Consider the following 102,030-nt stretch of genomic DNA (forward strand, 5'->3'; position numbering starts at 1 on the left):
CGCTGGCGCGGGTTGATCGCAATCACGTTCGAGCCATCGGCGCGCCGCACCAACAGCAGGCTGTCGAGGTTACCGAGCATGTTCTGATAGAGACGTGGCCGCGCCTGCAAGGCGCCGAGGCTGTCACTGTCGGCGAGCAAGGCACGCACCTGCTCCAGACGGCCGAGCAACGCGAGGTCGTCGCGGTAGGCGATCTCCGAGTCGAGCGAGCGGTAGAGAAACACACCAATCGCACTCAACACCAACGCGCAAACCACGGCGAACGCCAGCGCCAGACGCCAGGCGATCGACCTAGACCGCATCGTCGGGCGCCTCCAGCTGATAGCCGACCCCGCGCACGGTGTGGATCAGTTTCGGCATGTACGGATCATCGACCTTGGCCCGCAAGCGGCGCACTGCAACTTCGACCATGTTGGTGTCGCTGTCGAAATTCAGGTTCCACACCTGCGAGGCGATCAGCGTGCGCGACAGCACTTCGCCCTGACGGCTGGCGAGCAATTGCAGCAAGGCAAATTCCTTGTTGGTCAGGGCAATGCGCTGACCGCCGCGACTGACCCGACGCCGCAGCACGTCGATTTCCAGATCGGCGATGCTGTAGGACTCGGCCTCGCGCAGCGGCCCACGCCGCAACAGCGTGCGCACTCGCGCGAGCAATTCGGCAAAGGCGAAGGGTTTGAGCAGGTAATCATCGGCACCCAGTTCGAGGCCGCGCACGCGGTCTTCGATGGCGTCCTTGGCGGTGAGGAACAGCACCGGGGTGGCGCCGCGCTGGCGGATCAGTTGCAGCAGTTGCCAGCCATTGAGGCCCGGCAGCATCACGTCGAGGATGATCAGGTCGTATTCCTGCTGCTCGACGAAATAGCGCCCGTCGAGGCCATTGAGCGCCACGTCCACGGCAAATCCCGATTCGCCCAGGCCCTTTGCCAGGAAATTCGCGGTTTTGGCTTCATCTTCTACGACCAGCAAACGCATGGCACACCTCGATTGATCAGGCACACAGGCTAGGCGCCTTCGGCCCGATTGCCCATTACAAACTTGTAATCCGACTGACGGGGTTCTGACGAAGAGCGGCGGCTAAGGTGATGTCCTTCGCTTTCGGAGCCTGTTCATGACCGTCAAATACCTTGCAGCCAGCCTTGCCCTCGGCCTCAGCGTCAGTGTTTTCGCCGCCCCTGAACTGCCGCGCCACGCTGACCTCGATCTGAAAACCGCACGCCTGCTGGCCGACACCGCGTTGAGCAATTGCACCGCCACGGTATCGGTGCTCGACCGTGGCGGCAACTTGCTGGTGACCCTGCGCGGCGACGGCGTCGGCCCGCACAACACCGCTGCCAGCCAGCGCAAGGCCTACACCGCGCTGTCGACGAAAACCCCGACCCGGCTGTTCGCCGAACGCGCCCGCAGCAATCCGGAAACCGCCAACCTCAACACCCTCGATGAGCTGCTGTTGCTCGGCGGCGGGATTCCGTTGTTCGCCGCTGATGAACTGGTCGGCGCCATGGGCGTGGCCGGTTCCGGCGGCGGCGAGCAGGACGAAAACTGTGCGATCAAGGCCGCCGAAAACGCCGGCCTGACCTTCACCCGTTCCCAATAAGGAGACTGACCATGACTACCCTGCGCATGACCTTCGCCGCACTCGGCCTGAGTGCCTTCTCCAGCCTGGCGCTGGCCGCCGGCAACCCGCTGAGCGTGCACGTGCTCAACCTGGAAAACGGCCTGCCCTCGCCGGGCGTCAACGTGACCCTGGAAAAACACGTCGGCCAGAACTGGCAGCCACTGGCCCAAGGCACCACCAACGAGCAGGGACGCATCGCCGAACTGTTCCCGGCCAAACAGCCTTTCGAGGCAGGCGAATACCGGGTGGTGTTCAAGACCGGCGAGTATTTCGAGAAGAACAAGCGCGAGACGTTTTTCCCGGAGATTCCGGTGATTTTCCAAGTGAAGCAGACTGACCAGCACTACCACATCCCGTTGCTGCTCAGCCCTTATGGTTTCTCGACCTATCGCGGCTCCTGAATCAACACAGATCAAAAATGTGGGAGCGAGCCTGCTCGCGAAGGCGTCGGTTCACTCGACATCACCGTTGAATGACCCACCGCTTTCGCGAGCAGGCTCGCTCCCACAGGGGATCTCAGGTGCCCGTCAAATTGTGGCCAGCGCGCGCAATCGCTCGGCATCGAGAATCTCGATCTCGCCATACCCCAACCCGATAATCCCCTGCCCCTGCAAATCCTTGAGGATCTGGTTGGTGGTCTGCCGTGACAGCGACAGCATCGACGCCAGCTGCTCCTGGGGCAATTGCAGGACCCGGCGTGGCGCATCGATTTCACCGTAGCCCTCGGCGATCATCAGCAAGCGATGCGCCAGGCGTGCCGGGGCCGGCAGCAGGCTCAACTGTTCGAGATTGATAAAGGTCAGGCGCAGTTTGTGGCTCATCAGCAATGCCAGATGGCGCCAGTACACCGGCTGTTCGTCGAGGATTTTCAGCAGCGTGGCCTGCGGGATATTCAGCAGGCTGCACGGCCCGACCGCATACGCATCATGAGTGCGTGGCTGGCCGTCGAACAGGCAGATTTCGCCGAACCAGTGCGGCGCCTCCACCAGGCTCAGCAACGCCTCCTTGCCCTGCTCGCTCACCGCCCCGATCCGGATCGCCCCGTCGAGCACCGCATACAACCCGCACGGCGCATCGCCGCGCTGGAATAAACGCTGCCCCGCCGTCAGCCGCCGCTCCCGGGCCGCCGCCAGCAGACTATCCTGAAAGGATGCCGGCAGATGACTGAACCATTGCCCGGTCAGCAGCCGTGAACGCTTATCCATGATCACTCCCAATTGTCGCCTGCCTGACAGAGCGAACGCCGAACCCGAGGCATGCTGCACGCACCCTACAGGAGGAACAACAATGAAAAGCCTCGTCGACCATCTCAGTCAATACGCCGCCTACCACCGCGACCCGCGCAACATCGCCAGCCACTTTATCGGCATTCCGCTGATCGTGGTGGCGGTGGCGGTGTTGCTGTCGCGACCAGAATGGTCACTGGGCGGTTTGTGGATCTCTCCGGCGGTGCTGCTGGCGCTGGCGTCGGCGTGGTTTTACCTGCGCCTGGAACTGAAGCTCGGCGTGCTGATGAGCCTGTTGATGGGCCTGTCGGTCTGGGCCGGGCATGCGCTGGCGCAGCAGAGCACCATGGTCTGGCTGAGCAGCGGGCTGGCGATGTTTGTGATTGGCTGGGTGATCCAGTTTGTCGGGCACCACTATGAGGGGCGCAAACCGGCGTTCGTCGATGACGTGAGCGGGCTGATTGTCGGGCCGCTGTTTGTCGTGGCCGAAGTGGCGTTCCTGCTCGGCATGCGCCATGAGTTGAAAGAGCAGATCGAGGCGCGGGCGGGGGTGGTGCGGGTCAATCCGAATCGTGCGGCTGTGTAGAGCGCTTTCGCGAGCAGGCTCGCTCCCACAATGGAATGTATTTCCCTGTGGGAGCGAGCCTGCTCGCGAAGCTTTTGCTCTTAAAGGCTGGCGACTTTCTGCCAGACCTTCGGCTTGAAGAACAGGGTTTCACCCTTGGCCAGTCCGATCAGGCTGTCGTGATCCTTCACCACTTCGGCCTCGATCAGATCGGTCTGCCCTTCCACCTTCAACGTCACCCGCGTGGTCGCGCCCAATGGGCGAATATCACGTACTTCAGCGGCATGGTGATCTTCCAGCTCATGTCTGGACAACGACACTTCGTGCGGACGGAACAGCACGTGGTTGTCATCGCTGAGCAGCAAGCGGTTGGAGTCGCCGAGGAAGTGATAAACGAAATCGCTGGCCGGGTTTTCGTAGACGTCGCCCGGTGAGCCGATCTGCTCGATCACGCCCTTGTTCATCACCACGATGCGGTCGGCGACTTCCATCGCTTCTTCCTGGTCGTGGGTCACGAACACCGAGGTCAGGTTGATGTCTTCGTGCAGGCGTGCGAGCCAGCGGCGCAGTTCTTTACGCACCTTGGCGTCGAGAGCGCCGAACGGCTCGTCGAGCAGCAGCACTTTCGGTTCCACCGCCAAGGCACGGGCCAGGGCGATACGCTGACGCTGGCCGCCGGATAATTGCTCCGGGTAGCGATCCGACAGCCAGTCCAGCTGCACCATGTTCAGCAGTTCGTGGACCTTGGTCGCGATCTGGCTTTCACTCGGGCGCTGGTTTTTCGGTTTCATGCGCAGGCCGAACGCGACGTTGTCGAATACCGTCATGTGCCGGAACAGCGCGTAGTGCTGGAACACGAAACCGACGTTGCGATCACGCACGTCGTGGCCGGAGACGTCTTCGCCGTGAAACACGATGTTGCCCTGATCCGGGGTTTCCAGGCCGGCGATGATCCGCAGCAGCGTGGTCTTGCCACAACCGGACGGGCCAAGCAGCGCCACCAGTTCACCGCTGTGGATGTCCAGGCTGATGTTGTCCAGCGCCTTGAACGCATTGAAATTCTTGCTGACGTTACGCACTTCGATCGACATGAATTATTCCTCCGCGGCGCTGGCGCGCAGGCGGTTGATACGGTTTTCGCTCCACTGCTTGAGCAGCAGGATGAAGAGCGCCAGGATCAGCAACAGGCTCGCCACGGCGAACGCGGCCACGTGGTTGTATTCGTTGTAGAGGATCTCGACATGCAGCGGCAAGGTGTTGGTCACCCCGCGAATGTGCCCGGAGACCACCGACACCGCACCGAACTCACCCATGGCCCGCGCGGTACACAGCACCACGCCATAGATCAGGCCCCATTTGATGTTGGGGACGGTGACATGCCAGAACATCTGCCAGCCATTGGCGCCGAGCAGCCGCGCGGCTTCCTCTTCCTGCGTGCCTTGTTCCTGCATCAGCGGGATCAACTCGCGGGCCACGAATGGCACGGTGACGAAGATCGTCGCCAGGACGATGCCCGGCAGGGCGAAGACGATCTGGATGTCATGATCCTGCAGCCAAGGCCCGAACAGGCCCTGAGCGCCGAACATCAGCACGTAGACCAGACCGGCGATCACCGGCGACACCGAGAACGGCAGGTCGATCAGCGTCACCAGCATGCTCTTGCCACGGAACGAATACTTGCTCACGCACCACGCGGCACTGACCCCGAACACCAGGTTCAGCGGCACCGAGATCAGCACGGCGATCACCGTGAGTTTCAGCGCCGACAAGGCGTCCGGTTCAAAGATCGCGGTGAAGAACGCGCCGAGGCCGTTCTTCAAACCTTGCGACACCACGATGAACAGCGGCAGTACCAGAAACAGGAAAAAAATCAGCCAGCCGAGACCGATCAGCACGCGCCGTGAAGTAGCACTGCCACGGCGTGCAGCGTTGGCCGAGGACGCGGCCGCAATAGACGATTGGGACATGGTTCGCGCCTCCTTATGGGGTTTCGATGCGCCGCTGCAGCAAGTTGATCAGCAGCAACAGGACGAAGGAAACCACCAGCATCAGCACGCCGATGGAAGTGGCGCCGGTGTAATCGTACTGGTCGAGTTTGACCATGATCAGCAGCGGCAGGATCTCGGTTTTCATCGGCATGTTGCCGGCGATGAAAATCACCGAGCCGTACTCACCGACACCGCGGGCGAACGCCAGGGCAAAACCGGTCAGCCAGGCGGGCAACAGCGCTGGCAGGAGGATATGGCGAAACACCTGCAACGGTTTCGCGCCAAGGCAGGCGGCGGCTTCTTCGACTTCACGGGGAATGTCAGCCAGCACCGGTTGCACCGTGCGTACCACGAACGGCAGGGTCACGAAAGTCAGGGCGAGGGTGATGCCCAACGGGGTGTAGGCGATCTTGAACCCAAGGTCGGCGGCAAACTGGCCGACCAGGCCGGTCGGGGTGTACAGCGCGGTCAGGGCAATACCGGCCACCGCCGTCGGCAGGGCGAACGGCAGGTCGATCATCGCGTCGATCACCTTGCGTCCCGGGAACGTGTAGCGCACCAGCACCCAGGCCAATAGCGTACCGATGATGCCGTTGATGATCGCCGCACACAGCGCGGTGCCGAAGCTCAGCTTCAACGCTGCCAGCACGCGTGGCGCGGTGATGATCGTCCAGAACTGATCCCAGGTGAGTTGGGCGGCGTGGACGAACATCGCCGCCAGCGGGATAAGCACAATCAGGCTGAGGTACACCAAGGTGTAGCCCAGCGTCAGCCCGAAGCCGGGTATGACGGGGGAGATACGACGCGACATAAAAGTCCTTGGTTAAAAACGCATCAATGTGGGAGCGAGCCCTGTGGTGAGGGGATTTATCCCCGATGGGCAGCGTAGCTGCCCCAAAACCAGAGCTCGCGGTAGATTTGATCCACCGCAAAGGTCGGCATTGGGGCTGCTGCGCAACCCATCGGGGATGAATCCCCTCACCACAAAAGCTCACTCCCACATCTCAAGTGCCTGAACTTCAGGCTCATTTTGATTCAGATTACTGCGCCTGATAGATCTGGTCGAACACGCCACCGTCGTTGAAGAATTTCGGCTGGGCGGATTTCCAACCGCCGAAGTCCTTGTCGATGGTCACCAGCTCCAGTTTCGGGAACTGCTGGGCGTACTTCGCCGCCACGTCCTTGTCGCGCGGGCGGTAGAAGTTCTTCGCGGCGATCTCCTGACCGGCCGGGCTGTACAGGTGCTTCAAGTAGGCTTCGGCGATCTGCTCGTTACCCTTCTTCTCGGCGTTCTTGTCGACCACCGCCACCGGTGGTTCGGCAAGGATCGACAGCGACGGCACGACGATGTCGAACTTGTCAGCGCCGCCGTCTTCTTTCAACGCCAGGAACGCTTCGTTTTCCCAGGCCAGCAACACGTCACCCTGACCGTTGTTGACGAAGGTGATGGTCGAGCCACGAGCGCCGGTGTCCAGCACAGGCACGTGCTTGAACAGGGTCTGTACGTATTCTTTGGCTTTTTCTTCGCTGCCGCCGTTGGCTTTCAGGCCATAGGCCCACGCGGCGAGAAAGTTCCAGCGTGCACCACCGGAGGTTTTCGGGTTCGGGGTGATCACCGAGACGTCGTTCTTGACCAGGTCGCCCCAGTCCTTGATGCCTTTCGGGTTGCCCTTGCGCACCAGGAACACGATGGTCGAGGTGTACGGGGTGCTGGCGTCCGGCAGACGCTTCTGCCAGTCGGCCGGCAGGGTCTTGCCGAGCTTGGCGATTTCGTCGATGTCGCCGGCCAGGGCCAGGGTCACGACGTCGGCACGCAGACCGTCGATCACCGCACGGCCCTGCTTGCCCGAACCGCCGTGGGATTGCTGGATTTTCACGGTGTCGCCGGCATGATCCTTCTGCCAGAACTTGATGAATTCGGCGTTGTAGTCCTGATACAGCTCGCGCGTCGGGTCGTACGACACATTGAGCAGTTCGTAATCCTTGGCAACCGCGGAACCGGCAAACACAGCACTGGCCAGCGCGGCCAAAGCGTAACGGCGAATCGACGACATGGTGAAAGCTCCTGGAATTCTTGGTGGTGGCTTTTTCTTATGTGTTGCTGGAATCGGGTTGCTCATTCAAAGATCGCCGCCTGCGCCAGCGCTTGCGCACAGCCCCCTGCAAAAGCTGGCGCAGGCTGCGATCTTTTTCAGCTCGGCTTGTTACCCGGCTGCTGCAAACGGAATTTCTCTTTGCGTTCGATCTGCACGACCTGGGCGTTGTGCACAGTGATCTCCACCGCGCCAAACCGCAGATCGCGCAGGGCGCTCTGGATTTCACGCAAGATGGTGGTTTCGTCCTGACCGTCAACGCTGCGAAGGGATGCGCTCATGGTGCTGCTCCTTTGAATGGGATGTGCCTGGCAGTGGGCGGCACTGCGTTCGGCGTGGGAGCAATATAAGAGAGGCGCAGATATTCTTAAAAAGACTATTTAAGAATGTTTATATAACTAGAAAACATTATCTGACGGGGCAAGGGTTTGCGCGGTGTTCACCGTGTTTGAAGCCTTTATGAAACCTTGTGGTGAGGGGATTCATCCCCGATGGACTGCGTAGCAGTCCCTGTTTTTTAGGGCAGCTGCGCGACCCATCGGGGATGAATCCCCTCACCACAGGTTTGGTGTCAGCCAGAGCAGGACTGCTAACCGATAACAGGTGCTTTGGTCCAATCAATCTCCCCCGCCGGCACCGGCCGCCCAAACCAGTAGCCTTGCCCCAGATCGCATTCCTGCTCCAGCAGAAATGCCGCCTGCTCGGCCTGCTCGATGCCTTCGGCATGCACCTGCATGCCCATGCTGCGAGCCAGGGCGACGATCACCCGAACGATGGCTGCGTCATCCTCGTCCCACGGCAGACCGGCGACAAAACCCTGATCGATCTTGAGCTTCTGCACCGGCAAGCGCTTGAGCCGCAACAACGATGAGTACCCGGTGCCAAAGTCATCGATGGCCAGGCGAATGCCCAATTCACGCAAGCGATGCATCTGCTCCAGCGCCACTTCCGGGTCATCCATCACCGCGCTTTCGGTGACTTCCAGCTCCAGATACGCCGGATCCAGCCCGGTCTCGTGCAGCACCTGCGCCACCTGCTGGTACAGCTCACGCCGGGCAAACAGGCGCGACGACACATTCACCGCGACAAACGACAACACAATCCCGGCCTGCTGCCATTGACACATCTGCGAGCACGCCTGACGCATCACCCAGGCGTCGATTTCGGCGATCAGCCCGGTGCGCTCGGCGATCGGGATGAATTCCGCCGGTGACACCAGACCGCGCTGCGGATGCTCCCAGCGCACCAGCGCTTCGACGCCGATCAGCCGACTGCTGTGCAAATCGTGAACCGGTTGGTAATAGACGCGCAGCTCCTGCTGCTCCAGCGCGCGACGCAGCTCGAAGGCAATCTCGACCCGTTGCTGCGCATGGGCGGTCAACTCTTCGGTGTACAGCGCGTAGCCGTTGCGACCGCTGCTCTTGGCCTTGAACAGCGCGGCGTCGGCGTTGCGCAGCAATTGATCGGCACTCAATGCATCACTGGGGAACAGGCTGATACCGATACTGGCGTTGATGAACAGCTGATGCCGCTCGATGCTGAACGGTTCCTTCAGCGCATCGAGAATGCGCTGGGCCAGCGCCGCTGCCTGAACCAGTTGTGGACAACTTTCCGCCAGCACCGCGAATTCGTCACCGCCGAGCCGTGCCAGGGTAATCCCGGGGCCGAACAGGTCCTGCAGGCGCGCCGCCACCGCTTTGAGCAGGCGATCGCCGACGTTGTGCCCGAGGCTGTCGTTGATCATCTTGAAGTGATCCAGATCGATCATCAGCAGGGCGCAGCCACGCTTGTGGATCTGCGCCGAGGCCAGCGCCTGCTCGGCGCGGTCGCTGAACAACAGGCGATTGGGCAGGTCGGTCAGCGGGTCGTGGTGTGCGAGGTGCTTGAGCTCGTGTTCGGAGTCCTTGATCGCACTGATGTCGGAAAATACCGCCACGTAGTGACTGAGCCGGCCCTGATCATCGTGAATCACGCGGATGGTCTGCCACTGTGGATAAATCTCGCCGCTCTTGCGCCGGTTCCAGATCTCACCGCTCCATTCGCCCTCGCTCTCCAGCGTGGCGAACATCGCCTGGTAAAAGCCCGGCGGATGGTGGCCGGACTTGAACAGGCTTGGCTGATGGCCGAGAACTTCGTCGTACTGGTAGCCGGTGATTTCCATGAACGCACGGTTGACGTGCACGATCAGGCCCTGACGGTTGGTGACCAGCACCCCTTCGCGGGTGCAATCGAACACGGCTGCCGCCTGACGCAAGCGTTCACGGTCAGACTGACGCTCGCGTAGCCGCGCACCAATGCCGAGAAATTCGCACAATCTGGCCCGTGCCAGGAAAATCAGGCCAGCGCTGACGGCAGCCCAGACGTAACCGTTGATCAGTTGCCATCGCTGCAGATCGACAGACTCATCAAAGAAACTGTTCAATAAGTAACCAGTTCCCTGCAGCCAGACCACAGCAAGCAACAGGTAAAGCAGCGCCGCACGCAAGGCATCGCGGTAAGTGGCAGGCATTCGGCTGTCCATGTCCCTACAAAAAAGGTTGGAATTATAGGTCAAGAAACATCCAGAGACTCTTATCTGAAAGGGCGACTGGTTTTATCTGTGTGCTTGGTGATAATGCAACGGCTGTTTTTATCTTTATCGAGGGCCCTATAGCCTATGTGGTACGAAGGTTTTCTTGGCTTGTCGGCCTGGTCTCTGGTCGCGGTCACCCTGCTGATGACCCACGTGACAATTGTCGCCGTCACGGTCTATCTGCACCGTTACTCGGCCCATCGCTCGCTCGAGCTGAATGCCGGCCTGAAACACTTTTTCCGTTTCTGGCTGTGGCTGACCACGGCGCAGAACACCCGCGAGTGGACTGCCATCCACCGCAAACACCACGCCAAATGCGAAACCGAAGATGACCCGCACAGCCCGGTCATCAAAGGTCTGTCCACCGTGCTGCGCAAAGGCGCCGAGCTGTATCGCGCCGAAGCCGAGAACCCGGAGACCCTGCGCATCTACGGCAAGAACTGCCCGGAAGACTGGATCGAGCGCAATCTCTACAGCCGCTACCCACTGCTGGGCGTGGCGATCATGGGCGTCATCGACCTGCTGCTGTTCGGCACCATCGGCATCACCATCTGGGCGATCCAGATGATGTGGATTCCGGTCTGGGCTGCCGGCGTGGTCAACGGTCTGGGTCACGCCATCGGCTACCGCAACTTCGAATGCCGCGACGCGGCGACCAATCTGGTGCCGTGGGGCATCCTGATCGGCGGCGAAGAACTGCACAACAACCATCACACCTACCCCAACTCGGCCAAGCTGTCGGTGAAGAAGTGGGAGTTCGACCTCGGCTGGGCGTGGATCAAGGTCTTCAGCTTCTTCGGTCTGGCCAAGGTGCAGCGTGTGGCACCGATCGCCCACCGCGTCGAAGGCAAGGGCCATCTGGACATGGATACCGCCATGGCGATCCTCAACAACCGCTTCCAGATCATGGCCCAGTACCGCAAATTGGTGATCGGCCCGCTGGTCAAGCAGGAGCTGGACAAGGTCGATCATTCGGTACGCCATCAATTCCATCGGGCCAAACGCCTGTTGTCGCGGGAAACCAGCCTGCTGGAAGACCGTCATCACTTGCGCATCCAGAACATGCTCGAGCACAGCCAGGCGCTGAAGGTCATTTACGAAAAACGTCTGGCCCTGCAGCAGATCTGGGTCAAGACCAGCGCCAATGGCCACGACATGCTCGCCGCCATCAAGGAATGGGTGCACGAGGCTGAAGCCAGCGGCATCCAGTCCCTGCGTGAATTCGCCGACCAGCTGAAAACCTACTCGCTGCGCCCCGCCGCAGCCTGACCGCCATGAACGAATCCCCTGTGGCGAGGGGATTCATCCCCGATCGGTAGCGCAGCTACCGCAAATTTGTCGACGCGTTCTCATTGCTGAAACGCGTCATCTCTACCGCCCGGCGGGAGCAGGCTCCCTCTCTACAAAAGCGCGGAACTTAGCACCGAAAGCCCTATCTCAAAGACACTTCGCCACCCCGGCGGGCTGTACTGTGGCCGTTGTCGAAATTGCGGCACACCTTTTGAGAAATGTGCCGATGGTCAACAACAATCAAAAAGACTCATCCCTTGCGCAGTGGCCCGAGGCCGCGCAAACCCTGATGGCGCTGATGCACGCTCAAGGCGAAGTCGCCCGGCTGAGCGAGCGCGAACAACTGTTCAGTTCATTGCTGGTGAGCGTCAACGCGGTGCTCTGGGCGTTCAATTGGGAAAGCCGTCAGGTGCTGTATGTCAGCCCTGCCTACGAGCGGATTTTCGGTCGCTCCGCAGGCCTGTTGCTGGCCGACTACAACCAGTGGCGCGACAGCATCTACCCCGACGACCTCGACTATGCCGAACGCAGCCTTGCCGAAGTGCTGCAAAAAGGTGCTGTGGAAGACCGCGAGTACCGGATCATCGCCGCCGACGGTCAGGTGCGCTGGCTCAGCGACAAGTGCTTCATCAACCGTCAGGACGAACCCGGGCAACCGGTGATCATCGTCGGCATCGCCGAAGACATCACCGACAAGAAGCACATGGAAACCGAGCTGCATCGCCTGGCGACCACCGACGTGCTGACCCAGAGCAGCAACCGCCGACACTTCTTCGAATGCGCCAACCGCGAGTTCGAAGAGGCGCGCCTGCAAGGTGCACCACTGGCCTTCCTGCTGCTGGACATCGATGATTTCAAGCTGATCAACGACAGCTACGGCCACCCGGCGGGTGACAACGTGCTGCAACGGATCGCCGAATGCGGACGTGGGTCGTTACGCCGGGGCGATCTGTTCGGGCGCATTGGCGGCGAGGAGTTCGCTGCGGTGTTTCCCGGTTGCGCACCGGACATGGCGCTGCAAGTGGCCGAGCGGCTGCAGCAGGAGATTCAGCGCCTGAGTTTCAACCACGAGGGGCAGACATTCGGCATCACCGTCAGCCAGGGCCTGACCAGCCTCAGGGATGGCGACGACAGTCTCGAGAGCCTGTTCGCCAGAGCGGATGCGGCCATGTACGAGGCAAAACGGCAGGGCAAGAACCGGATCATTTCTGCCTGATCCAGAATTTCAGCCACCCGCTCCCACAGGGTTTTGTGAAAAGTCAGATTACTTACGCATCCGCATCAACTCCGGCAGCCCGATCTTCAGCAGCCGCGCCGTACGACTCCTCGCCAGTTCCTCAACGCCCTCATGCTCGGTCAGACGGGCCATCTGCGCGGCCATGTTCATCACCAGCGCCTCCCGGGAATAGACCCCACCACCGAGCTGGTAGACCGACGCAATCAACTCGCGCAGCTCCAGCGGCAGGCGCCAGCGTGTCCGCAGCGCCGAACCGTAGGCCGCGCCAAACTCCGCCAGCGCGTCACCGACCTCCTCCCACTCATCCAGCTCGCCGCCAGCCTGCTTCCACTCCTGCAAACAACGCAGCAACGCCAGGTCACCGAGACGATGCAGCATGCCCGCGCAGTAGCAGCGCTCCTGATCCAGATCGAGCAGGCGTGCCAGCGTACGCGCGTATTCCGCCGTGTGCAGCGACAGCCCCCAGTAGCGCTCGGCGTAGTCCGCCAGGCACGGGTCACTGAGTCTGGCGCTGCGTTTGAGCGCCAGGCCGAGGATCAGGTTCATGCTCTGTCCGGTGCCAAGGCGATGCAGCGCCTGCCCCAGGGTCTGCACCGCCGCACCATGATGCTGCGCCGCGCTGTTGGCGGCAGCGATCAGCACGGCGGTGATCTGCGGATCGGTGCGGATCTCTTCTTCGAGCAACTTCAAGTCGAGGCCATTCGGGTTGAGGCTGCGTTTGACCGCCACTTGCACATCGGTCATCAATGGCGCGCCGTCGGCCTGCTCGCGACGCCGCTCAAGGAACACCGACAAGGTCATGCCCGGCGCCAGCGTCGGCACTTCGCAGAACACCTCTTCACCCGCATTCAGCAGCAAACCCTGCAGCCGCTCGGTCAGACTTTCCATGTTCAGCGGTTTGGTCAGATAGGCCGTCGGGGCCAACGGGATGGCTTCGCGCACGCTGGCGCTGTCGTTGCGACTGCTCATCAGAATGAACGGCAGCGGCGGATTGCGTTTGCGCTGGCGCACGCTGCGCAGCACGCTCAAACCATCAATGCCCGGCAACTCCCAATCGACAATGGCCAGGTCATAGGGCACTTCGCTGAGTAACGACATGGCTTGCTGGCCATCGGCACACAAGTCCAGCCGCGCATCACAGCGCACGTTGAGCAACACTTGTTTAAGCAGGTCACGAGACCACGGGTCAGCCTCGGCAATCAGAACTCGGGGTACGGCGGGTAAATCAACGGCGGTCATGCGCGCTCTCCCTTGCAATGCCTGAACCTTAGCCAATGCTGGCCTATCGATACAGCGCAAAAGCGTTTGATGTGTATCAGGGGCATAAAAAAACCCGCCGAAGCGGGTTTTTTGTCGAACGGATCACACAGCGCCGGGGCTTACAGCTCCGAGAAGCACTCTTCGATGATCGCCAGACCTTTGTCCAGTTGCTCGTCCGGCGAGGTCAGCGGTACGAGAACGCGCAGCACGTTGCCGTAGGTGCCGCAGGACAGCAGGATCAGGCCCTTGTCGCGCGCCTTGGCCACGACAGCCGCAACGGCGGTCGGGTTCGGCTTGTGGCTGTCGCCGTTTTCGAACAGCTCGACCGCGATCATCGCGCCCAGCGCACGCACTTCACCGATCACCGGGTACTTGGCCTGGATGGCCTTCAAACCGGTTACCAGACGCTCGCCGACAGCCTTGCAGCGGTCCAGCAGTTGCTCTTCTTCGAACACTTCCATCACGGCCAGCGCCGCAGCGCAAGCGATCGGGCTACCGGCGTAGGTGCCGCCCAGGCCGCCTGGAGCGATGGCGTCCATGTATTCGGCCTTGCCGCAGACACCGGCCAGCGGGAAGCCGCCAGCGATGGATTTGGCGAAAGTGGTCAGGTCGGCAGCAACGCCCATCTGTTCCATGGCGAAGAAGGTCCCGGTACGGCCAGCGCCGGTCTGCACTTCGTCAGCGATCAGCAGGATGCCGTGCTGGTCGCACAGGGCACGCAGACGCTTCATGAATTCTTTCGGCGCGACGTAGAAACCACCCTCACCCTGCACAGGCTCGATGATGATCGCGGCGATGTCTTTCGGCTCGGCGTCGTTCTTGAAGATGCGTTCGATGGACGCGATCGAGTCGTCGATGCTTACACCGTGCAGTTCGTTCGGGTACAGCGCGCGGAAGATGCCGCCTGGCATCAGGCCCATGCCGGCCGAGTAAGGCACGACCTTGCCGGTCAGTCCCAGGGTCATCATGGTGCGACCGTGGTAAGCACCGGTGAAGGCGATCACGCCGGCACGGCCAGTGGCGGCACGGGCGATTTTCACGGCATTTTCCACGGCCTCGGAACCGGTGGTCACCAGCAGGGTTTTCTTCGCGAAATCACCTGGCACCTTGGCGTTGATCTTTTCGCACAGCTCAACGTACGGCTCGTAGGCCAGCACCTGGAAGCAGGTGTGGGTCAGCTTGTTCAGCTGTTCGGTCACGGCGGCGATGATTTTCGGGTGCACGTGGCCGGTGTTCAGCACAGCGATACCGCCGGCGAAGTCGATGAATTCACGACCTTCAACGTCAGTCACGGTAGCGTTCTTTGCCGATTCAGCGAAGATCGGGTGAATCTGGCCAACACCACGTGGAACAGCTGCGGTACGACGGGCCATCAGTTCAGCGTTAGTCTTGCTCATTACAGTCCTCATTCACCGCTCATCGGGCGGCGTGGTTCAAGGATTAAGCGGGAGGAATCGGCGGTGGCAGCATGCGATGATCGACTGCCACGGCGTTCCCGGCCGCAGAGAAAATTCCGGTTTGAAACGACGCAAAGGGACAGCGCTCTCGTGCCCTTTGCGTTTACAGCGATCTTCTACCGAGGCTTAGATGCCCAGGCAGAGGTATTTGATTTCCAGGTAATCTTCGATGCCGTACTTGGAGCCTTCACGGCCCAGGCCAGAGGCCTTGATGCCGCCAAACGGCGCGACTTCGTTGGAGATCAGCCCGGTGTTGACGCCGACCATGCCGTATTCCAGGGCTTCCGCTACACGGAACACACGACCGAGGTCACGAGCGTAGAAGTAGGACGCCAGACCGAACTCGGTGTCGTTGGACATGGCGATCACTTCGGCTTCGTCTTTGAAGCGGAACAGCGGCGCCAGCGGGCCGAAGGTTTCTTCCTTGGCGACAGCCGCGTCTTTCGGCACGTTGGTCAGGATGGTTGGCTCGAAGAAGTTGCCTTCCATCGGCTTGCCACCGGCCAGCACGGTGGCGCCTTTGGCCACGGCGTCAGCGATATGCTCTTGCACCTTGGCCACGGCTTTTTCGTCGATCAGCGGGCCAGTGGTGGTGCCTTCTTCCAGACCGTTGCCGATCTTCAGCTTGGCCACCGCCACTTTCAGCTTCTCGGCGAACGCGTCGTAGACCGAATCCTGAATGTACAGACGGTTGGCGCAGACGCAGGTCTGGCCGTTGTTGCGGTACTTGGAAATGATCGCGCCTTCGACGGCCTTATCCAGATCCGCGTCGTCGAACACGATGAACGGCGCGTTGCCGCCCAGTTCCAGCGAGACTTTCTTGATGTCCTTGGCGCATTCCGACATCAGCTGACGGCCGATTTCGGTCGAGCCGGTGAAGGACAGCTTGCGCACGATCGGGTTGCTGGTCAGCTCGCTGCCGATGTCGCCGGCGCTGCCGGAGACCACGCTGAACACACCTTTAGGGATGCCGGCACGCTGGGCCAGTTCAGCCAGAGCGAAGGCGGAGAATGGGGTTTGCGAAGCCGGCTTGAGCACCATGGTGCAACCGGCGGCCAGCGCAGGGCCGGCTTTACGGGTGATCATCGCCGCCGGGAAGTTCCACGGGGTGATGGCAGCAGTAACGCCGATCGGCTGCTTGATCACGATCAGACGCTTGTCCGGCTGGTGGCCCGGAATCACGTCGCCGTAGATACGCTTGGCTTCTTCGGCGAACCACTCGATGAACGAAGCCGCGTAAACGATTTCGCCCTTGGCTTCGGCCAGCGGCTTGCCTTGCTCGAGGGTCATCAGGCGCGCGAGGTCGTCCTGGTTCTCGATCATCAGTTCGAACCAGCGACGCAGCTTGCCTGCACGCTCCTTGGCGGTCAGTGCACGCCAGGCCGGCAGCGCTTTGTCAGCGGCTTCGATGGCGCGGCGGGTTTCGGCGGCGCCCATTTTCGGGACGGTACCGAGAATTTCGCCGGTGGCCGGGTTGTTGACCTTGATCGTCTGACCGTTGTCCGCATCGACCCAAGCGCCATCAATGAAGGCTTGCTGGCGGAACAACTGGGTATCTTTAAGCTGCATGTCGGCTTTCCTTAACAGCACCGCGGCCTGCGCGGAGCAAAATTATGATTGTAGAAAGGCGCCTCGCAAGGCTGCCGTCAGGGAAATCATCTACCGGGTGAGGCGCAGCGATCGTGCGTTATTCACAGCACCTGCGCATCCACACCCCGTCAAAGAGCGTTTGAAATCTCAAACGGATCGTAGGAGCAAAGGGGGTAAAGGACAATAGGTCGTTCGAAAAAAAGAACAAAAACCCAGCGTTTGCCGGTTTTTTCAGATCAACGCGCAAAAAGCCCCGGCCGCAGCCAAACCATAGATCAGTCGGGAAAAAGCGCCAAGCGAGGGTTTTGCAGGACGTTACAGCTTTAAGGAATGCAGCGATTCACACCGACACGCGCACTGACAAAACCCGCCAAAACCCGGCATGGACGCCCCGAGCCGACCTAGGTATGATGTCGCCCGCTGCACCAGTAGCTCAGCTGGATAGAGTACTGCCCTCCGAAGGCAGGGGTCGTGGGTTCGAATCCCGCCTGGTGCGCCATGAATTGAAACGAGAAAGCCCCGGACTGTGATGGTCCGGGGCTTTTTTGTGGCTGCGATTCAGAGGGCACTAATTTTCTTGATAACTGCGCTCGATCAGAACCTTGGCCATTTCCAGATCAGCCTGAGTACGCAGGCTCAACTCCAGATCACCGGTACCCCAGTGACCGATATAGCGCACATCGCGACTGAACCCCTCAACAAGCTCAACCGAATCGGGATCGAGTTTGAGATAAAGCTGCAAGCGCTTGGACTGCACTACCAAGCTGGCGAAGTTTTTCAATCGGCGGTAGGCCACATAGAGTTTCAAGTGCTTTTCTTGAACGTCATCACCGAGCGAATGCAGGTAGCTGTTGGTTTGCTCAAAAAGCTCAAAGACTTCATCCGTCGTCTGAGCGAGTTGTTCCTGCCAGCTCTTGTCCTTTCCAGCAATAGCGAGTTTGCTTGGCTCAGTCTCTGGAGACTTGAGAGCAACCGAGGGCTCTCCAGCGCTTACGGAATTCACCAGCTCAAGCAACAGCAGATCGTCAGCAAACAACTTGTAGCGAATGAGTTCGATATTGCGCTGAATCAGCTGCACGGCGTGCTGATCGTAGCGGGTAAAATCCGCCGCAATACACAGCAACCGCGTTCCACCCCACTCGATCTGCTCGGCAGCGTCCTTTCCTAATTTCTCCATCACCAGCCAGCGAAACTCCGCCTGGTGATCGAGTAACCAGTCGAGATAGAACAAACCCTGGTTGATCACATTTTCATTGCTGTGTCGTTTGTATTCGACGATGACCGGACAGCCATTCTCATCGAGACCCAAGGAGTCGATACGTCCCTTGTGAGTCTTGCCAGTAGCGTATTCAGAAGCGAGAAAACGCACGCCAAGAAAGGTTTCCATATGCATTTCGAGCAGGGTTTGCAGTTGCTTTTCCACAGCGACTGCTCTGCCCGGAAGCTCACATGCACCATTGGCCAAACCCAAACGAAAGAGCTGAATATCGCTCATCTAAATTCCTTTTCAGCGATCAGTCTTGGGGTAAAAAACGAAATCTGCAAAAGTCTTGCTACAAAATCGAAATTCCATAGAAGTGCTACTGCAAAAAAATAACATTTGACGACAAAGTGTTTCGGAGCGATATTGCCTCGCCACCAATCAAGTAGCAGCGCTACTGACGAAAATTTGGGGTGCGGCAGGCTGCAACCTGCCGCGAATGCGTTAACTGACCAGTTAGGAGAGCCAAAGCCGTGCGACTGTATCAAATCACCTATGGCGGGGGTAAGCCGCAAGAGTGCCCATCCCTGTTCGAGCGGATCAAAGGTTACGGCACCTGGTGCCAGGCGATGGATTCCACGTGGATTATCGTCACCCAGGAAACCGCAGTTCAGATCAGGGACAATCTTCGTGATGTGATGGATAGGGAGGACGGCCTGCTGGTTACTCGCCTGCACGGAGAAGCAGCCTGGAAAGGGCTGCCAACCGAAGTGACGCAGTGGCTGAAAACCTGAGCGCCACACCGCACCGTTTAAGACTGTGCGCCAAGGACGGCGATTCTACTTTGAGAGCACTATGCCAACCCGATTATGCACATTGAGTGACGTGGCGAATGTCCGATCTGGCTACACCTTCCGAGGAGCGCTGGAAGACAACCCGGACGGCGACATCAAAGTCCTGCAGATAAAAGACTTGCGCCAGCGTGCCGTGATCGACGCCGACTCGCTGATTTCCGTCAACTGGGAGGGGAGTAAAAACCCTCCGCTTCTGGAAGAAGGCGACATCGCCGTGGTCGCTCGCGGCGATAGCAATACCGCCGCGCTATATAAAGAAGGCCAACGGATAGTGGCGACCAGCCAATTTTTCATCGTCAGCCGCAAAACGGCTGAAATCTCACCGGAATATCTGTGCTGGATGATCAACCTCCCACAAAGCCAACGAAGCCTCGAACGAAACGGCAGCAGCATTCAGGCCATCAGTAAAGCATCGCTGATGAGCATGCCTATCCCGTTACCGTCGCTGGAAACCCAGGCAAAGCTGACGAACTTGCAGCGCCTCTGGGATGAAGAAGATCAATTGATCGCCCAGCTCCATACGAATCGTGAACAAATGCTCCAAGGCATTTACCAGCAACTTATTAAGGATTGACCATGAGCGGCAAAGTAAAACAGGACGACATCAACAAGGCGCTATGGGCGGCTTGCGATATCTTCCGCGGCACGATCAGCGCCGACACCTACAAAGACTTCATCCTGACCATGCTCTTCCTGAAGTACATCAGCGATGTCTGGCAGGATCATTACGACACCTACCAAAAGCAGTACGGCGATGAGCCTGAACTGATCGAAGAGATGCTCAAGAACGAACGCTTCGTGTTGCCGCGTGACGCCAGCTACTACTCGCTGTACGACAAGCGCCATGAACCAGGCAACGGCGAGCGAATCGACCAAGCCTTGCACGCTATCGAAGAAGCCAACGGCACCAAGCTCAAGGACGCTGGCAAAAGCGTGTTTCAGGACATCTCCTTCAACACCGATCGTCTGGGTGAAGAGAAGCAGAAGAACACCATTCTGCGTGACTTGCTCCAAGAGTTTGCCAAGCCTGAGCTAAACCTCAAACCGTCTCGCGTCGGCAGTCTGGATGTGATCGGTAACGCTTACGAATACCTGATCAAAAATTTTGCGACCAACGGCGGACAAAAGGCGGGTGAGTTCTACACCCCGCCAGAGGTTTCCGAGTTGATCGCCGAACTGCTTGATCCACAACCCGGCGATACTATTTGCGATCCGGCTTGCGGTTCTGCCTCGCTACTTATGAAGTGCGGACGCAAAGTACGTGAGCACCACAACAGCAAGAACTACGCGCTCTATGGTCAGGAGGCCATTGGCTCTACTTGGTCGATGGCCAAGATGAACATGTTTTTGCACGGTGAAGACAACCACAAAATTGAATGGGGCGACACGCTACGTAACCCAAAATTACTCGACCAGAATCGTCAGTTGTTGAAGTTCGATATCGTAACCGCTAATCCGCCTTTCTCGCTGGATAAGTGGGGTCATGAAGGAGCGGAGCACGACCCGTATGCTCGATTCAATCGCGGTACTCCACCGAAAACCAAGGGTGACTACGCTTTTATTTTGCACATGATTGAGACGTTAAAGCCAAAAACTGGCCGCATGGCGGTAGTCGTTCCTCATGGAGTATTGTTCCGAGGCTCAACCGAAGGAAAGATCCGTCAAAAGCTTATTGACGAGAATCTTCTGGATGCAGTAATTGGTCTACCAGAAAAGCTATTTTATGGAACAGGCATTCCAGCTGCAATTCTAGTTTTCAATAGGTCTAAAACAGATGAGAGCATCCTATTTATAGATGCCAGCCGTGACTTTAAATCAGGGAAAAACCAAAACGTGCTTAGCGACGAGCACATTCAGAGCATATTGTTAACCTATCGCCACAGAATCAACTCTGAAAAATATAGTCACAGAGCAACATTAGAAGAAGTTAGAGAAAATAATTACAACTTAAATATTCCACGTTATGTTGATACGTTTGAAGAGGAATCAGAAATTGACCTCTCCGCCGTACGAGCAGAGCGAGAGGCTCTCAAATCAAAATTAGCCGACCTTGAACTAAAGATGGACATTTTTCTCAAGGAGTTAGGTTATGGCGCGCAATAATAAACCAACAAACATCCCGAACGGCTGGAAATACGATTACCTAGACAATTTTTCCGTTCGCGGCAGTGGCCACACACCAAACAAAGGGAAGGCAAATTACTGGAACGGAGGGATCAAATGGGTATCTCTTACTGATTCCTCGAAGCTTGATAACGGATTAATTTTTGATACAGACAAAGAAATTTCTAATGATGGCATAGATAACTCATCTGCCATACTACATCCTGCCGGGACCGTAATTTTAACGAGAGATGCAGGTGTTGGAAAAAGTGCTGTATTAGCTCACCCCATGGCTGTAAGCCAGCACTTTATGGCTTGGCGCTGTGATAATAAAAAGCTCAACAATTGGTTTCTATATAACTGGCTTCAAAAAATGAAGCCTGAATTTGAGCGGCAGGCAGTGGGGTCGACGATTAAAACCATAGGACTACCTTATTTTAAAAAAATGAAAATCGCCGTACCACCTTACCCCGAACAAGAGAAAATATCTAAAATACTTTCTACTTGGGACGCAGCCATCTCAACAACAAAAGAGTTAATCAAGAAGAGCCAACAACAAAAAAAAGGTTTGGCACAACAACTATTTGAAGGCCTTAAAAACAAAACAGAAAAAACGCAAAACTTTAAAAGACTGGGAGAAATATCCGATCGAATCCAGAGAAAGTCCAACGATAAAATTCATCCAATCTTAACTATCTCATCCCTCTGCGGATTTGTACGCCAGGACGAAAAATATAGCCGGTTCATGGCAGGAAAAAGTTTAGAAGACTATATATTATTAAGAAGCGGAGAGTTTGCATACAACAAAGGGAACTCTAAAACCTATGAATTTGGATGCGTATTCGAACTTACCGAATTCGAATCGGGACTAGTACCCCACGTTTACTTTTGCTTCAAACTAAAACCAGGCCTTTACAACAAATATTTCAAGTATCTATTTGAAGCCGACTACCTAAAGCAGCAGCTAGGAAAACTAGTCAATACAGGCATCCGAAATAATGGCTTACTTAATATAAAAGCAAGTGAATTCATGAACACAAAAATACCTGTGCCTGATTTCGAGGAGCAAAGACGTATTGCGGAAATTTTATATATAGCCTCGGAGGAGATTAGTTACTTGAAAGAAACGTTAGACTGTCTTCACCAAGAGAAAAAAGCCCTAATGCAACAACTACTCACCGGAAAAATCCGAGTCAAGGTCGAGGCCGTATAAATGACCATTACCGACCTGATCCTCTACAGCACCGAAGACGGTTTGGCGCAGTTCACGCTGCGTGAGATGAACGGTCAGGTCTGGCTCACTCAACTCGAGCTGGCCGAGCTGTATCAGTCCAGCAAGCAGAACATCAGCAAGCACATTCAGGCGGTTTTGGCCGATGGCGAGCTGGCCGAACCGGCAGTTGTCAACTCTAAGTTGACAACTGCCGCTGACGGCAAGGAGTACCTGACGCAGCTCTATGCGCTGCCAATGATCATCGCTATCGGCTACCGCGTGCGCTCGACCCGTGGCTCCCAATTCCGCCAATGGGCCACGCGAACCCTGAGCGAGTACATGCTCAAAGGCTTCGTGATGGACGACGCCCGTCTGAAGGAGCCTCGGTGGGATTACTTCGATGAGCTGCTGGAACGCATCCGCGACATAAGGTCGTCGGAGAAGCGTTTCTATCAAAAGGTTCGTGATCTGTTCTGCTTGGCCGAGGACTATCGCGCCAATGAGCAAGACACCGCACGGTTGTTCGCCGAGGTTCAGAACAAACTGTTCTTTGCCGTAACCGGGCATACAGCTGCCGAATTGATCGTACGCCGGGCCGATGCCAGCGTGCCGAACATGAACTTGCTCAGTTTTAAAGGTGACCGCGTACGCAAAGCGGATGTGGTGGTCGCCAAGAATTACCTGAATGGCGAGGAACTGGATCAGCTCAATCGTCTGGTCAGCATGTTTCTGGACTTCGCTGAACTGCGTGCCAAACAGCGCCAACACCTGAAACTGGAAAACTGGCGGCAGTACATCGACAGTTTTATGGCGTTCAACGAGCAACCGTTGTTACGTACTGCGGGCACGGTGAGCCACGAACACATGAAGCAGGTCGTTCACGAGCGCTATGAGGATTTCGATCTGAAGCGCAGAAAAGCAGAAGCCACAGAAGCGGACACTCAAGAGCTTCAGGCTTTGGAAGAATTGGATAAACGCTTGCGTACCAGCAAAAAGCCCCACTGATGTCAGTGCCACACAAGGAAACTGCCCGATGATAAGCGGCCCAAAATTTCAGGAAGAATACAGCGCGAAACTACCCGCGCTTACCCTGCTCAGCAACCTGGGCTGGACCTTCCTGTCGCCCGAACGAGCGCTGGCCGCCAGATCCGGCAAAACCGACGAGGTGGTGCTGCGTGACGTACTTCGCGAACAACTGAAAAAACGTCGATTCACATTTGCGGGTAATGAATATCCGCTGTCAGCCAAGTCCATCGACAACCTCATCAGTGAGGTGTGTAGTCCCGCTCTCAATGAAGGATTGCAGGCGGCCAATGAAAAACTCTACAACCACTTGCTGTATGGCATTTCGGTGACCGAGTTCATTGATGGCAAACGGGCGAATCCGACTATTGCTTTGATTGATTGGCAGGATCTGTCCAACAACAGCTTTGTGTTCACCGAAGAATTCCGCGTGCTGCGCAGCGGTGGAGTGGATACTCGGAGGCCGGATATCGTTTGCTTTGTTAACGGTATCCCGTTGGTGGTGATTGAAGCCAAGCGCCCGGATGGTCACGCCAAGAAAGGCCCGACCATTGATGCCGGGATATCACAAAGCCTGCGCAACCAGCGCCACGATGAAATTCCACGACTGTTTGCCTACAGCCAACTGCTACTCTCGATCAATGGCAGGGATGGCCGCTACGCAACGTGCGGAACCGATCAGAAGTTTTGGGCGGCCTGGCGCGATGAAGATCTCGGCACTGCCAAACAGCACGCCATCAAGAATCAGCCCCTGAGCGCTGAACAGAAAAACGCACTGTTTTCTCATCGCAATCCCGATGACCTTACTTGGTATGAAGGACTATTGGCGGGCGGAGAGCTGGCAGTCACCGGGCAGGATCAATTGTTGATTGGTCTGCTATCCCCTACTCGCTTGCTGGAGATGACGCGTTACTTCACGTTGTTCGACCAAAAGGCCGGCAAGATCGTCGCGCGCTATCAACAGGTTTTCGGGATAAAGCGATTGATCGAGCGCGTCCGTCTCAAACGCAAGGACGGCGGCCGTGAGGGTGGGGTGATCTGGCACACCACCGGTTCAGGCAAGTCCTTCACTATGGTGTTTCTGAGTAAGGCTTTAATACTTCACGACGACCTAAAACAATGCCGCATCGTGGTGGTCACCGACCGCATTGACCTGGAAAACCAGTTGAGCAAAACCTTCGCCTCAAGTGGTGAACTCTCCGGCAAAAGAGACTGGGTGTCTGCCATGGCGACCTCTGGCACTCGCCTCGCCGAACAGATCGGTCGCGGTCATGAGCGCATCATTTTTTCGCTGATCCAGAAATTCAACAGCGCCACCAAACTGCCGGAATGCATCAATACGAGTTCTGACATTATTGTGTTGATCGACGAAGGTCATCGCAGCCAGGGCGGAGAAAACAACATCCGCATGAAACAAGCGCTGCCGAATGCGGCGTTCGTCGCGTTCACCGGCACGCCACTGTTGAAAAAAGACAAAACCACCAACAAGTTTGGCCCCATTGTTCATGCCTATACCATGCAGAGAGCGGTGGAGGACAAAGCGGTTACGCCACTTCTCTATGAAGAGCGTAGACCTGATCTGGATGTAAACGACCGAGCGATAGACAGCTGGTTTGCACGCATTACCGAAGGTCTTACGGAAGAGCAGAAGACAGATCTGAAGCGCAAATTTGCCAAAAAACAGCGAATCTATTCCGCTGAAGACCGTATTCGGCTGATCGCTTTGGACATCGCCAACCACTTTGTGAAAAACGTCGACAACGGTCTCAAAGGACAGCTCGCCTGTGAAAGCAAGGCTGAGGCAGTCAAGTACAAGAAGTATCTGGATGAAGCAGGTTTATTCGAAAGCGCTCTCGTGATGAGCCCGCCGGATAGCCGTGAGGGCAATCTGGAAGTCGACGAGTCAAACATTCCGGAAGTGACCCAATGGTGGAACAAAAACGTTGGTAGCACTAACGAGCAGACCTATACCAAGCAGGTGATCGAGCGCTTCGAAAAGGATGATTCGCTCAAACTTCTGATCGTTGTAGACAAACTGCTGACCGGATTCGATGAACCAAAGAACAGCGTTTTGTACATCGACAAGCCGCTTAAAGAGCACAACCTTATTCAAGCCATTGCTCGGGTCAATCGGTTGCACCCACTGAAGAAGTTCGGCTTGCTGATTGACTATCGCGGCATCCTCACTGAACTCGACACCACGATTCAGAAGTACCAGGACTTGGCATCCCGCACCCAGGGCGGCTATGACATCAATGACATCGCCGGTCTCTACGATCCGATGAGCAGTGAGTACAAACGCCTGCCCTCTCTCTACAAAAATCTGTGGGCAATCTTTGCCAACGTTAAAAACAAGGGTGATATCGAGCAACTGCGTCATGTGCTGGTGCCGAGGATGCAAGAGCTTGATGGCGAGTTTGTAGATATCAATCTGAAGGTTCGTGAGGATTTCTACGACGCCCTGACCGAGTTCGCGTCTTGCTTGAAAGTAGCGTTGCAGTCGGCTTCGTTTTTCGAAGACACCAGCTTCAGCGAAGCGGATCGAACGCACTACAAGGAAACCCTCCAGCAGCTTTCCAGCTTGAGAATGCTCGCCAAGCAAGACGCGGGCGAAACCATCAGCTACGACGAATACGCCGAACGGGTGCGTAAGCTGCTGGATAAACATGTGGTCGGTGTAGAGGTGCGCGAACCCAAAGGCACATATGAAGTCGGCAGAATGGGGCAGAAACAGCCTGAGGACTGGCCTGAGGAAAAAACCCGAAACGAGACTGACATCATCAAGACTCGGGTTAGCAAGATGATTGAGCAGGATCTTAAAGACGATCCGTATGCTCAGGAGGCCTTTTCCAAACTACTGCGTCAGGCTATTGAGGAAGCAGAAAAGCTCTTCGATCACCCACTCAAGCAGTACATGTTGTTTCACGAGTTCGAGCAGCAGGTGCAAACGCGCAAACTGGATGAGCTACCGGATGCGTTTGAGGGTAACAAACATGCGCAGGCTTACTACGGCGTGTTCAAGAAGACCCTGCCTGATACGTTTGCAGCACTCGATGCACAAGCTCAGGACATGTGGGTCAAGCTAGCCTTCAGCCTGGAGGAAATGGTTGCAGCGTCCGTTGCCGAACACTCGATTAATCCGCAAAACATTGAAGCAGATATTCGCAAGAAACTGCTGCCGCTGATGTTCAAGGAGTGCAAGGCAATCGGTGCTGGAATGGATCAAGCGAAAGTCATCGTCGAAACGGTGGTTCAGATCACTCGCGTAGGACTGGGAGCGGTATGAGCGTTCCCATTCTTCTGCCGGAAGCTCATGGACGCGCTGCGAAACACTGGCTTAGCTTTCACTACGCCGACGAACTCATTGTTGTGGAGCGCGCACCCAAAGCACGACAAGTGCCGCGTATGCTGATCAAGGTCGACCCGGACTGTCGAGTATCGGTACAGGCACCTGCCAGCGCGAACGATGAGGAAGTGCTGCAGGCGTTGAAGAAACGCGGGCGTTGGATCTACCAACAATTGAGGCAATTCCGAGCCAATTCGGCGCACGTGACACCGCGCCAGTACATCAGTGGAGAAAGTCATTACTACTTGGGCAAACAACACGTACTCAAGGTGATAGAGGCCCCTGCTGATGTTCCGCAAGTACGCTTGCTGAGGGGAAAGCTGGAAATCTCTGTCAGGCAGAAGAAGGCCGAGACTGTGCGTGAGCATCTCAGAGCCTGGTACAGGGTTAGGGCTCGTGACGTGTTCAATCGGCGTCTACAAGCTGTACTTGAGCAAACCCTATGGGTCGTAGACGAGCCGCCTTTACGTATTCAGACGATGCAGACTCAGTGGGGCAGTTGCTCACCCAATGGTCGGATTACCTTGAATCCCCACTTGGTTAAAACGCCGCGGGAATGCATTGACTACGTGATTCTTCACGAGCTCTGCCATATCGCCGAACACAACCACAGCGAGCGGTTTTATCGGTTAATGAAACAAGTCATGCCGCATTGGGAAAAGGTCAAAGCTCGGCTGGATGGGATGGCCGCCCTTGTACTTAGCGACTTAGCAACAGTTGAACATAAATAGGCATATGCATTCATGATCGAAAACCGCGCATGCGGCTATCTCTGATGCTCTAGCTCTCAAGCGATGCTCAACTGGGCAACTATCAAGTAAAACTTGACGGTTGGATCCTCTGACTGGTGTCGGGTCAGGCTGCTTTCTTGGGTAGTTTCTGAGGTGGTTTCTTGGGTAGCCCCAAGAAACTCGACCGTTGTTTTTCTAGCATCACTGTCCGCCCCCCCCCAGCGCTCGGTAGTTTGAGGGTGGTGGAGCTCCATGGTTATCCGTCACTCCGTCGTCCAGTCAAACTCGTCGTAATCGTCGTAATCGTCGTCTTCCTCTTCTTCCCCAACCTCCTCGAAAACCTCATCTTCTTCCACGACGTCTTCTTCCGACTGGTTCAGCAGAAACTCCTTGCGCGCCTCAGTAATCGCGCGCCGCATCTCCTCGCCCTTCTGCGGGCAGTTGAGGAGTTGGGCGATGCGGTCGATTTTTGCTGCCACTTTGTTCTCCAGCGCTTCAGCCATGGCCCGATAGTGCGCGTTTTTGCCGGGCAATGCCAAATGGCTGGGTGAACAAGCGGTCAGTTCTGGCGGATTTTTTCGAGTCGCCGGTCGAGGTCCACGCCGGGGTAGCGTTTGTGCAGGTTGTTGTATAGCGCGTCAGCGGCTTGCGACTGACCGGAGTCGCGCAGGCGCAGGACTTCGCGCAGCTGCGTATCTAGGCCGTTGGCTGGGGCGGCGGCGCGTTTGTTGAGTTTGGCTTGGTCGGCGCTGATCGCGTCGCTTTGCATCGGCGCGGCCATTTCCATCATCGGCGCCGGCGCGGACATGGCCGCAGCGGGTGGAGCGGGCAGTGATTGCGCCTCGGGGGCTTGTTTACGCGCCAGTGGTGCAGCCGGTTTGGCCGCCGGGGCGAAGTCGAATTGCGGTTGTGGTTCCGGCGTGTGTGGCACCAGCGACAGCATCAGTGCCACACCGACCACGCTGGCGAATGCGACCTGCCAACGCGGTTTCTGACAGGCCCGCAGCCAGCGTTGCCACAGGCCTGGCTTGGGCACGGGTGTTTCGCGGTGAGCAGCATTGAGGATGAACGCATCAAGGTGCGCCGGCGGTTCAACATTGTGCTGTTCGCGTACATGTTTGATCACAGATTCTTCGGGTGTCTGGCGGGCGTCAGTCATGTCAGTACCTCCTCGGCCAGCAGCCGACGCAGTTTTTGCTGGGCGTAGCGCAAGCGGCTCTTGACGGTTTCCAGCGGTGTTTCGGTGAGGCTGGCGATTTGTGCCAGGTCGAGGTCGCCGTGGGCACGCAGCAGGAACACTTCACGCTGGTCGGCAGGCAAGGTTTGCAGAGCGCTTTTCAGGCGCTGGCTGTCGCGGCTGAGGTTCAGTAATTGTTCGGGATCATTGGTCTCGTCGCCAATCGCATGCAGCTGTTCGTCGTAGCTGTCGTGCAGCGGCTGATGTGCGCCGTGTTTGCGCCAGTGATCGATCAGCCGATTGCGCGCAATCTGGAACAGCCATGTACGAAACGTCGCCCGGCCCTGTGGCTGACTGGTGCTGCGGATCAGGCTCAGCCAGGTGTCCTGAAACACTTCGTCAGCCAGTTCCGGTTTGCCGCTCAATCCAAGCAGAAACCGATACAAACCCTGACGATGGCGCGCGTACAGAATCTCGAACGCCGCGCCGTCGCCCTCGCGATAACGCGCCAGCAGGGTTTCATCGCTGCCGGCGGCCGGGCTGTCTGGTGAAGCAAACAGCTGACTGATGAAGCCTTTCAGACGACTCACTATTCAATCCGTCGCTCAGTGGGCATCGCATTCGATGCGGTTGAGGCGCGCAGGCTTTGCGCCAGTTCCACCAGTTGCACGAACTCGTTGCGCAAGCCGAAGCGGTCCTCGCCCCTAGCGCCACGGGCCAGGGTTTCGGTGTCCTTGAGCCTGAAGTCGCCGGTGTAGCGGGCGTCCTTGAGCTGCTGGGAAAACGCCGCCACCGCCGCCGCGAAACGCAGGTCCTCACTGGCCGGTGCGAGCTGATTGGCAATCGGCCGCTCGATCAGCAGACTTTTCCCACCTTCGGGCTGTTGATAACGCACACGCAGCATCGCCAATTCTCCATCCTTCGCAGCAACCACCTTCTCCGATTTACCGTAGCGCAGCGGTTCCAGCCAGCCCTTCTCACCTATCGGAACAATTTCATACAGCGCGGTCACCGTGTGTCCTGCGCCGACTTCACCGGCATCGACTTTGTCATTGCTGAAATCCTCACGCTTCAAGGTGCGGTTTTCGTAGCCAAGCAGGCGATATTCACTGACCTGCGCCGGGTTGAACTCCACCTGCAATTTGACGTTTTTCGCCACCACCGCCAGGGTCGAACCGAGTTGATCCACCAGCACTTTGCGCGCCTCGCGCAGGTTGTCGATGTAGGCGTAGTTGCCGTCACCGGCGTCGGCCAGCTGCTCCATCAAGTGTTCATTGTAGTTATCCACACCGAAACCCAGGGTGGTCAGGGAAATCCCGGTTTTGCGTTTATCCACAGCCATTTGTTTGAGGCTGTCGAAGTCGCTCACGCCGACGTTGAAGTCACCGTCGGTGGCCAACAGGATGCGGTTGATGCCTTTGGGGATGAACGCCTGCTGGGCCATTTGATAGGCCAGTTCGATGCCCGACGCACCAGCGGTTGAACCGCTTGCGGTCAATTGCTCGATGGCTGTGCGAATTTTGGCTTTCTCGCGTCCGGACGTTGGCTCCAGCACCACACGGGATTCGCCGGCATACACCACCAGCGACACCCGATCCTGCTCGCGCAACTGATCGACCAGCAACTTCAGCGTGCTTTTGACCAGTGGCAGCCCTTCGCGGCGATCCATCGAGCCGGACACATCCACCAGAAACACCAGGTTCGCCGGGGCCAGTTCCGCTACAGCCCGGTCGGAGGCCTTGATGCCGATGCGCAGCAGGCGGGTGTGCGGATTCCACGGGGTGGCGGCCAGTTCGGTGGTTACGCCGAAGGGCGAACCATCGCTGGGCAGCGCGTAGTCATAGGGAAAGTAATTGACCATCTCTTCCAGTCGCACCGCGCCCTCCGGCGGCAAACGTCCCTGATTGAGCAAGCGCCGGACGTTGGCGTAGGCACCCGTATCAACATCAACGCTGAAGGTCGAGACCGGGGCCTCGGCCACGTTGTGGATCGGGTTGTCGGCCAGCGCCTGATACTGCTCGCGCTGCTCGTCGCGATAGCCTTGTGGATAACTTTCCTGGGCGGGCATCGCCGCGAAACTGGCAATCGGCGCCGGACGCGCACTGCGCTTGGCCAGCGCACTGTCGGTAACGAGCGCCTCATGCTGAAGCGACGCCTGTGGCTGGGCCGGCGCCGGAACGGCAGCCGATTCGGGATTGGAAGACACGCCGCAACCGGCGACGGTCAACAACACACCGACGGCAACGGGTCGCAGAAAAGGCAGGGAGCGGGACATGGGGGCTGACCTCGGGATGAAAGTGATCCATTCATCCACTGAGACGGGCAGCCCCTTCAGATCGGGTTAAGCGCCGCTGAAAATATTTTCAGCGGTGATAACGCCGCACCACGCTGCTGTTACGCAGTACGTGTCCTTTGATTTTGTCCATCAGCTCGGCGCGGGTCAGGCCGGCGGGCAAGGCGTCCGGGGCCAGATCCAGGGCATAAATCTGAATGATGTAGTGGTGGGCGCTGTCGCCAACCGGTGGGCACGGCCCGATGTAATGGGTGGTGCCTTTACTGTTGGTACCGCCCATGCCTTCGAGAGCGGATTTGGCGCCGACGCCGGCCGGGATCTGCCGGGTGGTGGCCTTGATGCCGTAGTGAATCCAGTGATCGACGCCAGCACCTTTCTGACCGTCCGGGTCGTGCATGACGATCGCGTAGCTCAGAGTGCCGGCAGGCCCGGCGTTCCAGGCCAGTGCCGGGGACTGGTTCTTGCCACCGCAACCGGTCGCATCGCTCGCGGCGGCCGAGGTGAACAGACGGTTGTCCGAGACACCGGGGATGTCGAGGGTAAAGCGCTCGGCCGCCTGCGCCGGAAACTGCACGCAAAGGGCGACGGCGACGGCCGCCAGCCAAGGGTTGAGAGAGGTCAATCGGGTCATTCCGGGAGTACCTTGTGCAGTTGGGCCTTCGTCGGCCTGCAAACTATAGCTGTACCGTTCGTACCTTGGCAGTGGCAATTGGCTGAACCTCGCACGGCGGCGCAAACTCGTAAGAGAAATGCCTGTCAGGAGCACGAACATGAGCCTGCACCGTGTAGCCCGTGTCGCCGATGTCCCCGAAGACCGTGGCCTGCAAGTCGAAATCGGCGAACGCAAGATTGTCCTGCTCCACGCCAATGGCCAACTGCGCGCATTTCAAGGCGAATGCCCACATGCCGGGGCGCCACTGGCTGACGGCGCGCTGTGCAACGGACGCCTGATCTGCCCTTGGCACAAAGCCGCGTTTCGCACCGAGGATGGCGCGTTGTGCGAACCGCCGGCCCTCGACAGTCTCAAGCGTTATCCGCTGGAACTGCGCGGCGAGGAAGTCTGGGTCGATGATCAACCGCTGCCGGATGCGCACACGCCTCCGGCCGACGATCCGCGCACCTTTGTGATTGTCGGCGCAGGTGCAGCGGGCACGGCATGTGCGGCGGCTCTGCGGGAGAAAGGTTTCGGCGGCCGGATCGTCATGATCGACCGCGAAGCGGACGCCGGTTACGACCGCACGGTGCTGAGCAAATTCGTCCTCGCCGGCGAGATGTCGGCGCAGGAAACCCCGCCGCTGCGCGATGAAAGCTTTTATAAGGAGCAGCGCATCGAACGCCGGCAAGGCGAAATTTCGGCCCTCGACGCAACAACGAAAACCCTGCATTTGAAGGATGGCCAGACCCTTGGTTACGACGCCGCGGTGCTCGCCACCGGCGGCGAGCCCAATCCGCTGCAACTGCCCGGCGCCGACCTGCCGCAGGTGTTCGTCCTGCGCTCGAAAGCCCAGGCCGAACAGATCATGCGCACCGCCAAACCCGAGCAGCGGGCGCTGATCATCGGCGACAGCTTTATCGCCCTCGAATGCGCCTCGGCCCTGCGTCAGTTCGGCCTCGATGTCACGGTCATCGCCCGCCACGCCATCCCGTTTACCGCGCAGTTCGGCGAAGCGGTGGGCAAGGCGATCCGTGCGCTGCATGAACAACACGGGGTGAAATTCATCACCGATCACGAAGCCCGGGAAATCACCGGTGATGGCAAAGTCGAGGCGGTGCTGCTGGATAACGGTTTGCGCGTTTCGGCGGATCTGGTGCTGGCGGGGGTTGGTGTGCATCCGGCCACAGAAGCGTTCGCTTCGCTGCCAAGGGAGAAAGACCAGTCACTGCGCGTCGATGCTGGTCTGCGGGTCTGCGAAGGTCTATGGGCGATTGGCGATATCGCCACGTTCACCCTGAGCGGCCAGCCGCAACGCATCGAACATTGGCGCCTGGCCCAGCAGCACGCACGCATCGCTGCCGCCAACATGTTGGGCGCCGATGAGCATTATCTGGATGTGCCGTTTTTCTGGACCTGGCACTTCGGCAGGAACTACGACTACCTGGGCCACGCCAGCCAGTGGGATGAAATCGAGTTCAAGGGCGAGCCCGAGCATCCGCCCTTTATTGGCTTGTTCGGCCACAACGGCGTGGTGGTTGCCGCTGTGGCTTGCGAGGAGGAGCGGGCCATGGCGATGCTGGCCGAACGGATAAAGCAGCCGCTCACCATGGAGGAGGCTTGGCGGCTGATTCGCAGCTGAACGCTCGACGATGTGGAAACTCAGGTGGGCCGATTTATCGGATCACGGTTTGCGTCATCCTCGGCGTGCAGAAAGATCACCCGGGGATGTTCCAGCGGCGCCAGCGGTGGCGGCAATTCCGTCGGTGCCAGTGGACGAAAGTTCAGCACCACATGGCTGATATCACCTTCCTGGTCGTTGTGGATGGTCATCACTCCTGGGGTACGCAGCTTCTCCAGGCGGTCATCGCACAGGCGGAAACTCTTGCTCAGCCCTTCATCATCGACCACCGGTGCCGGCAGGCGACGCTGGGCGAAGCTTCTGCTTTTGCGCTGCTGATAACGCGCCCAACCAATCAGGATCACTGCGTTGACCAGCGCCACCCACAGGTAGATCTGCAACGTACCCAGAGCCTCGAATGCCGAATTATCGATGCGCGGCCCACCGGCGTGGGTCTCGATCAACGGCCACAGTCCGCGAATCAGCAGAAACAGCAGGCCGACCCAGGCCAGCACGGTGAGGACCACATCGACCACCACCAGGAAGGGCCGCTGGCGGGTCCGGATGATTTTCATTTGATGACCTCCTCTTCGTCGTCGCCGACCGGTTTGATACCCCGGTCAGGGCTGACCCAGCGTGCACGCTTCTGGTGTTGACCAAACAGCACTTTGGGGAAACTGACCAAGGTGGTGAGCAGGCTGACCAGCCAGAACGCGATCGGATACCAGACCACCCAGAACATGGTTCGGCCCAGACCCGGCTCGTAGCGCCGGTCGATAATGATGCTGACCGCGAATTGCACCAGGCAGACGAACGCCAGCAACAGGCCGGTGAACGCCGGGGGCATCAGGTGATGCACGGCAATCGATTCCGGCATGACCACGAACTTGCCCACGCCCCAAAAGATCACCGATAGCAGGAAGGTGAAGGCCCACCCGGTCGACAGGCAGTACTCGAACAGCAGTGGCCACAAATAACGATGACGGTACTGCCAGATCCCGCGAATGTTCTTGAACAGCACCTCGGCACCGCCCTGGGCCCAGCGCAGGCGCTGCTTCCACAGACCGCGCAGGGTTTCCGGCATGAGGATCCAGCACAGCGCGCGCGGCTCGTAGAAGATGCTCCAGTGATCGAGTTGCAGCTTCCAGCTGATGTCGATGTCTTCGGTGATCATGTCCGGGCTCCAGTAGCCGACCCGGTTCAACGCGGTACGACGAAACGCGACGATCACCCCGGACACGGTGAAGATCCGCCCGAACACCCGTTGCGTACGCTTGATCAGACCGATGATCGACGAGAACTCACCGACCTGTACCCGCCCGACCAGGGTCGAACGTGTGCGAATCCGTGGGTTGCCGGTCACTGCGCCAAGCCGCGCGTTGTCGAGCATCGGCGCCACCAGATAGGCCGCCGTGTTCGGCGCCAGCAGCGCGTCACCGTCGATGCACACCAGATATTCGCTGCGCGCAGCAATCGCACCCATGCGCAGGGCCACAGCCTTGCCCTGGTTTTCTGCCAGATGCAGCACCCGCAGGCGTGGGTCTTCCTGGGCGAGCCGGTCGAGCACTTCGGCGGTGTTGTCCTTGGAGCCGTCGTTGATCGCGATGACTTCGATGTTCGGGTAGTGCTGGGCCAGCGCCGCGTGAATGGTGTCGGCAGCGTTTTCGCCTTCGTTGTAGCAAGGGATCAGGATCGAGATCAGCGGCTCGCCTTCCAGTGGCGGCGGCAAAGTGTCGTCCTTCCATGGCCAGTGGCGTTCCCAGTGCAGCCAGAAATACAGGCCGCCGGCAATCCACAGGCCGGACATGAACAACGGGTAGAAGAACACGAAGTCCATCAGGAATTGCCCGGTGACCAGGAAGATCAACCCCAGCGGCACGCCGAGGACGAGCGCCAGAACAAGCAGGGCTAACAGTCTATCCAGCATGTCATGGGTTCCATTTGTTGGAGAGCGCAGGCCTTACGGTTTTCAGGTCCGGCAGGTTGTCGAGGAAGTTGTCCGGGTAGTAACCGAAACTGGTCGCACCCTGACGCTTGAGCCGGCCCATCCAGTCGGCCAATTGGGTGCCGTCGATGTCGGCCTGATCCTTTTTCGTCCAGTCGCGGGCCTGCAGTTCGAAGACTGTGCGATCCAGTGCACCGGGGCGCTGTTTGATCTTCGCCACCAGTTCTTCAAGCCACGGGCCGGATTGCGCCTGGGTCTGTTTTTCCATCAGCGGCATGGCCATCGGCGCCGTCCAGTCGTAGGTCACGAGGAAGTCGTCGAGGTTCTGCGCAAACCAGGCTTCGCTCTCAGGATTGAGCACCGGTTCGGCGAAGAGGTTGCGTGCGGTCAGAACCTGCGGGCCACGGATCGCACGCACCTTGGCAGTCAGTTCGTTGGTGAAATCGATCAGGTATTTACTCTTGAAGCGCGTCCAGCGCTGCATCGCCGCCGGATCATCGCGCAGGGCGGCGATCGAACCCGGCAAACCGTGCGCCGTATAGGCTTTCAAGGCCTCCGGACTGGCGTCTTCGAAGTCCGAGAGCACCGCGTCGTCGTGATAAAGGATGCCGTCGACCGAGGTCAGACGCGCCACGTCTTCGTAGATTTCACCGATGATCCGCCGTACTTGCGGATCGAATGGCGACAGGCGTTGATACTGGCCCGGATCGACCGAGGTGCTGCCGGTCTTCGGATCCCAGCGCGTAACACGCGGCAGCTTCGAATCGAGGCCGAAACTCAGCACCGGCATCCACGCGAACACTTTCACGTGCGCCCGAGTGCGCAGTTGCCAGGCAACGCGATCGAAAATGTCGGCGCGCACCGGCAGATGACGGTTAGGGAAGTACAGCGAGTGCACCAGCCCGTCGCCCTTCGGATCGGCGAAGGCCTGCAGGAACACGGTGTTGGCGCCCATGTCGGCCATGCGCTGGATCAGCTTGCCAAGGTTGATTTCCTGCTGCGCCGGATCCGGGTCATAAACGTTGTCGAGATCGACGTGCACCACACGCATGGCGAAATCCGACTGCACGCCAACAATGCTGTTGGCGAAATGCTCGCCGTCAGGATCGGAGGCCACCAGGAAACGCGGGCTGCTCATCAGGTTGTCGAGAGCGTCGAGACCGTCGTCCAGGGTCAGGGCCATTTCGTAGCCCTGCTCGCCGACCACGGTCAGCGAAGTACCGTCCGCCGTGCCGTACGGCCAGACCCAGACTCGCGGTTTCTTGCCGGTGACCTTGCGGATCTTCTCCGAAATGGTCGCGACGTCATTGCGGATTCGTGCCTGGAAATCGGCCTCGGATTCGTAGCGTTTGGTGACTGGATCGTAACGGCGGGTGGCCGCCGCCGGCTGCATGTTGCCTTGCGGGTTGGCGAGGATGCCTTTGTGGCTGGCGTCAGTGTGTGCGGCGATTTCCACCAGACCCGACTGCGAGATTTCCCGCACCTGATCCCAGGTCAGGAAGTCGGAGCGTGCGCGGGGTGCGCCGGCAAAATCCACCGGTTGATTGAGCGGGGTGTCGATCCAGGTGCCGACCGGTGCCAGCAAGGCGTGCCAGTTGTAGGCACGCAGCACCGGCAACACGCGGGTATAGAAGCTCGAATAACCGTCGTCGAAGCTGAGCAGGATCGCTTTGGCCGGCAGTTCCGGGCCGCCCTTGCGCGCCGCCATGATCTGGTCGACGGTGACCGGTTGGTAGCCGTTCTCGCGCAGCCACGCGAGCTGCTCGATCATGCGCTCGGTGCGCACCGCCACCACGGCCTGATCGGGGTCGCGATCTTCGACGTCGTGATAGGCGATGCCCAGCACGTGGTTTTTCGGCCAGGGTTTTTCACTGGCCGCCAGCGGACGTTGCGACGGCGGCGCGAAAGCCGGGGCTTGCTGGGCGCAGGCGCTGATCAGCAGCACTCCCAGCAGAAGGATGAAACGCGTCATCAAAGGCATCTTCAAACTCTTCTAGAAGCGGAAAGTGAGGTCGACAAGCAGACGCAGATCGGTCTCCCGATCACCGTCGTAGGGCCGGTTGATCACACTGAACAAGCCGCCCACCTCGAACACGTCGTTCCAGGCATAACGCTGGCCGTAGCCGAGCATCGCCATGCCGCCGGTGCTGTGGTCACGCTGGCTGTAGGTACCCGCACCGGCCTGGAATTGCTGGCTCCAGGAGGTTTCGTAGCGGTGGTAAAGCACATGGTTGACGTTGACCGTCGGCATGACGCTGAAGTCCGACTTCGGGTTGAAGTACGGCACATCCTCGGAATTGGAGTTGTGGCTGGTGCCGACCTCCAGACCGGCATCGACCTGTACGTTCGGCGCGCTGTAGACGCCCTCGCGCCCGGTGAGCAAGGCCTCGACGCGGTTGTTGCCATCACTGAAGTGCGACGGGCTGACCGACAGGCGCCACTCGCGGCTCTCGTTGGCGCGCCAGCGGATGAACGCGTTGCCGCCGTTGGCCTTGATGTCGCTGTTGAGCGCACGCAACGGCGTCTCGGCCGACAGGTAGGCGAAGCTGCCGCCGTACTGCCAGTGGTCGTTGATGTCGCGGGCAATCGCGATGCGTGCGCCCTGTTTGGCGCCGTAACCGTAATCGTGATTGGAAACTTCGGCTTCCAGGCTCATGTCACGGGTGCGCCGTTCCAGGCCAACGCGCTGGAAGCGGTCGGTGCCGGTGCCTTCGGCGAAATCGCCGGTGGCATAACCGGCGCCGACGAACACCCGCCAGTCTTCATCAATCGGCGGGCTGTACAGGGTGCTCTGGATGCCGAAATCGCGGCTGCCACTGACCGCGCCCGCACCACCGCTGCCGCCGCCTCCGTTGGCCTTGCCGCCGTAGGCTTCGACGCGCAGTTCGGACATGTCGTGCACTTCGCGCTCGCGGGCCGCGCGCTGCACCTGACGGTTGTCGGGGAAACGCTCGACCACGTCATCGGTCAGCGCATCCATTTGCCGCCATTCCTGCAGGGTCATCGCGGTACGCGCCTGAGCCAGCTCCAGGCCCATGTCGCGGGGGGCCATGCTTTCGGTTTCCTTGAGCTGGTTTTCGGCGCGGCGTGGCCACTGTCGGGCCAGGTACAGATCGGCCTGGGCCAGACGCAATCCGAGGTTGCCCGGGGCCTGATCGACCAGTGTCTGCAGGCGTTCCTCGCCGTGCGGCAGATCGGAACCGTAGGTACCGGCCTGCGCCGCCAGTTGCTGCGCGTCCATCCATTCATCGTTGGGGTTGCCGATCGGCAGGCCCTTGAGTTCGACTCGCGGTTTCTGCGACTTGGCCAGATCGTCAGCGACCTTGCGGGCCTCTTCGGCGCGATCACTTTCCAGCAGCGAGTAGTACAACGCGGTGGTGTCTTCGAGGCGATCACCGACATCGGCGTCCGGCGCCGACAGCACCTGGCGATACAGGTCAGTGGAGACTTCCGGCTGGCGCTGATCCAGATACGACGCCGCCACCCAGCGCAAGGCGTAGGTCGGAATCTTCACGCCTTCGCTTTGCAGCTTCTGATATTCATTGATCACGTCTGCGGTGCGCGCCCGCGCCTTGAGTGCGCCCATGCGGTCGATGCGCCAGCGAATCACGTCATCGTGGGCGCTGGCGTCCGGGGTCCAGGTGGCGAGCAATTTGTCGTAATCGGCCAAGGCGCGGTCGGCGATCACATAGCGTTCTTTTTCGCTGCGGGTGGCGAGTTCGGCCAGACGCACGCGTTCGGCAGCCAGATCACCTTCGAGGCGGCGCAGGGTGACCGGGTCGATCAGCCCCGGACGTTGATTGGCCAGGCGCAGCGCCGGTTCCGGCAGCCGCGCCTTTTGCAGGGCGACCACGTATTCACGGGCGACTTCCGGCTTGCTGCCGGCACGCATGAACGCCTGATCGTATTCAAACAGTGCGTCGTACTGCTTGCCGGCGCGGGTCAGGGCATAGCCCAGTGCGAGACGGCGTGAGGGATCGTCGGGTTTGGCGGCAACCAGAGCCTTGGCGCGGGTCACGGCTTCGTCGGGTTTACCCGAGTCAGCCTGAGTCAGCGCCAGCCCCAGTTGCAGGTCAGCGTTGTCCGGCTCCAGCGCCAGCGCCTTGTTGTAAACCTGGGTCGCCTGCTCCCAACGCTTGAGGTTGCGATAGGCGCGTGCGGTGGCGGTCAGTGCCTGCACCGGCAGCACCCGGTCACGGCCCTGGGTCTCATAGACCTGCACCACCTCGGCATCGAGGCCGGCCCAACTGGCGATTTGCAGGTGATCGCTGATCTGGCCGGTGGTCGATTGCCCCGGTGGCACCTGGCGCAGCACGTTCAGCGCAGGCGTGGTCTGCCCGGCACGGGCATCACGCACCATCTGATCATAGGGCGTATCGGCAAACGCCAGTGCCGGCCAGAGCAACTGGCTGCACAGCGCAACGCGAAACAACGGGCGTAAACCACGATGTAAAACAGGAACATCAATACGCGGCATTCGTCAGCATCCTTACATGGCCAGCCGGGTCGCAATGCCCCCCTTGCCCATTCGTAACGGAGACCGAGTCAAAAGAGACCCAGCCAAGCTTAGTCAGGCAGTCTTGCATGCAAGCGTAGTCGAATATCCAGAACGCAATAATTGTTCAGAATCGCGGTGCCGGCTCAGACAAAAACCCGCACACCAGACAGCAAAACGCCCGGCGTCTGTGGATCAGAGGCCGGGCGTTGTTATTTAGAACGCAGGATTACTGCACTTGCGTGACGCCAGCGAACTTGCTCATCAGGAAGCCGACGAACTGCTCGACGGTCATTTTCTGGCCGTTGAACTCCACCTGATTGGCGGCGTAATGCAGCTTGGTCACGACGTTGGTGCCATCGACGGTCGCCAACTGCGAACCGACGGCCATGCCGGAGAACATGTCGGCACCGGCGCTGGCCTGGTCGACGATGGCTTTGGCGTCAGTCTGACCGTCGAGCTGCGCTTGCACGCTAAGCAGATCGATCAGCATCGGCTTGGACACCTGAATGTTCAGGTCCAGCAGCGCGACCAACTGTTTACCCAGTTGATCCGGCGGCAGATCCATCGACTGTGGCTTGGTCAGATCAATCACCAGGCTGGCGCGGCTTTCACCGTTGGCGGTTTTCAGCGACAGGTTTTCCAGCGCGATCTGTGGACTGGCGGCCAGCAGTTTCTGCAGGTCAGCCTTGACCTGTGCCGACTCGGCTTCGGTCAGGTTCAGTTCCGGTGCCGGCAGGCCGGCTTCGGCAGCGGCCGCCGCTTCCTTCTCGTACGGCTGCAATTTGGTCTGGTAGATCTGCATCAGCGACATGGTCGACGGGATGTCGAGGTTCTTCAGGCTCATGGCCATGTTGGCCGAACCGATTTTCTTGTCGTTGAGGGTGACTTCACCCACCTTGTAGTCAGCGCGGCCCGAGGCATTGCTGCCGCTCTCTTCAGTGAGGTTCTTCATTTCGAAGTTCTTCACGCCGAGTACCGACTGCTTGGCACCGAAGGTGGTTTTGCTGCTGGTCAGCTCCAGGGTGTTTTCCCCGGTGTAGTAGCCGTAGCTGCTCTTGGTAAGGTTGCTGGCCAGGGTCAGACCGTTGAGTTCGACCTGCACCGGTGCCTGATCCTGCGACACGGTGACCAGTTTCAGGTTGTCCATGTAGCCGTCAGCCTTGACCTTCTGCGCCTGGGCACTGGCGGAGATGTTCATGGTCAGGCCGGAGAATTTCAGGCTCGACTGCTCGTCCAGCGCGGTTTCCAGCGGCAGCAACTCGAGGCTGCTGGTGGTGGATTCGTCGTAGCCGATGTTGGTCACGCCCTTGAGCGGCGCGGCGCCCTTGGTGGCGGCAAACCATTTTTCGGTGGCCGGGCTCTTTTCCAGCTCGTAATTGCTGGTGGCCATGACCGGCAGCCACTTCAGCGATACCAGGCGCGAGAACGGCAGTGGGCCGTGCTCGATGTGGTCGACGAACAGCAGCTCGACCGGCTGGTCGCCGAACATCTCGCCCTCGCCCTTGAGACGGTAGTGCGCGGTGCTGGTAAAGGTGTGCCGCTCCAGCGACACCAACTCCAGCGACGCGGTGCCATTGGAGCCGGCCATCGCGGTCTGCAGCTCTTTGTTGGCGTTGCTGACGGCGTTGTTCAGTACGCCTTCAATCTTGGTCCCGGTGTACCAGGCCCCGCCGGCGCTGATCGCACCGATGGCAACAACAATCCCGAGAAGCACGCCTGCTGATTTATTCATGAATGACCTGATCAATGTCCGTGGCTGAAAATGTGGTCGTCTTCCCTGAACCCGTGACCGGGTCGCGGCTCGACTCCGCTGAAATTAGCGGTGGAGATTAGCACTGGCAGCGCGAGGCGGCCCAATGTTTAAAGGTTAAAGAGTGTCTATGGGGAGTGTGGACAGCTGACAGGCGGGGAGAGTTGCAGTGTTTTTGAGGACGCTATCGCGAGCAGGCTCACTCCTACAATTGAAATGCGTTCCCCTGTAGGAGTGAGCCTGCTCGCGATAGGGCCACTGGATTCCCAGAAGATCAGGAATACTGCACCTCGATCTCATCGAGTTGATGATCGAAGCTCTTCAACCGCGCCGTCCAGGTATACACCAGCACTTCAAAGTCGCGATCGATCACCGCCCCGCCCGGCCCGTCAGCGCGCGGGTCACAGAAATCCAGTTGATAGCGCTCACGGGCCATGGCCGTGGCGACATCCGACAGTTCGCGGGCATTGTTGAGCCAGTGCCAGCCTTCATCGGCAATCTGCTTGTCGAGCTCCAGACACTGCTTTTTCAGGGCTTCGAGGCTTTTTTCCAGCGGCGTGCCGGTGAGTTCGCCCATGACTTCGGCGAAGGTCCGTCCCGGTTGCCAATAGCTGCCCCAGAAGTAGCGGTCGAACACGGTTTCGACCCGGCGCAGGGCGACTTTGGTGTCCCAGATCAGCACCAGGGTCTTGCCTTGTTCAAGTTGTCTTTTCTTGACTCGCTGCACCTGGATCGACGCCCAGGCCACCACGACAATTGCCATCACCGCGATCAACGCCGTGGCGCTGTCGAGGAAGACCATGGCCTTGTCGATCTGATGGGCCAGCATGATGCCGTAGAAATAGGTGGCCGATAGCAGCACTAGCGCTACCAGGGCGCACCAGAAGCCGAGAGCGTAAGGGTTTTTCATTATTGGTTTCCCCTAGACCAGCGCTAGCAATGTGCGCTGAAAGGGTGCGTTGCACGTGGCACCCCTTCAACACTTCAAAGCATAGCAACGGCTTCAGGGTTTGCTGGCGCTTGAGGCTTGCGTTCGTCCGCTTTCCCAACCGCCACCAAGGGCGAGGAACAAATCGATCTGGCTCATGGCGACCTGGGTGTTGGCGGCGGCCAGCTGCGCGGTGACATCGGTGTAGGTGCGGGTCGCCTGCAGGTCGGCGAGGAACGACTCGCGCCCGGCCTGGAAGAAGCGGTGGGTCTGGTCCGCCGCCAGTTTCGCCGACTGCTCGGCATCGGCCAGAGCGTCGCGGCGTTGCAGCAGCGCGCTGTACTGGGCCAGACCGGTCTGGGTTTCGCGGATGGCGTTGAGCACCACTCCGTCGAAATGCGCCAGTGCGGCCTGGGTGTTGGCCTCGGCTTCACGGATCCGCGCACGGGCGCCGTTGGTCGGCACCTTCCAGCTCAACGACGGTCCGAAGCCCCAGCGGTTGGTCGACGGATCGCCCAAGTCGTCAATAAGACCGACGGTGCCGATGGTCGCGCCGATGCTGATGTCCGGGTACAGCTCGCCCGTGGCGACGCCGATGCCCGCTGTCGAGGCCGCCAAGCGACGTTCCGCCTGACGGATATCGGGACGACGCTTGAGCAGCGCCGCACCGTCGCCCACCGGCACCAGTTGGGCAATTTTCGGCAGTTCGGCACAAGTGGCGGTACCGGCCGGCAATTGCTCGACCGGTTTGGCCAGCAGCATCGACAGGCGGAACAACCCGGCCTGACGCGCTGCCTCATAGCGCGGCAGGTCGGCGCGCAACGACTTGAATTGGGTTTGCGAGCGGGTGACCTGGGTTTCATCACCACGCCCGGCATCGCGCAGGCGCTGGATCAGCGTAGTGCTCTGCGATTGCAGGTCGAGGGAGTGCTGGGCAATTTCCCGCTCTTCGTTGGCCGCGCACACTTGGGTGTAGGCGCGAACCACGTCGGCCACCAAAGTGATGCGTGCGGTGTCAGCCGCTGCTTGAGTCGCATCGGCGTTAGCCTTCGCGCCTTCGATACCGCGTTGCAGGGTGCCCCATAGATCGAACTGATAAGACGCGCTGATGCCAATATCGCCGACGTTGTCGACCGGGACTTTTTCCGGCAGCAAGAACGCCTGCCCGGATTCCTGCAAACGCTGCGCGCCCATCTTCACGCCTGCGCTCCAGCCACCCGCCGCTTCAGCCTCATCGACTTGCGCGCGAGCCCGTTGAAGGTTCGCCGCCGCTACGCGCAAATCGGTGTTGGACGCCATGGCCTGCTGCACCAGTTGATCCAGACGCGGGTCCTTATACAGTCGCCACCAGTCAGCCGGTACCGGCGCTGACACCACCGGTTTGCCCTCCACCGCCAGTTCGCCCTGAAAGTCCTTGCGCTGCACCGCCGCGTCAGCGGGCAGCTGATAGTCCGGCCCGACCATCTGACAGGCCGAGAGCATCATGCCCAACCCGGCGATCATCAGGGCCTTGTTCATTGCACAGGCTCCTGCGTTTTATCGTCGATGATCGACACGGTGGCGGTCCGCCCGGCGATCATGCGGAAATCTTCCGGCACCTCGTCAAAGGCGATGCGCACCGGAATCCGCTGCGCCAGGCGCACCCAGCTGAACGCCGGGTTGACGTTCGGCAGCAGGTTGTTGCCGCTGGTGCGGTCACGGTCTTCGATACCGGCGACGATGCTTTCGACATGCCCACGCAGCCTGGCCTTGTCGCCGATCACGCGGATATCCACCGACTGCCCGACATGAATGCCGTCGAGTTTGGTTTCTTCGAAATAACCGTCGATGTGGAACGAATTGCTGTCCACCACCGACAACACCGGACGCCCGGCGGTAACGAATTCCTGCACCCGCGGCGCACGGTCGTTGACGTAACCGTCCACCGGGCTGCGGATCACCGAGCGATCAAGATTGAGCTGCGCGCTGTCCACTGTCACCAGCGCTTCGGCCAGCGCCGATTGCGCGCGGGCAACTTTCGACTGGCTTTCTTCCAGTTGTTCGGCCGGCACCAGATTGCCCAGGCCACGGTTACGCTTGGCTTCGCGCTGGGCTTGAGCCAGGGTTTCCTCGCGATCGGCAACCGCCGCTTTAGCCTGACGCAGGGCCAGTTTGAAGCGGTCCTGATCGATGCTGAACAGCACCTGACCGCGCTTGATCAACTGGTTGTCCTTGACCTCGACCTGCTGGATCAGCCCGGACACGTCCGGAGCGATCTGGATGATGTCGGCGCGGATGTGGCCGTCGCGGGTCCACGGCGCAAACATGTAATACATCACCATGCGCCAGACGAGGACGACGGCAAAAGTCACGATCAGCAGGGTCAGGACCACGCGACCGATAGTCAGAAACGGTTTTTTCATGTCATCAGGTATCGACTGAGTGAGTCCACGCCGTACAGCAGCACGGCGTAGAGCGCCACGTTGAACAATGCCCGGTGCCAGACCAGACGGTAAAAGTGCACACGCGTGAGCACGCCGTGCACCAGCAAAAACAACACATAGGTGATGCCCATCAGCACCAGCAGGGTCGGCAGGAAAATCCCGCTGATATCCAGATCACCGATCATAGGGGCGCTCCATCGGGCAGCGGTTCTTCGGCATCGCTGGTGCTGACGAATTCCACGCCGGGCAGCAGCGCCAGGCGCAAACCGCTCAGGGCATGCAACAGGTTTAGCCGGGTTTCTTCGTCGCCGTGGCCTTTGAGCGCGCGGCGCGCACGGTCCATGGTCATCAGTAGCGGGCTCGGCGCCGGCAAGCGTTCGCCGGCCTTCAGACACGCGCGAAAATACTCGCCGACCTCAGCCACCACTTGTTGCAGCAGTGCATTCGGCGCGCCTTCTACCCGCGGGGTGTAGGCCAGCAGATCGAGCAGGTTGAGGCCGACGCGCACTTCACGCATGGCGATGCCGGTGTCCTGGCCGGTCATGGCCAGACGCGGCAAGTGCTGCATCAGACGATCGAGCAACTGCACGCCCAGATGCCGATGTTCGGCCAGATTGGCCGGCTCGGTCATGCGTACGATGTCTTTCCAGCTGAAGCGGGTCAGACGTTTGGCGGCCAGCTCGACGCCGAACGGGCGGGCGATCAGGGTCCAGATGAACGCGAACAACAGGCCCAGAGGGCCGGCCAGGTTGGAGTTCACAAAGGCGAAGAAGTCCGCGTCGTACGCGCCCTGAATGCTGATGAACGACGAGGTGTTGACCAGTGTCAAGAGCATGCCGAGGAAGAAGCGCGGCTGCACCGTCAGGGTGCCGACACAGATGAACGGAACCGCAAACGCCAGTACCAGCATCGGGAAATCGTGCAGGTTCGGCAGAATCAGAAACAGGTAAAGGCTGGCGAACAGCACCGACATCCCGGTCCAGAAAAAGAACCGGTAGATCTGCGGCGCCGGGTCGTCCATCGAGGCGAAGAAACTGCACGCTACCGCCGCCAGAATCACCGCGCTGCCACCGTCCGGCCAGCCGAGCAGAATCCACAGCACCGAAGCGACGATGATCGCCAGAACGGTCGAGGCCACCGAATACAGCATCATCCCGCGGTCGAGAAATGGCGTCAGCCGCCCGAGGCGCCAGTGCCGGTAAACCGCGCGCCAGCTGTCCTGGCGCTCGCAGAGAATCGCGTCCTGCAAACTGCGGCAGTCCTGCCACAGATCGATGAATTCGCCGAGGCGATAAATCGCGTTGGAGAACAGCAATTGCTTGCGATCTTCCAGCGCCTCGCAGCTTGGCTGCAGGGCCTGGAGTTGATCCTTGAGCGCCTGCCACCGTTCGAGATCGGCGTCGTTATGGCCGAGCCATTGCTGGGTCGCGGTCAGCAGCGGGGCAAACTTTTCCACCAGTTCCGGGGTACGCCGTTCGAGGGCGTAGAGCGAGTCTTCCAGAGCGTCGATCACCGGCAACAGGTGGATCATCCGTCCACGCAATTCCTTGGTGTTGCGCACGGTTTGCGGTCGAGCGCCTTCGTGGGGCAACTGGCCGATCATCAATTCGAGGCTGTTGAAATTGGCGACCATGGCCATGCGCAGCGCGGCGATCTGTTCCGGCTGCACGTCGCGGCTGAGAAACTTCAGGCTGTAGGTGGTGGCGTCGGCGAACCACTTGCCCACCGCGTCGTTGAACACCGGCGCCAGACGCCGCGGCCAGAACATCGCGCCGACCACCGCCGCCACGGCGATGCCGAGAAAAATCTCTTCGGTGCGCGCTTCCGCCACGTCCCACACCGCCAGCGGATTATCCACGGTCGGCAGGGCGATCAGCGGCAAGGTATAACCGGCCAGCATCAGTGCGTAGTTATTGGCGGTACGCAGGTGCAGCGACAGGAACAGCAAAATCCCCGTCCACAAGGCAATCACCACCACCAACACGTACGGACTCTGCACGAACATCGGCACGAACAGCACCGCCGCCGCCGCGCCGAGAAAAGTGCCGATGGCGCGGTACAGCGCCTTGGAGCTGGTCGGCCCGAGAAACGGGCTGGAGACAATGTACACCGTGGCCATCGCCCAATACGGACGCGGCATTTGCATGAGCAAGGCGATGTACAGCGCAATCATCGACGCTGCAAAGGTACGGACCCCGTAGAACCAGTCGCGGGCAGGCGGGATGCCAGAGAAAAAACCGTTCAAGAATTGATCACCACAGGCGGATTGGCCGCCTCAAAAGCTCGCAGTACCCGAAGCGTAGCCTCCAGATCACTCTGGTCGATGCCTTCGAGCACTTCATGACGCAGACGTACCAGCTCGCTTTCCACCGCTTGCACCAGTTCACGGCCGGTGTCGGTCAGGCTCAGGCACTTGGCCCGACGATCCTGCGCATCTTCGGTGCGGCAGACGTAGCCGGCGTGGCACAACTGATCGAGCAGACGCACCAGCGACGGACTCTCCATCCCGGCCGCCTGCGCCACCTGCACCTGACGCACGCCCTCGCCCAACCGCCCGATCATCAACAACGGCACGGCGCAGGCTTCGGAGATTCCATAGTTGACCAGCGTGGTCTGGCAGATCTTCCGCCAATGCCTGGCGGCCACCACCATGGCACTGCTGATGTTCATCTGGAGAGCGTCGAGGGAATTCGGCACGGGAAAATGCACACTGTTAGTTTGCTAACTATCAATATCGCATTGGCGGGGAATTTCAGTCAAGTTTTGAAACAAATAGGTTGTCAGGGGAGAAAAAAACGCCGAGGTTGGACGACTCAGCGTTTTTTGGCTTTCTCATAGACACTGCTGCGCTCGCGTTTTCCCACAGCGACTACCGAAACGACGATTCGCTCATCTATCACTTGATAGACCAGACGGTAACCAGAAGCCTTCAGTTTGATTTTGTAGCAGTCAGGCATTCCATGAAGCGCATCAGCCGATACCCTTGGCAGCGATAACCTTTCAGCGAGCTTTTTCTTGAATTGATCTCGCAGCGTATGACCCAGCTTGCTCCACTCCTGATGAGCAGACGGCAGAAATTCGAGCTTATAGGTCATCCAGGTTTACCGAAATGGGGGTTTCATGACTGCGGGAACGGACGATCTCAGCCAATTCCAAATCATCAAGCCGCTCCATCATGGCTTCGTAGACATCGGCTGGCACCATGTAACCCATGACGCGATTATGGTTCAGCACAGCCACAGCACCACCATGTGCGCCACTCAGCACTGCTGATGGATTTTTCTTCAATTCGGAAACACTGACCGCCATATCGGCAAGAACACTTTGCATAATAAAAGACCTTAATTGAGGTCGTGATATTGGTCTATTTATACCTTCCATACAACCGAAAATGTGCTCAGCCGCCAAGTGGTCATCCCTCCCGCCCCTTGCGCAACAGCACGTTCAGCTGATCCACCACCTCCGCCCAATCCGCATCATCAAGAATCTCGCCGCGCAAGAAGTCCGCCTGACTTTCGCTCCAGAAAAACGCGTCCGCCAAGTGCAGTTCGGGTTTGAGCGGGGAATGGGTGGCGATGAATTGGTCGATGCTCACCGGGTCGCTACTCAGGCCGAGCTGCTCGAAGAGGGATGGCAGGCTGTGGGTTGGCTGCTCCATGGAAGACTCCTTCAAAAATGCGGTGGGTGGGAGATCATTCGCGAGCAGGCTCGCTCCCACAGGGGATTGCGGTCAACCTGTGGGAGCGGGCTTGCTCGCGAAGGCGTCCGCGAAAGCGCTACAAAACTTAATGACTCAACTCCCGCACCTCGGCACGCGGCACCATTTTCAGAAACTCGGGCATGCTCATGTGCAGCAGGTAATTGTGGTTGCCGGCTTCCAGGTAGATGTCTTTCTGCCGGGTCAACAGCGGGTCGATGACCATGTCCAGGCCGTAGGAATCACCGAGCGGCGGCACCGCGCCGCGTTCGCAGTCATCGAAGATATGCGCCAGGTTGCTCTCCCGGGTGATCTGCCATTCGCCGCGAATGCGCACTTTACTCAAGTCCAGATGCCGACTGGCCGGCAGCACGGCCATCAGGTAATGCCCGTGGTGGTCGTCGAGAATGACTGACTTGGCCACGCGTTCGGCGGGCACCCCGGAAACCCGCGCGGTTTCCAGGCTGCTGGCCGAGTGGCGGTGGGCCACGATGTCATATTCGCAATGCGCCCGGTTCAGGCTGCTCTGCACTTTTTTTGCCATACGCATGCTGCACCTCGGTGTCCCGCTGAACGTTGTGCCTGTTCTGCTGAGTCTAGTTCGGCCAGTTGCTGATGAAGGGAAATCCGCTCATTGGACACATCCGCTTATTGATCAAAATTCATCCGACGTCAGGCTCAACTAGACTTAAGGAAACACCCCCATGACTCTCCCGGAGGGTCACGTGAACAGCCGATGTTGCACGTTTTTCCTGATACTGCTGGCCAGCGGCTCAGCCCTCGCGGCTGATGTCCTGCCGACGGCGGTCAATCCGGTCGGCCTGTGGCTGATCACCCTTGGCATTGCCTTTCTGATCGCCGAAGCAGCGCTGCCCAACTACGGGGTGATCGGCCTCGGCGGAATCATCATGTTCGTCATCGGTGCGCTGATTCTGGGCAACGCCGAGTTGCCGGTGCCGATGATCATCGGCCTTGGCCTGGTCAGCGCCCTGCTGCTGATCGCGTTGATCGTCCGCGCCTTGAAAACCCGCCCGCGCCACGCCGTCAGTGGCGATGCCGGGCTGGTCGGCAGCGTGACGGCGGTGACCACCGTGCAAGCGCAAAACGCCCACAACGGCTGGGTGCAATTGCAGGGTGAACACTGGCAAGTGCAGAGCACGACACCGCTGCACGCCGGGCAATCGGTGCGCGTGGTCGGGCGTAAGGGCTTACTGCTGAAAGTCGCCGCGACTGACGCGGTGCGACACGGAGAGTGATCATGGGTCTGCAAATCGGTTTCGTTGCACTGCTGCTGTTGGTGATCGCCCTCGCCGGGTCGACCTTCCGCATCCTGCGTGAGTACGAGCGCGGCGTGGTGTTCCAGCTCGGACGGTTCTGGCAGGTCAAGGGCCCGGGGCTGATCCTGCTGATTCCGGTGGTGCAGCAAATGGTCCGGGTCGACCTGCGCACCGTGGTCCTCGACGTGCCGCCACAGGATGTGATCACCCGCGACAACGTCTCGGTGAAGGTCAATGCGGTGCTGTACTTCCGCGTGCTCGACCCGCAGAAGGCGATCATTCAGGTCGAAGACTTTCTCTCGGCCACCAGCCAACTGGCGCAGACCACCCTGCGCGCGGTGCTCGGCAAACATGAGCTGGATGAACTGCTGGCCGAACGCGAGCAGTTGAACATCGACATCCAGCAGGTGCTCGACGCCCAGACCGACGCCTGGGGCATCAAGGTCGCCAACGTCGAGATCAAGCACGTCGACCTCAACGAATCGATGGTGCGTGCGATTGCCAAACAGGCCGAAGCCGAACGCGAACGCCGGGCCAAGGTGATCCACGCCGAAGGCGAACTGCAGGCCTCGGAAAAACTCATGCAAGCCGCCGAAATGCTCGGCCGCCAGCCCGGTGCCATGCAATTGCGCTACATGCAGACCCTGAGTTCGATTGCCGGCGACAAGAGCTCGACGATCGTCTTTCCGTTGCCGATCGAATTGCTCAAGGGGATGGCGGATTTGTCGGGCAAATCCTGAGCCTGCGATCACCCGCCCGGTTTATCGGCGCTCGGCTCCCTCACGTACAAACGTGCAAATGCGCCGCCTGCATGGACATCGCTCTGCCGCTGCCAGCCTTCAGGCAACGCGGCAAACTCATCGGGTTCATCCAGCGTGCCGATCAACCACATCCGCGTGCTGCCCTTGGACACGTCGCCAAGCTGATCGAGGAAAACCTCCTCGCCGACCAAAGTGCCAAATCCGTAGGCATTGGGACGCGTGGAACGCCCATCCGCCGCTGGTGGCGTATACAGACGGATCTGCGCGTCAGTGCGGTTGTAGTAGATGTAGCTGAGGTACCACATCATGTCGCTGGTGACGATCCGGTCACCCTCGGTGAAGTGTCGATTGACGTAGTCGACCAGCACGCTGAACTGATCATTGCTGTCGACCGTGGCGTTGTTCTTCACACCCACCAGTTCGACCCCGACGAACAGCACCAGAATCGCCAGCGCCAGAACGCGAGAACCTATGTACAGCCGATCAATCGCCAGCGCCACCAGCATCGGCAACCCCAACGCATAGGCCGTCAAATACCGCTCGATGAACACCGGCGAGATGAACGACACGCCAAACACCAGCAGAATCGGCATCACGCTGTAGCACAGCAACAACAAGCTGCCGCGAAATACGCTGCGATCACGATGCAGGGCAACGGCAATCACGGCTACCAGCGCCAATGGCAAAAGCAAAAACAGCCACCCCGGCAAGGTCATGCCGTCGTCCTGGATCAGCAACGACCAGACCATCGACGGCAATGAGCTGACGGTCACCGGATCTTCCCAGCCTATGTCATTGCTGGCCTTGAGTTCCGGGATGTGCTGCAGCAGATCAAGCAGGTTGGGCACCCACGGCATGTACAGCAACGCGATGCTCAAGTTGGCCAGCCACCAGGCCGGACGCTGTATATGCCGCAGCCGATACCCCGGCTGCACGCGCACCGCTGTCAGATACAGCCAGTGGCTGATCACGCACAGAACGGTGAAGTAGTGGGTGTAGAACGCTGCCGTCATCAGCAGCGCATAGGCCACCAGATAGCGATGCCGACGCGGCTGGCGCACCCAGTAGACCAGCGCGATCGTCGCGCCGATCAGCCACATGCCGAGCAGCGAATACATGCGCACTTCCTGGCTGTAGCGCACGGCCGTGGGCAACAACGCCAGCAACAGCCCGGCCAGCAACGCAGCGCGACGGGTGGCGAGCAGATCCACCAGCCACACACCGAGACCGACGGTAATGATCCCCGGCAGCGCACTCATCAAGCGAATGGACAGGATGCCGTCACCGAACAGCCCGATCCAGCCGTGCAGCAGCAGGAAATACAGCGGTGGGTGCACATCGTGGCCCGCTAGCCCCCAGATCTCGGCCAGTGGAAACTGGCTCAGCAGGACGCTGGAGCCTTCGTCGAACCAGATCGCCGCCGCCGTCAGGTCGAAAAAACGCACCGCCGCCGCGAGCAGCATGATCGGTAACAACCAGTGCTCTCTGGCCCAGCGAAGCAGACGCAAGGCCACCAGCCATGCACCCGGGACCGCGCGCGGATCCTGCGTGTCGCCAACCGGCGTTTCTCTGTGTGCCGCCATTGCATCCTCTTGCTGTGCCGGAATATCGCGAACGGATGGAGCCGAACCTGCCCGTCACTTTAGGTCAGCCACAGGAGAGCCGTCGATGGCGGTGTGCGCTTTCACGACATCCGGCACCCCGGCCAATCCCAAACAGCCCTCGGCATTTCCAGTTCAGGCCATCAGCGCCGCGCCACCTCCCCCGCCGGATACACCGACTCCCAGCCCCCGCCCAACGCCCGGTACAACCCGACCATCGCCAGCGAAACGCCGGTCGAGCTTTCCACCCACTGCTCCTGAGTCGCCAGCAACGCGCCTTGCACGGTGAGCACGTTGACGAAATCGACCACACCTTCGACGTACTGCTGCTGTGCGGTGCGCAGGGCGATCTGGTTCTGGCGTACGGCTTCGGCGAGGCTGTCGCGGCGGCGTTGGCTGGCGTTGTAGGCCGTCAACTGGTCATCGATTTCATGCCAGGCGCGCAGCACGGTCTGCTGGTAGGCGATGGCCGCTTCCTGTTGCTGGGCTTCTCGCAGTTGAAGCATGCCGCGCAGCCGTCCGCCGTCGAACAGCGGCAGGCTCAATTGCGGGCCGATGCCGAATGCGCGCGAGCCCCAGGAGCCGAAATCGCTCAGTTGCATCGCTTGCGATCCGAGGTTGCCGGACAGGGTGATGCGTGGATAGAAATCCCCCTTGGCCACGCCGATGTTGGCGGTGGCGGCATGCAGACGCGCCTCGGCCTGCCGGATGTCCGGCCGGCGTTCGGCCAGCTGCGACGGCAGGCCGATGGCGACTTGCAGCGGTGACTGCGGCACCGCGCCGTCTGTGGATAACTCCTTGGCCAGGGCCTGCGGCGGTTCGCCCATCAGCAGGCTGATCGCGTTGATCAATTGCGACTGACGCTGCTCGAGGGCCGGCAGGCGCGATTCGATGGCGGAAACCTGCGCGGCGGCTTCGGCGACGTCGAGATCGGTTGCCACACCATCGCTCAGGCGCAGTTGCGAAAGCTTGAGGCTGTGCCGGGCGACGTCGAGGTTCTGCTCGGTGACGGCGCGAGTGTTTTGCACGCCGCGCAGCTGGATATAGTTCTGCGCGGTTTCGGCCAGCACTGCCAGCAGCACACCGCGTCGGTCGTTTTCGGCGACTTCGAGGTTGGCATCGGCGGCTTCGGTTTCACGGCGCACGCGGCCCCAGAAATCCAGTTCCCAGGACGCGGAGAAACCGGCGTCCCACAGGTTGAAAGCGGAATCGCCGTTGTGCCCGGACGGGTCATTCAGGCCTTCGCCACTGTTGCGTTTACGCGCGTAGCTGCCGGTAGCGGCGGTGTTCGGGTAGCGATCCGCGGTGATCACCTGGCGCGCGGCACGGCTTTGTTGCAAGCGGCTGCTGGCCAGTTGCAGATCGAGGTTGCTGTTCATCGCCCGCTGGGTCAGAGCTGAGAGTTGCGGGTCGTGAAAAACCTCCCACCAGCGTTCGTTCAGCGGTTCGCTGACAGCCTGGCTGGGGGCGGATTTGGCGGGTTTGGCCCAGTCGGCGATCTGCGTGGCTTCGGGCTTGCGGAAGTCCGGGCCGACGGTGCAGGCACTGAGGCCAAGAGCGAGCAAGGCACCGAGTGCGAGTTGCTGCCACTGGCCTCTTCGCGAGCAAGCCCGCTCCCACATTGGGTAATGCGTTCCCCCGGTGGGAGCGGGCTTGCTCGCGAAGGCGTCAGTTCTATCAAAACTGTTCATCGCTGAGTCACCTCACGTTCCGCCGGCGCCGAACGGCGAGTATCGATACTCGCCTCCACCGACATGCCCACACGCAAACGCTCGGCCAACGGCTGACCCGGTTCAAGTACGATCTTCACCGGAATCCGCTGCACGACCTTGGTGAAGTTACCCGTGGCGTTGTCCGGTTTCACCGCGGCGAATGTCACGCCAGTCGCCGGGGCGATACTTTCGACGCGGCCGCTCAACGCTTCGCCGCCGAGACTGTCGACGCGTACCTGCACGTCCTGCCCCGGCTGCACGTCGGTGAGTTGGGTTTCCTGAAAGTTGGCGACCACATACGCCTGACGCAACGGCACCACCGCCAGCAGCTTGCTGCCCGGCGTGACATAAGCGCCGACACGCACCGCGCGCTCGCCGACCATGCCGTCCTGCGGCGCAGTGATGCGCGTATACGACAGCTCGAAACTGGCGATTTCCAGCGCCGCCTGCGCGTGCTTCAGATTGCCTTCGGCAGCATCGCGCTGCGCCGTGAGAATCTCTACCTGCTTACGCTCGGCCGCCAGTTTCGCGCTGGCGGTATCGAGCCGAGCGGTTGCCTGATCAATACGCGTGCGGGCCTGTTGCGCGTTCTGCACCGTGCCGGCACCTACACCGGCGAGGTGGTTGTAGCGATTGAGTTCCTGCTGGGCGAAGGCCATTTCTGCCTTGGCCGAGACCACCGAGGCCTGCGCCTGAGCAATCACCGACGTCTGCCGCTCCAGCGTGGCCTTGGCGTTTTGCAGCTGAGCGCGGGCGACCAGGGTTTGCGCATCGGCCGCTTCAGCGGCGGCGCGCAAATCGCGATCATCGATCAGCGCCAGCAACTGCCCGGCCTTGACCTGCTGGTTGTCTTCCACCAGCACTTCCTTGATGAATCCGGCCACGCGCGGCACCACCAGGGTGAAGTCGGCGGAAACAAACGCATCGTTGGTGTTTTGCTGGGTGCGCTTGCCGAACAGTCCCGGCACCGCCAGGTACAGCAACACGCCGACCGCCAGTGCGGCCGCCACGGCCACCGCGAGTTTTTGCTTTGCTTGAGTCGTCATAAAAACCTTCGGTATCAGTGAAGCAATCAGGTCGGCGCACGGGGCGGAAAGATCCGCGTCGGCAGCCAGAAAATCAGCAGGATCAGCGCCACCGCGACGCCAGCCATGCACACATAGAGATCAGAGGAAGTCAGCACCACGGCCTGTTCATGCAGGCGATGGGCGAGCCCCGGGTCGCTGCGATCGGCCAGCGGTGAGTTGCCGAGGTTGTCGATCAACATGGTCGAGTGGAAATGCAGGCGCGCAGTGGTCAGCGCCTCAATGACTCCGGTGGCGATCACCGCCGCCAGGCCTTTCACCGTGTTGAACCACGCGGAGGCGAACGGCCCGTCCTGCGGCTGGATGCTGCCGGTCGAGAGCATCAACAGCGGCAGCACCGACATTGGCTGACCGAAAATCTGCAGCCATTGCAGGACGTAGAAATTGTCGCGGATCCACTCCGAAGTCAGCAGCGAGCCCCCCATGCAGGACAGGGTCAACATGCTCAAACCGATGCCGAGCACCCAGCGGCAATCGACCCAGCGCAAGTTGCACAGCGCCGCCACCAGCGGCAGCGCGATCAGTTGCGGCAACGCGGCGATCAGCATGATCGGCGCGGTCTGCACCGGGCGATAACCCTGGACCTGCGCCAGATAGCTCGACGGGATCAGCACCACCGCCTGCAACACCACCAGCACCCCGGCCAGGGTCATCAGTGCAAACGACAGGTTGCGGATGCCGAGCATCTGCAACTTGAAAAACGGAATCGGCTGCGACCATTCATTGATCAGAAACGCCACCAGCAACAGCGAACCGGCGCCGAGCAAACCGCAGATCAGGCTCGACTCGAACCAGTCCAGCCGATTGCCTTGCAGCAAGCCGATCACCAGCATGCAGATCGCCGGAAAGCCCAGCAGCAGGCCCTTCCAGTTGAAGGTCTTGAGGCGCTCCAGGCGCAGCGGATCCTGCGGAATCCCCCAAGCGACCATTGCCATGGCAATCAGGCACGGCACGATGATTTGCCAGAACGTCCATTGCCAGCCGACGTATTCACTCCATAAGCCAGCCAGCGGCGTGCCGAGACCCGGGCCGAACGTCGCCGTCAGCGCATAACCGGCCAGACCATAGAGTTTGAAATTGGCCGGCAGAAAGCGCAGCGCAACGGTCATCAGCATCGGCGGCAACGCGCCGCCGGCCAGCCCTTGCAGGGTGCGCATCAGCAGCAGGCTTTCGTAATTCGGGGCGAACGGGCACAGCACGCCGAGCAGCGTGAACAGGCTGATCGCGCAGAGGGTGAAACGGCGCAGCGAAAAGGTCACCGAGCACCACGGCGCGAACGCCATCGCCGCCACCGAGGTCGCGGCGTAGCAGGACACCAGCCAGGTGCCTTCGTCATAACCGATGTTCAGCGCGCCCCGAATGTCGGCCAGTGCGACTTTGGTCACCATTTCGTTGAGGCCCGAGACCAGCACCGCCAGCAGCACACCAACCAGGCCGGTGATGATCCGCGCCCCGAACACCGGTGGCGCAGCCGCCGTCGCCGGACTGGCCGCAGCAATGGGCGCCGGAACCGACAGGGATGTCATGGATACACACTCCGGAAGGAAAAATACCGGAGCATTTTAGTAAGGCTTACTGCTGACGAAAATTGACTTATTGGCAGGTTATAAGTGCGCTCAGTGCAGCAATGAATATCCAATGTGGGAGCGGGCTTGCTCGCGAAAGCGGTGGATCATTCAACCTGTGCGGTGCCTGACACGACGCCTTCGGGAGCAAGCCCCCTCCCACACGGACTCTGCTTGTATCAGGGTTGCGTGGCCAGCCACGTCTCGTCACAACACGCCTTGAGCGTTTCGCGCAGCCAGCGGTGCGCCGGGTCCTTGTCGAAGCGCGGGTGCCAGGCCTGAGTCAGCATCAGCGTCGGCAACGGAATCGGCAGATTGAACGAACGTAGCTTCAGGCCCAGTCGGCGCACGCTGAGCAACGCTTCCTTGGGCACCGGCAAGATCAGGTCGGAATCGGGCAAGGCAAACATCGCCGCGTGGAAGCTTGGCGCAATCACCGCCACCCGCCGCTCCAGACCCAAGGCGTTCAACGCGGTGTCGATGGGGCCGCGAGCAATGCCACGGCGCGACATGCTGATATGCGAGTAACCGGCATAGCGCTCAGCAGTGATTTCGCCGTCGAGCAGTGGATGATCCTCTCGCACCAGGCCGACGAAATGCGTGGAAAACAGGTTCTGCACTTTGACTTCCGGGGTTACCGGACGGGTGTTGCTGACACTCAGATCAATCCGACCTTCGCGCAGCGCTTCGTCGTCGCCATCGCCCTCGGGGACGAAGCGCAACTCGCAGTGTGGCGCCTGCTGGTCGAGGGTATCGAACAGCTTGCCGCCATATACGCCAATGAAAAAGTCGTTGGCGCGGATGCTGAAGCGCCGGCGCAGGGTGCCCAGATCCACGCTGTCGGCGGAGCGAAACAGCAGCGCCGCCTGCTCGACGACATCGCGCACCTGCTCGCGCAATTCGAGGGCTTTGGGGGTCGGCACCAGGCCGCGACCGGCGCGTACCAGGATCGGATCGCCGATCGCCTCGCGAATGCGCGTCAGGGTGCGGCTCATGGCGGCGGGGCTGAGGTTCATCCGCCGCGCGGCGCCGACCACACTGCCCTCGTCGAGCAGAGCGTCGAGGGCGACCAGAAGGTTCATGTCCGGGAGTTGCATGCAGAGCACTCGTGGCTGATCTGGATTGATCCGGGCGCAATGCTAGCAAACATCCTTCAACTTCGCGGCGGCTGTAAGGACGCCATCGCTGGCAAGCCAGCTCCCACAGGATTTTCGGCGGTCACAGAATGAGTGAACGCCACAATCCCTGTGGGAGCTGGCTTGCCAGCGATGGGGCCAGCTCAGTCAATACACATCAGCGCTGCATGCCCCAGCGTTTTACGGTCACCCGCTCCAGCGTATCGAACACCAGATTCTCCACCAGCAACCCGATCAGGATCACCACCGCCAACCCGGCAAACACCTTGTCGGTGTACAGCTCGTTGCGATTCTGGAAGATGTACCAGCCCAACCCGCCCTTGCCACTGGTGGCACCGAATACCAGTTCGGCGGCGATCAGCGTGCGCCAGGCAAACGCCCAGCCGATTTTCAGCCCGGCGAGGATCGACGGCAGCGCTGCCGGGATCAGGATGAACAGCACAAAACGCATGCCCTTCAGCCCGTAATTACGCCCAGCCATGCGCAGGGTTTCCGAGACACCGAGAAAACCGGCGTAGGTGTTCAACGCCAGCGCCCACAGCACTGAATGCACCAGCACGAAAATCAGACTGTTCTGCCCCAGCCCGAACCAGAGCAAGGCCAGCGGCAGCAAGGCAATTGCCGGCAGCGGATTGAACATTGAGGTCAGGGTGCTCAGCAAGTCGCGACCGAACTGGGTCGACACCGCCAGCGTGGTCAGGGCGAACGCCAGCACGATGCCGATCAGATAGCCCTTGATCAGCACCACCAGCGATATCCACACCTTGCCCAGCAGCTCGCCGCTGAGCAGGCCGTCGTACAGCGCATGGCCGGTCTGCAGAAAGCTCGGCAGCAACAGGTCGTTGTTCTGCACCCGGGCGATCACTTCCCAGAGGATCGCCAGCAGAATCAGGATCAGGCTCTTACGCAGCCAGCCCTGTTGCCACAGGCGTTGCGCCAACGGCAATTCGCGCTCAAGCGGCACGCTGGTCAGTGGTTCAAGGACCGTTTCAAACTCTTGTCGTACAGACGATGGTTGGCTCATCGGGCAATCCCTCCAGAACGCTCAATAAGCGATACGAATGTCGTTGAAGTCATGGTCACGCTCGGTTTCCGGCGACTGGCCTTCATCGAACAGCAAACGGTGAATGCGCCGCGCCGATTCCTGAAACGCTACGCCGCCGAGGCTTTGCAGATCGTATTGATGGCTGTGCACTTCAGCGCGCACCCGCCCCGGATGTGGCGACAGCAGCAGGATGCGATTGCCGACCACCAGCGCCTCTTCAATCGAGTGAGTGACGAACAGCAAGGTGAAGCGCACCTCCTCCCAGAGCAGCAGCAATTCTTCCTGCATCTTGCGCCGGGTCAGCGCGTCCAGCGCGGCGAACGGCTCGTCCATCAGAAGGATTTTCGGCTGCATCGCCAACGCCCGGGCAATCGCCACCCGCGCCTTCATGCCGCCGGACAAGGTGTGGGGATAGGCGTCGGCGAATGCCGCCAGTCCGACTTTTTCCAGATAGTGCAATGCACGTTCTTCGGCGTCTTTTTTGTTCAAGGTTCGCGAGGCCAGCAGCGGAAACATCACGTTCTGTTTCACGGTTTTCCACGGCGGCAGTTGATCGAATTCCTGGAACACCACGATCCGGTCCGGACCGGGTCCATCGACCCGCTGACCTTGCAGGCGAATCTCGCCTTCGCTCGGCGCAATGAAACCGGCGGCCGCCTTGAGCAAAGTCGACTTGCCGCAGCCGGACGGGCCAAGCAGCACGAAGCGATCTGCCGGATCAATTTCGAAACTGACCTGATGCGTGGCGCGCACCACCCGTTGCGGGGTGCGGTATTCGAGGCTGACGTTATCCACCGCCAGCAGCGCTTGCGTACTGGCGACCGGGTTGCTGGCCGCGTGGCCTTGCAAAGGGGCATTCATCTCGATCAGCTCCCCTGCAGCGGTTTGGCGTCCTGGAAGAAGTAGTCCTTCCACGATTCCGGTTTGTTCTTGATCGCACCGACGCGGTAGAGGAATTCGGCCAGTGGATAGGTATTTTTCGGCGTGACGCTGAATTCGAATTGCGGGTTGTCGATGATTTTCAGCAGCTCGGCGCGGTCGATCTTGGCCTTGGTCACGCGGATGTACGTGTCCGCCGCCGCGCCCTTATCGTTCTGCGCAAATTGCGCGGCTTCGGTCAGCGCTTCGACGAAGGCCTTGTAGGTTTTCGGGTTGTCGTTGCGGAATTTCTCGGTGGCGAACAGCACGGTTGGCGAGTTCGGGCCGAGGATGTCGTAGGAGTTGAGCACCACGTGCACGTTCGGGTTCTGCAGCGCCTGATCCTGGAACGGTGGGTTGGAGAAATGCCCGGTCAGCTCGGTGCCGCCGGCAATCAGCGCAGCGGTCGCATCCGGGTGCGGCACGGCGATGGTGTACTTGTCGAGGCGATTGAATTCCTTGTCACCCCACTGTTTGGCCGCCGCGTATTGCAGGAAACGCGACTGCACCGAAACGCCCACCGCCGGCACCGCAATGCGGTCCTTCTCGGTGAAATCGGCAATGGTTTTGACCTTGGGATTGTTGCTCACCAGGTAGTACGGGAAGTTGCCCAGCGAGGCGACTGCCTTGACGTTCTGCTTGCCGTGGGTGCGATCCCAGATGGTCAACAGCGGGCCGACGCCGGCGCCGGCAATGTCGATGGAACCGGACAACAGCGCATCGTTGACCGCCGCGCCGCCCGAGAGCTGCGTCCAGTCGACCTTGATGTCGAGGCCTTGCTGCTTGCCGTACTTTTCGATCAGGCCCTGATCGCGCACCACATTGAGCAATAAATAGACAATCCCGAACTGTTCGGCGATGCGGATTTCACCTTCGGCGTGGGCCACGGTCGGCGCCACCAGGCTGCCGGCAAGCAGGCTGAAACCCAGGCCGATGGCCGCCGCCAGCGGTGCGAATGGAAGACGTTTGGACATGATCGAATCTCCGGCAAATCAGAAAGGCGCGTCGCCCTGAATGGTCGTGCGATACAGCTTGCGGCGCAGGTGCGCTGGGCAGCCGGCGGCGAGGTGGATCAGCGAACGGTTGTCCCAGAACACCATGTCGTGGGGCTGCCACTGGTGGCGGTAAATGTTTTGCGGCAGCACGCTGTGGGCGTAGAGCTCGGCGAGCAGTTGTTTGCTCTCGTCCTCCGGCAGACCGACGATGCGGGTGGTGAAGCCTTCGCTGACGAACAATGCCTTGCGGCCGTTTTCCGGGTGGGTGCGGACGATCGGATGCACCACTTCGGCGACCTGCGCCAGTTGTTCCGGGGTCAGGGTCGGACGCCAGTTGCCTTCGAATTTGGTTTCGCTGTAGCGCGCGGTGTAGGAATGCGCGGCAGAGCGGCCTTCCACGGCTTTGCGCAGCGCCTCGGGCAGGTTGTCCCAGGCTTTGTGCATGTCGGCGAACAGCGTGTCGCCGCCCTCGGACGGCAACTCCTGGGCATGCAGCATCGAGCCGAGACTCGGCAGCTCTTTATAGGAAAGGTCGGAGTGCCAGAACTTGCCGGCGTCGCCCAGACCGATGTTCTGGCCGTTCTCGACGATGTTGGAAACGATGAGGATTTCCGGGTGATTGGCCAGCAGGAACTGCTTGAGTACGTGAATCTGCAACACGCCGAAGCGGCGGCTGAAATCGATCTGCTGTTGCGGGGTGATGCGCTGGTCGCGGAACACCACCACGTGGTGATCCAGGTGCGCACGATGAATGCGCGCGAAGTCCTGATCGTTGACCGGCCGGGTCAGGTCCAGGCCGATGATCTCGGCACCGACGGCACCGCTGAACGGACGAATTTCAAAGGTTTGCGGCGCGGCAGTCGCGGCGCTTGGGGTGGCAGTAGCTGCGGACATCTTTCAATCTCCCACGCACGGCGCGCTCACAGGCGCGCACGTCGATCAGACACTCACGCTGGATTGCGTGTTGGTTCAGGTCGTGCGGCGCGCCGATTGGTCGGCAGGTACGCAGGTGGATGACTTTAAAGCTATAAGAACTGGAAATTAAATACCGTTAATGAATAACTATATGGCGGATGGTGAGGAATGGACTGGATGGTGAGTGACGGTTTGTGTCACTTCTAGGCGTAATGTGGCAACTTCACTGGCGCCTTCGCTGGCAAGCCAGCTCCCACAGTTTCCGATGTCGAGCACACAATCGTGTTCCAACCGAAAACTCTGTGGGAGCTGGCTTGCCAGCGATGAGGCGGTAATGACCACTAGAGAATTAACGCTCGTGCAACGCCTCGGCCCGCGCCCGGATGATCGGCTTGAGCAGATAACTCAACACCGACTTCTTGCCAGTGATGATATCCACCGACGCAACCATCCCCGGGATGATCAGCAACGGCTTGTCATCTGTGCCCAGATGGCTGCGCTCGGTGCGCACCTTGATGATGTAGTAGGTGGTTTTCTTGTCTTCGTCGGTGATGGTGTCGGCGCCAATCTGCTCCAGTTTGGCTTTGAGCCCGCCATAAATGGTGTAGTCGTACGCGGTGAATTTGACGATCGCTTCCTGCCCCGGATGCAGGAACGCAATGTCCTGCGGACGGATCTTGGCTTCGACCAGCAAGGTGTCATCCAGCGGCACGATTTCCACCATGTCGCTGCCCGGCTGGATCACGCCGCCAATGGTGTTGACCAGCAACTTGTTGACGATGCCGCGTACCGGCGAGGTGACCAGCGTCCGGCTGACCCGGTCTTCCAGGGCCTTGCCGGTGGCCTGGGCCTTGTTCAGGTCGGTGCGGGCTTCGTTGAGCTGGGTCAGCGCATCGCTGCGAAATTTGCCGCGAGTCTCGTCGATCTTGCGCTGGACTTCCTTGATGGCCGATTCGGCGCGCGGGATCGCTAGCGTGGTGGCGTCGAGCTGACCACGGGTTTCGACTTCGGCACGCTTGAGCCGCAGCACTTCAACAGGTGACACCGCGCCCTGCGCCACCAGCGGCTCGGACATGTTGATTTCCTGACGTTGCAGGCCCAGTTGCTGGCGGTATTGCGCCTGTTTGGAGCTGAACTCGCGCAGCTCTTGCTGACGCTGGATCAACTGCTCCTGCAAACCACCGATCTCGTCGTGCAGTTGCTGACGCCGGCTGATGTACAACGATTCTTCGCTTTTCGCCTGACCCGGCACGGCTTTGAGCACGTCTTCCGGGAAATTCAGCGGACGGTCATCGACCTCGGCGCTCAGACGCTCGACGCGCAGCAGCATAGACAGCCGATCAGCCTCGGTTTCGCCGACGTTGGAAGCAAATCGCGTGTCGTCCAGACGAATCAGCGGTGCGCCGGCCTCGACGATCTGACCTTCCTTGACGAACATTTCCGAGACAATCCCGCCCTCAAGGTTCTGGATTTTCTGGATCTTCGACGACGGAATCGCCTTGCCGTCGCCCTTGGTCACTTCGTCGATCACGGCGAAGTTGGCCCACAGCAGCAGGAACAGGAAGAAGCCGATGATTGCCCAGATGGTCAGGCGCACGACGCGCGGGGCGTCCTCGATCAGCGCCTTATTGACCTCCGGCAGCGGCTGGCCCTGCAGCGAGGCAGAACCCTTGAAGTAGCGACGGATCGACTCTTTGACACCCGACTTAAGCAACACTGATCTGCCCCTTCTTCAACGCTTCCATCACGGCGGCTTTCGGGCCATCGGCGAGAATCTGTCCACGGTCGACCACCAGCAGGCGGTCGACCAGCGACAGCAGCGAGGCCCGGTGCGTCACCAGCACCACGGTCTTATTTTCAACGACGGCGGCCAGACGCTGCTTGAGGCGTTCTTCGCCGGTGTTGTCCATGGCGCTGGTCGGTTCGTCGAGCAGCAGGATCGGCGGGTTGAGCAGCAGCGCCCGCGCCAGAGCAACGTTCTGCCGTTGGCCACCGGACAGGTTCTGCCCGCGCTCGCCGACTTGCAGCTCATAACCCTGCGGGTGCAGGCGGGCGAATTCGTGCACGCCGGCCAGTTCGGCGGCTTGCAGTACCAGCTCGTCTTCTACATAGCGCGCGCCGGAGACCAGGTTGTCACGCAGGGTGCCGGCCAGCAGCTGGATGTCCTGCGGCACGTAGCCGATGTTGTAGCGCAGCTCGCTGACGTCGATCTGGCGGATGTCCACGCCGTCCACCAGCAATGCGCCGTCGTCCGGTTGGTACAGGCCGACCAGCAGTTTCGCCAACGAACTCTTGCCCGAGCCGCTGCGGCCGATGATGCCGATCTTCTCGCCGGGACGAATCACCAGGTTGATGTTCTTCAGCGCCGGGTTCTGCTGTTCCGGGTAGGTGAAGTTCAGCTGACGACACTCGATCGCGCCCTGCAGCACCTTGCGGCTCAGCGGACGTTCTTCGAAATTGCGCTCCTGCGGCAGCTCCATCATCTGGTCGACGGAAGTCATGGTTACCCGTGCCTGCTGGTAGCGGGTCAACAGACCGGACAGCGAGGCCAGCGGGCTGAGCGCACGGCCGCTGAGCATGTAGCAGGCAATCAGACCGCCCATGCTCAGGTTGCCGGCGATGATCTGGTACACGCCGAAGACGATCATGATCACCCCGGCCAGTTGCTGGATCAGCAGGGTGATATTCATCGCCAGACCGGAGAGCATTTTCACCCGCAGTTCGAGGCGGCTGAGGGTGCCGATGGTCTGCTCCCACTGATACTGGCGTTCGCTTTCGGCGTTGTTGACCTTGACCGCGTCGAGGCCGGCGAGGGTTTCGATCAGGCTCGACTGACGCTCGGCGCCGAGCGCCATGGTGCGTTCCATGGTCGCGACCAGCGGCTTCTGCAACGCATAACCGATCAATAGCGCAATCGGGAACGCCAGCACCGGAATCCACACCAGATGCCCGCCGAGAATCGCGATGACGATGAAGATCAGGATGGTGAACGGCAGGTCGATCAGGCTGGTCAGGGTCAGCGAGGCGAGGAAGTCGCGCAGGCTCTGAAACTCATGGATGTTCTGCGCGAAGCTGCCGACCCGCGCCGGGCGGTACTTCATGGCCATGCCGACGATCCGCTCGAACAGCGTCGCGGAGATGATCAGGTCGGTTTTCTTGCCGGCCAGATCCAGGCACAGGCTGCGCAGGCTCTTGAGAATCAGATCGAAAATGTAGGCACCGGTGATGCCCAGCGCCAGCACCCACAGGGTCGCTTCGGCCTGGTTCGGCACCACGCGGTCGTAGACGTTCATCACGAACAGCGGTGCGGCCATGGCGATGATGTTGATCAGGAAACTCGCGGCGATCGCATCGGCATACAGCCAGCGTGAACGCTTGAGGGTGTCGCGAAACCACGAGCGTGCACGCGGGATCAGCGTGCCGTGGTTGACGTCGAATTTGTGCTGCGGCTGGGCGAAGAACACTTTGCCGGTGTAGTCGTCAGCCAGCAGTTCGCGGCTGACCACCGATTCGCCGCCGTCGCTTTCGCTGAGCAGCACCCGGGCTTCGTTGTCACCTTGCCAGCCGAGCAGGACGGCGCTGCGGCCATCCTTGAGTAGCAACAGCGCCGGCATGGCAATCGCCGGAATCTCTTCCAGCTTGCGTTGCAGCACCCGACCCTGCAGCCCGGCGCGAGCCGCTGCGCGGGGCAGCAACTCGACACTCAGGCGCTGCTTGGGCAGCGGCAGGCCAGTGGTGAGCATCGCGGCACTGGCCGGCTTCTGGTGCAACATGCATAGAGCGAGCAAGCCATCCAGTAACGGATCGTCGTGCATCGCGCGCGGATCATGAATGAGTTGAACTCGACTGACTTCTGATTCCACGCTCGGCACTCTTGGCTAACAATTGAACAATGAAGGTTCTGCTCAATTCATACCGGGCAGTTGAACCTTCGGCTTCACATCGTTCTGCACGACGGATGCCAATGGTGCGACCACTCCCTGGCTCTTGAGCAACTCGCCCATGGTCGCCTTGATTCGATACTGAGTAAATAACTGAATGTTCTTGATCTCGGCCAGACGGCGCGAAGCGGTGAACAACTCGTTTTCGCTGTCGAGCAAATCGAGCAGGGTGCGCTCGCCGAGGCTGAACTGACGCTGGTAGGCGGTACGCACGGCGGTGCTGTGATCAACGTACTGCTGAGCGATCGGCACCTGCGCATTGGCGTTGTTCAGGGCGTTCCAGGCCAGGCCCAGTTCTTCGTTCAACTGACGCAGGGCGTTGTTGCGGATGTCCAGCGCCTGGTTCGACAGGTACGACTTGGATTCCAGATCGGCCTTGTTGCTGCCGCCCGCGTACAGGTTGAAGCGCATGCGCAGCATCGCCTGCCACTCGTTGTTGTGGCCGTTCTGACCGTCGAGATCGTTGTCGGCAGTGCGACCCAGCTCGGCGTCGAAACGTGGGTAGAACGTCGACTTGGCGGTTTCGTACTGCTTCTCGGCAGCAGCGATATCGGACTCGGCCGAGCGCAGGATCGGGCTGTTTTCCAGCATCTGCGTACGGGCTTCATTGAGGTTGGCCGGCATCATCGCCATGAACGGCGCCGGGCGCTCCAACTGGTCAGGCATCTGGCCGACGGCACTGAGGAAGTTGGTCTCGGAGTCGGCGAGGTTGGTCTGTTCGGTGATCAGGTTGTTGCGGGCCTGAGCCATCCGCGCTTCAGCCTGATCAAGGTCAGCGCCGCTACCAACGCCGCGCTGGGTGCGTAGCTGGATCTGATCGTAAATGCGTTGGTGGCTCTTGAGGTTCTCTTCGGCCAGACGCACGAATTCGCGGCGGGTCAGCACGTCCAGGTAAACCTGGGCGACGGTCAGCGCGGTGCGCTCGGAAGTGCCGAGCAGCGAGTAGGCGCGGGAGTTGACGGTGGCTTGTTGACGCCCGACTTCGCTGGACGTGGCAAAACCGTCAAAAACCATTTGCGAGAGACGTAAACTTGACTCGCTGCGGTTCAAAGTTTCCCAGTGGTTGCCGCCACCGTTGGCGCGCGTGGTCACGCTGTCAGTGCCCTCACGGCCATAACCGCCCAGCAGATCGACCTTGGGCAGGTATCCCCCTTTGGCTGCCTTTAACTGATAATCCGCGGCCAAACGACTGTTGACCCCCGCCTGGATTTCCGGATGGACATCCAGTGCCTGTTGCATGGCTTCTGGTAAGGATTGTGCTTGGACGAAAGAGGCGGCGAGGGCGAACGGTAGAGCCTTGAACAAGTGCAAACGCATGGTAAAGATTTCCCAGGACTTCTTGTCTTGAATCACAGCAAAACGTGCTGCTGCGTCGGATGATTGGCAACCGGAATGACCGTATGTCGGAAAGTTCAAAATAGGAACTGGATCACACGCTGAGGGACAGGTCGCCGCGGAAATATCAATGTGACATTAGTGGGGCGATTGTTTAGGATGGCACCCAGAAGGTCAATAGTTTGGCATAAAGTTAATAGCGAAAGAATCTAGCCAAATTATTGACGCAGAACAGCGTCAATCTTGATTCGCAAATTTTTAAAGTACGTCCAGACTGAATCGGCGCCAAAGCCATCAGGCTATGGAAGTCAACTGAACGTGACACCCGGAGAGTCTTCAATGAGCAGTGTTGTTGCCATCGTCAAAAGCATTGTCGGTCAGGTATTCGTGGTCTCCCCCGAGGGTGTACGCCGCGTGCTCGTTGAAGGCGATCGCCTGTTCGTCGGCGACCAGATCGATACCGGCCTCTCCGGCGCCGTGTCGCTGGAACTGGCGGATGGCCGCACCCTGGACCTGGGCCGTGAAACCCAGTGGAGCGCCAACGCGCCCGACTCCAGCACTGACCTGGCCGAAGCCACCGCGCAGGCCGCGCCGTCTGTAGCCGAGCTGCAGCAGGCCATCGCTGCCGGTGCCGACCCGACCACCGCCCTTGAAGCCACCGCTGCCGGCGCTACCGCCGCAGGCACTGGCGGCGCGGCAGGCGGCGGCCACAGCTTCGTGATGCTCGATGCCACGGCTGGCCGCGTCGATCCGACCATCGGCTTCCCGACCGCGGGCATCAACGCCGGTGCACAAGCGGCACAGAACATCACCGGTGGCCAGACCACCGACACCACCACCAACGCCCTGCGTGAGTCGACTCTGAGCCTCAGCGCCACGCCGACCATCACCGAAGCCGGCGGCGTGCTGGTGTACACCGCGACCCTGACCCAGGCGCCGTTGACCGACCTGACCATCACCCTGTCCAACGGCTCGGTGATCGTGATTCCGGCCGGCTCCACCACCGGCACCGTCAACGTGCCGCTGGCACCGAACGACACCGTTTATAACGATCCGACCCAGATCAACGTGACCGTCACCGGCACTACCGGCGGCAACGGCATTACCGTGACCCCGCCGACCACCCCGGCGACGACTCAGGTCACCGACACCATCGACACCACCACCGTCACCCTGACTGCTGGCAACAGCGTCACCGAAGGCGGTCAGATCACCTACACCGCGACCCTGACCAACCCGGCACAGACGCCGGTCACCGTCACCCTGTCCAACGGTTCGACCATCACCATCGAAGCCGGCCAGACCACCGGCACCGTCAACGTGCCAACTGCGCCGAACGACGTCTATAACAACGGCAGCACCGTCAGCACCACTATCACCGGTGCCACTGGTGGCAACTTCGAGAATCTGGTACCAAACACGACGCCAGCCGTAACGAACATCGTCGATTCGCGCGACACCACCGGCCTGACCCTCACCGCCACCGGTGCCGTGGTCGAAGGTGGCCAGATCACCTACACCGCGACCCTGACCAATCCGGCACAGACGCCGGTCACCGTCACCCTGTCCAACGGTTCGACCATCACCATCGAAGCCGGCCAGACCACTGGCACGGTCAACGTGCCGACCGCGCCGAACGACGTCTACAACAACGGCGGCACCGTCAGCACCACGATTACCGGTGCGACCGGCGGCAACTTCGAGAATCTGGTGCCGAACACCACGCCGGCGACCACCACCGTTACCGACTCCATCGACACAACCAACCTGTCGCTGAGTGCCACCGGCACCGTCGCTGAAGGCGGCTCGATCGTTTACACCGCGACCCTGACCAACCCGGCCGGCACCCCGGTGACCGTGACGTTGAGCAATGGCTCCGTCATCACCATCGAGGCTGGCAAAACCACCGGCACTGTGACCGTTCCCGCGCCTGCGGATGACGTCTACAAAGACGCCGGCAAGGTCGAAGTCAGCATCACCGGCACCACCGGCGGCAATTTCGAGAACCTGGTGCCGAGCACCGTTCCGGCTGTTACCGAAGTCACTGACACCATCGATACCTCGACCGTCAAACTGACTGCCGATACTTCGGTCGCTGAAGGCGGCACCGTCACTTACACCGCCACCGTCGGTGCACCTGTGACCGGTTCGCCGGTTGTCGTGACCCTGGCCAACGGTCAGACCATCACCATCGAAGTCGGCAAAACCACCGGCACCGTGACCACCACCGCGCCGAACGATGCGTTGACCGGCAACCCACCGCTGACCAACGCCATCACCAATGTCAGTGGCGGTAACTACGAGAACCTCGTCGCCGATAAAACTCCGGTTTCGACCACCGTTACCGACACCGTCGACACCACCAACCTGTCGTTGAGCGCGACTGGTACCGTGGCTGAGGGCGGTTCGATCGTTTACACCGCGACCCTGACCAATCCGGCCGGCACCCCGGTGACCGTGACCCTGAGCAATGGCTCCGTCATCACCATCGAAGCCGGTAAAACCACCGGTACCGTGACTGTTCCGGCGCCTGCCGATGACGTATACAAAGACGCTGGCAAAGTCGAAGTCACCATCAACGGTGCAACCGGCGGCAACTTCGAAAATCTGGTGCCAAGCACTGTCCCTGCGGTCACCGAAGTGACCGATACCATCGACACTTCGACGGTCAAACTGTCCGCTGACACCTCGGTCGCCGAGGGTGGCACCGTCACTTACACCGCGACCGTTGGTGCGCCTGTGACTGGCTCGCCGGTTGTCGTGACTCTGGCCAACGGTCAGTCCATCACCATCGAAGTGGGTAAAACCACCGGCACCGTGACCACCACCGCACCGAACGACGTGCTGAACGGCCAGGCGCCGCTGAGCAACTCGATCACTGGCGTGAGCGGTGGCAACTACGAGAATCTGGTCGCCGACAAGACGCCGGTCAGCACCACCGTGACTGATACCGTCGACACTACCAACCTCTCGCTGAGTGCCACTGGCTCCGTCGCTGAAGGCGGCTCGATCGTCTACACCGCGACCCTGACCAACCCGGCCGGCACCCCGGTGACCGTGACCCTGAGCAATGGCTCCGTCATCACCATCGAAGCCGGTAAAACCACCGGTACCGTGACTGTTCCGGCGCCTGCCGATGACGTCTACAAAGATGCCGGCAAGGTCGAAGTCAGCATTACCGGAACCAGCGGTGGCAATTTCGAGAACCTGGTGCCGAGCACCGTTCCAGCTGTCACCGAAGTCACTGACACCATCGATACTTCGACCGTCAAACTGACCGCTGATACTTCGGTCGCTGAAGGCGGCACTGTCACTTACACCGCTACGGTTGGTGCGCCGGTGACTGGCTCGCCGGTTGTCGTGACTCTGGCCAACGGCCAGACCATCACTATCGAAGTCGGCAAGACCACTGGCACCGTGACCACCACCGCGCCAAACGATGCATTGAACGGTCACGAGCCACTGACCAACGCGATCACTGACGTGAGCGGCGGCAACTACGAGAATCTTGTAGCGGATAAAACCCCGGTTTCGACCAGCGTCACCGACACCGTCGACACCACCAACCTGTCGCTGACTGCGACCGGCACCGTGGCGGAAGGCGGCTCGATCGTCTACACCGCAACCCTGACCAATCCGGCCGGTACTCCGGTAACCGTGACCCTGAGCAATGGCTCGGTCATCACCATCGAGGCCGGCAAAACCATTGGCACCGTAACGGTTCCAGCACCTGCCGATGACGTCTACAAAGACGCCGGCAAAGTGGAAGTCAGCATTACCGGAACAACCGGCGGCAACTTCGAGAATCTGGTGCCGAGCACCGTCCCTGCGGTCACTGAAGTCACCGACACCATCGACACCTCGACCGTCAAACTGACCGCCGATACTTCGGTGGCTGAAGGTGGCACCGTCACTTACACCGCCACTGTCGGTGCGCCGGTGACTGGCTCGCCGGTTGTTGTGACCCTGGCCAACGGTCAGACCATCACCATCGAAGTGGGCAAAACCACTGGCACCGTGACCACCACCGCACCGAACGATGCGTTGACCGGTCACGAGCCACTGACCAACGCGATCACTGACGTGAGCGGTGGCAACTACGAAAACCTGGTCGCTGACAAAACCCCGATTTCGACCAACGTCACCGACACCGTCGACACCACCAACCTGTCGCTGACTGCGACCGGCACCGTGGCGGAAGGCGGTTCGATCGTCTACACCGCAACCCTGACCAATCCGGCCGGTACTCCGGTGACCGTGACCTTGTCCAACGGCTCGGTGATCACTATCGAAGCCGGTAAAACTACCGGCACCGTGACCGTTCCAGCACCCGCCGATGACGTTTACAAAGACGCTGGCAAGGTTGAAGTCACGATCAAAGACGCCGCAGGCGGCAATTTCGAGAACCTGGTGCCGAGCACCGTTCCGGCTGTTACCGAAGTGACCGATACCATCGATACGTCGACGGTCAAACTCACCGCCGACACTTCGGTCGCTGAAGGCGGGACTGTCACTTACACCGCCACCGTCGGCGCACCGGTAACCGGCTCGCCGGTTGTTGTGACCTTGGCTAATGGTCAGAACATCACCATCGAAGTGGGCAAAACCACCGGCACCGTGACCACCACCGCGCCAAACGATGCGCTGAACGGTCACGAACCGCTGACCAACTCGATTACCGGCGTCACCGGTGGCAACTACGAAAATCTGGTCGCTGACAAAACTCCGGTTTCGACCACCGTTACCGACACCGTCGACACCACCGACCTGACGTTGAGCGCCACTGGCTCCGTTGCCGAAGGTGGTTCGATCGTTTACACCGCGACCTTGACCAATCCGGCCGGTACGCCGGTGACCGTGACCCTGAGCAACGGCGCCGTGATCACCATTGAAGCAGGTAAAACTACCGGCACCGTGACCGTTCCAGCACCAGCCGATGACGTCTACAAGGACGCTGGCAAGGTTGAAGTTACGATCAAAGACGCCGCAGGCGGCAATTTCGAGAACCTGGTGCCGAGCACGGTTCCAGCCGTCACCGAAGTCACCGACACCATTGACACCTCGACCGTGAAACTCACGGCCGATACTTCGGTCGCTGAAGGCGGCACTGTCACTTACACCGCCACCGTCGGCGCACCTGTCACTGGCTCGCCGGTGACCGTGACCCTGGCGAACGGCCAGACCATCACCATCGAAGTGGGTAAAACCACCGGCACTGTCACCACCACCGCGCCAAACGATGCGCTGAATGGTCACGAACCACTGACCAACTCGATCACCGGCGTCACCGGTGGCAACTACGAGAATCTGGTCGCTGACAATACCCCGGTCAGCACCACCGTCACTGACACCGTAGACACGACGAATCTGTCGCTCAGCGCCACCAACTCGGTCGCCGAGGGCGGTTCGATCACCTACACCGCGACCCTGACCAACGCTGCAGGCTCGCCAGTCACCGTGACCCTGTCCAACGGTTCGGTGATTACCATCGACGCGGGCAAGACCACCGGCACCGTGACCGTTCCAGCACCAGCCGATGACGTCTACAAAGATGCCGGCAAGGTTGAAGTCACCATCAACGGTGCAACCGGCGGCAACTTCGAGAACCTCGTTCCGAGCACTGTTCCGGCAGTGACTGAAGTCACTGACACCATCGACACCACGTCGGTGAAACTGACCGCAACCGAGTCTGCTGCTGAAGGTGGCACCGTCACCTACACCGCGACTGTCGGTGCTCCGGTAACCGGTTCGCCTGTGGTCGTGACCCTGGCTAATGGTCAGAACATCACCATCGAAGTCGGCAAAACCACCGGCACCGTAACCACCACCGCACCGAACGATGCGCTGACCGGACACGCGCCGCTGACCAACGCCATCACCAACGTCAGCGGCGGCAACTACGAAAACCTCGTTGCCGACAAGACCCCGGTCAATACCACGGTCACCGATACCGTCGACACCACCAACCTGTCGCTGTCCGCGACCGGCACCGTGGCTGAAGGCGGCTCGATCGTTTACACCGCGACGCTGACCAACGCTGCCGGTTCGCCGGTTACCGTGACGTTGAGCAACGGCGCCGTGATCACCATCGACGCGGGCAAAACCACCGGCACCGTGACCGTTCCCGCACCTGCCGATGACGTCTACAAAGACGCCGGCAAGGTCGAAGTCACGATCAAGGATGCTGCGGGCGGCAACTTCGAGAACCTGGTGCCGAGCACCGTTCCGGCCGTCACCGAAGTCACCGACACCATCGATACCTCGACCGTGAAGCTGACCGCCGATACTTCGGTGGCTGAAGGCGGCACTGTCACTTACACCGCGACTGTTGGCGCTCCAGTGACTGGCGCACCTGTTGTTGTGACCCTGGCCAACGGTCAGACCATCACCATCGACATCGGCAAGACCACCGGCACCGTGACGACCACCGCTCCGAACGATGCGCTGAACGGTCATGAGCCGCTGAACAACTCGATCACCAATGTCAGCGGCGGCAACTACGAAAACCTCGTCGCCGACAAGACGCCAGTCAGCACCACCGTGACCGACACCGTCGACACCACCAACCTGTCGCTGAGCGCGACGCCGGCGGTGAACGAAGGCGGGCAGATCACCTACACCGCCACCCTGACCAACGCCGCCGGCACTCCGGTGACCGTGACCTTGAGCAATGGCGCGGTGATCACCATCGACGCCGGCAAAACTTCCGGCACCGTGACCGTCGATGCGCCGAAGGATGACGTCTACAAGGACGCCGGCACCGTTGAGGCGACCATCAAGGGCGCGACCGGTGGCGACTTCGAAAACCTGGTGACCAGCAACACCCCGGCCGTGACCACCGTCAACGACACCATCGACACCTCCACCGTGTCGTTGACCGCCACCGCCAACGTCGCCGAAGGCGAGACCGTGGTCTACACCGCGAGCGTCACCGCACCGGTAACCGGCTCGCCAGTTGTGGTCACTCTGTCCAACGGCCAGACCATCACCATCGCCGTCGGTGAGACCACCGGCAGCGTGAATTTCGTTGCGCCGAACAGCCCATTGGCGGGCGGCAGCTCGCTGAGCGTCGCCATCGACAAGGTTGCCGGCGGCAACTATGAGAACCTGGTGGCCGACAAGACACCGGCGAACACCTCGGTGTCGGACACCGTCGACACCACCAACCTGAACCTGACCGCCAGCGACTCGGTGGCCGAGGGTGGTTCGATTGTTTACACCGCGACCCTGACCAATCCAGCCGGTACTCCGGTGACCGTGACGCTGTCCAACGGCGCGGTGATCACCATCGAAGCCGGTAAAACCACGGGCACCGTGACCGTTCCGGCACCTGCCGATGACGTGTACAAAGACGCCGGTAAAGTCGAAGCGACCATTTCCAGCGCTACCGGTGGCAACTTCGAGAATCTGGTGCCGAGCACCGTTCCGGCGGTCACCAACGTGACCGACACCATCGACACCACCACGGTGAAACTGACCGCGACTGAGTCCGCCGCTGAAGGCGGTACCGTCACCTACACCGCGACCGTTGGTGCACCGGTAACTGGTTCGCCAGTGACCGTCACTCTCGCCAACGGCCAGAACATCACCATCGAAGTGGGTAAAACCACTGGTACCGTCACCACCACCGCGCCGAACGATGCGTTGACCGGTCATGCTCCTCTGACCAACGCGATCACCGGCGTGACTGGCGGTAATTTCGAGAATCTGGTCGCCGACAAGACGCCGGTTTCGACCACCGTTACTGACACCGTCGACACCACCAACCTGTCACTCAGTGCGACCGGCACCGTGGCCGAGGGTGGCTCGATCGTTTACACCGCCACCCTGAACAACGCGGCTGGATCGCCAGTGACCGTGACGCTGTCGAACGGTGCAGTCATCACCATCGACGCCGGTAAAACCACCGGCACCGTGACCGTTCCGGCGCCAGCCGATGACGTTTACAAAGACGCCGGTAAAGTCGAAGCGACCATTTCCAGCGCTACCGGTGGCAACTTCGAGAACCTGGTACCGAGTACCGTTCCTGCGGTCACTAACGTCACCGATACCATCGACACCACCACGGTGAAACTGACCGCGACTGAGTCCGCCGCTGAAGGCGGTACCGTCACCTACACCGCGACCGTTGGTGCACCGGTAACTGGTTCGCCAGTGACCGTCACTCTCGCCAACGGGCAGAACATCACCATCGAAGTGGGTAAAACCACCGGCACCGTGACTACCACTGCGCCGAACGATGCGCTGACCGGCCACGCGCCGCTGACCAACGCCATCACTGACGTGACTGGTGGTAACTACGAAAACCTCGTGGCGGATAAAACGCCGGTTTCGACCAATGTCACCGACACCGTCGACACCACCAATCTGTCGCTGAGTGCGACCGGCACCGTGGCCGAGGGTGGCTCGATCGTCTACACCGCGACGCTGACCAACGCTGCAGGCTCGCCGGTTACCGTGACGTTGAGCAACGGCGCCGTGATCACCATCGACGCCGGTAAAACCACCGGCACCGTGACCGTTCCGGCGCCTGCCGATGACGTGTACAAGGACGCTGGCAAAGTCGAAGCAACCATTTCCAGCGCCACCGGTGGCAACTTCGAAAACCTCGTACCAAGCACTGTTCCTGCAGTGACCGAAGTCACCGACACCATCGACACCTCCACCGTGAAGCTCAGCGCCGATACTTCGGTGGCTGAAGGCGGCACCGTGACTTACACCGCGACCGTCGGTGCACCGGTCACCGGTTCGCCGGTTGTCGTGACCTTGGCCAACGGGCAGAACATCACCATCGAAGTCGGCAAGACCACTGGTTCGGTGACCACCACAGCACCGAACGATGCGCTGACCGGGCATGCACCACTGACCAACTCGATTACCGGCGTGACCGGTGGCAATTACGAGAATCTGGTCGCCGACAAAACGCCTGTTTCGACCACCGTTACTGACACCGTCGACACCACCAACCTGTCGCTCAGTGCGACCGGCACCGTGGCCGAAGGTGGCTCGATCGTTTACACCGCGACCTTGACCAATGCCGCTGGCTCGCCAGTCACCGTGACTCTTTCGAACGGCGCAGTGATCACCATCGAAGCCGGTAAAACCACTGGCACCGTAACCGTTCCTGCGCCGGCGGACGACGTTTACAAAGACGCCGGTAAAGTCGAAGCAACCATTTCCACTGCTACCGGTGGCAACTTCGAAAACCTGGTGCCGAGCACTGTTCCGGCCGTCACCAACGTTACCGATACCATCGACACCACCACGGTGAAACTGACCGCGACCGAGTCTGCCGCTGAAGGCGGTACCGTCACCTACACCGCGACTGTCGGTGCCCCAGTGACCGGTTCGCCGGTCGTAGTGACGTTGGCCAACGGCCAGAACATCACCATCGAAGTGGGTAAAACCACCGGCACCGTCACCACCACCGCGCCGAACGATGCGTTGACCGGTCATGCTCCTCTGACCAACGCGATCACGGGCGTGACCGGCGGTAATTACGAGAGTCTGGTGGCTGACAAAACGCCAGTCAGCACCACTGTGACCGACACTGTCGATACGACCAACCTGTCCCTGAGCGCTACCAACTCGGTTGCCGAGGGTGGTTCGATCATCTACACAGCGACCCTGACCAACCCGGCTGGCTCGCCAGTGACCGTGACCCTGTCGAACGGCGCCGTGATCACCATCGAAGCGGGCAAAACCACTGGCAACGTGACCGTTCCGGCACCAGCGGACGACGTCTACAAAGACGCCGGCACCGTTCAGGCAACGATCACCAATGCCACCGGTGGCAACTTCGAAAACCTGGTGCCGAGCTCCGTTCCGGCCGTCACCAACGTCACCGACACCATTGATACCACCACGGTCAAACTGACCGCGACCGAGTCTGCTGCTGAAGGCGGTACCGTCACCTACACCGCAACCGTCGGTGCACCAGTCACCGGTTCGCCGGTTGTGGTGACCTTGGCCAACGGTCAGAACATCACCATCGAAGTGGGTAAAACCACCGGCACCGTCACTACCACCGCACCGAACGATGCGCTGGCCGGTCATGCACCGTTGACCAACGCGATCACCAACGTCAGCGGCGGCAACTACGAGAACCTCGTTGCCGACAAGACCCCGGTCAACACCACGGTTACTGACACCGTCGACACCACCAACCTGTCGCTGTCCGCGACCGGCACCGTGGCCGAGGGTGGCTCGATCGTTTACACCGCGACGCTGACCAACGCTGCCGGATCGCCGGTTACCGTGACGTTGAGCAACGGCGCCGTGATCACCATCGACGCCGGTAAAACCACCGGCACCGTGACCGTTCCGGCGCCTGCCGATGACGTGTACAAGGACGCTGGCAAAGTCGAAGCGACCATTTCGACTGCTACCGGTGGCAACTTCGAGAACCTGGTGGCGAGCACTGTTCCTGCAGTCACCAATGTCACTGACACCATCGACACCACCACGGTCAAACTGACCGCGACCGAGTCTGCTGCTGAAGGCGGTACCGTCACCTACACCGCGACCGTTGGTGCACCGGTAACCGGTTCGCCAGTGACCGTCACTCTGGCCAATGGTCAGAACATCACCATCGAAGTGGGTAAAACCACCGGTACTGTCACCACTACTGCGCCGAATGACGTGTTGGCCGGTCATGCACCGTTGACCAACGCAATCACCAACGTCAGCGGCGGCAACTATGAAAACCTCGTAGCCGACAAGACCCCGGTCAGCACCACCGTGACCGACACTGTCGATACAACCAACCTGTCGCTCAGCGCTACAGGTACCGTGGCCGAAGGTGGCTCGATCGTTTACACCGCGACCCTGACCAACGCTGCTGGCTCGCCAGTCACCGTGACCCTGAGCAACGGCGCAGTCATCACTATCGACGCCGGTAAAACCACTGGCACCGTGACCGTTCCTGCCCCGGCTGATGACGTCTACAAAGACGCCGGCACCGTGCAGGCAACCATCACCAACGCCAGCGGTGGCAACTTCGAAAACCTGGTGCCGAGCACCACGCCAGCCGTGACCAGCGTCACCGACACCATCGACACCACGGGCGTGAAACTCACCGCCACGGGTACTGTGGCCGAGGGTGGCACCGTCACCTACACCGCCACTGTCGGCGCTCCGGTCACCGGTTCGCCAGTGACCGTAAGCCTGTCCAACGGCCAGACGATCACCATCGACATCGGCAAAACCACCGGCACCGTGACCACCACTGCGCCGAACGACGTGTTGACCGGCCACGCACCGTTGACCAATGCGATCACCAACGTCAGCGGCGGCAACTACGAAAATCTGGTAGCCGACAAGACACCGGTCAGCACCACCGTGACCGACACTGTCGATACGACCAACCTGTCCCTCAGCGCCACCAACACGGTCGCCGAGGGCGGTTCGATCATCTACACCGCGACCTTGACCAACGCGGCTGGTTCGCCGGTCACTGTGACTCTGTCCAACGGCGCCGTGATCACTATCGACGCCGGTAAAACCACTGGCACCGTGACCGTTCCTGCCCCGGCTGATGACGTCTACAAAGACGCCGGCACCGTGCAGGCAACCATCACCAACGCCAGCGGTGGCAACTTCGAAAATCTGGTACCAAGCACCGTACCGGCCGTGACCAGCGTCACCGATACCATCGACACCACTACCGTGAAGTTGTCTGCCACCGGTACAGCGGCTGAAGGCGGCAACGTCGTCTACACCGCCACCGTCGGCGCGCCAGTCACTGGTTCGCCAGTCGTGGTGACTCTGTCCAATGGCCAGACCATCACCATCGACATCGGCAAAACCACCGGCACCATAACCACCACCGCACCAAACGATGCGCTGACCGGCCATGCGCCGTTGACCAACGCCATCACTAACGTGACCGGCGGCAACTACGAAAATCTGGTAGCCGACAAAACCCCGGTCAGCACCACCGTGACCGACACCGTCGACACCACCAGCCTGTCGCTGACCGCGACCGGTACCGTGGCCGAGGGTGGCTCGATCGTTTACACCGCAACCCTGACCAATGCCGCGGGTTCGCCAGTGACCGTTACGTTGAGCAACGGCGCAGTCATCACCATCGACGCCGGTAAAACCACCGGCACCGTGACCGTTCCGGCTCCAGCGGACGACGTCTACAAAGACGCCGGCACCGTGCAGGCGACCATCAAGTCGGCGACAGGTGGCAGCTTCGAAAACCTGGTGCCAAGCACCACGCCAGCCGTAACCAGCGTCACCGACACCATTGACACCACTGGCGTGAAACTCACCGCCACGGGTACTGTCGCCGAGGGTGGCACTGTCACCTACACCGCCACTGTCGGTGCGCCTGTGACTGGCTCGCCAGTTGTCGTGACCCTGTCCAACGGCCAGACCATCACCATCGACATCGGCAAAACCACCGGCACCGTGACCACCACTGCGCCGAACGACGTGTTGACCGGCCACGCACCGTTGACCAATGCGATCACCAACGTCAGCGGCGGCAACTACGAAAATCTGGTAGCCGACAAAACCCCAGTCAGCACCACCGTGACCGACACCGTCGACACCACCAGCCTGTCGCTGAGCGCGACCCCGGCGGTGAACGAGGGCGGCCAGATCACCTACACCGCCACCCTGAGCAACGCTGCCGGTTCCCCGGTAACCGTGACCCTGAGCAACGGCTCGGTGATCACCATCGACGCCGGCAAAACCACGGGTACCGTGACCGTTCCGGCTCCGGCTGACGACGTCTACAAAGACGCCGGCAGCGTGCAGGCGACCATCACCAACGCCAGCGGTGGCAACTTCGAGAACCTGGTACCGAGCACGACACCGGCCGTGACCAACGTCGCCGATACCATCGACACCACCACCGTCAGCATCACCGGCAGCACCTCGGTGACCGAAGGCCAGACCGCCAGCTACACCGTCAGCCTGACGCACCCGGCGCAAACCGACGTGACCCTGAAGATCGTCTACAGCGGCACCGCTGCCGACGGTTCGGACTTCACTGGCGTGTACACCGTGAAGATCCCGGCGGGCGCCAGCAGCGCGCAGTTCAACGTCGCGACCATCGATGACAAGATCACCGAAGGCACCGAGAACTTCGTGGTCAAGATCGACTCGGCCACCGGCGGCAACTTCGAGAACCTGGCCGTCAGCAGCACCAACGGCAGCGTCAGCACCTCGATCATCGACAACGATGCGCCACCGGTCATCGACCTGGATGCCAACAACTCCAGCGGCGCCACCGGTGCCGACTACAAGGTGACGTTCACCGAAAACACCCCGGGCGCCGGCGTGTCGATTGCCGACACTGACCTGACGATCACCGACCCGGACAGCACCATGCTGACAGGCGCGACCATCGTGCTGACCAACCGTCAGGACGGCGATGCGCTGAACCTCGGCAACAGCGTCAACGGCATCACGATCAATGCCAACAGCACCAACGGCACCGTGACCTTGACCCTGTCGGGCAACGCGACGCTCGCCGACTACATGCAGGCGATCAAGAACATCAGTTTCACCAACAGCAGTGAAAACCCGAGCACCGTGCCACGGATCATCACCGTGACCGTGACCGATGGCGGCAACTACTCCAACACCGCGACCACCACGGTCAACGTGGTGGCGGTCAACGATGCTCCGGTGGCCGCGCCAAGCAACGTCACCGGCACCGAAGACACCCCGCTGATCCTCGGCTGGTCGACCTTCGGTGTGACCGATGTCGACAGCCCGGCCAGCAGCCTGGGCATCAAAATCACCCAGCTGCCGGGCGAAGGCAAACTGCAATACCTGGACGGTTCGACCTGGAAAGACGTCGCCAACAACCAGACCTTCAGCAAGGCTGACATCGACGCCGGCAAGCTGCGCTTCATGCCGGATGCCAACGAATCGGGCGTCAACGGTTACGGCGGCACCGGCATGGGCAACAACCAGGCCGACTACGCACAGATCAAGTTCCAGCCAACCGACGGCCAGCTGCTGGGCAATACCGGCACCGTGAAGATCGACATCACGCCGGTGGCGGATGCACCGACCGTGAGCGTGGCCGATAACAGTGTGAAGTCCACCGGACTGGTCAAGGAAGTCTGGACCGGCCTGTCGGGCCTGGGCACCAGCGGCAACGGCGCTGACTCGACCACGTTGAAAAACGTGATCGACGGCGCTGGCACCCCGAACTCCAGCACCAACGTGACCAACGTGCAGTCCGACGGCAGTGTGACCGCCGGCACTGCGTCGAAAACCTCGGGCCTGATCTATCTGGAAGCCGGCAAGACCTACAGCTTCAGCGGCGTGGCTGACGACAGCCTGCTGATCACCATTGGCGGCAAGAGCGTGGCGTCGGGTACCTGGGGCGCGGGCGGCGCGATCAGTGGTTCGTTCACCCCGACCACCAGCGGCTACTACACCCTGGACATCTACCACCACAACCAGAGCGGCCCGGGCAGCTATGACGTGAACCTGTCGGTCAACGGCAGCACGCCAATCGACCTGAGCAGCGCCGGCGTGCCGATCTACACCGGGGTGCAGGATCTGGTGAATTCCGGTGTGACCGTCTCCGACCTGCACGGCACCAACGGCGAAGGCTATTACGACGGCTACAAGCTCAACACTGGCGCCGAAGGCACCACGGTGAAACTGTCGGCGATCAACACCGCGCTGACCGATACCGACGGTTCGGAAACCCTGAGCGTGAAGATCAGCGGCGCGCCGGTCGGCTCGGTTCTCTCCGACGGCAACGGTCACACCTTCACAGTCACCGCGAGCAACGGCGAAGCCAACGTCACCGGCTGGAACCTGGGCAGCCTGACCGTAACCCCGCCGACCTACTACAACGGCCAGTTCAACCTGACCGTGACCTCGACCTCCACTGAAATGGTCGGCGGTTCGGCCAGCAGCACCGCGACGATTCCGGTCACCGTGGTGCCGGCGGTGTACAACGCCGTAGTCGGCACCTCGGGCGACGACACCTTCAACGGTACCGATGGCAACGACATCATGGTCGCCGACATCGGCGGTCTGACCGTGGTGCCGGGCACCAACTACAACATCGCGTTCATGGTCGACAGCTCGGGTAGCATGAGCACCTCGTCGATCAACGCGGCCAAGGACTCGCTGACCTCGGTGTTCAACACCCTCAAGCAGAGCCTGGGCGGCAGCAACTCGGGCACGGTGAACATCTTCCTGGCGGACTTCGATACCCAGGTCAACAAGTCGGTGTCGGTGAACCTCAACGACCCGAACGCGCTGACCAAGCTCAAAGCCGTGCTCGACTCGATGGCGTCCGGCGGCGGCACCAACTACGAGGACGTGTTCAAGACCACGGCCAACTTCTTCCAGAGCGCGGAAGCTGTGGCGAACACCGGGGCGAAGAACCTCACGTACTTCATCACCGACGGCCAGCCGACCTACTACCAGAGCGGCGAGCAGACCAACCCGACGCTGTACGGCAGCGTGAAGTTCGACAGTGTGGTGACAACCAGCAACTACAAGCTGGGCGACACTTTCAGCACGTACATCGACAACACGCATTACCTGAGCATCACCGCCAGCGGTTATGCCCAGTTGCAGACTTACACTGCCCGTTATGGCTGGAGCACCACCAACCTAGGCACTGTTCACGCTCAGGGTGACGGCACTTACGAGTTGTCGAGCCTGGCCGGTAGCGGCAGCAGTACGGATTCGGCGACAACCTCCAACTCCAACAGCAGCTTCGCCCTGCTCAGCGGTCTGTCGAACGTCGAGGCGATCGGTATCAACAGCGGTGTCAGCCTCAACGACCTGAAACCGTATGACTCGGATCACTCGCCGCAAACCAACATCGATCCGAAGGATCTGGCCAACTCGATCATCGGCCATACCGAAGCGACGATGCCGGGCAACGACACCGTCAGCGGTGGCGACGGCAACGACATCCTGTTCGGCGACCTGGTGAGCTTCAACGGCATTGCCGGCGAGGGTTATCAGGCGATGCAGGCGTTCGTGGCGCAGCAGACCGGGGTCGACGTCAGCAAGGTCACCACCAGCAACGTGCACCAGTACATCACCGAGCACTATCAGGCGTTCGATGTGTCCGGTGCACATGACGGTAACGACACACTGTTGGGCGGCGCAGGTAACGACATCCTGTTCGGCTCGGGCGGCAACGACCTGCTCGACGGCGGCAAGGGCAATGACATCCTGCTCGGCGGCACCGGCAATGACACGCTGATCGGCGGCCAGGGCAACGACATCCTGATCGGTGGTTCCGGTGCCGACACTTTCGTCTGGAAAGCAGGCGACACCGGCAATGACGTGATCAAGGACTTCAACGCCAACGAAGGTGACCGCATCGACCTGCGCGATCTGTTGCAGGGTGAAACCGGCAGCACCATCGACAACTTCCTGAAGATCACCACGGTTGATGGCACGTCGTCGCTGCAAGTCAGCTCGGCGGGCAAGTTCAACTCCGGCGACGCGGCAGCCGCCACGCCGGACGTGACGATCAAACTGGAAGGCAACAACTGGTCGAGCGCCAACATTCACAACCTGATTGCCGGCAGCGATCCGACCATCAAGGTCGACCACAACAACAGCTGATGCGTGAACAAAACGGCCGCCCCTTGGGGCGGCCGTCACGTTTGCGGCTAACTCGGCGGTGACGATTTCGTCGCCACCCCGCATACTCGCGCGCAGTTGGCCTATGCTGCTGACAGCATGACGCTGGATCTTTCTGAGGGATGCTCAATGTTTTACGTGCAACGCGATGCGCAAGGTCTGTTGATTCGCGTGGAAGCCGCGGCCTACGCCGAGGCCACGGAAACGCTGCCGGCCGACAGCCATGAAATCCAGGCCTGGTTCGCCAATGAAGTGGTGGAAACCAGCCTGAAACAGCTCAAGCAGAGCGACCTGGAAATGATTCGGGTACTCGACGACCTGATCCAGGTGCTGACCCAGAAGGGCGTGATCCGCGTCACCGACCTGCCGCCGGCGGCGCAGGCCAAGTTGATGGACCGCACCCAGGCGCGTGAGGCGTTGGGCGGGTTGAGCCAGTTGATCGATGATGATGAAGGTGGGCTGATCTGATCCCGCATATTCGTTGAATGATCTGGCCCCTTCGCGAGCAGGCTCGCTCCCACATTTGAAATGCTTCCAATGTGGGAGCGAGCCTGCTCGCGAAGACAGCATCACTGACACCGCTGCACTAAAAGTTTAGCTCCAGGGTTTGGGCTCACCAAACAACTGTCCCTGCACCCCATACAAGCCCATCTCGCGAATCACCGACAACTCACCCTCGGTCTCCACCCGCTCGGCAATCAATGGCAGGTCGATGCTGTGCGCCGCACGCTGGATCGCCTCGATGAACAGGCGCTTGTCGCTCTCCTGATCGATCGCGCGAATGTAACTGCCATCGATCTTCAGGTACGCCAGCCCCAGCCGCGCCAGGTTGCCGATCATGCTGAAGCGTCCACCAAAGCGCTGCAGGCTCAGGGAGAAACCGAGTTCACGCAGGCGCCGGGTCAACTGCTCCAGCACCGCTTGCTCCGGCAATTGCTCCTCGCCGATCTCCAGCGTCAGGCGCTCGCCGAGGTCGGAGTGCGCGCGCAGAATCTCGAACACTTTGTTCAGCGCTTGTGGATCGGCCAGGGTTGCCGAAGACAGGTTCAGCGCCAGCGAATCTTCATGCGCCTTCATTTGCTCCAGCACGCGCTCGAGCATCAGACGGTCCAGTCGCGCGGTCCAGCCAAAACGCTCGAGCCACGGCAGGAAACGCCCGGCCGGGATGGTCTGGCCCTGTTCATCCAGCAAGCGCGAAAGCACTTTGTAATGCAGCACCAATTGCGTGTCCTGAGCGGCCACCACCGGTTGGAAGTACAGCTCGAAACGCTGCTGATTCAGTGCCTGATCGAGCAAGCGATGCCAGGCATGGTGATCGTCACCGACGTCCGCCACCAGGCTCTGATCGATGCACGCCCAGTTCTGCTCGCCCTGTCCCTCGGCCTGCGCCAGCGCCTGATCGCCCAGGGTCAGTACCGCTTGCGGTGAATCGCCGTGAGCAAACGGAGCGAGGCCGATGGAGGCCACGGCCGGCACATCGGTTGCGCCAGTGGCATGCAGGCTGCTCAATGCGCTGTCGAGATTCTGCGCCAGTTGCAGCGCTTCTTCGCGCACCAGTCCCGGTGCCAGCACGGCGAATTCACCGCCGCGAATCCGGGTGACGAGGTTTTGGGTTTCCGGGTATTTGGCGCATTCGCGGGACAGTTGCTCGCCGACGGCTTTCAACAATTCATCGGTGCGCTGACCGCCCAGACGCTGATTGAGCCCGGCCAGATCCTTGACCCGCAACAGCAGCAGGTAACCGGAACTGGCCTGCTCCGGGTTGCTCACGCGGTTGTGCAGTTGCATCTCGAAATAGCGCCGGTTGGCCAGCCCGGTGAGGTTGTCCTGATAAGACTCGGCACGCAGTTTTTCGCTGCGCTCGGCCTGCTCCTGGAACAGCGCTTTGAGCTTCTCGACCATCTGGTTCATCGCCTGCACCACGCGCCGCAGTTCCGGGGTACGCGGCAACTCCGGCAGGCTGAGGAATTCGCGGCGGGCGATGGCGTGGGACTGTTTGACCATGTAATCCAGCGGGCGCAATTGCCGGCGCAGCAGCAACGCGCCGAGCACTGCACTGACCGCGCCGCACAGCAGCAGCCAGCCGAGGCTGCCCAACGCGCTCTGCCACAGCTTGGCCACGGCAAACATCGGGTGACTGACCACCTCGACCCGCGCCGCCTGCTCCCAGCCACGGCTGACCAGCGCGTCGCCACCGGCCGGCTCCAGGCCGATCAGTTTGACGAACCAGTCAGGCACATTGCTCACCGCCGGAATCCCGCTGCGCTCGACAATGGTCTGGTCGGTCTTGAGATCGACCACGCGGATGCTCGCGTAATAGCCGCTGTCGAAAATCGAGCTGACCAGCAGCTCGACCATCGCCGGGTCGTCGATATTCGGCGTCAGCGACAACGCCAGCGCCGTGGCGGCGTCCTGGGCATGGGAGCGCAGCTGGTTGACGTACTGGGTGCGCGAGCTCTCCAGACTGACCATGAAGCTGCCGGTGAAGGCGACCACCAGGAACAGACAGATAGCGATCAACAGCTGTTTGAACAAAGACATCTGAGCGCGTGCTCCTAGTTAGTCGTTTCGACCGGGAAACCTTCGGCCTGCATTTTCTTCAGCACATCCTGCCAGCGCGACAGGCGTTTGGTGTCACCGACCTTCTTGTTGCCCTTGGCTCCCGGCAGGTACAGACCTTCAGCATTGAAAGAGTAGACCGGCAGCAAATCGGTTCGCTGGGACGCAGGCTGAATCGGATCGATCAGGCTGTCGAGCACCAGCGGCATGGCATCGGGGGTGGCGTAGTAAGTCAGCACCATGTGTGCGCGATTCTGGCGCAGTGCCTTGACGTAGGTGATGCGCAGCTTGTCACTGGAGACCCCGAGATGGCGCAGGCTGAAATACTTGGCGATCGCGTAGTCTTCGCAATCGCCGGCGCCTTTCCACAACGCTTCGATGGGCGTCTCCCAATAATCGACCTGCCCCCACAGATCGATATCTTCTACATAACGCACCTGTTTGTTGAAAAACAGGTTCACCACTTTCAGCTTTTCCATCTCGCTGACCTGTTTCTGCGTGGCCAGCAGGTTTTGCCAGGCATCGATCCGCTGCTGCCCGGCACCCAACGGGCCGTAGAGCGCCGTAGCCTTGCGGCTGATCGCGGAAAAATCCCAATCGGCATGCAGGCCGCCCAGCATGACGCCGGCCAGCAACAGTGCGCAGCCTAGCCAGCGCAGAGTCCGGGGGATCGTGAAACGTACCGCCACAGCAGGTTTCCAGGGGGCAGGAAGGAAAGCGTTTGATGGTGAAGCTTAGCCCGGCAAAAAACAATGGCACCATGAGATCATCGCCATCGCGCTAAACTTCATTCAGGACAGCAATCCTTTACATGGTTTGACAACCTGTAGAGCAATCACTAGTGTCTTTGGATCCAAATTCCGTCGTCATTCAGGGTGAGTAGTTGTGACACAGAAGCCCAAACCGCTGCACAGCATCAAAGTCGATGGGCCGATTCCCGCACACCTTGCCCGCTCGATCATCGAAGAAACCCTGCGCTCGGCGATCCTTGACGGTCGCTTGCCGTGCGGCACCGCCCTGCGCCAGCAGGATCTGGCCGACCTGTTCGGGGTCAGCCGCATGCCGGTGCGCGAGGCTCTGCGCCAGCTCGAAGCGCAGGAACTGCTGAGCGTCACCACCCACAAGGGCGCCGTTGTAGCGCCGCTGATCCAGGGCGACGCCACCGAAACCTACGAGTTGCGGATCCTCCTCGAATCCGAAGCCATGCGCCAGTCGATCCCGTTGCTGACCAGCGCCGATCACGCGCTTGCCGCCGGCTATATCGAAGAACTCGAAACCCAGCACGACTACAGCGAAATCGGTCGGCTCAACCGTCTGTTCCACATGGCCCTGTACAGCAAGGCACCGAATAAGCGTCTGCTGCGGCTGGTCGAAGACGGCCTCAACGAGGAGGAGCGCTTCCTGCGTTTCAATCTCGAAGCCATGGGCCTGGGCAAACTCTCCCAGGAAGATCACCGCGCCATGCTCCAGGCCGTGATCGAGCGCGATGTCGAGCTGTCGGTGAAGTTGCTCACACATCACCTCAACCGTGGCGTCGACGTGATCACCCGCTTCCTCGCCAGTCCCGCCGGACAAAACCGCAAGGCCGTGCGCTGACACCCTTCACGCCGGTCTCAGGCCTTCGCGTCTGACCGGCGAATAACCCGCTTACAAATCCTCTCCCCGATCCTCCGCAAACCTGGTGGCGGATCCGCGTGTTCGCTCTAACCTCCCAGCGCTCGCAAGCCCGGCATTGCGGCTCGGCGCGGACGAATCGGTCATAGCCGTCCCGCCAATTTACCCGCACTCTTTAACGGCCACCCCATGAAGAACGGGCGACGCGCCGCACCGCCGGCGCAGTCCCCGCACCAGGAACCTACGGAAGGAGCCTTGCCACGGGAAAAAGGGAAGTTACGGCGCCGTTTCCGGCCCACTTTCATTCCTATACATCACATTCAATTTCCGCTTCTTGAAGTTGCTTTGAGTGAGGCATTCACTCTTGTCTTCAATTTTGGCCATTATTTGCCGAAAGGAGCAACTACGCCCAAATAAAACTAAACTCAATAGTTTTATCAGGCCAACTCATATTTAAAAAACAGCCAACTAAAAATAATTAAAAATAAACTTGTTAAGTTATTTGACGATGTATTAGCTTTTTATTGCCGAGCAGGGTTAACCCCGCAAACACGGCGCAGCTCTGCATTCAGCCGATAGCTTTGGCAAATAGTCGCCAACGCATGGCCGAGAGCTTTTCATGCACTTTGCAAACTTTCATTAATCCGAATGAGGCCCGCGTTCGCCAATAGAAAACATTTCAAACTTATCAAGTCCGTGTTGATGCACTGAACGAGAAACTCCCTCTATTCCAATAACACCGAGGTTCGCCATGATGCCAACTAAAGAACAACTCGCCCTGAAAAAAGCGCAATTGAGCGTTCACCCGATCTTTACCGAGATCGATTCGTTATCGGTACTGCGCCGGTTCATGGAATCCCACGTCTTCGCCGTGTGGGATTTCATGTCGTTGACCAAGCGCCTGCAACAGGAACTGACCTGTACACGGCTGCCATGGTTACCGCCACGCGATCCGCATGCTGCGCGGCTGATCAACGAGATCGTGCTCGGCGAAGAGTCCGATGATCGTCCCGCCCACGGCCATTACAGCCATTTTGAGCTGTACCTGGACGCGATGCGCGAAGTCGGTGCGAGCACCACGGCGGTCGAACGGTTTGTCGCGCTGCAACAGGAAGGCGTGAGTTACGACGTCGCCCTGCAAAGCGTTGAGGTTGATCCGGCAGCGGCGAAATTTGTGCGCGAGACGCTGAACACAGCGCTGCATGCGCCAGGCCACAGCGTCGCCGCCGCGTTCCTGCATGGCCGTGAGAGCGTGATCCCGACGATGTTCCAGCGCATCCTCGATGACTGGGGGATCGGCATCGAACAGGCACCCACCTTTCGCTATTACCTGGAGCGCCACATCGAGGTCGACTCCGAAGATCACGGCCCGGCGGCAGAGCAACTGCTGGAGCGCCTGGTCGACGGTGATCCGCAGCGTGAGGCCGAAGTCTACGCCAGCGCCATCGCGGCGGTGGATAGCCGCATCGCCCTGTGGGACGGCCTGCGTCTGAGCATGCGTGAACCCTTGGCGGAGGTGGCCCAATGAACGCCGCCGATTACCAATCCTTCGCCGACGCCTGGGAAACCCGCGCCACCATCCGCACCCGGCCACGGCGTGTTCTGGAAGACGATGAGCGCCTGATCTATCCGCTGAGCCGCCAGCCCCTGGTGCTCAGCGAAACCTTCCTGCGCGAATGCCCGCAGCAGCGTGATTTCGCCCTGGTGCAGACGCTGTACAAATTCATCAACGACGTGGTGATTTTCGAAACCGAAATCGTCGACCAGACCGCCCGCGCCATCGCCAAGAATCGCTTCGCCGTGCCGTTCCCGTTCGCCTGTCGCTACGACGCCATGACCGTGGTGGTGGACGAGGATTACCACGCGCTGGTGGCGATGGACTTCATGCAGCAGACCGTGGCCATGACCGGCATCGAGCCGATCGAACTGCCCGCTGAAATCGAACTGAGCCGGGCAATTCCTGCCGCTGTGGCACTGGCGCCAGAGCACCTGCGCAGCGCGGTGGAACTGATCTGCGTGGCCATCGCCGAGAACACCGTGACTGGTGACGTCGCCGCATTCGCCCGGGACGACACGGTCAAGCCGTCGATCAAAGGGCTGATGGCCGATCACTTGCTCGACGAGGGCCGGCATTCCTGCTTCTGGGCGCGCATGGTGCGCATCTATTGGCACACCGCCAATGACGCGGACCGGGAAACCATCGCGCAGATCCTGCCGGTGTTTATCGGCCATTACCTGACCAACGATATCCAGAAGTCCTTCGATCTGCGCCTGATCGACGCCTTGCCGGTCAGCGAGGCAGTGCGCCGTTTGCTCAGGGACGAGATGGCCGGGCTGGCGTTCCCGATCAATCGCCACCATCCGCTGGTGGGCAACATCGTGCGCTTTTTCCACAGCAGCTCGCTGCTCGACACGCCGTGCGTGCAGCACGCCCTTCGTGACTATCTGGTTTGATGAGGAGGCCGACATGAGACGTCTCGACATTTTGCTGATTGGCGCCAGCCAGGCCATGACCGACCTGGCGCAGGAACTCGAACAACACGGTCACTCCTTACGGCGCAGCGGCGCGGCGCAATCGCCAGTAGATCTGATCATCGACGATGGCTTCATCGGCGCCGGCGATTTCTGCGCCATCCCGCACTTGCATCTGCGCCTCGGTATCGCTGCGCAGAGCCTTGGCGGTTTACCGACGCTCGACCTGCTGTGCTTCCTCGGCTCGTCACTGATCAGCCGTGTGCCGATTGGCGATGAGCCGTCCGGCAATGGTCAAGCACTGCGCCAGCGAGTGCTGACGCAGGTGGTCGACGAAGTCGCGCTGCTGGTCAGCCGTTTCTCCCGCGATGCCGAGTATTTCCAGCAGGCAATGCCCGCCACGGCGCCGGACTTCGAACAGGTGGAGGACCTGTCGTTTCTCGACAGTCTGGCTTACGTCCATCGCCTCAACGCCACGACGCATCCGGCATTGTTGCAACAGGCGCAGACGCCGTTGATCGAACGCCTGCAACGCAGCCTGATCGAACACGCCGAGCGACCGGCGCTGCACCTGGCCGAGCACTCGCTCAGCTACCGCCAGTTGCACGCGAACAGCCGTGCGATCCAGCAACGTCTGCAGCCACTGCTAGAGCAGCATCCGCAGCCGTGGGTCGTGGGTATCTGCCAGCCGAAAAGCCCGGCGCTGTTCGCCTCGATTCTGGCGGTGCTCGGCAGTGGCGCAGTGTATCTGCCGCTCGAGCCGGGCCATCCGTTGCAGCGCCAGCAATACATCCTGCAAAACGCCGGCGCGGTGTTGTTGCTGCACGACGGCGAGCATCCGCTCGGTGAGTCGATGCCCGGGTTGGATGTCAGTCATATCGACAGTGCCGACGCGGATCTCAGCCAACCGTTGATGCGTCAGCGGCCGACGCTTGAAGCACCGTGCATGGCGCTCTACACCTCCGGCACCACCGGCCATCCAAAGGGCGTGCTGCTGAGCCAGGCGAACCTCGCGCACTTTACCGCGTGGTACGCCGATTACGTGCAATTGCGCGCTGAAAGCCGGGTGTTGCAGTTCTCTTCACTGAGCTTCGACTCGTCGCTGATCGATATCTTTCCGACGCTGCTGCAGGGCGCCGAACTGGTGGTACCGGATGACACCCAGCGCCGCGATCCGCTGCAACTGGTGGCGCTGATCCGCCGCCGGCAACTGACCCACGCGTTCCTGCCGCCGGCACTGCTGAGCATCCTGCCGCTGGAGCAACTGCAAGGTGTCGAGGTGATGACCGGCGGCGACGTCTGCGAGCCCTTCGTCATCGAGCAATTGACCCGCCAGGGCAAGCTGCACAACCTCTACGGCCCCACCGAAGCGACGGTGCTGATTACCGCTCGCCAGCTCAAGCCGGGTGACAGCAACCGCACCCTCGGCGCGCCGATTGCCAACAGTCAGGTGCTGATTCTCGATGACGAGTTGCAACCGGTGCCGGAGAACACCGTCGGCGAATTGTTCATCGTCGGCCCCGGCGTTTGCCTCGGCTACTTGAACAATCCGCAGCAGACCGCGGAGCGTTATCTGACCCTGCAACTGCCGCACGGTGAGCGCTTGCGCGCCTACCGCAGTGGCGACATGGCCAAGTGGGGCGAACACGGTATCGAGCTGTGCGGACGGCGCGACAATCAGGTAAAGATCCGTGGTTTCCGGGTCGAACCGGAAGAGATCGAGCGCTGCCTGCGCGAGAGCCAGTTGTACCGCCAAGTGGCGGTGGTGATCGACAGTCAGCGGCGGATTCTGGCGTTCCTTGCGCAGCCGCAATCGGACGCCGCTCGCGATGCATTGAAGGCGCATGCTCTGCAGTTTCTGCCGGACTACATGCAACCGGTGGCATGGACTGAACTGGCGCAGATGCCGTTCGCCAGCAACGGCAAGGTCGACCGCAAAGCGTTGCTGGAGCTGCCGGTTAGCGTGCAAGACAGCGGCCCGAAATGCCTGCCGGCAAACGCTGACGAAGCGCTGCTGCTGGAGATATGGGCGGAACTGCTGGAGCTGCCGAGCAGCGATATTTCCACCGACGAAAGCTTCTTCAATCTCGGTGGGCATTCGATTCTGCTGTCGCGGATGTTACTGCGCTTGCGTGAGGAGTTCGGGCGCAGCATCTCGATCAACCGCTTCATCGAACTGCCAACCATCAGCAAACTCGCGACGCTGGTGCGCGGTACCGATGACAGCGCGGTGCTCAGCGCCCAGGCCATGGCCGACGCCGAGCGTGCGCTGAACATCGAGCCGCTGCCGATCAGTCGCCTGGGCGATGTGCACAAGGTGATCGTCACCGGCGCCAACAGCTTTGTCGGCGTGCACATCGTCGAAGCGCTGCTCGGTTGGGGCGCCAGCGAAGTGGCGTGTCTGGTGCGCGACGGTGGCGGGCAAACGGCGGCGCAGCGTTTTGCTCAGGCGCTGCGTGAGAACCGTCTCGAGCATCTCGATTTGAGCCGGGTGCGGATCTACTCCGCGGACCTCACCCGCCCGCAACTCGGCCTGGCCGACGACGATTATCAGCGCCTGGATCGCGAGTTCGGCGCACTGGTGCACAACGCCGCCAACGTCAATCACGTGCTCGATTACGAGTCGCTTGCCGCTGATAACGTCGAGCCGATTTTCGAGCTGCTGCGTCTGTGTGAAGGACGCAGCAAAAAGGTCTTCAACTTTGTCTCGACACTGTCCGCTTCCAGCACCGTCGACGGCGAAGGCCGAGTGCTCGAACTGCCCGCCGCGCCGACCCCGCCAATCTACATCCGCAACGGCTACAACCTGTCGAAGTGGGTCGGCGAGCGCGTCCTCGAACGGGCTCGCGAGCGTGGGGTGTGGGTCAACCTGTATCGCCCCGGCAACATCAGCTTCAACAGCCTGAGCGGCGTCTGTCAGCCGCACAAAAACCGTTTGATGCTGATGCTCAAGGGCTCGATCCAGCTCGGTCAGGTGCCGGCCTTTGCGCTGAATTTCGACCTGATGCCGGTGGACTTTCTAGCGCGTTTCATCGCCTTCCACGCCAGCCGTTATTCGACCGAGCGCGCGGTGTTCAACCTGCACAACCCCGAGCCGCTGAGTTGGGACGCCTACGTCGCTTCGTTCCGCGAAACCGGCAGCGAGTTCTCGCTGGTCAGCGTCGCCGACTGGCAGCAGCAACTGGGCCGGGTCGACGCCGACAACGCGCTGTTCGGCGTGCTCGGTTTCTACCTCAACGGCTTCGAGGAAGACATCGGCGACATCTCCCTGATCGGCCACGCCAACGCTGAAGCCGGCGTGCAACAGATGGGCGCGCACTACCCGGAAAAATCCCCGGCGCTGCTACGTCGCGGCTGCGATTACCTGAAACAGATCAACTTCATCTAGTTCATCAAAAAGGAGTAACACCATGAGCAATCTGCAACCCGACACCCTGATCAAAAACCCGCACGGCTGCCACGTTGTGTCGTCGGTTGAAGTGCCGGCGGACGCGGCGCAGGTCTGGGCGGTGGTCGGCAATTTCGCTGGCTTCGACCGCTTCATCCCGGCGCTGTCGCACATCGAAATGACCGGCGACGGCGTGTCGTCGCTGCGCAAGAAGTTCTTCAAGGACGGCAACGTGGTGGTCGAGCAACTCAACTCACGCGATGAGCAGGCACGGGCCATGACCTGGACCACGATCTACAACACCTTGGGTGTGGCGAATTTGTGGGCAGCAATGAACGTGGAATCATTGGGAGCGGGCAAGTCGCGGGCGACCTGGACGATCATTGCCGAGCCGGCCAGCGGAGGTACCGAGGCACTGCCGGGATTCAAGGATTTCGTGCAGGGGTTTGCCGATGATGCGATGGGGAATGTGCTGAAGCTGTTTGTATAAGGCTTCAGTTTGGCGGTGACTGAACTACCGCCTTCGCGAGCAAGCCCGCTCCCACATTTTGATCGCATTCCTTCTGTAGGAACGCGGTCAATTTGTGGGAGCGAGCCTGCTCGCGAAGAACGATAACGCGGTCTCGAATCTGAAAGTCAGATCTTGAAGCTGTCGACCAACTGCTTCAACCGATTCGCCTGCTGCGACAACGCATCACAATCCTTCAACGTTTCATTGAGGTTGGCCACGCTCTGCTGGTTCAGCAGGTTGATCTGGTTGACGTCGACGTTGAGGGTTTCCACCACCGCGGTCTGCTCTTCGGTTGCAGCGGCCACCGACTGGTTCATGCCGTCGATTTCACCGATGCGCTGGGTCACGCTGACCAGGCGCAGGCCCGCCTGATTGGCCACTTCCACGCTCTCTTCGCTGGACGCCTGACTGGCGTTCATGGTGGTCACCGCTTCACGGGAGCCGACCTGCAAGGAGGTGATCATTTTGTGGATCTCTTCCGCCGATTCCTGGGTGCGGTGGGCGAGGTTGCGCACTTCGTCCGCCACCACCGCAAAACCGCGCCCGGCTTCACCGGCACGGGCCGCTTCAATCGCCGCGTTGAGTGCCAGCAGGTTGGTCTGCTGCGAGATGCCTTTGATCACATCGAGGATGTGGCCGATGTTGTCGGTGCTGGCATTCAGGGTTTCGATCTGGGTGCATGACAGGCTGATCTTCTGCGACAGCTCGGTCATCGCCTGAATGGTCTGCTCGACCACCTGACGACCGTCATCGGCCTGCTCGCTGGCGCCGCTGGCGTGCTGCGACGCATCGGCGGCGTTGCGGGCGATTTCCTGAGTGGCGGCGCCCAACTGGTTGATCGCGGCGGCCACGCTGTTGGTGCGCGCACTTTGTTCGTCGGAGCCGATGATCGAGGCGTTGGACGAGGCCATTACCCGTTGCGACAGGTCGTGCACATGACGGGTAGCCGACGACACTTCGGAAATCGACGCGTGAATGCGCTCGACGAACTGGTTGAACGCGCTGCCCAGTTCGGCGAACTCATCCTTGCCTGCCACGACCAGACGCCGGGTCAGGTCGCCTTCGCCTTGAGCGATGTCCTGCATCGCGCGGCCCATAGTGGTCAGCGGACGCATCAGGACGTTGATCAGCAGGCTCAGCAGCAGCGCAATCGCAGCGACCGCGACGAACATCGCGATCAGCGCCGAAGTACGGAACTGGCTGAGGGCGGCGTAGGCCTTGTCACGATCGATCGACAGACCGATGTACCAATCGGCATTCGGCAAACCGCTGACCGGAGTGAACGACAGGATGCGTTCCTGGCCGTTGAGCACCACGTTCTGGTTGCCCTTCTCGATGCGCACACCGGAATTCGGGTAGATGTCCTTGAGGTTCTTCATCACCTGGTCTTTGTCCGGGCTGACGATCACCTGACCGTCACCGCTGACCAGGAACGCGTGACCGAGGCCACCGAAATCCACCGAGTTGATGATCTTCACCAGTGTTTCCAGGCTCAGGTCACCGCCGACCACACCCAGCAGTTCGCCATTCTTTTTCACCGGCATGGCGATGGTCACGACCAGACCACCGACCGCCGCCATGTATGGCGGGGTCAACATGGTTTTGTCAGCAACGACTGCTTGCTTGTACCAAGGGCGCTGACGCGGGTCGTAGCCGTCGGGCATCTTCGCGTCAGGGCGCTGGGTGAACACACCGTTGGCCTGACCGACGTAGGTGAACTGGAAGTTCGAGGTGAAGGCCGGTTGATCGACCAGCCCCGGGAAGTCGGCGTCTTTGCCCTGATGGGCAACGTTCTGCGCGAGGTTTTCCAGCACCAGGATCCGCCCGCTCATCCAGTTCTGCACGCTGCTGGCGGTCAGATCGCCGGCCTGCTGCACGGACGACTGGAGATTCTGGGCAATGGTGTTGCGCTGCAGATAGTCGTTGTAGAGGGTGAACAAAGCGAAAGCCAGGACCACGACGCCCGAGGCGGCCAACAGGATTTTATGGCTGAACTTGAGATTCATTTCATGGGACTTCTTATGCAAAAGTGGGGATGCGTTCCGGGATGCAACATTCCATGTACAGCGCAGGCGGCGTTCTGACGGCCGCTCTACTTTGGTGCACGCATGTCTCACCAGTCTGTCGGCACCATTTGCGGAAATCTTAGGGCTGCGTGGGAAATGCCCGGCATTTCTGTCAGATTCCCGCCGAACGGCGTGCCAGAGCGTCCGCCACGAAGTTTTTTTGCTGGATCTCCGAGCAGAGGTTGCAAAATTCGCAGCCCCTGATAAAAATGCGACTAATTATCATTTGTGACGTTCGGGCTGTCGCGTTCATGTCCTCACCTGAGTTTGCAGTGCGGGCGCTTTACAGGAGTCATCACGGCTGGCTCAACGCCTGGCTGCGGGCGCGGCTGGGCAATGCCGCGGATGCCGCAGATCTGGCCCAGGACACTTTCGTGCGCCTGTTGCAGCGCAGCGAACGCCTGGAACTCAAGGCACCTCGCGCATTTTTACGCACCATCGCCCGTGGCTTGGTGATCGATCATTGGCGTCGTGAAGAAATCGAACGCGCCTATCTCGAAAACATCGCCCATTTGCCCGAAGCCGAAACCCCAAGCGCCGAAACCCGCGCGCTGGTAATCGAGTTGCTCGAGAGCATCGCGCGCATGCTTGAAGGCTTGCGACCGAAAGTGCGTCAGGCGTTTCTGCTGGCGCAGTGCGAAGGTTTGACCCACAAGCAGATCGCCGCGCAGATGGGCTTGTCACTGCGTTCAGTCGAACGTTACGTCGCCGATGCGCTGTATCACTGCTACGTGTTGCGGTACGCAAGTTGATGCCTGTGGATAACAACTCAGTCACGCGCCGCGCCGAGCCGCAGCAACAGGTGGTCAAGCAAGCCATCCACTGGTTGCTGCGGCTGCGTAACAACCATGGCAATGCGCGCCTGAGTCATCAGTGCGACGCGTGGCGCGCCGAACATCATGAACATGAACTGGCCTGGCAGCGCGTGCAGTCGTTGCAGGCGGAATTGAGCCATAACCTGCGCGCCGTGCCCGGTGCGCACGTGGCGCTGAATACGCTGGAAAACAGTGCGCAAGGACTCGGACGGCGACAGGCCTTGAAGTTGCTGTCCGGCACGGTACTGATGGCCTCCACGGCGTGGCTGGCCAAGGACACCTCCGTCTGGCAGCAGTGGCGCGCTGATTACGCTACGGCGACCGGCGAGCGTCGCGGGTTCCAGTTGCCCGACGGCACGCGGATCGAGCTGAACACTGCCAGCGCAGTGGATCTGGACTACACCGCGCAGCAGCGGCTGATCAAACTCACTCGCGGCGAAATCATCGTCACATGCGGCGGTAACGATGAAGGCGCGACGTTCAACCGGCCACTTCGCGTGCAAAGTCGTCATGGTATTTATGAGCCGATAAAAGCCCGCTTCATCCTGCGTCAGGACAGCGATTGCACACGGCTCACCGTCAGCTCCGGGAGCGTCGCCATCCGCAGCGGCGCAACCTCCGTCGAGGCACTCGCGGGACAGACCTATCTGATCGATCATCATCAGGTGCGCCCGGCAGCGCCACTGGATATGGACGTGGGCGCGTGGGCCGATGGTTTGATTGTGACCCGCAATATGCGCCTGGGCGATTTCCTCAATGAAGTCGGGCGTTATCGTCAGGGCTTTGTGACGTGCGCGCCGCAGGTGGCGGACTTGCGCCTGTCCGGAGTGTTCCGCCTGGAGGACACCGACACGCTGCTGGCCATCCTGCCGCAGACCCTGCCGGTGCAATTGCGTTATCGCACCCGATGGTGGGTCACACTCGAGGCGGTGGCCTGAAATTATTTTGGCGGGTTTTCGCGACAAGTCCGGCTTGGTCAGTAAGCACTTCAACTCAGCCTTTGCGACTTGCCACGGAAACCGACAATGACTGTCCGCCTCACCTGTAAGAAACCGCTGAATTTCACTGCCGAATCGGGCCTGCTGCGCCACGCCGTTCGCGCCGCCCTGCTGTCCACCGTTCTGGGTGCCGGTGCGCTGCCCGGCCTGAGCGTCGCCGCCCCTGCCAGTGAAGCGAGCAGTCATCGCTACAGCATCGGCGCCGGCCCGCTGGGCGAAGCGCTGAACCAGTTTGCCCGTCAGGCCGGCATTACCCTGGCGATGACTCCGCAGCAAACACAGGGACAACAGTCTCCGGGCGTACAGGGCGAATATTCAACCGATCAGGCGTTGAGCCATTTGCTGGGCGGCTCGGGTCTGGAAGCGGTCAGCCAAGACGGCAGCAGCTACGTCCTGCGTGCTGTCAGTGAAACCGATGCGCTGGCACTGCCAACCACCGATATCAAAGGTTTCGCCCTCGGCAACGCACTCGGTAGCATGGAAGGCTACAACGCCACCCACAGCCAGATCGCCACCAAGACCAGTACCGCGTTGCTGGAAACTTCGCAAAGCGTGTCCGTGGTCACCCGCGAGCAAATGGACGATCAAGGCTCGCAGACCGTCTCCCAGGCGATGCGTTATACCCCCGGCGTGCTGACCAACCCTTACGGGGCGACCCATCGCTACGACTATGTGGCGATGCGCGGCTTCAACGATGGCTCGGTGGATAACATCTACCTCGACGGCCTCAAGTCGATGGGCGACAGCGGGACCTACAGCACCATGCAGGTCGATCCGTATTTCCTCGAGCGCGTGGATATTCTCAAAGGCCCGTCGTCGGTCTTGTATGGCCGCAGTTCGCCCGGTGGCCTGGTGGCGCTGACCAGCAAAAAGCCGTTGTACGAGGCCTATCATCAGGTTCAGGCCACGGTCGGTACCCAAGGTCAGCGCGGGGTCGGGTTTGACTTCAGCGGCCCAGTCGATGACGACAAGCGCATTGCCTATCGTCTGACCGGTTTGACGGATCAGTCCGATACACAATTCGACCACAACAAGGAAAAACGCTTCGCCCTCGCCCCGACCCTGAGCATTGATTTCACTGAAGACACCTCGCTGACGCTGCAGGCGTATCTGCAGCACGATCCGGATGGCGGCTACCACGGTGGCGTGCCGGCGGACGGGACGATTCATCAGCGCAACGGCAATCGCATCTCGCCGCACTTCTTCGAGGGCGAGCCGGGGATTGATGGCTACTCGCGGGATCAGCAATCGTTCGGCTATCAGTTCGAACATCGCTTCAACGATGTCTTCACAGCGCGACAGAATTTCCGTTACCTCGACTCCAAAGTGAACATGGATCAGGTCTACGCCTACGGCTGGACGACACCAACCAGCAACGAACTGAACCGCTATTACACCGGCGGCGATGAACGTCTGCATGCGTTCATCGTCGACAACATGCTGCAGGCCGAATTCTTCACCGGAGCTACCAAGCACACCGTGTTGATGGGTGCGGACTATCAGCGGCGCAAAACGGTGGTCGACTGGACCAGCGGCGGTCTGGCGCCGATCAATGCGTTCAACCCGGTCTACGGCAATTCGGCGATCGATATGTACGGCGACACAAGTTACCTGCGCCGCCTGGAGCAGACCGGGATCTACCTGCAAGACCTGATCGAGATGGATCAATGGCGGTTTTCGCTGGGTCTGCGTCAGGACTGGGTCGAGACGTCGGATGAGAACCGTATCGCCGAAGCGGGCCGTCCGGTGGGCACGGAAATCAACGACCGCCGCACCAAACTGACCGGCCGCGCTGGTGCGTTGTATCTGTTCGATAACGGCCTGGCGCCGTACATCAGCTACTCCGAGTCGTTTAACCCGAACTCGTATGCCGACAGCGCCGGTAATCCTCTGCCTCCGACCGATGGCACACAGTGGGAAGTCGGCCTGAAGTATCAACCGCCGGGTACCGACAACCTGTTCACAGCCTCGCTGTTCCGCATTGATCAAGAAAATCTGGCGACCAAACTGCCGCAGGAAAACTTCTACCGCGCGGTAGGCGCTGTCCGTTCGCAAGGGCTGGAACTGGAAGCGCACATGCAGTTGACCGACAACCTGAAAGTACTCGGCAGCTATACCTTCACCGATATCGAGTACTCGAAGTCGATGGTCAGCACCTTGAGCACGCCGACCGATGTGATCGAGAACAAAGGCAACTCGCCGACTCAGGCACCGCGGCACATGGCGTCGTTGTGGGCGGACTACAAATTCGACAGTGCGGCACTCGACGGCCTGCGCCTGGGCGGTGGTGTGCGTTATGTCGGTTACAGCTGGGCGGATGCGGAAAACACGCTGAAGGTGCCTTCCTACACCTTGTTCGACGCATCCATCGGTTATGACCTGGGCAAGGTCGGCTTGAAGGGCGTCGACGTGCGCCTGAACGCGAACAACCTGACCAATGAATCCTACGTAGCCTCCTGCGCGAGTCTGAACTTCTGCTACATGGGCGAAGAGCGCAACGTCGCCGCCACGGTCAGCTACCAGTTCTAAACCTTTGCCTTGTGCATAAAAAAGCCAGCCCCTGTTTTCAGGGGCTGGCTTTGTCGCTTCTGTGGGGAAATTCTCATGCGCGCATTGTTGGTGTTGTTGCATCGCTATATCGGGCTGGCAACAGCGGTGTTTTTGCTGCTGGCCGGGATCACCGGAAGCATTCTTGCGTTCAATCATGAGTTGGATGAGTGGCTGAATCCGCACTTCTACGCAGCCTCATTTGAGGGGCAACGATTGCCTCCCGGGGGCTTGGTCGACGTGGTGCAAACCACGCATCCGAAGTTGCAGGTCTGGTACATGGAGTATCCGCAGGAGACGGGGCATACCGCCATGTTGGCGGCGGTACCGCGTAATGATCCGGTGACCGGCAAACCGTTCGATGAGCGCAATCAGGTGTTCTATCTCGACCCGGTGAGTGCCGAGCAGAAGGGCCAACGTTACTGGGGTGAGTGCTGCTTTTCCCGGGAGAACTTCATTCCGTTCATTCTTGAGTTTCATTACAACTTGACGCTGCCCGGAAACTGGGGCTTGTGGTTGATGGGGCTGGTTGCCAGCGCCTGGGTGATCGATTGTTTCATCGCGCTGTGGCTGACGTTTCCTCGTGGCAAGCCGTTTTGGAAAAAGTGGTCGGCGGCCTGGAAGATCAAGGGCGGCCACGTCTATCGACTCAACTTCGATCTGCATCGGGCCGGTGGATTGTGGCTGTGGTTGTTGTTGCTACCGATTGCGGTCAGCAGTGTCGCGATGAACTTGCCCAGTCAGGTCTTCAAACCGGCGGTGTCGCTGCTTTCACCGATCGAGCCGAGCGTTTATGAGGCTCGAGGGCGAATGCCTCCCTCGGAGTTGGGGGTGACACAGTTGAGTTATCAACAGGCGTACGAAAGGGCATTGGTCGAGGGGAAGAGGTTAGGGCTGACAGCGGCGATCGGGGAGTTGTATTACAGCTTTGAGTACAACTTCTACGGCGCAGGATTCGGGCAACATGACACTCAAGCGCATGGAAAATCCTGGTTGTTTTTCCACGGTACTGACGGGCGATTATTAGGTCAGGAAATTGCCGGACAAGGGACATTGGGGGAACGGTTTTACCGCTTGCAACTACCGATACATGGCGGACGGATCATCGGCTTCACCGGGCAAGTGATCATCGCGGTATTGGGTGTTGTGATTGCGGGGCTGTCAGGGACTGGCGTCTACATCTGGTGGCGCAAGTGGCAGGCCCGGCGCATCAGCCAGGCTCGTAAAACGGCCTGATGTTTGGGGGTCCTGAAACGACAAAACCCCTGTCTGCGTTAGCAGACAGGGGTTCTGGAATTTAATCTTGACGATGACCTACTCTCACATGGGGAAACCCCACACTACCATCGGCGATGCATCGTTTCACTTCTGAGTTCGGGATGGGATCAGGTGGTTCCAACGCTCTATGGTCGTCAAGAAATTCTGTATCTGGCCCGTCAACACGGTAACGTGCCAGCAAAATCGGTGACTTCTACTAAAAAACAAAACCCCAACTGCTTTCGCAATTGGGGTTTCGGAATTTAATCTTGACGATGACCTACTCTCACATGGGGAAACCCCACACTACCATCGGCGATGCATCGTTTCACTTCTGAGTTCGGGATGGGATCAGGTGGTTCCAACGCTCTATGGTCGTCAAGAAATTCGGGTACTGACTCGTGACCGGTTGGCCTCGCTTCAGCAAATTGGGTATGTGATACAGGTGTTTTGTGAGCAGCGCGAACTTTCGGTTCATTGCGTCTTCACACACCGCAATCTGGTCTCTTTCGAGCATGCAGATTGCTTGGGTGTTATATGGTCAAGCCTCACGGGCAATTAGTATTGGTTAGC

Annotated in this window: 74 protein-coding genes, 1 tRNA gene and 2 rRNA genes (1 of these 77 running past the window's edge); 27 read left to right on the forward strand and 50 right to left on the reverse strand. The window is 60.2% G+C overall.

Translation table 11 applies throughout. The features are described 5' to 3' along the window. Positions 1 to 302, reverse strand: the start of a protein-coding gene (locus tag QRN61_RS03040) for a heavy metal sensor histidine kinase (RefSeq protein ID WP_285373180.1). The gene continues 1,084 nt to the left of window position 1, outside the view; 302 of the gene's 1,386 nt are visible here — the first part of the coding sequence; the start codon lies at positions 300 to 302; its stop codon lies beyond the left edge, outside the window. Next, on the reverse strand, positions 292 to 972 hold the full coding sequence (locus QRN61_RS03045) for a heavy metal response regulator transcription factor (protein WP_095137860.1): 681 nt from the start codon (positions 970 to 972) through the stop codon (positions 292 to 294). The genes QRN61_RS03040 and QRN61_RS03045 overlap by 11 nt, the downstream gene beginning before the upstream one ends. Before the next feature lie 136 nt (positions 973 to 1,108). Here QRN61_RS03045 and QRN61_RS03050 point away from each other — a divergent pair, with 136 nt between their 5' ends. Together QRN61_RS03050 and uraH are read left to right on the forward strand one after the other, a co-directional pair. Continuing rightward, positions 1,109 to 1,594, forward strand: a complete 486-nt coding sequence (locus tag QRN61_RS03050) for a GlcG/HbpS family heme-binding protein (protein WP_285373181.1) — start codon at positions 1,109 to 1,111, stop codon at positions 1,592 to 1,594. Positions 1,595 to 1,605: 11 nt separating this feature from the next. Then, entirely contained in the window at positions 1,606 to 2,016 is a 411-nt protein-coding gene (gene uraH, locus QRN61_RS03055; RefSeq protein ID WP_097086822.1) for a hydroxyisourate hydrolase, read from the forward strand. Between the two features lie 126 nt (positions 2,017 to 2,142). Here uraH and QRN61_RS03065 read toward each other — a convergent pair whose 3' ends face one another. Then, positions 2,143 to 2,820 carry a Crp/Fnr family transcriptional regulator gene (locus QRN61_RS03065; RefSeq protein WP_150369371.1) on the reverse strand — a complete coding sequence of 226 codons (678 nt, stop codon included), beginning with the start codon at positions 2,818 to 2,820 and terminating at the stop codon, positions 2,143 to 2,145. 82 nt (positions 2,821 to 2,902) lie between these two features. On the opposite strand from QRN61_RS03065, the gene QRN61_RS03070 reads away from it, so the two are divergent. Next, positions 2,903 to 3,427 carry an Mpo1 family 2-hydroxy fatty acid dioxygenase gene (locus tag QRN61_RS03070; protein ID WP_285373183.1) on the forward strand — a complete coding sequence of 175 codons (525 nt, stop codon included), beginning with the start codon at positions 2,903 to 2,905 and terminating at the stop codon, positions 3,425 to 3,427. An 80-nt stretch (positions 3,428 to 3,507) separates the two neighbouring features. Here QRN61_RS03070 and QRN61_RS03075 read toward each other — a convergent pair whose 3' ends face one another. From QRN61_RS03075 to dibA, 6 genes are all read right to left on the reverse strand, one after another. Beyond that, entirely contained in the window at positions 3,508 to 4,497 is a 990-nt protein-coding gene (locus tag QRN61_RS03075) for a sulfate/molybdate ABC transporter ATP-binding protein (protein WP_115988479.1), read from the reverse strand. A gap of 3 nt (positions 4,498 to 4,500) precedes the next feature. Beyond that, positions 4,501 to 5,373, reverse strand: coding sequence for a sulfate ABC transporter permease subunit CysW (gene cysW, locus QRN61_RS03080; RefSeq protein WP_003220512.1), 873 nt, complete (start codon positions 5,371 to 5,373; stop codon positions 4,501 to 4,503). Between the two features lie 13 nt (positions 5,374 to 5,386). After that, positions 5,387 to 6,205 carry a sulfate ABC transporter permease subunit CysT gene (cysT, locus tag QRN61_RS03085; RefSeq protein ID WP_027611147.1) on the reverse strand — a complete coding sequence of 273 codons (819 nt, stop codon included), beginning with the start codon at positions 6,203 to 6,205 and terminating at the stop codon, positions 5,387 to 5,389. Between the two features lie 229 nt (positions 6,206 to 6,434). Next, on the reverse strand, positions 6,435 to 7,448 hold the full coding sequence (locus tag QRN61_RS03090) for a sulfate ABC transporter substrate-binding protein (RefSeq protein WP_027611146.1): 1,014 nt from the start codon (positions 7,446 to 7,448) through the stop codon (positions 6,435 to 6,437). A gap of 137 nt (positions 7,449 to 7,585) precedes the next feature. Next, entirely contained in the window at positions 7,586 to 7,768 is a 183-nt protein-coding gene (gene oscA / locus QRN61_RS03095) for a sulfur starvation response protein OscA (RefSeq protein WP_003220508.1), read from the reverse strand. A gap of 308 nt (positions 7,769 to 8,076) precedes the next feature. Continuing rightward, a complete protein-coding gene (gene dibA, locus QRN61_RS03100) occupies positions 8,077 to 9,996 on the reverse strand; it encodes a phosphodiesterase DibA (RefSeq protein ID WP_285373184.1) in 1,920 nt (639 codons plus the stop codon). A 147-nt stretch (positions 9,997 to 10,143) separates the two neighbouring features. On the opposite strand from dibA, the gene desA reads away from it, so the two are divergent. After that, positions 10,144 to 11,328: a delta-9 fatty acid desaturase DesA gene (desA, locus tag QRN61_RS03105; protein ID WP_027611144.1), complete on the forward strand. Its 1,185-nt coding sequence runs from the start codon at positions 10,144 to 10,146 to the stop codon at positions 11,326 to 11,328. Between the two features lie 247 nt (positions 11,329 to 11,575). Continuing rightward, positions 11,576 to 12,565, forward strand: coding sequence for a GGDEF domain-containing protein (locus QRN61_RS03110; RefSeq protein WP_285373185.1), 990 nt, complete (start codon positions 11,576 to 11,578; stop codon positions 12,563 to 12,565). A 48-nt stretch (positions 12,566 to 12,613) separates the two neighbouring features. Here the strand turns inward: QRN61_RS03110 and QRN61_RS03115 are convergent, their stop codons facing one another. The 3 genes from QRN61_RS03115 to gabD all read right to left on the reverse strand — a co-directional run bounded on the left by QRN61_RS03115 (position 12,614) and on the right by gabD (position 16,872). Next, entirely contained in the window at positions 12,614 to 13,825 is a 1,212-nt protein-coding gene (locus QRN61_RS03115) for a response regulator (protein ID WP_285373187.1), read from the reverse strand. A 140-nt stretch (positions 13,826 to 13,965) separates the two neighbouring features. After that, on the reverse strand, positions 13,966 to 15,243 hold the full coding sequence (gabT, locus tag QRN61_RS03120; RefSeq protein WP_003220503.1) for a 4-aminobutyrate--2-oxoglutarate transaminase: 1,278 nt from the start codon (positions 15,241 to 15,243) through the stop codon (positions 13,966 to 13,968). A gap of 186 nt (positions 15,244 to 15,429) precedes the next feature. Next, complete coding sequence (gabD, locus tag QRN61_RS03125; RefSeq protein WP_007963502.1) at positions 15,430 to 16,872, reverse strand: NADP-dependent succinate-semialdehyde dehydrogenase; 1,443 nt, start codon at positions 16,870 to 16,872, stop codon at positions 15,430 to 15,432. Positions 16,873 to 17,315: 443 nt separating this feature from the next. Here gabD and QRN61_RS03130 point away from each other — a divergent pair. After that, positions 17,316 to 17,392: transfer RNA gene (locus tag QRN61_RS03130), tRNA-Arg, on the forward strand. A gap of 69 nt (positions 17,393 to 17,461) precedes the next feature. Here the strand turns inward: QRN61_RS03130 and QRN61_RS03135 are convergent. Beyond that, complete coding sequence (locus QRN61_RS03135) at positions 17,462 to 18,388, reverse strand: DUF5655 domain-containing protein (protein WP_285373189.1); 927 nt, start codon at positions 18,386 to 18,388, stop codon at positions 17,462 to 17,464. A 239-nt stretch (positions 18,389 to 18,627) separates the two neighbouring features. Between QRN61_RS03135 and QRN61_RS03140 the strand changes: the two genes are divergently transcribed. The 7 genes from QRN61_RS03140 (at position 18,628) to QRN61_RS03170 (ending at position 27,364) form a co-directional block, all read left to right on the forward strand. Continuing rightward, positions 18,628 to 18,888 (forward strand): hypothetical protein, encoded by a 261-nt coding sequence (locus QRN61_RS03140; RefSeq protein ID WP_186620817.1) that lies wholly within the window; start codon positions 18,628 to 18,630, stop codon positions 18,886 to 18,888. Between the two features lie 91 nt (positions 18,889 to 18,979). Further along, positions 18,980 to 19,522 (forward strand): restriction endonuclease subunit S, encoded by a 543-nt coding sequence (locus QRN61_RS03145; protein WP_285373225.1) that lies wholly within the window; start codon positions 18,980 to 18,982, stop codon positions 19,520 to 19,522. A 2-nt stretch (positions 19,523 to 19,524) separates the two neighbouring features. Next, on the forward strand, positions 19,525 to 21,051 hold the full coding sequence (locus QRN61_RS03150) for a type I restriction-modification system subunit M (protein WP_285373190.1): 1,527 nt from the start codon (positions 19,525 to 19,527) through the stop codon (positions 21,049 to 21,051). Next, positions 21,038 to 22,264, forward strand: a complete 1,227-nt coding sequence (locus QRN61_RS03155) for a restriction endonuclease subunit S (RefSeq protein WP_285373191.1) — start codon at positions 21,038 to 21,040, stop codon at positions 22,262 to 22,264. The genes QRN61_RS03150 and QRN61_RS03155 overlap by 14 nt, the downstream gene beginning before the upstream one ends. Then, positions 22,265 to 23,269, forward strand: coding sequence for a virulence RhuM family protein (locus QRN61_RS03160; RefSeq protein ID WP_285373193.1), 1,005 nt, complete (start codon positions 22,265 to 22,267; stop codon positions 23,267 to 23,269). Positions 23,270 to 23,297: 28 nt separating this feature from the next. Beyond that, entirely contained in the window at positions 23,298 to 26,573 is a 3,276-nt protein-coding gene (locus QRN61_RS03165; protein ID WP_285373194.1) for a type I restriction endonuclease subunit R, read from the forward strand. Then, positions 26,570 to 27,364 carry a M48 family metallopeptidase gene (locus tag QRN61_RS03170; RefSeq protein ID WP_285373195.1) on the forward strand — a complete coding sequence of 265 codons (795 nt, stop codon included), beginning with the start codon at positions 26,570 to 26,572 and terminating at the stop codon, positions 27,362 to 27,364. Before QRN61_RS03165 ends, QRN61_RS03170 begins: the two co-directional genes overlap by 4 nt. Positions 27,365 to 27,627: 263 nt before the next feature. Here QRN61_RS03170 and QRN61_RS03175 read toward each other — a convergent pair whose 3' ends face one another. The 5 genes from QRN61_RS03175 to QRN61_RS03195 all read right to left on the reverse strand — a co-directional run bounded on the left by QRN61_RS03175 (position 27,628) and on the right by QRN61_RS03195 (position 31,465). After that, positions 27,628 to 27,867 carry a hypothetical protein gene (locus QRN61_RS03175; RefSeq protein WP_285373196.1) on the reverse strand — a complete coding sequence of 80 codons (240 nt, stop codon included), beginning with the start codon at positions 27,865 to 27,867 and terminating at the stop codon, positions 27,628 to 27,630. A 56-nt stretch (positions 27,868 to 27,923) separates the two neighbouring features. After that, on the reverse strand, positions 27,924 to 28,523 hold the full coding sequence (locus QRN61_RS03180) for a hypothetical protein (protein WP_285373197.1): 600 nt from the start codon (positions 28,521 to 28,523) through the stop codon (positions 27,924 to 27,926). Beyond that, positions 28,520 to 29,101, reverse strand: a complete 582-nt coding sequence (locus QRN61_RS03185) for an RNA polymerase sigma factor (protein ID WP_285373226.1) — start codon at positions 29,099 to 29,101, stop codon at positions 28,520 to 28,522. Before QRN61_RS03185 ends, QRN61_RS03180 begins: the two co-directional genes overlap by 4 nt. 29 nt (positions 29,102 to 29,130) lie before the next feature. Then, positions 29,131 to 30,816, reverse strand: coding sequence for a vWA domain-containing protein (locus QRN61_RS03190; RefSeq protein WP_285373198.1), 1,686 nt, complete (start codon positions 30,814 to 30,816; stop codon positions 29,131 to 29,133). An 88-nt stretch (positions 30,817 to 30,904) separates the two neighbouring features. Further along, on the reverse strand, positions 30,905 to 31,465 hold the full coding sequence (locus QRN61_RS03195; RefSeq protein ID WP_285373199.1) for a YbhB/YbcL family Raf kinase inhibitor-like protein: 561 nt from the start codon (positions 31,463 to 31,465) through the stop codon (positions 30,905 to 30,907). Between the two features lie 139 nt (positions 31,466 to 31,604). Between QRN61_RS03195 and QRN61_RS03200 the strand changes: the two genes are divergently transcribed. After that, positions 31,605 to 33,128: an FAD-dependent oxidoreductase gene (locus QRN61_RS03200; protein WP_285373200.1), complete on the forward strand. Its 1,524-nt coding sequence runs from the start codon at positions 31,605 to 31,607 to the stop codon at positions 33,126 to 33,128. A gap of 20 nt (positions 33,129 to 33,148) precedes the next feature. Here QRN61_RS03200 and pgaD read toward each other — a convergent pair whose 3' ends face one another. The 15 genes from pgaD to QRN61_RS03275 form a co-directional block, all read right to left on the reverse strand. Next, the gene (gene pgaD, locus QRN61_RS03205; protein WP_027611135.1) at positions 33,149 to 33,682 is read right to left on the reverse strand and encodes a poly-beta-1,6-N-acetyl-D-glucosamine biosynthesis protein PgaD; all 534 of its coding nucleotides are present in this window, start codon (positions 33,680 to 33,682) and stop codon (positions 33,149 to 33,151) included. Further along, positions 33,679 to 35,034, reverse strand: a complete 1,356-nt coding sequence (pgaC, locus tag QRN61_RS03210) for a poly-beta-1,6-N-acetyl-D-glucosamine synthase (RefSeq protein WP_007961454.1) — start codon at positions 35,032 to 35,034, stop codon at positions 33,679 to 33,681. Before pgaC ends, pgaD begins: the two co-directional genes overlap by 4 nt. A gap of 1 nt (position 35,035) precedes the next feature. Beyond that, on the reverse strand, positions 35,036 to 37,033 hold the full coding sequence (pgaB, locus tag QRN61_RS03215) for a poly-beta-1,6-N-acetyl-D-glucosamine N-deacetylase PgaB (RefSeq protein WP_285373201.1): 1,998 nt from the start codon (positions 37,031 to 37,033) through the stop codon (positions 35,036 to 35,038). Positions 37,034 to 37,045: 12 nt separating this feature from the next. Next, positions 37,046 to 39,529 (reverse strand): poly-beta-1,6 N-acetyl-D-glucosamine export porin PgaA, encoded by a 2,484-nt coding sequence (pgaA, locus tag QRN61_RS03220; protein WP_285373202.1) that lies wholly within the window; start codon positions 39,527 to 39,529, stop codon positions 37,046 to 37,048. 247 nt (positions 39,530 to 39,776) lie between these two features. Beyond that, entirely contained in the window at positions 39,777 to 41,282 is a 1,506-nt protein-coding gene (locus QRN61_RS03225) for a YdgA family protein (RefSeq protein ID WP_282412401.1), read from the reverse strand. Positions 41,283 to 41,574: 292 nt separating this feature from the next. Next, a complete protein-coding gene (locus QRN61_RS03230; protein WP_025113416.1) occupies positions 41,575 to 42,210 on the reverse strand; it encodes a hypothetical protein in 636 nt (211 codons plus the stop codon). A gap of 93 nt (positions 42,211 to 42,303) precedes the next feature. Continuing rightward, positions 42,304 to 43,746, reverse strand: coding sequence for an efflux transporter outer membrane subunit (locus tag QRN61_RS03235; protein WP_210556912.1), 1,443 nt, complete (start codon positions 43,744 to 43,746; stop codon positions 42,304 to 42,306). Then, positions 43,743 to 44,630 carry an efflux RND transporter periplasmic adaptor subunit gene (locus tag QRN61_RS03240; protein ID WP_285373203.1) on the reverse strand — a complete coding sequence of 296 codons (888 nt, stop codon included), beginning with the start codon at positions 44,628 to 44,630 and terminating at the stop codon, positions 43,743 to 43,745. The genes QRN61_RS03235 and QRN61_RS03240 overlap by 4 nt, the downstream gene beginning before the upstream one ends. Continuing rightward, complete coding sequence (locus QRN61_RS03245; protein WP_047601052.1) at positions 44,627 to 44,836, reverse strand: DUF1656 domain-containing protein; 210 nt, start codon at positions 44,834 to 44,836, stop codon at positions 44,627 to 44,629. Before QRN61_RS03245 ends, QRN61_RS03240 begins: the two co-directional genes overlap by 4 nt. Next, entirely contained in the window at positions 44,833 to 46,896 is a 2,064-nt protein-coding gene (locus QRN61_RS03250) for an FUSC family protein (RefSeq protein ID WP_285373204.1), read from the reverse strand. The genes QRN61_RS03245 and QRN61_RS03250 overlap by 4 nt, the downstream gene beginning before the upstream one ends. Continuing rightward, positions 46,893 to 47,321 carry a MarR family winged helix-turn-helix transcriptional regulator gene (locus tag QRN61_RS03255; RefSeq protein ID WP_047290742.1) on the reverse strand — a complete coding sequence of 143 codons (429 nt, stop codon included), beginning with the start codon at positions 47,319 to 47,321 and terminating at the stop codon, positions 46,893 to 46,895. The genes QRN61_RS03250 and QRN61_RS03255 overlap by 4 nt, the downstream gene beginning before the upstream one ends. 143 nt (positions 47,322 to 47,464) lie before the next feature. After that, positions 47,465 to 47,746 (reverse strand): type II toxin-antitoxin system RelE family toxin, encoded by a 282-nt coding sequence (locus tag QRN61_RS03260; RefSeq protein ID WP_285373205.1) that lies wholly within the window; start codon positions 47,744 to 47,746, stop codon positions 47,465 to 47,467. After that, complete coding sequence (locus QRN61_RS03265) at positions 47,736 to 47,981, reverse strand: type II toxin-antitoxin system Phd/YefM family antitoxin (RefSeq protein WP_183784476.1); 246 nt, start codon at positions 47,979 to 47,981, stop codon at positions 47,736 to 47,738. Before QRN61_RS03265 ends, QRN61_RS03260 begins: the two co-directional genes overlap by 11 nt. 82 nt (positions 47,982 to 48,063) lie before the next feature. Continuing rightward, the gene (locus tag QRN61_RS03270) at positions 48,064 to 48,309 is read right to left on the reverse strand and encodes a DUF2789 domain-containing protein (RefSeq protein WP_183784474.1); all 246 of its coding nucleotides are present in this window, start codon (positions 48,307 to 48,309) and stop codon (positions 48,064 to 48,066) included. A 127-nt stretch (positions 48,310 to 48,436) separates the two neighbouring features. Next, complete coding sequence (locus QRN61_RS03275) at positions 48,437 to 48,898, reverse strand: aminoacyl-tRNA deacylase (RefSeq protein WP_285373207.1); 462 nt, start codon at positions 48,896 to 48,898, stop codon at positions 48,437 to 48,439. Between the two features lie 154 nt (positions 48,899 to 49,052). Here QRN61_RS03275 and QRN61_RS03280 point away from each other — a divergent pair, with 154 nt between their 5' ends. Both QRN61_RS03280 and QRN61_RS03285 read left to right on the forward strand, forming a co-directional pair. After that, entirely contained in the window at positions 49,053 to 49,604 is a 552-nt protein-coding gene (locus QRN61_RS03280) for an NfeD family protein (RefSeq protein ID WP_285373209.1), read from the forward strand. Positions 49,605 to 49,606: 2 nt separating this feature from the next. Further along, a complete protein-coding gene (locus tag QRN61_RS03285) occupies positions 49,607 to 50,365 on the forward strand; it encodes a slipin family protein (protein ID WP_003220464.1) in 759 nt (252 codons plus the stop codon). Between the two features lie 8 nt (positions 50,366 to 50,373). Here QRN61_RS03285 and QRN61_RS03290 read toward each other — a convergent pair whose 3' ends face one another. The 12 genes from QRN61_RS03290 to QRN61_RS03345 all read right to left on the reverse strand — a co-directional run bounded on the left by QRN61_RS03290 (position 50,374) and on the right by QRN61_RS03345 (position 66,616). Continuing rightward, positions 50,374 to 51,969: a glycosyltransferase family 39 protein gene (locus QRN61_RS03290; RefSeq protein WP_183784471.1), complete on the reverse strand. Its 1,596-nt coding sequence runs from the start codon at positions 51,967 to 51,969 to the stop codon at positions 50,374 to 50,376. A gap of 161 nt (positions 51,970 to 52,130) precedes the next feature. After that, positions 52,131 to 53,678 (reverse strand): efflux transporter outer membrane subunit, encoded by a 1,548-nt coding sequence (locus tag QRN61_RS03295; protein WP_179353330.1) that lies wholly within the window; start codon positions 53,676 to 53,678, stop codon positions 52,131 to 52,133. Continuing rightward, positions 53,675 to 54,745: an HlyD family secretion protein gene (locus QRN61_RS03300; protein WP_096796930.1), complete on the reverse strand. Its 1,071-nt coding sequence runs from the start codon at positions 54,743 to 54,745 to the stop codon at positions 53,675 to 53,677. The genes QRN61_RS03295 and QRN61_RS03300 overlap by 4 nt, the downstream gene beginning before the upstream one ends. 26 nt (positions 54,746 to 54,771) lie before the next feature. Next, positions 54,772 to 56,310 carry an MFS transporter gene (locus QRN61_RS03305; protein WP_027611121.1) on the reverse strand — a complete coding sequence of 513 codons (1,539 nt, stop codon included), beginning with the start codon at positions 56,308 to 56,310 and terminating at the stop codon, positions 54,772 to 54,774. 218 nt (positions 56,311 to 56,528) lie between these two features. Further along, a complete protein-coding gene (locus tag QRN61_RS03310; protein ID WP_027611120.1) occupies positions 56,529 to 57,446 on the reverse strand; it encodes a LysR family transcriptional regulator in 918 nt (305 codons plus the stop codon). A gap of 196 nt (positions 57,447 to 57,642) precedes the next feature. After that, complete coding sequence (locus tag QRN61_RS03315) at positions 57,643 to 58,509, reverse strand: ABC transporter permease (protein ID WP_041070932.1); 867 nt, start codon at positions 58,507 to 58,509, stop codon at positions 57,643 to 57,645. A gap of 21 nt (positions 58,510 to 58,530) precedes the next feature. Beyond that, complete coding sequence (locus QRN61_RS03320) at positions 58,531 to 59,391, reverse strand: ABC transporter ATP-binding protein (RefSeq protein ID WP_027611118.1); 861 nt, start codon at positions 59,389 to 59,391, stop codon at positions 58,531 to 58,533. A gap of 5 nt (positions 59,392 to 59,396) precedes the next feature. After that, a complete protein-coding gene (locus QRN61_RS03325; protein WP_285373210.1) occupies positions 59,397 to 60,422 on the reverse strand; it encodes an ABC transporter substrate-binding protein in 1,026 nt (341 codons plus the stop codon). A gap of 18 nt (positions 60,423 to 60,440) precedes the next feature. After that, a complete protein-coding gene (locus QRN61_RS03330; RefSeq protein WP_097086774.1) occupies positions 60,441 to 61,337 on the reverse strand; it encodes a TauD/TfdA dioxygenase family protein in 897 nt (298 codons plus the stop codon). Between the two features lie 370 nt (positions 61,338 to 61,707). Next, positions 61,708 to 63,075 (reverse strand): HlyD family type I secretion periplasmic adaptor subunit, encoded by a 1,368-nt coding sequence (locus tag QRN61_RS03335; RefSeq protein WP_285373211.1) that lies wholly within the window; start codon positions 63,073 to 63,075, stop codon positions 61,708 to 61,710. Then, entirely contained in the window at positions 63,065 to 65,221 is a 2,157-nt protein-coding gene (locus QRN61_RS03340) for a type I secretion system permease/ATPase (RefSeq protein WP_027611114.1), read from the reverse strand. The genes QRN61_RS03335 and QRN61_RS03340 overlap by 11 nt, the downstream gene beginning before the upstream one ends. 42 nt (positions 65,222 to 65,263) lie before the next feature. Further along, on the reverse strand, positions 65,264 to 66,616 hold the full coding sequence (locus QRN61_RS03345; protein ID WP_285373212.1) for a TolC family outer membrane protein: 1,353 nt from the start codon (positions 66,614 to 66,616) through the stop codon (positions 65,264 to 65,266). 357 nt (positions 66,617 to 66,973) lie between these two features. Here QRN61_RS03345 and QRN61_RS03350 point away from each other — a divergent pair, with 357 nt between their 5' ends. Then, positions 66,974 to 83,212 (forward strand): LapA family giant adhesin, encoded by a 16,239-nt coding sequence (locus QRN61_RS03350; RefSeq protein ID WP_285373213.1) that lies wholly within the window; start codon positions 66,974 to 66,976, stop codon positions 83,210 to 83,212. 147 nt (positions 83,213 to 83,359) lie between these two features. After that, entirely contained in the window at positions 83,360 to 83,698 is a 339-nt protein-coding gene (locus QRN61_RS03355) for a hypothetical protein (protein ID WP_027611112.1), read from the forward strand. Positions 83,699 to 83,824: 126 nt separating this feature from the next. Here QRN61_RS03355 and lapD read toward each other — a convergent pair whose 3' ends face one another. Further along, positions 83,825 to 85,771: a cyclic di-GMP receptor LapD gene (gene lapD, locus QRN61_RS03360; RefSeq protein WP_096797705.1), complete on the reverse strand. Its 1,947-nt coding sequence runs from the start codon at positions 85,769 to 85,771 to the stop codon at positions 83,825 to 83,827. A 14-nt stretch (positions 85,772 to 85,785) separates the two neighbouring features. Beyond that, positions 85,786 to 86,478, reverse strand: a complete 693-nt coding sequence (gene lapG / locus QRN61_RS03365) for a cysteine protease LapG (RefSeq protein ID WP_096797706.1) — start codon at positions 86,476 to 86,478, stop codon at positions 85,786 to 85,788. Positions 86,479 to 86,674: 196 nt separating this feature from the next. On the opposite strand from lapG, the gene QRN61_RS03370 reads away from it, so the two are divergent. The 5 genes from QRN61_RS03370 (at position 86,675) to QRN61_RS03390 (ending at position 93,753) form a co-directional block, all read left to right on the forward strand. Then, positions 86,675 to 87,385: a GntR family transcriptional regulator gene (locus QRN61_RS03370; RefSeq protein WP_027611110.1), complete on the forward strand. Its 711-nt coding sequence runs from the start codon at positions 86,675 to 86,677 to the stop codon at positions 87,383 to 87,385. Between the two features lie 769 nt (positions 87,386 to 88,154). Continuing rightward, positions 88,155 to 88,931, forward strand: coding sequence for a DUF3050 domain-containing protein (locus QRN61_RS03375; protein WP_285373214.1), 777 nt, complete (start codon positions 88,155 to 88,157; stop codon positions 88,929 to 88,931). Further along, positions 88,928 to 89,857: a diiron oxygenase gene (locus QRN61_RS03380; protein WP_285373215.1), complete on the forward strand. Its 930-nt coding sequence runs from the start codon at positions 88,928 to 88,930 to the stop codon at positions 89,855 to 89,857. The genes QRN61_RS03375 and QRN61_RS03380 overlap by 4 nt, the downstream gene beginning before the upstream one ends. 13 nt (positions 89,858 to 89,870) lie before the next feature. Beyond that, positions 89,871 to 93,263, forward strand: coding sequence for an amino acid adenylation domain-containing protein (locus QRN61_RS03385; RefSeq protein ID WP_285373216.1), 3,393 nt, complete (start codon positions 89,871 to 89,873; stop codon positions 93,261 to 93,263). Between the two features lie 22 nt (positions 93,264 to 93,285). Beyond that, positions 93,286 to 93,753 carry an SRPBCC family protein gene (locus QRN61_RS03390; protein ID WP_097086764.1) on the forward strand — a complete coding sequence of 156 codons (468 nt, stop codon included), beginning with the start codon at positions 93,286 to 93,288 and terminating at the stop codon, positions 93,751 to 93,753. A gap of 146 nt (positions 93,754 to 93,899) precedes the next feature. Here the strand turns inward: QRN61_RS03390 and QRN61_RS03395 are convergent, their stop codons facing one another. After that, positions 93,900 to 95,780, reverse strand: coding sequence for a methyl-accepting chemotaxis protein (locus tag QRN61_RS03395; RefSeq protein ID WP_096797711.1), 1,881 nt, complete (start codon positions 95,778 to 95,780; stop codon positions 93,900 to 93,902). A gap of 311 nt (positions 95,781 to 96,091) precedes the next feature. Here QRN61_RS03395 and QRN61_RS03400 point away from each other — a divergent pair, with 311 nt between their 5' ends. The 4 genes from QRN61_RS03400 to QRN61_RS03415 all read left to right on the forward strand — a co-directional run bounded on the left by QRN61_RS03400 (position 96,092) and on the right by QRN61_RS03415 (position 101,436). Beyond that, positions 96,092 to 96,592 carry a sigma-70 family RNA polymerase sigma factor gene (locus QRN61_RS03400; RefSeq protein WP_285373218.1) on the forward strand — a complete coding sequence of 167 codons (501 nt, stop codon included), beginning with the start codon at positions 96,092 to 96,094 and terminating at the stop codon, positions 96,590 to 96,592. Then, positions 96,592 to 97,593 (forward strand): FecR domain-containing protein, encoded by a 1,002-nt coding sequence (locus QRN61_RS03405; protein WP_285373219.1) that lies wholly within the window; start codon positions 96,592 to 96,594, stop codon positions 97,591 to 97,593. The genes QRN61_RS03400 and QRN61_RS03405 overlap by 1 nt, the downstream gene beginning before the upstream one ends. 87 nt (positions 97,594 to 97,680) lie before the next feature. Continuing rightward, positions 97,681 to 100,182 (forward strand): TonB-dependent siderophore receptor, encoded by a 2,502-nt coding sequence (locus QRN61_RS03410; protein ID WP_285373220.1) that lies wholly within the window; start codon positions 97,681 to 97,683, stop codon positions 100,180 to 100,182. A gap of 75 nt (positions 100,183 to 100,257) precedes the next feature. Then, positions 100,258 to 101,436, forward strand: a complete 1,179-nt coding sequence (locus QRN61_RS03415; RefSeq protein ID WP_096797715.1) for a PepSY-associated TM helix domain-containing protein — start codon at positions 100,258 to 100,260, stop codon at positions 101,434 to 101,436. A gap of 65 nt (positions 101,437 to 101,501) precedes the next feature. Here the strand turns inward: QRN61_RS03415 and rrf (QRN61_RS03420) are convergent. Next, positions 101,502 to 101,617: ribosomal RNA gene (gene rrf, locus QRN61_RS03420) — 5S ribosomal RNA — on the reverse strand. Between the two features lie 107 nt (positions 101,618 to 101,724). Further along, positions 101,725 to 101,840: ribosomal RNA gene (gene rrf / locus QRN61_RS03425) — 5S ribosomal RNA — on the reverse strand. Positions 101,841 to 102,030: the final 190 nt, after the last annotated feature.

It is taken from the genome of Pseudomonas sp. lyk4-TYG-107, assembly GCF_030209055.1.
In the GTDB taxonomy this organism is placed as follows: Bacteria; Pseudomonadota; Gammaproteobacteria; order Pseudomonadales; family Pseudomonadaceae; genus Aquipseudomonas; species Aquipseudomonas putida_A.

What these genes read in the sequence shown, in the direction of transcription:
- QRN61_RS03180 (WP_285373197.1), bottom strand. Translation starts at nt 28,523, where the DNA reads ATGACTGACGCCCGCCAGACACCCGAAGAATCTGTGATCAAACATGTA.
- QRN61_RS03385 (WP_285373216.1), top strand. Translation starts at nt 89,871, where the DNA reads ATGAGACGTCTCGACATTTTGCTGATTGGCGCCAGCCAGGCCATGACC.
- QRN61_RS03285 (WP_003220464.1), top strand. Translation starts at nt 49,607, where the DNA reads ATGGGTCTGCAAATCGGTTTCGTTGCACTGCTGCTGTTGGTGATCGCC.
- QRN61_RS03050 (WP_285373181.1), top strand. Translation starts at nt 1,109, where the DNA reads ATGACCGTCAAATACCTTGCAGCCAGCCTTGCCCTCGGCCTCAGCGTC.
- QRN61_RS03090 (WP_027611146.1), bottom strand. Translation starts at nt 7,448, where the DNA reads ATGTCGTCGATTCGCCGTTACGCTTTGGCCGCGCTGGCCAGTGCTGTG.
- QRN61_RS03310 (WP_027611120.1), bottom strand. Translation starts at nt 57,446, where the DNA reads ATGCAACTCCCGGACATGAACCTTCTGGTCGCCCTCGACGCTCTGCTC.
- QRN61_RS03290 (WP_183784471.1), bottom strand. Translation starts at nt 51,969, where the DNA reads ATGGCGGCACACAGAGAAACGCCGGTTGGCGACACGCAGGATCCGCGC.
- QRN61_RS03240 (WP_285373203.1), bottom strand. Translation starts at nt 44,630, where the DNA reads ATGAAAAAACCGTTTCTGACTATCGGTCGCGTGGTCCTGACCCTGCTG.
- QRN61_RS03295 (WP_179353330.1), bottom strand. Translation starts at nt 53,678, where the DNA reads ATGAACAGTTTTGATAGAACTGACGCCTTCGCGAGCAAGCCCGCTCCC.
- pgaD (WP_027611135.1), bottom strand. Translation starts at nt 33,682, where the DNA reads ATGAAAATCATCCGGACCCGCCAGCGGCCCTTCCTGGTGGTGGTCGAT.
- desA (WP_027611144.1), top strand. Translation starts at nt 10,144, where the DNA reads ATGTGGTACGAAGGTTTTCTTGGCTTGTCGGCCTGGTCTCTGGTCGCG.
- uraH (WP_097086822.1), top strand. Translation starts at nt 1,606, where the DNA reads ATGACTACCCTGCGCATGACCTTCGCCGCACTCGGCCTGAGTGCCTTC.
- QRN61_RS03235 (WP_210556912.1), bottom strand. Translation starts at nt 43,746, where the DNA reads ATGAACAAGGCCCTGATGATCGCCGGGTTGGGCATGATGCTCTCGGCC.
- QRN61_RS03065 (WP_150369371.1), bottom strand. Translation starts at nt 2,820, where the DNA reads ATGGATAAGCGTTCACGGCTGCTGACCGGGCAATGGTTCAGTCATCTG.
- QRN61_RS03350 (WP_285373213.1), top strand. Translation starts at nt 66,974, where the DNA reads ATGAGCAGTGTTGTTGCCATCGTCAAAAGCATTGTCGGTCAGGTATTC.
- QRN61_RS03175 (WP_285373196.1), bottom strand. Translation starts at nt 27,867, where the DNA reads ATGGCTGAAGCGCTGGAGAACAAAGTGGCAGCAAAAATCGACCGCATC.
- QRN61_RS03400 (WP_285373218.1), top strand. Translation starts at nt 96,092, where the DNA reads ATGTCCTCACCTGAGTTTGCAGTGCGGGCGCTTTACAGGAGTCATCAC.
- QRN61_RS03225 (WP_282412401.1), bottom strand. Translation starts at nt 41,282, where the DNA reads ATGAATAAATCAGCAGGCGTGCTTCTCGGGATTGTTGTTGCCATCGGT.
- cysW (WP_003220512.1), bottom strand. Translation starts at nt 5,373, where the DNA reads ATGTCCCAATCGTCTATTGCGGCCGCGTCCTCGGCCAACGCTGCACGC.
- gabD (WP_007963502.1), bottom strand. Translation starts at nt 16,872, where the DNA reads ATGCAGCTTAAAGATACCCAGTTGTTCCGCCAGCAAGCCTTCATTGAT.
- QRN61_RS03135 (WP_285373189.1), bottom strand. Translation starts at nt 18,388, where the DNA reads ATGAGCGATATTCAGCTCTTTCGTTTGGGTTTGGCCAATGGTGCATGT.
- QRN61_RS03320 (WP_027611118.1), bottom strand. Translation starts at nt 59,391, where the DNA reads ATGAATGCCCCTTTGCAAGGCCACGCGGCCAGCAACCCGGTCGCCAGT.
- QRN61_RS03410 (WP_285373220.1), top strand. Translation starts at nt 97,681, where the DNA reads ATGACTGTCCGCCTCACCTGTAAGAAACCGCTGAATTTCACTGCCGAA.
- lapD (WP_096797705.1), bottom strand. Translation starts at nt 85,771, where the DNA reads ATGTCTTTGTTCAAACAGCTGTTGATCGCTATCTGTCTGTTCCTGGTG.
- QRN61_RS03110 (WP_285373185.1), top strand. Translation starts at nt 11,576, where the DNA reads ATGGTCAACAACAATCAAAAAGACTCATCCCTTGCGCAGTGGCCCGAG.
- pgaA (WP_285373202.1), bottom strand. Translation starts at nt 39,529, where the DNA reads ATGCCGCGTATTGATGTTCCTGTTTTACATCGTGGTTTACGCCCGTTG.
- QRN61_RS03305 (WP_027611121.1), bottom strand. Translation starts at nt 56,310, where the DNA reads ATGACATCCCTGTCGGTTCCGGCGCCCATTGCTGCGGCCAGTCCGGCG.
- QRN61_RS03415 (WP_096797715.1), top strand. Translation starts at nt 100,258, where the DNA reads ATGCGCGCATTGTTGGTGTTGTTGCATCGCTATATCGGGCTGGCAACA.
- cysT (WP_027611147.1), bottom strand. Translation starts at nt 6,205, where the DNA reads ATGTCGCGTCGTATCTCCCCCGTCATACCCGGCTTCGGGCTGACGCTG.
- oscA (WP_003220508.1), bottom strand. Translation starts at nt 7,768, where the DNA reads ATGAGCGCATCCCTTCGCAGCGTTGACGGTCAGGACGAAACCACCATC.
- QRN61_RS03315 (WP_041070932.1), bottom strand. Translation starts at nt 58,509, where the DNA reads ATGAGCCAACCATCGTCTGTACGACAAGAGTTTGAAACGGTCCTTGAA.
- pgaC (WP_007961454.1), bottom strand. Translation starts at nt 35,034, where the DNA reads ATGCTGGATAGACTGTTAGCCCTGCTTGTTCTGGCGCTCGTCCTCGGC.
- pgaB (WP_285373201.1), bottom strand. Translation starts at nt 37,033, where the DNA reads ATGCCTTTGATGACGCGTTTCATCCTTCTGCTGGGAGTGCTGCTGATC.
- QRN61_RS03070 (WP_285373183.1), top strand. Translation starts at nt 2,903, where the DNA reads ATGAAAAGCCTCGTCGACCATCTCAGTCAATACGCCGCCTACCACCGC.
- QRN61_RS03405 (WP_285373219.1), top strand. Translation starts at nt 96,592, where the DNA reads ATGCCTGTGGATAACAACTCAGTCACGCGCCGCGCCGAGCCGCAGCAA.
- QRN61_RS03325 (WP_285373210.1), bottom strand. Translation starts at nt 60,422, where the DNA reads ATGTCCAAACGTCTTCCATTCGCACCGCTGGCGGCGGCCATCGGCCTG.
- QRN61_RS03150 (WP_285373190.1), top strand. Translation starts at nt 19,525, where the DNA reads ATGAGCGGCAAAGTAAAACAGGACGACATCAACAAGGCGCTATGGGCG.
- QRN61_RS03330 (WP_097086774.1), bottom strand. Translation starts at nt 61,337, where the DNA reads ATGTCCGCAGCTACTGCCACCCCAAGCGCCGCGACTGCCGCGCCGCAA.
- QRN61_RS03155 (WP_285373191.1), top strand. Translation starts at nt 21,038, where the DNA reads ATGGCGCGCAATAATAAACCAACAAACATCCCGAACGGCTGGAAATAC.
- QRN61_RS03300 (WP_096796930.1), bottom strand. Translation starts at nt 54,745, where the DNA reads ATGACGACTCAAGCAAAGCAAAAACTCGCGGTGGCCGTGGCGGCCGCA.
- QRN61_RS03075 (WP_115988479.1), bottom strand. Translation starts at nt 4,497, where the DNA reads ATGTCGATCGAAGTGCGTAACGTCAGCAAGAATTTCAATGCGTTCAAG.
- QRN61_RS03170 (WP_285373195.1), top strand. Translation starts at nt 26,570, where the DNA reads ATGAGCGTTCCCATTCTTCTGCCGGAAGCTCATGGACGCGCTGCGAAA.
- QRN61_RS03375 (WP_285373214.1), top strand. Translation starts at nt 88,155, where the DNA reads ATGATGCCAACTAAAGAACAACTCGCCCTGAAAAAAGCGCAATTGAGC.
- QRN61_RS03115 (WP_285373187.1), bottom strand. Translation starts at nt 13,825, where the DNA reads ATGACCGCCGTTGATTTACCCGCCGTACCCCGAGTTCTGATTGCCGAG.
- QRN61_RS03270 (WP_183784474.1), bottom strand. Translation starts at nt 48,309, where the DNA reads ATGGAGCAGCCAACCCACAGCCTGCCATCCCTCTTCGAGCAGCTCGGC.
- QRN61_RS03190 (WP_285373198.1), bottom strand. Translation starts at nt 30,816, where the DNA reads ATGTCCCGCTCCCTGCCTTTTCTGCGACCCGTTGCCGTCGGTGTGTTG.
- QRN61_RS03355 (WP_027611112.1), top strand. Translation starts at nt 83,360, where the DNA reads ATGTTTTACGTGCAACGCGATGCGCAAGGTCTGTTGATTCGCGTGGAA.
- QRN61_RS03165 (WP_285373194.1), top strand. Translation starts at nt 23,298, where the DNA reads ATGATAAGCGGCCCAAAATTTCAGGAAGAATACAGCGCGAAACTACCC.
- QRN61_RS03255 (WP_047290742.1), bottom strand. Translation starts at nt 47,321, where the DNA reads ATGAACATCAGCAGTGCCATGGTGGTGGCCGCCAGGCATTGGCGGAAG.
- QRN61_RS03395 (WP_096797711.1), bottom strand. Translation starts at nt 95,780, where the DNA reads ATGAATCTCAAGTTCAGCCATAAAATCCTGTTGGCCGCCTCGGGCGTC.
- QRN61_RS03345 (WP_285373212.1), bottom strand. Translation starts at nt 66,616, where the DNA reads ATGCGTTTGCACTTGTTCAAGGCTCTACCGTTCGCCCTCGCCGCCTCT.
- QRN61_RS03260 (WP_285373205.1), bottom strand. Translation starts at nt 47,746, where the DNA reads ATGACCTATAAGCTCGAATTTCTGCCGTCTGCTCATCAGGAGTGGAGC.
- QRN61_RS03200 (WP_285373200.1), top strand. Translation starts at nt 31,605, where the DNA reads ATGAGCCTGCACCGTGTAGCCCGTGTCGCCGATGTCCCCGAAGACCGT.
- QRN61_RS03390 (WP_097086764.1), top strand. Translation starts at nt 93,286, where the DNA reads ATGAGCAATCTGCAACCCGACACCCTGATCAAAAACCCGCACGGCTGC.
- QRN61_RS03230 (WP_025113416.1), bottom strand. Translation starts at nt 42,210, where the DNA reads ATGAAAAACCCTTACGCTCTCGGCTTCTGGTGCGCCCTGGTAGCGCTA.
- QRN61_RS03380 (WP_285373215.1), top strand. Translation starts at nt 88,928, where the DNA reads ATGAACGCCGCCGATTACCAATCCTTCGCCGACGCCTGGGAAACCCGC.
- QRN61_RS03245 (WP_047601052.1), bottom strand. Translation starts at nt 44,836, where the DNA reads ATGATCGGTGATCTGGATATCAGCGGGATTTTCCTGCCGACCCTGCTG.
- QRN61_RS03195 (WP_285373199.1), bottom strand. Translation starts at nt 31,465, where the DNA reads ATGACCCGATTGACCTCTCTCAACCCTTGGCTGGCGGCCGTCGCCGTC.
- QRN61_RS03045 (WP_095137860.1), bottom strand. Translation starts at nt 972, where the DNA reads ATGCGTTTGCTGGTCGTAGAAGATGAAGCCAAAACCGCGAATTTCCTG.
- QRN61_RS03265 (WP_183784476.1), bottom strand. Translation starts at nt 47,981, where the DNA reads ATGCAAAGTGTTCTTGCCGATATGGCGGTCAGTGTTTCCGAATTGAAG.
- QRN61_RS03280 (WP_285373209.1), top strand. Translation starts at nt 49,053, where the DNA reads ATGACTCTCCCGGAGGGTCACGTGAACAGCCGATGTTGCACGTTTTTC.
- QRN61_RS03160 (WP_285373193.1), top strand. Translation starts at nt 22,265, where the DNA reads ATGACCATTACCGACCTGATCCTCTACAGCACCGAAGACGGTTTGGCG.
- dibA (WP_285373184.1), bottom strand. Translation starts at nt 9,996, where the DNA reads ATGCCTGCCACTTACCGCGATGCCTTGCGTGCGGCGCTGCTTTACCTG.
- gabT (WP_003220503.1), bottom strand. Translation starts at nt 15,243, where the DNA reads ATGAGCAAGACTAACGCTGAACTGATGGCCCGTCGTACCGCAGCTGTT.
- QRN61_RS03275 (WP_285373207.1), bottom strand. Translation starts at nt 48,898, where the DNA reads ATGCGTATGGCAAAAAAAGTGCAGAGCAGCCTGAACCGGGCGCATTGC.